Raw genomic sequence first — 98146 nt, 5'->3', positions numbered from 1 at the left:
GAGCCTCGTTGTTTAAGGGCTTTGTTGTATTCAGACCAGTTTTTAACTCGGTATTTTGCTTTGCTCATTGCGGTGTCTAGTATCAGCGTGGTTTGGCGATCTGATCAACGCTAACTGAGAAAGTTCCGCTATTTATTCAACAAGGCCGTAGTCAACGGTTAAGCGATGTAAATCATAAGCTTGTCGAGTTGTTCTTAGCCAATATCGCGATTGGCTTTGAAAACGTGAATTTATTCGAAGAGTTACGCACCGCTGCCTACAAAGATTCGCTCACAGGTCTCGCCAACCGGTCTGAATTTATTCGTCAGTTGAACGACATATTGAAGCTCGATAGCGAGTTTACAGTCGCGATTACGGATATCAGCCACTTTTCCGATGTGAATGATGCGCTGGGCCAAGATGTGGGTAATAAGCTAATTCAAGCGGTCGGGGCGCGCTTACAACATGTATTTGGTGACCAAGCAGTTGTCGCGCGGTTGAGCGCGGATGTATTTGGCTTGCTTGGCCCCAGTGAGTGTATTAACGCTACACTCATAGATGAATGCGTGTTCCAACCGTTCGACGTGGATGAGCATCGTATACCCGTGATGATGACCACTGGCTTTACACGCCGGCATATGGCCGCAAATGGTTTGGATCTTCTTAAACAAGCCTATATTGCACTCAAGAACGCCAAGAATCATCGCTTAGAAAGCCACGCGAATTACCACCCAAGTATGCAAGCAGAAACAGAGCGCCGACTTGAACTGATTCGTAATTTGCGCCAAGCTTTCGCGCAACAGCAGTTAGAGCTTTGGTATCAACCCCAGGTTGAGCTATCGAGCGGGCGCGTGGTAGGGGCTGAAGCCCTACTGCGTTGGCCACAGAGTGATGGAAGTTTCATTTCCCCTAGCATTTTTATCCCATTGGCAGAGTATTCCGGTCTCATTTTAGAGATCGGCCATTGGGTGCTGGAACAAGCTTGCATGACCATGCGTGCGATAGAAAGTGAGGTAAGCGCTGACTTTCGCATGGCGGTGAATGTATCTGTACCACAATTCCGGCAGAAGAATTTTGCCAACGAAATACTCGGTGTCATGCGTAATCACCAGGTAGACCCGCAGCGACTTGAGATTGAAATCACGGAGTCTATCGTGATGGATGACCCTAACCTGGTGGTGAAAGTATTGAATCAATTGAAATCTTATGGCGTGCGGGTGGCGATTGATGATTTTGGGGTCGGGTTCTCGTCGCTGAGCTATGTGCAGCGCTTACCCTTAGACAAACTCAAAATTGACCGTGAGTTCGTGCGATCTGCACACACCACAAGTGGTGCGGTAGTGATTGAAAGCATAGTGAATATGGGGCACCGGCTTGGTTTACAAACCTTAGCGGAAGGTATCGAAACCGAGCAGCAAGCGAAGTACTTCGATGAACTACGCGTAGGCCAAGCCCAAGGCTACTTGTACGCGAAACCGATGAGCTTAGTGGCGTTCAAAGACTTTATTGAGCAGCGCAAAGGGCTCGCTGTATAAACGAGCCCTGGTCAGCACTTAAAAATAAGAAATAACTTCTGAAGCTTCAATCACATATCCGGTAACGGCAATATCACTTTCACTGCGTGACACGCTGATATCTCCACTCACCCAAACCGCGTCATAAGTGACCGCGTAGGGTACTCCTTCTGGAAATTTAACGTGGATAATTTGATTGGGCGGGGGCGGCGGCACGTGGATACACGCGCCAAAGTAGGGCACTAAGAGAAATTCAGTGACCCGCCGATCATCACCTTCAAGTTGCACCACGTAGCCTGGAATCTTCACGTGTTGGCCATCTAACGCTTCAATCACAGGCGCATCCAGGTTAGTTTGCACTTGGGCCTCAGGGTTGGCTTCATAGTAGGCTTGACTGCGCACAGCCGGCGGGCGCCAACCTTCAGGCATTAAGTCATTCCAGCGCAATGTGCGCGGCTCTTCGGCACTCACACTTGGACTTACTGGCAGCAGTAAGCATGCTGCAAACATTGCCATAGCAACTGAATTTTGGTGTTTCAAGGTATTCTCCTTACCACTGCTGCAGGGGCTAAAACTTCATGCTTAAGCCATCAGCTAAAGAATGTCTGTATGCTCGCCAAGCGGGAATACAACTAATCAAACTACCGGCAATTAATACAATGCCCATGCGCTGCCACTCAACTGCCGAGGGCGCACCAATCGTAATCACCACGCCAAACTGCATTTCTATCCATGGTGCGAGTATCAACATTGCGCTGTATAGCAAGCCAACGCCGACGCCAATACCAATCATGGTCAGCAATAGCGCTTCGCTGACCAGCAAGCCGAAAATCGTCTTCGGACCAGCACCCAACGAACGTAAGACCGCCATTTCCCGTCGTCGTTCCTGCAAACTGGCAAGGAGTGTGGCGAGCATGCCAATTAATCCAGTCAGCAGAACAAAACCGGATACGATGGCGAGTGTGCGTTCAAACATATTCAGGGTGCGCCATAAGTCCTGCAATGTTGCGCCGGGCATAATTGCGGTGAGCGGTTCCTGACCCCAGGTGTTGATCATGCGCTGCATAAAAATGGCGCGCGGCTGGCTGTGTAAACCGACGAAGAACGCACTTAAACTGTCAATTGGGCGATCATGGTGGTCATGAGCACCATGTTCAGTAGATTCAGTGGGTTCAGTAGATTCAGTGGGCTCAGTCGGTATCTGTTGGTCACTAAAGGAAGGCCGCTGTGCAGGTTGCTCGTGCTCATGCCCGTGCGCATCGTCATGCTCATGGTCATGTTCGCCGTGCATACCAGCGAGGGCACGTAAGGGTACGAACACCGCGTTATCCAATGGGGTGCCGGTGGGCGCTAACACACCGACGATACTTAATGGGTCTTCGTCGTGGTGGTGAAAGCTCACACTACCGGTGCCGTGCGCTACTACAAGCTCGTCACCAAGGCCAAGTTGATGTTGGCGGGCGACACGAGCGCCTAGTATGGCTTGCTCAGTGGCATCAAACACAGCGCCTTGTTGAAACTGTATGGCTTGGCGACGGCCATACTGGAAATGAGCGAAAAATGTCTCGTCCGTGGCAATCACAGGGTGGCCACGAAAACTGTCACCCAAAGCAATTGGCACGGCCCACGCAACCTGCTCATGTTGTTGCCAGTGCGCAAAACTGTCCCAGCTCACGTTCGCACTTGGGTTACCAATATGGAATACCGAATACAGGAGCAAATTAGCAGGGCCGCTACGTGCACCGACAATTAAGTCGGTTCCAGAGATGGTATTGGCAAAACCACTTCGTGTCTGCTGACTGACACGTTCAACACCGAGTAGTAGCATGACGCTAATTGCAATCGCAAAAACGGTTAGCAGTGCGTTGGCACGCCGACTCTTGAGACTTGCCCAGGCAAGCTTAACCATGTTCATCGGTTCACCTCACTCAGGTCAACACTGCGGCTAAACAGTGGTGCTAGCGCCTGATCGTGGGACACAAACACCAGGGTCGTGCGTGCGCGCTCACACTCAGCAAAAAGTAAATGTAAAAAGTTTTCCCGGCTATTGGCGTCTAACGCAGACGTTGGTTCATCGGCGATCACCACGGGCGGGCTACCAATCAAAGCGCGTGCAGCGGCGACACGCTGCTGCTGTCCAACACTGAGTTGGCTGGCTTGACGTTGATGTAGGGCTTCGGGAATGCCTAGTTGCTTCAGCAGTCGAGCCGCTTCTGCCGTCGCGCTGGTGCCATGAGTCGCTAAACGTTGACGTCGTGCGGCGGAAAAGTCGCAGGCTAACGTCACGTTATGAATTAAATCCAGGAAGGGTAACAAGTTGAACTGCTGGAAAATATAGCCGATATGGTCGGCGCGAAAGGTGTCACGTTGGCTTTGTGACAAGCGCTCTAATGCTCGGCCTTGCACTTCAATGCTGCCTTGCTGCGGCGTATGTACCCCTGCGAGTAAGGACAGTAGTGTGGATTTTCCGCTACCACTGGGGCCATGCAGAAAAACGCGCTCACCCGATGAAATAGTGAGCGCATCAATAGCAAGCACAGGCTCGGCAGTTGGCTGCCAACTAAAGCGTAAACCTTGAATGGCAATACTTAACGGTGGGTGCTCAACGGCCGGCTGTGATTGCATAGTTCACCTATTTTTGCTGCTGTGCGCGCTCGAATGATGATTTAATTTCGTCTTTCGCGGCGGCGGCATCAGCCCAACCTTCGACTTTGACCCACTTACCTTTCTCTAGCTGTTTATAGCTTTCGAAGAAATGCTGGATTTGTGCTTTCAGTAACGGGTCTAAATCGTCGATGTCTTGCACGTGGTCGTATTGCTTAGTCAGCTTGCTGATTGGCACCGCGATCACTTTCGCGTCTTCACCTGACTCGTCAGTCATTTTCAACACGCCGATTGGGCGACAGGTAATCACGCTACCGTGTTGTAACGGATACGGAGTTGGGACTAAGACGTCAACTGGGTCGCCGTCTAATGATAAGGTATCATTCACATAACCATAGTTGGCTGGGTAAAACATTGGGGTGGCCATGAAGCGGTCAACCCACAAAGCGCCGGTGTCTTTATCGACTTCGTATTTAATTGGCTCAGCATTGGCTGGGATTTCAATGATGACATTCACTTCTTCTGGCATTTTGTCGCCAGCAGGAACATGTTTTAAGCTCATGGTACTTCCTTCAACATAAATTAAAAAATAAAACAGGCGTAGTATAACGCTGGCGGCCCAAGAATTTAAGTTCGACCTTGGTGTATACGCAATGACGCGTGCCTGAATGCTGCATTTACTTTAGGCGTCGAAACGCTGACACGGAATATCTTTATGGTATTGCAAACAAGTGCCGACTTCGTCCGCCGAACCCATCATCACAGCTACGCGTTGGTGAATCTCGGTAGGTTGTAATGACATGATACGCTCGTAGCCTGTGCTGGCGCGGCCGCCGGCTTGTTCAATCAAAAAGCTCATTGGGTTCGCTTCATATAACAAACGCAATTTACATGGTTTGTCGGCCTCGCGGCAATCCGCTGGGTAAGTGAAAATACCTCCGCGACACAACACGCGATGCACATCTGACACCATCGCGGCATTCCAGCGCATATTGAAGCGCTTACCGCGCGGGCCTTCTTCGCCCTGAAGCAAATCTTTTATATATTGCTTCATTGGCGCTGACCAGAATCGGTCATTGGCCATATTAATGGAGAATTCCTGGGTTTGCGCTGGAATCTTGACTTGCTCAACGGTTAGCAGGAACTCGCCCACGGTGTGATCCAGCGTATACATTCGCACGCCTTTGCCTGTAGTCATCACCAGCATGCTTGAAGGGCCATATAAAATGTAACCAGCAGCGACTTGCTCATCGCCGGTTTGCAAAAACATGTCTTTGCCGTGTTTGCAATGGTCAGGCACTTCCATAATCGAGAAAATGGTGCCGACACTGCCATTGACGTCAATGTTTGAGCTACCATCTAGGGGGTCGTAAGCAACTAGGTATTTTGCATCTGGGTTACCCTCGACAATGTCGTCTTCTTCTTCTGACGCCACAGCACGCACTAGATTGGTTTCCAGCAGCATGTTCTTGATCAGTTGGTTCGAGACCACATCGAGTTTCTTTTGGGTTTCGCCTTGAATGTTTTCATCCAAGGTGGAGCCTAAGGTTCCGGCGAGGCTGCCTTGATGAAGGCGATGAGAGATTTCTTTTGCAGCCGTCATCAAGGTATTGATAACGGAGATTAAATGCAGTGGCACGTGGTCATTGTTTAGAACCGGAATTAGACGTTGCATGAGTGTCCTCTGTAATCGGTTGTGACCGGCCGCTGCCCACTAGCGACCGTTTCGGCGCGCGATAGTCTACCGCATTTGACGCCATGATGCTCGTCTAATAGACAATCCAGATGTCCGCAATGCGCAAATTAATCACGATGGCTTTTCATGCTTGCAAGTGAAAGTGTTACAATGCCGACGATTTGTTACCACTGGACTGGCTATGCACATTCATATCTTGGGTATTTGCGGCACCTTTATGGGCGGTATCGCAGCGATTGCAAAACAACTCGGGCACCAGGTGACTGGGTCAGATGACCATGTCTATCCGCCGATGAGCACGATGTTGGGGTCATTAGGTATTCAGATTGGTAGCCTTAGCGATACCAGCCAGCTCGAGCCCGCACCGGATTTAGTGATTATTGGCAACGCGTTGAGTCGCGGTAACCCCCAAGTGGAAATGATCCTTGATCGCGGCATTGCCTACACGTCGGGGCCGCAATGGCTTGGCGATCATGTGCTGCGCCAAAAGTGGGTGATTGCGGTTGCGGGTACGCATGGTAAAACCACCACCACCAGCATGCTGACACATATTCTCGAGTGCTCGGGGTACAACCCTGGATTTTTGGTCGGTGGGGTGCTGGAGAGTTTTGGTGCTTCAGCTCGCTTAACCGACAGTATGTTCTTCGTGATTGAAGCCGATGAATATGACACCGCGTTTTTTGATAAGCGCTCCAAGTTTGTGCATTATCATCCCAATACCTTAGCCTTGAACAATTTAGAGTTCGACCACGCGGATATCTTCCCTGACTTAGCTGCGATTCAGCGCCAAGTGCACCATGCGGTGCGCGTCGTACCAGGGTCTGGAGCCGTGGTGTACCCCGCCGATTGCAATGCTTTAGTTGAGACCTTGAAGCAAGGCTGCTGGAGCGAACAGCGGCGCTTGAATCATCCTCAAGGTTGGCAGGTCAGTGATACGAGCGCGGCAGGGGATGCATTCAATGTCAGCTTCCAAGGCCAGCACCAAGGCCGCGTTGAATGGCAGCTGTTGGGCCCGCACAATGTAGCGAACGGTTTGATGGCCATTGCGTGCGCGCATCATGTTGGTATCGCGCCTGAGCAAGCCATTCGAGCGCTGGCAACATTTCAGGCTCCGAAACGGCGATTAGAGACGGTGTTGCAGCGTGATTCACTGTACTTATATGATGATTTCGCGCATCACCCTACGGCGATGCAACTTACGCTGCAAGGTTTGCGCGCATATGCGGGTGATAAGCCTGTTTGGGCGGTGATTGAACCGCGCTCCAACACCATGAAGCAGGGGGTTCATCGCGATCAGCTGGCGCAAGCACTGAATTTAGCTGACCAAGTGGTAGCGTTCGACAATCAACAACTTGCTTGGTCATTGCATGAGGTCGCTGAGCAAGCCAGTAACCCTTGGTTTATCCATAATCAAATCGACCAGTTAGTGCGTTTTATTGCGACCGAGGCACCTGCTGACACCCACATTGTGATGATGAGCAATGGCGGGTTTGCGGGCTTACGCGAGCAATTGCAACAAGCTTTAGCGACACGCTGAGCGCTTGGTTTGAACACGACCAGAATCCGACAGCTACGCGCGAACATCGCCGTACCAACATCAAAGGGGGGCCCATGCCTGCTGCCTTAACAAGTAATGATAACCGAGTGACCGTCGCGATGACGGGCGCCTCTGGCGCACCTTATGCATTGCGCTTGATTGAGAATTTACTGGCCCAGGGTCAGCAAGTGTTGCTGATGGTATCGAGTGCGGCCAAAGTGGTGTTGGCCACGGAAGAAAATATGCAGTTGCCGGGGAATCCGAAAGCAATGGCCGAATTTCTGCGGCATAAATTCGGTGTCACAGATACCGGGCAACTGCAGGTCTTCGGCAAAGAAGAATGGTTCTCGCCGGTCGCATCTGGCTCGGCGGCACCTAAGCGTATGGTGGTTTGTCCGTGTTCGACCAGTACGTTATCAGCGATAGCTGTTGGCGCGAGCAATAGCTTAATTGAGCGGGCTGCGGACGTGGTGCTTAAAGAACGCGGGCAATTAATTTTAGTACCCAGAGAAAGCCCACTCAGTACTATCCATTTACAAAATATGTTGACCTTGAGTCAGGCGGGCGCTGTGATCATGCCGGCGGCACCTGGCTTTTATCACCAGCCGCAGAGTATTGATGATTTGATTGATTTTATGGTGGCGCGGATTCTTGATCACTTGCAACTTGAGCAAACTTTGGTGCCGCGCTGGGGCTATGGCACGACATCCGTACGAGGAGAAGAATAGATGACCCAAGCATTGGCTATTCATGGCCTGAAAAAAACTTATAAGGGCGGCTTACAAGCCCTCAAGGGCCTCGATTTACAGGTTCAGCAAGGCGATTTTTATGCGCTGCTCGGGCCCAATGGCGCTGGTAAATCGACCACCATTGGGATTATTTCTTCGCTGGTCAATAAAACCGAAGGTAAAGTCGAAGTGTTCGGGTATGACCTCGACACCCAGCTCGCGGATGTAAAGCGCCATATTGGTCTGGTTCCGCAAGAATTTAACTTTAATCAGTTTGAGACCGTGCTGCAAATCGTGGTCAACCAAGCCGGTTACTACGGTGTGCCGCGCGCACTAGCGAAAGAGCGTGCCGAAAAGTATCTGACTCAGCTAGGTCTTTGGGATAAGCGCAACGACCGTGCGCGTACCCTGTCTGGCGGCATGAAGCGCCGTTTGATGATTGCTCGCGCTTTACTTCATGAACCTAAATTACTGATTTTGGATGAGCCAACGGCGGGGGTAGATATCGAACTGCGTCGTTCAATGTGGGATTACCTGACGTTAATTAACCAGCAAGGTATCACCATTATTTTGACCACCCATTATCTGGAGGAAGCCGAAACCTTGTGCCGCAATATCGGTATTATTGATAAAGGCCAAATTATTGAGAACACGAGTATGAAAGCGCTATTGAGTAAGCTCAATATTGAAACTTTTGTGCTCGATCTTGCGCCTCATGAGCATCCAATACAATTACAAGGCTTCACAATGCGAGAGCGTGGCGAATTAACCCTGGAAGTCGACGTGCCAAAAGAACGTGGACTCAATGCGGTATTCGCGCAATTGAGTGAGCAAGGAATAAAAGTATTGTCGATGCGCAACAAGTCGAATCGTTTAGAAGAACTGTTTGTCGACTTGGTCGAGCAAGGTCGCCAGCAAAAGGAGCCTGCACAATGAATTTGACTGCATTACGAACTATTTGGATTAAAGAATGCACGCGCTTTTTGCGTATTTGGGTGCAAACCTTAGTACCACCTGCAATTACCATGACCCTGTACTTTATTATCTTTGGTAACCTGATCGGCCAGCGTATTGGCGAGATGGGTGGCGTTAGCTACATGGAGTTTATTGTGCCAGGGTTGATCATGATGTCGGTGATTACGAATGCATACTCCAACGTAGCGTCTTCGTTTTTCAGCGCTAAGTTTCAGCGCAATATTGAAGAAATGCTGGTATCGCCAGTCTCCACGATGACGATAATTTTGGGTTATGTGGGTGGTGGCGTGGCGCGTGCGCTGATTGTTGCGGTCGTGGTAACCGTTGTGGCGAGCTTCTTTGTACCGCTCAATATCCAACATTACGGGCTGATTGCAATTACCGTCATTTTGACTGCAACATTATTTGCCTTAGGTGGGCTTATCAACGCGGTGTTTGCTAAAACCTTCGATGACATTTCGATTATTCCGACTTTCGTGCTGACCCCGTTAACGTATTTGGGTGGTGTGTTTTATTCCATCACGCTATTGCCGCAATTCTGGCAAACCGTATCGCAAGCGAACCCGATTATTTATATGGTTAACGCGTTCCGTTATGGCTTTATTGGTGTCTCCGACATCAACCCTTGGCTGGCGCTTGGGGTACTGATGTTATTTAACGCGGCTTTTCTGGCCGTAGCTTGGACATTGCTGAATCGCGGTGTCGGTATTCGCAGTTAAGGGGACGGCATGGAATACCAATCTCGCGGCATTGATAGCAACCAGCACGATGTACACCAAGACATCGCCAAAGTGGTGCGACGGCATTTAAACAGCGAATTTTTAAAGCCTATTGCCTCCCATAGCCATGACGTATTCGCGGCAGTGGATGCACGCGTGCAAGCGTGGCAGGGGCCCATTGTGTTGGATTCCTGCTGTGGCGTTGGCGAAAGTACCCTGCAACTTGCTCAGCGCCATCCCGATGCACTGGTAATAGGCGTCGATAAATCTGCCCATCGGTTGGCGAAAACCGCCTCCTATGGCGAGGTCAGTGCACGCTGCGTCTTAGTGCGAGCAGACTTAAATGACTTTTGGCGCCAAGCGTTGACTGCAAAATGGCAGATTAGCCATCATTATATTCTGTACCCAAACCCTTGGCCTAAAGCGAAGCACTTGCAACGGCGCTGGCATGGTGGACCATTATTTCCAGCGATTATTGCGTTGGGCGGCCAGCTTGAACTGCGCAGTAATTGGCGGATTTACTTAGCTGAATTCGCCGCGGCTTTAGAAATAGCCGGTTATGCCAGCGAATTAAATAAATTACCCGCTGAGATTGCGCCAATCACGCCATTTGAACGTAAATACCAAGCGACTGAACAAGTCCTCTGGCAGTTGCAAAGCAACTTATGCTAAAGTCTGCGCCCATTATTTATACTGCCTCAGTAACACGAGGGTATTGCAAGGAGATTGCGCTTGAGCAAACCGCAAACCGCTGATGTCAGTCTGGATGCCTTGTATCGTATTTTCACGATTCCTGAAGCACCAGATTCGACCTTAGGCAAAATTGAGCGTCACCTGTCAGAGAACCTGGCGGGCTTTTTGAACGCGCATATTGTTGCCAAAGAAAAGCCGTTGCATGAAATTGAGCAGGACTTTGCAAAAAGCGCTATCCCTGAACAGCCGACTTTTGTCTCTGATCATACCGATGAACTGCTAAGTAAGTTAGTTGCGCACTCGGTGCATACCTCGTCACCTAAGTTTATTGGGCATATGACCTCGGCATTGCCATATTTCCTACTGCCGTTAGCCAAATTGATGGTGGGCTTGAACCAGAACCTGGTCAAGATTGAAACATCAAAAGCCTTTACGCCGCTGGAGCGTCAGGTGCTGGGTATGATGCATCACTTAGTGTATGGCGAGCCTGCACCGTTTTACCAAACCTGGATGCACAGTGCGGAGCATTCGCTCGGGGCAATGTGTTCAGGTGGTACTGTGGCTAATATCACGGCACTGTGGGTGGCACGCAACAAACTATTTAAGGCCGACGGCGACTTTAATGGGATTGCTCAGGAAGGCTTAGCCGCGGGGCTGGCGCATTATGGCTACCGTAAGGCCTGTGTATTAGTGTCCGAGCGAGGACATTATTCTTTAGGCAAAGCCGCGGACATATTGGGTATTGGACGTCGCAACCTGGTCGCAATTGCCACCGACGATAACAACCGAATTCAAATCGATGCGTTGCGAGAAACGTGCGCGCGCATAGCCGCCGAGGGTGGAAAGGTGATGGCCATAGTCGGCATAGCCGGCACCACGGAAACCGGTCATATCGACCCCCTCGATGCAATCGCGGATGTCGCCCAGGAAGTGGGCGCACACTTTCATGTCGACGCAGCCTGGGGTGGGGCGACGTTGTTATCAAATACCCACCGTCACTTGTTGGCGGGCATTGAGCGTGCAGACAGCGTAACGATTGATGCACATAAGCAAATGTATGTGCCGATGGGTGCGGGTATGGTGCTATTTAAAGACCCGTCATTGGTGCATGCGATTGAACACCATGCCGAATACGTGATTCGTCGCGGCTCAAAAGATTTAGGCAGCCACACCATGGAAGGCTCACGCCCGGGGATGGCAATGCTGGTGTATTCTGCGCTGCATGTGATGGGGCGCGAAGGCTACCAGCTACTGATTGATCAAAGCATCGAAAAAGCACAAGCCTTTGCCGACTTGATTGCGTCGCAAGATGACTTCGAGTTAGTCACCGCACCCGAACTTTGCTTGCTGACATATCGTTATGTTCCAGCGCCAATTAAGGCCGCGCTGGCACATGCCAGTGATAGCCAAAAACAGCAAATCACGCCGTTGTTGAATCAAATGACCAAGCATATTCAAAAGAGTCAGCGCGAAACAGGGCAGTCCTTTGTGTCACGTACCAAGTTGACCCCGCAGCGCTATGCGTCCCAGCCAACGACGGTGTTTCGTACGGTATTGGCAAACCCGTTGACTACGGTGGATATGCTGGCTGAAATCCTGCAAGAGCAGCGCCAAATTGCGGAGCGCGCCGTGCTGACTCAAGGCGCGCTATTTGCTGAGGCCTATGATTGCGGGTTGCTGGCTAAAGAACCCCGTTAATCGGTGTCAGCTGCGACTTCTAAGTTATCAATTAAACGCGTAGTGCCGAGCTTGGCGGCTGCGAGAATAACCAGCTCTGCCGCGGCATCTTCTGCTTGGGCAGGGCTTAAGTCAGCTTGCCGACGCACCTGCCAGTACTCAGGTTGCAAGCCAGCCTCTTGAATGGCCTGCTCGGCGCTATGCGCTAACTGCGCGAAGTCGCGTTCGCCTTTTAAAATGGCATCAGCGCACTGGCGCAACTGCGCGTAAATCACGGCGGCTTGCTCGCGCTGTTGTGGCGTGAGGTAGCCGTTACGCGAGCTCTTCGCTAAACCATTTGCTTCACGCTCGGTATCGACGCCTTCAATTTGAATGTGCATGGATAAATCGGCCACCATGTTACGAATCACTTGCAACTGTTGGTAGTCTTTTTTCCCAAACACCGCCACGTCTGGCTGCACCATATTAAACAGCTTTGTCACCACCGTGGCGACGCCTTTAAAATGGCCTGGGCGGCTGGCGCCACATAAAATCGATGAGAGCGCAGGCACTTCAACACTGGTTTGCATGTCCAGACCGCGCGGGTACATCTCCGAGGTGCGCGGCGTGAACACAGCGCTGACACCGAGCTCAGACAACGCCTGCATATCAGCTTCCAGCGTACGTGGGTATGCGTCTAAATCTTCATGCGCACCGAACTGCATCGGATTGACGTAAATACTGACGATCACGATATCAGCCATTTGTTTGGCCCGGCGCACTAACTTTAAGTGCCCACTATGTAAGTTACCCATAGTGGGGACAAACGCGACTTGCTGATTTTGACTGCGCCAGCGTGCTCGTAGCGCACGTAACTGCTCAACCTTACTGATATGTAACATATTAAGACTCGAAACTATGTTCAGGGCCTGGAAAAGAACCGTTTTGCACGTCAGTCACATAGGCTTTGACGGCGCCTTCAATGCTGCCATGGTCAGCCAAAAAGTTCTTCACAAACTTGGGTAGGTAATCACTGTTAAGACCCAGCATGTCGTGCATCACCAAAATTTGACCATCGGTTGCGGGGCCCGCTCCGATGCCAATCACTGGCATGCTCACTGCCTCAGCAACACGTTTGCCAAGGGCGGTGGGAATGCACTCAACGACCAGTAACTGCGCACCGGCTTGCTGTAACTGCTGGGCCTCCTGAATTAACAGATCCGCAGCGGCAGCGTCGCGGCCTTGAACTTTATAGCCGCCCAGCACATTGACGGACTGCGGTAACAAGCCTAAATGTGCGCATACGGGGATACCGTTGGCAGTCAATGCCTGCACCGTATCGACTAAGCGCGCGCCGCCTTCGAGCTTGACCATGTTCGCGCCAGCACGCATAAGCTCAGCGGCATAGTCGCAGGCTTGCTGTGGGCTGGCATAGGTCATAAACGGCATATCGGCAATCACAAAAGCGGTAGGCGCGCCACGCCGCACACAGGCGGTATGGTAGGCAATATCTGCGTTGGTAACGGGGACTGTGCTGCCATGTCCTTGCACAACATTGCCCAGTGAATCGCCCACCAGCATCAGGTCGACGCCACATTCAACAAATAGGCGCGCGAATGTCGCATCGTAAGCAGTCAGAGCGGTAATTTTTTCTTGGTTCTGCTTTTTCTTGAACAATTGCGCGATAGAGGTTTTAGCCATAAAGCGACCTTTACTGAACGAGGTTAAGGCTGCATTGTAACGGCTGGCGCAATTATATCTAGTCCGTTGCGTTCAATCTGTGCAGCAAGGGTCCAGATCTGCTTACCATTGGGTAACTGCAGGTCAGGGGCGATTTCAGCTAAAGGAATCAGCACGAATTCGCGGGTTTCGATACCTGGGTGCGGTAGGGTCAGGCAAGGCGTATCCATGACGACATCGCCATACAGTAAAATATCAATATCTAAGGTGCGTTCACCCCAATGCCGCAAACGCACGCGTCCAGCCTCTTGCTCGAAACCTTGTAAAATATCAAGTAGTGCATCGGCGGGTAGCTGGGTATCCAAGCCCACCACCGCATTGACATAATCAGGCTGATCTTGTGGACCCATGGGTTTGCTAGCGTACAACGACGAACAAGCGCGCACGTTCAGTGCTGGATGCTTTTGTAGGTGCAGGAAGCCAGCATGAATTTGTGCTAGAGGGTTCGCTAAGTTTGCACCTAGTCCCAAATATACCCGTGCCATTGTCACTATCGCTCCTATTTCTTCGGGCTGGCGCTGTCACCAGCAGCCTTGCGTGGCTTACGCCGGCGCCGACGTTTAGGCTTGCTCGTGGTGTCTGCGTCCGGTGCTTGTGCATATGGGCCACGGCGGGGCGCTCGCCCTGAAACAGGACGGCCACTGGCAGGATGCTCTGGCGAGCCGCCGCCAACTTCCTTGCCCTGCTGAAATTGGGTCCAAAACTCTCCGAGTTGGCGTAGCGCCGGGTCGTTCTCAATGCGTGCGCGTAACAACAAAAAGTCGTAGCCAGCACGAAACTTTGGATGGCTAAGTAAACGCTCGGCTTTACGCGGCTGAGTTTGCTGCAGTCGCATTTGTAAGGTCCAAATATCGCGCGCTGGCAAGCTGAAACGTTTCGGGATAGCAATGCTGCGTGATTGCTTAGCCAGCACATCCGCTGCGGCAATTTGCATGGCGTCATATTCAGGCAAACCACCTTCGGTCATCAGCTGCTCAGCACGCGCTACCACGGGATACCATAATGTGGCTGCAAATAAGTAGGCGGGGGTGACGCGTTTGCCACTGTTGATACGCGTGTCTGTATCAACACACAGCTGATACTGCATGGCGTACTCAACGCTTTGGCTATTTTTTAGTGCGACTTTAATTTGCGGGAATAAGTGCCCAAACAGGCCGAAGTCCTGGAGTGCCAGAAAGTTTGCTTCTGCTTTACCATGCATAAAGAGTTTCAAGTACTCTTCAAATAGCCGTGCCGCTGGAATGCTTTCTAGTAAATGGGCTAAGTCGACGATTGGCTTGCGCGCACTGTCGTCAATACGTAAGCCTAATTTGGTGGCAAAACGCACAGCGCGCAACATGCGCACTGGGTCTTCGCGGTAGCGGGTCGCAGGGTCGCCGATTAAACGCAGTACGCCAGCTTCCAGATCGCGGGCGCCGTTGGCAAAGTCGTAAATCGCGAAATCGGCAATCGAGTAGTACATGGCGTTGACGGTGAAGTCGCGGCGCTCGGCGTCTTCTTCAATGCTGCCATACACGTTATCACGTAGCAGTAAGCCGTCTTTACTCTGTTTACTGGTGTGCTTCTGGCTTGCTTCGCCTTCCTCGTGGTGACCGCGGAAAGTGGCCACTTCAATCACGTCACGACCAAACACCACATGGGCTAAGCGAAAGCGGCGGCCGATTAGGCGGCAGTTAGAAAATAACGCTTTGATCTGTTCTGGGCTGGCGTTGGTGGCGACATCGAAATCTTTTGGTTCGAGGCCCAGCAGTAAGTCGCGCACGCAGCCGCCGACTAAGTAGGCGTCATAACCGCTTTTATGTAAGCGATACAGCACCTTCAATGCATTGTCAGAAATATTCGCGCGTGAAATATTGTGCTGATCACGCGTAATCACGATCGGGTTCGTGAACGTCGAAGGCGTGTTTTGGGGTGATTGAGACGGCAGTACCTGACGAGCAAACTGCACAAAACGCTTAATAATGGTCGAACTCCTGCTAAGGTCAGCCCACAGCTGGGGCGATTGACTTAAAAATTGGCGCTGATCATATACCAACTTGGGCCGAATGAGAATCAAACGGTGAAATTATCGACATGACCCGGTTCACTTGCTCGTTGCTGCTGTCGCCACGCATCTATCGCCCATGCCAATTGCTCAGTAACAGGCGTTTGGGTTAATTCAGGTGGCAGCTTCAAACCAAGTGCCTGCAATGCTATCGATATATTGTGTGCCGCATGGCTTGCGTGAATCGCGGGCGCATGATTTTGCTTACTTAGTTTGCGCCCCTCGGGCCCGACAATCAGTGGCAAGTGGCGTAGTTGAGGTAAGGCGACTGCAGCGTCAAATTGGCACTGGTTTAGTGTCTGCCATAGCGTTAACTGCCATAGACTGGCGGTCAATAGGTCGCTACCTCGTACGATGTGCGTGATACCCTCGGCGCGGTCGTCACTGACTACCGCGAGTTGATACGCCCATAGTCCGTCACGGCGTTTAAGAATAAAGTCTTCGCTGCTCCAGCCTGTGTCGGCTGTAACCTCGCCGTGGGCAAGGTCATAAAAATGCGTGACAGGTTGCTGGTTGACCAAGCGCAGCGCTTTATCCGCCCAGTCTAAACCGCGTTGGCGGCAAAAACCGGTGTAATGCGGTCCGCGTGCTTTAATCGTTTTACGTGAGCAATCGCAGGCATACACCAAGCCCTGTCGGTTTAGTTCAGTGATGTGCTGCTGATAACGTGCATAGTGTTGGCTTTGATACTGTTCAGTCTCGTCCCAGCATAAGCCATGCGCCTCGAGCTGTCGCAAAATAACGCTGCTAGCACCCGGGACTTCACGAGGGGGATCAATATCTTCGATGCGCAGCAACCAAGTACCATGGTTGGCACGAGCGTCAAGGTAGCTACCTAGGGCTGCAACTAACGAACCAAGGTGAAGAGGGCCGGAGGGCGAGGGGGCGAAGCGCCCCCGGTAAGGAGCGGGCTGATTAAGCACCGCGCATTTGTTTCTCACGAATTTCTGCCAGGCTCTTACAGTCGATACATAAGTCAGCAGTTGGACGTGCTTCTAAGCGTTGGATACCGATTTCGATACCACATGAGTCGCAGTAGCCGAAGTCGTCACGCTCAATCGCTTCTAGTGTCTTTTCAATCTTCTTAATTAACTTACGCTCACGGTCACGGGTGCGTAATTCAATCGCAAATTCTTCTTCTTGGGCAGCACGGTCAACAGGGTCTGCATGGTTGTTCGCTTCTTCTTTTAGGTGACCTACTGTGCGGTCAACTTCTTCGCGTAACTGGTTACGCCAAGTTTCTAAAATCTTACGAAAATGCTCACGCTGTGCCTCGTTCATATACTCTTCGCCAGCGGCTGGCTGGTAAGGCTCTAGACCCGCTTGCGCTAAGATACCGTGCGCTTTTCTTTCCTTTGTTGCGGCCATGTGGCTCTCCTCTTTGAGGCAATGCACTATGTGCTTAAAAAATGACGGCTATGTATAGCAGAATACGTTTGGTGGTGCAATGCGCACTCGCGCAGCCCTATATCGGGGCAAAAGTTAGCATTTCAACCCACGTCGACAGGTAATAATAGCCCAGCTGTCAAGTCGCTGGCGCTGACCTCAATACCTAAGGCATAAAACTCAACGCCTTTTTGCTTGGCTAAAATACATAATTCCGCGTATTGCGGATCAATATGGGCGGCTGGTTTTACACTCTGAATGCCGCTGTGCCCGACCACAAACAGCAGTGCGGCGCGTAAGCCAAGTTCGCGCATTGCAATAAGTTCGCGCAGATGTTTTTGCCCGCGCAAGGTAACCGCGTCGGGAAAGTAGCCTTGGCCGTCGGTTTCTAAGGTGACACTTTTCACTTCGATATAGCAGTCGGGTTGCTCGCCATGACCGCTAAGCAGCAAGTCGATGCGGCTATTTTCACTACCGTATTTGACTTCGCGTTGGCAGTTAAGGTAGCCGGCTAAGGCTTTAATCTTGCCGTCGCCGAGCGCTTCCTGAGCCAACTGATTGGCGCGTTGGGTATTAATCACAATCCAATTTTGATTGGGTGTGTAAGCAAGCTCCCAAGTATGTGGGTACTTACGTTTGGCATTTGTGGATGTGCTATACCACACTGTATAGCCAGGTTCAGCGCAACCTGTCATCGCCCCCGTATTTGGGCAATGAATGGTTAACAGTTCGCCATCAGCGGTTTGCACATCGGCAAGGAAACGTTTGTAACGGCGAATTAAAGTTGCGGATTCTAATGGGGGCTGAAATTGCATTTTTAGTCGCTTTGTAGTGTAGTGTGTCGCGATATGAACAATAGGTGATGCATGCACCACGCTTGCTTGACCGTGCTCTGGTGTTAACCCAGAGGCAAGCAACATACTTGGAGATAAATAAGATGTCTAGTGCAGTACAAGTACGCTTAACTACAGACACCGTGCCAGCGGCGTTTAAAAGTGCTGGTGGTAGTTTTTTCAATGGCGAGGGGTTTCACATCGTTGCGCGTGACGACGAGAGCTTGTTTTTACGTGCCATTCAGCAAGCAGGCCGACGCTTGGACGCCTCTGGTGCAGCGACGATTGAAGCCGTTGGGCCAGGCTGGACCCTCGAGCGCCAGTGGGCGTTAGCGCAAGGCTTCAGTGACGCCAAAAAGCGCAACAAAATACTTTGGTGCAGTGACGACTTAGGCGTTGCTGATCAATTGCAAGGGATGTACGAAACTTTCGCTTGGGCGCGTGAGTTAGTCAACTTACCACCACAAGCTATCTATCCCGAATCTTTGTGTACCCAAGTGGTTGATAAGATTAAAGCCTTAGGTGGCGACGCGGTCAGTTTCCGCATTTTGCGCGAACAAGATTTGCTTAATGAAGGCTGGATGGGCATCCATACGGTAGGCCGCGCCAGTATGCACAAACCAACCATGTTGCAGCTTGACTATAACCCAACCGGCGATGTCGACGCTGAGGTTGATTATGCCCTGATTGGTAAAGGCATCACCTATGACAGCGGTGGTTACAGCATTAAAAGCAGCGAAGGCATGATTGCGATGAAATGCGATATGGGCGGTGCTGCGACCGTTGCAGGTGCCTTAGCCCTGGCAATTCAACGCGGCTTAAACAAGCGTGTGAAACTGATTCTATGTTGCGCTGAGAACTTAATTGACGGTACTGCCTATAAGCTAGGCGACATTATCACGTACAAGAATGGCGTCACGGTGGAAATTTTTAACACCGATGCAGAAGGGCGTTTGGTCCTTGCTGATGGGTTGCTTGCTGCAGCGGAGTGCAATGCTAAGCATATTATTGATGCTGCCACCCTCACGGGTGCCGCGCAAGTCGCTGTTGGTCAGGAATATAACGCGCTGTTTAGTGTCGATGATGCCTATGCTGCCAAAGCGTTGCAGGCCGCTCAGAGCGAATCAGAGCCATTGTGGCGTCTACCTTTGGCATCTTGGCATCAGGACCAATGCCCGTCGCACTTTGCTGATACGGCGAATAGTCGCCCTGTAAAAGGTGGCGGAGCAGGCGGGGCTAGCAACGCAGCTGGTTTCTTGTTGCGTTTTGCACCGAATCAAGGCGCCAACTGGCTGCATTTCGATTTAGCCGCTGCCTATCGCAAAGACCCAGACAAATGGTTTAATGCCGGCGCGACTGGCTTGGGTATCCGAACCATTGCGCGTACAATGCTTGATAATTAACTAGCTTTGCAAAAAGTTTAACTAAGAGGCCATGGGCAGTGACTGTTCCATGGCCTTTTTTATGGCAAAATATCAACATGCAGCAAACCGCCTTACCCATTCAACCTATTCTTGCGCCTTTGCAACAGGCATTGGCGCATTCTGCCGTGGTTTTGCAAGCCCCACCTGGAGCTGGTAAATCGACCGCGTTGCCCTTGTATTTGCTGCAGCATAACCCCGATACACGCTGGATTATGGTGCAGCCACGGCGTCTTGCCGCGTTGTCCATCGCGCAATATTTGTCTGCCCAGTTAGAGCAATCGGTCGGCCAAACTGTGGGCTATCAAGTGCGTCAGCAACGTCAGCGCAGTGCTGCGACCCGCTTATTGATTGTGACTGAGGGAATGTTAACCCGCATGTTACAGTCCGACCCCACCCTAAGTGACTTTGACGGGGTTATTTTTGATGAGTTTCACGAGCGTAATTTACACAGCGATTTAGGCTTAGCGCTGGTCTTAGAAAGTCGCCAAATCCGCGACGACTTAAAGCTGTTAGTGATGTCAGCAACTTTACCTGCAGCGGATTTGGCGACATGGCTGCAAGGGCAAGGCACCCGCTGTGAGGTGTTGCACAGTGACGGGCGCGCCTACTCAGTGGACATTCAATACGAGCCGCCGACAGCAACCCAGACTTATCTGGAAAAATGCGCCCAAGTGATTCGGCGGTTACTTACGCAGCCAGACGGCCCCCAAGGCATGCTGGTGTTTGTGCCGGGGCAAAGTGAGATTGCCTGGTTGCAACGCGAGTTAACGAGCTTGGTTCAACAACACGCTGATCTCGATTGTTTCGGGCTGCATGCTGGGCTATCGCTGTCCGATCAGCAGCAAGTGTTGCAAGCGCCCGCGCGCGGAAAACGGCGAATCATTATCAGCACCAATATTGCCGAAACGAGCTTAACCATCGCCGGTATTGATTATGTCATTGATAGTGGTCGCGAGCGTCAGGCGCTGTATCGGCCGAAGTACCATACGACAGAGTTAATCACGCGGCGCGTGGCGAAGGCGGCGGCAACCCAACGTGCAGGGCGGGCTGGGCGCACAGGTCCTGGTGGGTGCACGCGTGTATATGCCCAGAGCGACTGGCATGGCATGGCCGACTATCGGCCCGCCGATATCGAACAGCAAGAGTTGACAGACTTAAGTCTGCAAGTGGCCTGTTGGGGCGCGCAAATGCAGGATATGGCGTGGTTTACGCCGCCCAATCCAAGTCATGTTGCGGCGGCGCATGAATGGCTACGTGCCATTGGTGCCTTGAATGCGCAGGCTCAAGCGACACCCTATGGGCAAAGTCTTGCAAATGCCGCCGCCGATGTAGGTGCTGCCCATGCCATCGCACAGGTTCAGCAGGACGATGCGCTATCGCAACGTCAGCGTGACGCGACCATGCTGGCTATCGCGTATTGGCTCAGCCTCGAAGAAGGGCGAGAAAGCCAGCAAGTGAATGGCTTAGACGCTATCGAGCAACTGCAGCAACAACCGGCAACGATGCCGCGCACGCGTCAGCGTCTCAAGTATTGGTTACATCAATTCGAGCTCACCGATAGCCACACACTGGATAGTGATAGCGTAATCCAAGCGGCGATACGCTTGTATCCACTCGGGCTGGCACGCTTACGTGGAGGGTCTGCAAACTTTACTCTCGCGACCGGAGCTGGCGTAAGTTGGCCGTCAGGGCATGGGCAAAGTTTAGCCTTGAGCAAGTCGCTAAGCCAAGCGGCATGGCTGATAGTCACTCAGATCAGTATGCATGAGCAGCATAGCCAAGGTGTGATCCGGCAAGCGCTTGCGTTAACCAAGGCACAGGCAGAAGCTCTGTTTGCTGGGGTGCTTGCTGCGCAGTTGCAGCAGCAAGTTGAGCATGTGTGGCGCTCTGCCAATGGCGGTCTAGAGCAGGTCGAACGCACTATGTACCGAAACTTGGTAATTCAACAGCGCGCCAGTCAGCAATTGCCCGACCGCGCAGCAATGAGCGATGCTATGGTCGCTTACGTGCAACAACATGGCATTGCGACACTCGGCTGGACGCCGCACTGTGTGCAATATTTGCGGCGTCTGCAGCGCTTTCAGCAAGCGCACCCTGAACTTGGTCTGCGGTTGTCTGACAGTGAACTTTTAAGCACGCTGGCGCAGTGGGCCGCGCCATTTTGGGCGCATTTGACGACCCTGGCGCAGCTACGCCAATGGGCGCCGCAACCAGCATTGGCGCAGTTACTTGATTATGCACAGCAACAACAGCTAGAGCAGTTGCTTCCCGCCCGCTGGGTCGCACCCAGTGGCCGTGCACACCGGATTGAATATCAGGCGGACGGTTCGGCATTCGTGGGCTTAAAGCTGCAAGAGGTATTTGGCACCGCGCAAACGCCTAAGCTGTTGAATGGTCAGCTACCATTGACCTTTGAATTATTGTCCCCCGCTGGTCGGCCATTACAGCGTACCAGCGACTTAGCCAACTTTTGGCAGGGTGCCTATGTCAATGTGAAGAAAGAAATGCGTGGGCGCTACCCTAAACACCCATGGCCCGATGACCCAACGACTGCACCCGCGACTCATTTAACTAAGAAGGCACTGCATGGCCAAAGCAAGTAAGACGAAGTCATCTAAACCCACTGGCAAGAAAGCACAGGCGCCGGTTAAAGGCCGTCGCCGCCGTTGGTTGCTGGCTTTAGCTGCCAAACTGATGTTGGTGGTCGCAGTGCTGGGCGCCTTCTATACCATTTATTTAGATGCTCAGGTGCGCGATCGCTTTGAAGCCAATCGTTATCAGGCGCCTGCCTTGCTCTACAGCCGTGCGCTTTGGTTATCGCCACACGCGAACGTGAGTTACGCACGGGTCAAAGCAGAGCTTGAAGCACTCGCTTATTCGCCCTCGGCGGTGGCACGCCAGCAGGGTGAATATAACGAACAACGACAAAGTGATGGGCGTACCATTTTACTGCACCGGCGGGCGTTCGATTTTGCGGACGGCTTTGAGCCCAGCCAGCGGCTGTTACTGCGCTTTCGTGATGACCGTTTGCATCAGGTGTTGGCGTGGCCATCGCAGCAAGTACTCACTGAAGCACGCCTTGAACCGCAATTGATTGGCCGTTTTGCCGCCGACAGCGGCGAAGACAGGTTGTTGGTCAGTTTAGAGCAAGTACCTCAGCTGATGCGCGACACCTTGTTGCTAATAGAGGATCAAGATTTTTATCAGCACCACGGCGTGAAGCCAACCGCGATTGCGCGAGCCGCTTTAGTCAACTTGCGTGCGGGTCGAACGGTACAAGGCGGTAGTACCCTGACTCAGCAGTTGGTCAAAAATATGTACCTCACCCACGATCAGAATCTATGGCGTAAGGCCAATGAAGCGATTATGGCACTGAGCTTAGATTTTCATTTTGATAAAGACGAAATCCTCGAAGCATATTTTAACGAGGTGTACTTCGGTCAAGACCGCGGTCACGCCATTCATGGGGTGGGTCTTGCGTCACAGTATTTTTTCGGACGCTCGGTTGAAGACTTAAGTGTTGCCGAAATTGCGTTGTTGGTCGGTATGGTTAAAGGACCGAGCTTGTATGATCCAAGACGGCGCCCCGAGAATGCCGAGCGACGCCGAGAGTTAGTACTCAAACTCATGTACGAGCACAACTTAATTACCCAAGTGCAGTATTTATCGGCGCTCGAAGACACCCTGGTACGTCGCCAAAGCACGCGTCTGGTGCTGGGCGAGCGGCCTGACTATGTTGACCTGGTGCAACGTGAATTACGTCAGTTGGTACCGGGGCGAGAATGGCAACAAACAGGCTTGCGGGTATTTACTTACTATGACCCGTATATCCAGCAACAAGCTGAGCTTGCGATGACCACCCGCGGCGGCCGCGTCGACAGCCCGGATATTCAGGGCGCTATGGTGGTGAGTGACTATCAGCAAGGCGTGGTTCGTGCGCTTGTGGGAAATATTGGACAGCAACGCGGCGGGTTCAACCGTGCACTTGACGCGCGGCGCCCAATAGGCTCGCTGGTGAAACCTTTTACCTTTGCGCTGGCGCTGGAAAATAGCAGCCAGTACCGCCTTGAAAGTATGCTGGATGACAGCCCGATCACATTGATTGATGAGCGTCAACGCGAGTGGAGCCCGCGCAACTTTGACGGTGAGTTCAAAGGTCCGGTAACGCTCTATCAAAGTTTTATTGAGTCGCGCAATTTACCCGCTGTGCGCCTCGGTTTGGACGTTGGGGTTGAGCGTGTGCGCGAGCGTTTATATGCGGCTGGTTTTGATGAAAGCACGCACGCGTATCCGTCGCTGACATTAGGGGCGGTAGATATGAGCCCACTGCAGGTGAGCCAAATATACAGTGCGCTCGCCAATCGTGGCATTCAGCAACGTTTAACCAGTATTGAAGCGGTATACACCCATTGGAACCAACCGCTGTATCAACAGCAGCGCCGAGCCCAAGAGGTTTTCTCAACCCAGAGCGCGTACTTGACCGACTATGCGTTGCAAGGTGTTATGCGCGAGGGCACGGGGCGCAGCATACGCCAGTATGTCAGCCCAGCGGGTCTGGCTGGCAAGACGGGTTCCACCAATGAGTTACGTGACAGTTGGTTTGTGTCCTATGATAACCAGCATGTAGTCACTGTTTGGTTAGGTGGGGACGACAATCAAAGTATTGGCTTGAGTGGCGCTACCGGGGCATTGCCGGTTGCAGGCGATTTCTGGCAGCGTTTGCAACCGCAGGCTATTACCCGCGAGCGGCCTTACGGGCTGCAAAGTGGCGCGTTTGATAGGTTGACTGGAATAGCCGTGAGCTTGGAATGTGAAACCGCGTACCATCTACCAAGTGCCGTGTACCAAGCACCGACGCGGCGCCGTTGTAGCCCGATGGATTCGCAGCAGGAACAAAGTGAAGAGCAGGAAGAATCGCGTAGTTGGTTCCAGCGCGTATTTGGGCGGCGCGGCAATTAAGCCGCCCCGCCTGTCGCTTAGCAAGAAATAAAGACGCTAGATACTGACCCGCTTGTATTGACGGTACTGCGGGCGCCAAAATAAGTGGTCGATCCGTTGTTGCAGCACCTCGTCACTCACTTCGAGAGCGTGTCCTTGTTGTTGCGCGACTTTACCCACCGCAAACGCAATGCGCTTGCTTAAGTCTGCAATTTCAGTGATTGGGGGAAGCAGGTCACTACCGCTACCGGTCACAGCAGGCGACGAGTCCGCCAATGTTTGACTGGCGGCCATTAACATTTCGTTGGTGATTCGGTTCGATTTGACTGCTAAAACTCCTAAGCCAATACCAGGGAAAATATAGCTATTGTTACACTGCGCAATCGGATAGACCGTACCGTTATACTGAACGGGCGCAAATGGGCTGCCGGTTGCGACAATCGCTTGGCCTTGCGTCCACTCAATGACTTGCTCAGGCGTGGCCTCGACATTGCGCGACGGGTTTGACAATGGGAAGATAATCGGGCGTTCGCAGCCTTGCTGCATGGCTTTAATCACTTGCTCAGTAAATAAACCACGCTGGCCAGAAACGCCTATTAGCACCGTCGGCTGAGCACAATACATTACGTCCAGCAACGATGGATAGTCGCCGCTAAATTGCCACTCACTCAAGAGTTTTGAGTCTTGCGCTAAGGCTTGTTGGAAATCACGTAAGTCCGCCATACCGTCAACTAATAAGCCATAACGGTCGACCATGAAGATTTGCTTGCGCGCCTGCGTGTCACTAAGCCCCTCGGCTACCATCTGGTCAATGATTTGCTCGGCTATGCCGCAGCCGGCAGAACCTGCACCGACAAAGGCGATGCGTTGCTCACTGAGCTTCTGCTGATTGGCCTGGCAGGCGGCCAACAAGGTGCCTACGGTGACTGCCGCGGTGCCTTGAATATCATCATTAAAACAACAAATTTCGTCGCGGTAACGGTTTAAAATAGGCATCGCATTGGGCTGCGCGAAATCTTCAAATTGAATCATCGCTTGTGGCCAGCGGCGCTGTACGGCACGAATAAAGGTTTCAATAAAGTCGTCATACTCTTGGCCACGGATACGTTTGTGGCGAGCGCCCATGTACATTGGGTCGTTGAGTAGCTTCTCGTTATCTGTACCAACGTCCAGCATCATGGGTAAGGTGTAGGCTGGGCTAATGCCACCACACGCGGTGTAGAGCGATAACTTACCAATTGGAATGCCCATGCCGCCGATGCCTTGATCGCCAAGGCCGAGAATGCGCTCGCCGTCGGTGACAACAATCACTTTGACGTTGCGTTTGGTCGCGTTGCGCAGAATATCGTCCATTTGGTCGCGCTCGGCATAGGATAAGAACAAGCCTCTTGAGCTGCGGTAAATGTCAGAGAACTGCTCGCAGGCATCACCGACAGTGGGGGTGTAGATAATGGGCATCATTTCCTCAAGGTGGTCGGAGAGGAGACGATAAAAAACGGTTTCATTGTTATCTTGAATGGCACGCAAATAGATGTGCTTGTTCATTGGCGTGTCAAAGCTGGAATACTGCATATACGCGCGGCGAACCTGCTCTTCAATGGTTTCATAGCGTGGCGGTAACAAACCAGTGAGGTTGAATGCAATCCGCTCTTCGCGAGTGAATGCACTGCCTTTGTTAAGCAAAGGGGTTTCTAGTAGCGATGGACCAGAATGCGGAATATACAGAGGTTGCTGGGGTTTTTTATCAGCCATGACATACCTTACGACAATAGGATTACAAGCAAGAAGATGCATGTGGATGATAGGCTTAGCTAGGCGCTGACGCAAGCTGACCAGTGATTTGGGTAGACCAACATTCATAATTTCGCAATCATACAGGGCTAAATTAAGAGATATAACCGCATAATTGGTGGTCGTTTTTAGGTGTGGGGGAACACAGTTTGAATTCTTGGGAATCGATGTCTATTCGTACCAAGCTATTGATTAGCTTAGTGGTATGCGCTTTTGTACCGACGTTACTGGTAGCTGGGGTGGGGTTAAATCAAGCCAGCTCAACCTATCAAAATCGAGTCGAACACAGCGATGTGCCAAACTTATTGAACAGTATTCGGCATGCACTGAATGCTGAAATTGGCGAAATGATGACCGTCGCCAATATGATTGCGCATAATCCAAGTTATTTAGCTGTGGCTGAGCAACGTGGCACGCAAGCGCCTGAGTTGGTCGCTGAACTCGGTCAAATCGCGCAGCGCTTTAATTTAAGTAACGCCTCGTTTGCCGACCGCAATACCGCGCGGTACTGGAATCAAGAAGGCTTCTTGCGCCAGTTAGACCCCGACAGCCAAGGCGATAGCTGGTTCTTTGCGTATCGGGATAGCCAAATCGAGCAGTCAGCAGAAGTATACGTCGACCCAGACACGGGCGCCGCCGACTTGTTCGTTAACTCGCAGCAACCCAATGGACGCGGCCTATCAGGTGTGTCGCGTTCGTTTCGTGCGATGCAAGATTACCTGGCCAATTTTGAATTAGAGCAGACTGGCTTTGTCTATTTAGTGGATGCCAGCGGCTTGGTGCGGGTGCACCCTGATATGGGATTGCTCAACAGCGCGACGCTGAATGATTTATACCCCAATCAACAAGGCGCATTGTTACAACAAGACGGGGCACAAATCCGTTGGCATGGCGCAGCCGATGATTATTTGATTGCAACCCAACGTATAGACCGCATGGGCTGGTATGTGGTGGCGCAAATTCCCTATGCGGAATTAATGGCGCCGCTAAGTCAAACTCGCAATCGCATGCTGTGGATCTCTCTCGTGGCGATGGCTTTAGTGGCTGCGGTCGCACTGGCATTGACCTTAAGCATTACCGCGCCGATTCAACGCCTAGCCCAGCGAGTGCAGCGTTTAGGTGCGCAAGGCGGCGATTTACGCGTACACTTGGACGAGGAAGGTAGCCAGGAGTTACGCGCGGTGACTTCCGGGGTCAACGCGTTTATCACCCAAGTTCGTACTATCGTACAAGGGGTTGAACAGAATGCAGAAGAGGTCCGCCGGCGCGCCAGTGACGAAGCTAGCGCGGCGGCTGATAGTGAACAAGCCAACCAGCAGTTGGCAGAACACACGGTTGACCTTGCCACCGCTTTGCATGAAATCAGTGAAACTGTGAAAGAGGTCGCTTTCAATGCCCAGCAAGCGTCAGAAGGTATGGAGCACACTGATGAGCGCACGCGTCAAAGCTTAAACTTACTCAACGAAACGCAGCTAGTTATCGAAGAATTAGCCCAGCAGGTGAGTAATGTGGCTGAGGTAGTGAGTGGGCTTGCAGATAAGAGCCAGGACATCGGCCGCGTGTTAGATGTGATTGGCGGCGTGTCTGAGCAAACTAATTTGCTTGCACTGAATGCCGCGATTGAGGCCGCCAGAGCGGGTGAGCAGGGCCGTGGTTTTGCGGTAGTAGCAGACGAAGTACGCCAGCTGGCTCAGCGCAGTCATGCAGCGACGGATGAAATTCAGCAGATGATCAGCGCGTTACAAAGCCAAGCTCAACAAGCTCAGTCGGTGGCTGATAAAAGCCAGGATATTGCCGCCCAAGGTCGCGATTCAACGCAGCGTGGGGTGACTTATTTACGCGAAGTGCAGAGTAACATGCAAACCCAACTAGAACGCAACCATCAGGTTGCCCATGCATCCGAGCAGCAAACGCAGGTGTTAGAGGATGTCAGCCGTAAGGTGACCGATATTCAACACATGAGTGAGCAGGGTGCGCAGCAAGCTAAGCAGAGTGCTGAGCAAAGCCGCAACATGCAGGAACTTGCCCAACAGCTTAGCCAAGGGATTCGTCAATTCAAGGTGTAAGTTGACTCGCACATTGAGCATAGGTAGTAAAAAAGGCAGCGTGGCGTTCCCCAGCTGCCTTTTTAATACCTGCAATAGTGTCTGCAATTGATCGCGGTGGATTAGATATTGGCAACCGCTGCAAATGCTTGTCTTGCTGCCTGAATGGTTTCCTCGATATCCGCTTGACTATGCACCATTGACATAAAGCCAGCTTCGAACGCGCTTGGTGCTAGGTAAATACCCCGTTGCAGCATTTCATGATAAAACCCTTTGAACTGCGCCATGTTGCACTCGGTCGCTTGGGCAAAGCTGGTGACTTCTTTGGCCTCGGTAAAGAAGAAGCCGAACATACCGCCGACGTAGTTGACGCATAATGGCACGCCTGCTTCAGCCGCAGCCTGCTGGAAGCCTTGCATCAGTTGGCTAACGCGCGCTTCCATCACGGTATATAAGCTGTGGTCTTGTAAGGTGGTGAGTGCAGCGAGTCCTGCAGCCATCGCAACAGGGTTACCCGATAATGTACCGGCTTGGTAGACAGGGCCTGTTGGCGCAATATGGTCCATAATCTCACGCTTGCCGCCAAATGCGCCGACAGGCATACCGCCGCCAATCACCTTACCTAGGCAGGTCAGGTCAGGGGTAATGCCGTAATGTTGCTGGGCCCCGCCTGGTGCAATCCGAAAGCCAGTCATAACTTCATCGAAGATCAGCACCGCACCGTGGTCGTCACATACTTGGCGTAAACCCTCTAAAAACCCTGGTTGTGGTGGAATACAGTTCATATTACCGGCAACAGGTTCGACGATAATACAGGCGATCTCATCGCCATACTGACTGAACACTTGCTCGACTTCAGCTAAATCATTGAAGCTCACAGTCAGGGTATGCTGAGCTAAATCGGCTGGGATGCCTGGTGAGTTGGGTTGGCCTAGGGTGAGGGCGCCAGAACCTGCTTTCACCAGCAATGAGTCAACATGGCCGTGGTAACAACCCTCGAACTTTAAGATCTTGTCGCGCTTGGTGTAACCGCGAGCAAGTCGGATGGCGCTCATGGTGGCTTCGGTGCCAGAGTTGACCATGCGTACTTTTTCTATCGACGGCACGATGTCGATAATTTTTTCGGCCATCTGAACTTCAATGGCCGTTGGTGTACCAAAACTCAAGCCGCGCTCGGCCGCTTCAATCGCCGCATCACGAATGGCTGGGTGGTTGTGGCCCAGAATCATTGGCCCCCACGAACCGACGTAATCAATATAGCGTTGACCATCGACATCGAACATATAAGCGCCGTTGGCACGTTCAACAAAGATAGGGTCGCCGCCGACACCTGCGAAGGCGCGGACCGGAGAGTTCACACCACCAGGAATTGAGTGCTGTGCTTGTGCAAAAAGTTCACTTGAACGTGACATAAGTACCTCTTAGATATTGGCTTTAGCGCTGTGCCAGACAACGTCAGTGGCATATTTTTCGAGCAAATGGTCGACCCCTAAAGTAAGGGCAAATAACGCCATGCGAATCAACACGCCGTTATCGGCTTGACGAAAAATCGCCAGATTCGGATTTTGGTTCAAGTCGTTATCAAGCTCGTTGGCCTCGGCACGCGAATCGCGTGGTAGAGGGTGCATAATGACGGTATTGGGCTTGTAATGCTTGGTGTAAATTTCATGGTTTAAACGAAACTTACCGCGATATTGATCAGCGTCTTGCAAGTTAGCAAAGCGCTCTTGTTGGATTCGGGTTTGGTAAACAATATCGGCGTCTAACGACCCTTCAATTGCTTCAGTCACAGTGACGCGGTGGCCTGCGGTGTCCAAAATACTCAGAATATCGTCGGGCATGCGCAGTTCACGCGGTGAAATCAGGGTAAAGCGGACGTTCTTATACAAGGCTAATAACTTAGACAGCGAGTGCACAGTACGCCCGTACTTTAAGTCGCCCATCATGCAAATGTGCATACCATCGACCTGAAGCTGATGGTGCAGCAGTTCCTTTTGAATGGTATATAAATCTAATAACGCCTGGGTTGGATGCTCGTTGGCCCCGTCACCGCCATTGATCACGGGGACACGGCTACCTTCGGCAAATTCGGCAACCGAACCCGCTTTAGGGTGACGCATCGCAATGATGTCACTATAACTGGACAGCACGCGTGCGGTGTCATACAAGGATTCCCCCTTGGCAATTGCAGAACTTTCCATGCCAGTGGTTTCACGAACCTCGCCACCGAGTAAATTAAATGCGGTACCGAAACTTACCCGGGTACGCGTGGAAGGCTCAAAAAACAGATTGCCAAGAATGGCGCCGTCGAGAACGCGCGTCCGCTTTTTACGGTGGGCGTAGGGCTGCATTTGGTCAGCAATGCTGAATACTTTTTGAATGGCGTCCAAATCAAATTGGTTAACCGAGAGAATATTTGCGCCGGTAAAGTGCATGGAATGGGCTCCCAACTAGTTAAACGCATGCTGGCGCTGCATGATAGCAGATCACCAAGGCTTGATCACGGCTAATAGCACAATCGCAAACAAGGCAAACACTGGCACTTCATTGAACACTCGATACCACTTTCCGCTGCGGCTGTTAAGCCCGTTGGCAAAGTCTTGCTGCAACTTAAAGCAATAGCCGTGGTAAGCGTAGAGCAAAGCGACCAAAGCGAATTTTACGTGTAGCCACAGGGGGATGCTGCTGACACTGGCAATGGCGTACACCATCGCAAGGCCGAACAGCAGGGTAAACAATGCAAAAGGGGTGACAAAATATAGTAGTCGACGTTGCATAATCGTCAGCTGTGCCCGCACTTCACTGCTGGTACTTTCTGCATGGTAGACAAACAGGCGTGGCAAGTAGAAAATACCCGCAAACCAAGCCACCATAAAAATTACATGCAAGGCTTTTAGCCAAGCATAATGCTGAAGAAAAAATGCGCTCATGCTACACTACACCCGTGTCGAAAACCGCTGACAGCATAGCACAGCTTGGCGTTAAAATAGGACGATAAGATTTGAGTTTTACTGCACTACGTCAACGCTTTGGGCGTTTTAAATTCACCTTGCTGGTATTGGTATCAGCGGGGCTTTGCGTTTGGGTTGGCTATGAAATTGGCAACGCCCGCTTGCAGTTTTTAGAGCAGGAACGAGAGCGCTACCACAACCGGATTGAACGTCTACAAGGGCTGAATGAGCAGTTAGAATATCAGAACAATATATTGCGTGTAGAGCGCGATGTAGATCGGGTCGCGATTCAAAACCTACAACAAGAATTGCGCCAAGCCCACGAAAGTAGTGCTGACGTACGCCGTGAACTTGCGTTTTTTCAACGTGTCATGGCACCTGAGTTAGACGCTGACGGGGTGACTATTGACTCTTTGGCGTTGTGGCCAGCAAACGAGAACAGCTTCCATTTTCGCTTAATTTTATTGCAACTGGAGCGTGCTCAGCAGGGGTTAACTACGGGAACCTATCAAATAACACTGCGTGGACGTTACGGCAGCGAAGTGGCCGAGTACAACTTACTTGAGCTTGCGGACGTTGAACATGACAATGGTGAGCGCAGTTTTGCGATGAATTATTTTAGTCGTTTGGATGGTACGTTTAAGTTACCGGCTGACTTTGCACCCGAATTGATTGAGGTGCAAGTGAGAGTGCGCGGCGGACGCCAAACGACGCAGCAATTTACTTGGGGCGAATTAACTCAAGAGACCGTACAATCCATTGAGCCGGAGTAAATCGGTTCGCAATGTCGGGAGGTAAAGACATGAGTGGTGTAAAACAAGCATTGCCGATAGAGTTTAGTGAAGCAGCGGCCAAGCGGGTAAAAACCTTAATTTCGGAAGAAGAGAATGATGCTCTCAAGTTGCGCGTATTTGTGACTGGCGGCGGGTGCTCAGGTTTTCAATATGGATTTACCTTTGAAGAGCAGACTAACCCTGATGATATGCAAATTGAACGCGAGGGTGTCACCTTGGTCGTTGACCCGATGAGTTTGCAGTATTTAGTCGGCGGCGTGGTCGATTTTGAGGAAGGCCTGCAAGGGTCACGGTTTTTCGTTAACAACCCAAACGCCACCACAACCTGTGGCTGTGGCGCGTCATTCGCGGTCTAAGTTGAATGTCAGACCAGTTAGCTGTTTAGACACCTAACAAATGCAGTACGAGCACAGACCCCAGCCTAGCTGGGGTCTTTTTTTTGCACCGATAAAAGTTAACATTCACTGCACATACAATTACTTAGCAGTTAACATTCTATGTACACGAAAGTGCTTGATCTAGGGGCGGGGACGGGCAAAAATCGGCCAATAGACGTAGTATGCCGATACAGGAGTTCGTAATGAAGAAATTGGCAATCGCAACCATGGCAACCACCCTTGCCGTTGCAAATATTTACACGCCAGTGGCAGCCAATGAAATAGCAGAGGGAATTTGCACCGCTATCAGCGCCGATGACCGTCAACGTCTGCGCACGATTCTAAGCAACCACAATATGCGGGTACGCAACGTATTTACCGGAATTCGTTGCAACGGATACAGTATGCTGCAATTTGCAATCACCGCCGAAGCAGCGCAAGTAGGCGACATGATTACCCGCCAGTTACCTGCTAGCATGATAGCCCAAGACACGGTGAATGGTGTGCCTGTGTTGGAGTGGGCGGAGTCGTCCGGTTATGCCAGTTCAGATGTCGTCGCTGCCGTGCGCACGCGACTTGGCGAGTAGCGTAAGCGTAACCAAGGCACGATCAGGGCACCATGCAGGGTGCCCTTTTTTTTGATACACTGACTGGCAATTGAACTATTAAAGAGGTATGTATGAGTCATTATGCGAACCACGTTGAAACCCTGCAAGCTCGGTTTGATGAAGCGTTGCAGGCGACAGGTTTTGAGTCCGCTTTAATTTATAGCGGCCAGGCTGCCGTCGCATTTCTTGATGACAACCCTTACCCGTTTCGTGTCAACCCGTTGTTCAAATACTGGCTGCCAATTACCGATAGCCCGAAGAGCTTCATTTACTATCGGGCTGGTCAAAAGCCTGTACTGTATTTGTATAAAGCACGTGACTTCTGGCACGCGCCTATCGATATCGATGTCACCCTATGGGGCGACTTTTTCGAGCTTAAAGTGGTTGAAAGCCTTGCACAAGTGCGCAGTGATCTTGGCGATGCGCTGGCTAGTACAGCGCTCATCGGTGAATTGTATGAACCGTTAGATGGTTGGGATACGGCCGCGAAAAATCCGCAGTCGCTGATTGACCACTTGCATTACCAGCGCGCGGTCAAAACTGATTATGAGTTGGAATGTTTGCGTAAAGCGAACACGCTTGCGGCCCGTGCGCACAACGCTGCCCGTGATGCTTTCTATGCCGGTGCAAGTGAGCTGGAAATTCAACATGCATACTTAGCGGCGATTAACTTCCGTGAACAAGAAGTGCCTTATAACTCAATTATTGCACTCAATCAGCACTCAGCTATTTTGCATTATGATGTGTACGATCGTGTTGCGTCGGCAGAATCACGGTCATTCTTAATTGACGCAGGCGCGACCTACAACGGTTATTGCGCTGATATTACGCGCACCTATGCGGCAAAGAAAACAGGCTTTTATCAAGAGCTAGTTGAGGCGGTGGATAAAGCGGAGCAAGCTATTATTAGCGAAATCAGCCCAGGCACCTCTTACTATGATTTGCATGTCAGCATGCACCATAAAATTGCGCAGATTCTGGTCGATTTTAACTTCTTTAAGATTAGCCCAGAAGAGGTCTACGAACGCGGCTACACCAACGCGTTTTTCCCTCATGGCTTAGGTCATTACATTGGCTTGCAAGTGCATGACGTTGGCGGTTTCTTGAAGGCGGCCGATGGCAGTAGCTACGAGCGCAGTGCGCGCCACCCATTCTTGCGTTTATTGCGCGATATCGAGCCTGGCCAAGTATTTACTATTGAACCTGGCTTATATGTGGTTGATCAGCTGTTAGAAGAGTTTGATGGCAATGATGACTTTAACTGGACACGCATTACTGAGCTGCGCCCGTTCGGTGGTGTGCGTATTGAAGACAGCGTTTTAGTCACGGCAAATGGCACGGAAAACTTAACCCGTGATGCGTTCGACGCGCTGAAATAACGGGAAAGTATGAGCCTAGGCGGCTGGGAACAGACCGCCTAGGACCGCATCTCGTGATGCACCAGTAACGCTGGCTAAGCTTGATGGCCGCCGTTGTACGAAACTCCACGCTAACCACGCAAAAGCCAGCGCTTCGACCCAATCTGGTGCGACCCCTAAAACCTCTGTGCTGTGGACCTGGCAACTCGCTTGCGCTATGGCCAGCTCACTTATACGCTGCATTAACGCGGTGTTGTGCACGCCGCCACCGCACACATAACAATGCTGAATACCAAGTCGCTGGATTTCCATGACCACTGTGCGCGCGCTCAATTCGAGCAAGGTGCGCTGCACGTCGGTGTGGCTAAGTGACGCAGGGTGTTGCTGTAACCATGCATCTAACCAAGCTAAATTAAAGTATTCGCGACCCGTGCTCTTCGGGCCTGTGAGGGAAAAAAATGGGTCAGCCAACAGGCTTTCGAGTAACGCGGGAACCACCTCGCCTTGTTGTGCGAATTGGCCGTCGGCATCATATTGTTGCGCCGATTCCGGGTGATGACGCACGAACCAGCTATCCAGCAGACAATTACCGGGCCCGGTATCAAAGCCTAGGGTGCTATCAGCTGCCAACAAGGTTAAGTTGGCAATTCCACCGATATTCAGCACACCTATGGTGTGTTGAGCTTGAGCAAACACAGCACGGTGAAACGCAGGCGCCAAAGGTGCGCCTTGGCCACCCAGGGCGATATCCTTTTGCCGAAAATCGGCGATTACGTCAATACCCGTCAGCGCAGCTAAGGTCGAAGGACAACCAATTTGCACCGTGTAAGGCGTGTCACCAGTGGGCCAATGCCTAATCGTTTGGCCGTGGCTACCAATCGCGGTGATGATACTGTCAGTATGGATTACCCCAGCTTGTTGCTGCGCCCAAATGAATTGATTCACAGCGCTGGCGCTAAATTCAGCAAATTGACGGTCTGCAACGGCTTGAAGATGCACGTTATCATTGGTGACACATTGAGGTTGATTTGAAGCTAGCCGTTGAATTTGGCTTAAGCGCGCAAGTTGTTGGGCTAAATCTTTCGGTAAAGGCGTAGTGGTCGCGGCCAGCAAAGAAGGGACGCCATTCGTATCGAAATCACAGAGGGCGATGTCGAGTCCATCTAAACTGGTACCCGACATCAAGCCAATGTATAGACCCACTTAGTCGTCGCTCATCGCCAGCATGACACGGCGCTGATGCTCGATTTGCGCCAAGCGTTGCTGCACGACTTGGGTAAAGGCAGCCATTTGTCCTGCAGGTAATGACTCTGCGGCAGGTAAGTCGACTGTACGCGGATTGCGATGTACGCCGTCGACTAAGAACTCATAGTGTAAGTGCGGGCCTGTGACACGGCCAGTGGCGCCTACAGTACCAATGCGTTGGCCTTGGCGCACACGCGCGCCTTGCTGCACATCACGGCGATTCAAGTGCAAATACTTGGTCATGTATCGCTCGCCATGCTGGATAAAGATGTAGTTACCATTGAGCTCATTGTAACCACTGCGCACCACACGGCCGTCGCCTGCCGCCATCACTGGGGTACCCGTCGCGGCTGCGTAATCAATCCCGTTGTGCGGGCGAACTTGACCCGTTACAGGGTGAACGCGGCGCGGATTGAAATCTGAGCTGACGCGGTTAAAGGCAACCGGGGCGCGAATAAAGGCCTGGCGCATATTGCTGCCATCTGGCTTATAGTAGCTGCCATTATCGTGGCGGACAGCCTGAAATTTGTCGCCTTGGTTAATAAATTCTGCAGCGACGATACGGCCTGAACCTGCATAATTACCATCAATATAGCGTTGCTCATACAGCACGCTAAAGTTATCGCCTGGGCGAATATCCATCACGAAGTCGATATCCCAGCCAAATAATTCAGCTAAGTTCATAATCTGGCCTTGGGTTAGGCCGGCCTGAACGCCTGCGTTCCAAAAGCTGCTATTAATCGTTGCAGTGGCAAAGCCATAACGAATTTCCACGTCTTTTAATTCGCGGCTGCTAGTAAATGCGCCACTTTCGTCGGCGGTAATCAGTAAGGTTTCCACATCGCTTAGGCTATAGGTTAACTGCGCAAGCTCGCCGGTAGCGTCGAGACCGAAGTTTATGCTGTCACCTGGGTGAATGCGCAATAAAATATTGGCGTCTTCGGCTTGGGTAACTCGGTGTAATTGTTGCGGACTCAAGCCAATACGGTTGAAAATACGCGCCAAGCTGTCACCTGAACGCACTTCATAGCTTTGCCAGCGTAAGGTGTCGGCAGGTTCAGCCTGTTCTGGTGTGGTAGGCGCCTGAGGGCGAGTTGCGGTGCTCATGACAGGTGTGACGTAATTATCTGCGCTGACATCTGCCGCGGTTGGGATGTCCAAGCTATACCTTTTGCCAGGCTTCAGGTGTTCAGCAGTCGTGGTATTGCGTGAAGCACTCGCTTGCTCTGACGGTAATAAGATCAGAAGCAGCAAAGCTCCAAGCACAATTGAAATAACCACTTTGTGCTGACGTGGCAAGCGTTGAATAAATTGTGTCATAAGCTGACCTTGAACTTCTCTGATTAAGCGCACTGCAATAATGGGATTGGACGTCTGACCGCCAAACTCCCATTTCGTTCGTAAATGTCACCTGCAAGGGCGGTGCATTTACTGGTTATGACCACTACTGCGGTAAACCGAGCAGTGGGGACAGGTCTCGCTGCTGTAGCTGCAGAATGAAGCGCATACACCCAGCAAGCCAGTCGATGAATTCTTTAAACTGATACATTATAGCGAACTGTTCGAATAATGAACAGCTTGGGTTTATCCTGTTCAGGATGCTTAAAAGCTGGACAAAAATCAAGTAGAATGCACGCTCTAACTGAATTTATTGGTGAGGATAGTAAATGAATGGTAAGCCTGGAGTAGCCGAGTTTCTGCGCGGCGTAGACGAAGTATTAGTCGCAGACGAGCTCGAGAAGAAGCTCGCGAGTGGAAAACAGCTCGTGGTAAAAGCGGGTTTCGACCCCACAGCACCAGACTTACATCTTGGTCATACCGTATTGATCAATAAATTGAAAATCCTGCAGGACATGGGCCACCAGGTGGTGTTCTTAATTGGCGATTTTACCGGCATGATAGGCGACCCAACCGGTAAGAACGTGACGCGCAAGCCGCTGTCACGCGACGATGTCTTAGCCAATGCGCAAACCTACAAAGAACAAGTATTTAAAATTCTCGACCCAGACAAAACCCAGGTTCGTTTTAATAGTGAATGGATGGGTAAGCTTGGTGCCGATGGCCTGATCAAGCTGGCTGCGAGCCAGACTGTTGCGCGCATGCTTGAGCGCGACGACTTCAAAAAGCGTTATCAAGGTGGCCAGCCAATCGCGATTCACGAATTTTTGTATCCGCTGATTCAAGGCTGGGACTCCGTTGAATTGCGTGCAGATATCGAAATGGGTGGTACTGACCAGCGTTTTAATTTGCTGATGGGCCGTGAATTGCAAAAAGAGCAAGGACAAACCCCGCAAACCGTGGTCACAGTGCCTCTGCTCGAAGGCCTTGATGGCGTTCAAAAAATGTCGAAGTCGCTGGGCAATTATATTGGTATCACGGACGCACCCAACGATATGTTTGGTAAAGTGATGTCGGTGTCAGATGATCTGATGTGGCGTTACTTTGAGTTACTCAGCTTCCGCTCAGAAGAAGAGCTACAAGCGTTGCGTGCACGTGTGGAAGGTGGCGCGAATCCGCGTGACATTAAGATCGAGTTGGCACAAGAGCTGATTACGCGTTTCCACGATAGCGCTGCTGCTGACGCGGCCTTACAAGATTTTATCCAGCGCTTCCAAAAAAATGCCATTCCTGACGACATGCCGGAGTTGACCTTGAATTTAGCGCCGGAGCAACTGGGTATTGCATCGGTACTGAAAGAAGCGGGCTTGGTCGCATCGACTTCCGAAGCCATGCGGATGATCAAGCAAGGCGCAGTGAAGATTGACGGTGATAAAGTGTCTGACGCAAAGCACTTGTGCCAAAGCGGTTCAGAGCATGTCTACCAAGTCGGTAAGCGCAAGTTTGCGCGTATTCAGATAAGCTAAAAACTGTTTGGATAAAAATAAAAAAAGCAGCTCACTTGAGCTGCTTTTTTGTACCTATGTGTGAGTTATAGGCGGAAGCTTTTCACACTATCTTGCATCTCAGCAGAAAGCTTGGCCACCTCATCGCTGGCTTGCGCGGTTTGGCGGGCACCCGCTTCGGCTTGCTCGGCAATAGCGACAATTGCTTCAAGTTTCTCGCTGATGTCTTGTGCCGTTGCGCTTTGCTGTTCAGCCGCGGTGGCAATTGCAGTGCTGCTGTCCGAGGCTTGATGCACAGACTCGGTAATGGCTTGCAGCGCGATAGCCGCTTCGTCTGTCTGTGTCACACAGGTTTCAGCTTGGGTGCGACCACGTTGCATCACACTCACCGCACGGCTTGAATCGGACTGCAGGCGCTCGATCATCGTTTGAATCTCTTCCGTTGACTGCTGCGTGCGGCTTGCCAGTGTACGGACTTCATCAGCAACAACCGCAAAGCCCCGGCCTTGCTCACCAGCACGGGCTGCTTCAATCGCAGCATTCAACGCCAGCAAGTTGGTTTGTTCAGCAATGCCGCGAATGACGTCTAAGATACCGCCAATGTTGGCGCTATTCTCTGACAACTGATTGATGACATCCGAGGCATTTTTGATTTCTTCAGCCAAAGCTTCAATGGTGCGCTTATTCTCGTCTGAAATAATGCGAACGCGTTTGGCTTCTTCATCCGAATGCTGAATTTCATCTAACGCCTTGGCTGCGCCGCTGGCCATTTCTGCCGTGGTGCTGCTCATTTCGGTCGTGGCGGCGGCGACTTGCTCAACTTGAGCACGCTGCTCTTGAATCGAATTGCGTGACTGTGCCGACACGCTGGATGATTCTTCAGCTGCCGTGGCCAACTGAGTAGAGCGATCAGCAATGCCTTCAATCAGGCGGCGTAAATTCTCAATCAGCTTATTAATATTGGTCGCCAAGGTGCCAAACTCGTCTTGTGCGGAGTCGTCCAAGCGGCCAGTCAGATCGCCATTGGCTAGCGTGTTCAGCATTGCATTGACTTCGGCAAGCGGGCGGCTAATTGAGCGCACCGCTAAATAGCCAATACCGATGGCAAAGGCGATAGACAAAATAGTCAGTACTGAGTTCATCCACGCGCTACGCGAAATAGCACCTGAAGCCGTGCCTTGTACATCGTCGGCTAAGCGTTGCACTTGAACTTGTAAGGTTGCCATTTCGGACAAAATATTGTCCATCAGGTCATTGTTTTCACCTAACAGGCGTTCGGCGGCGCTACGAGCTTCAAGTCGCGACAATACTGCGGCTACTAATGAATCACTATTCTCCAGCAAGGCACCAGCGGCGGTGTCTAAATAGTCAGCGACCTCATCCAATGTGGCGCGTGAACTCATTTGTTGCATGTCGGCCAAACGCTCACGGCTCGATTGAACCGCTACTTCAATTTCGCTGCGGATAATGTCTGCACGGCCAGCTTCTTCGACACTCACCATATCGTAGGCCAAGGTGACCAAACTATTCAGGTTATTCTCAAGTAGCCCTGCTTGGTTATATAACTCATCACTCAAGCCTTGGGTATCGGTCAAGTCGAGCAACAACATCGCAGCATCGTCAGCGGCCAGTTCGACTTCATTTAAGCGGTTATCGCGACGACTTGCGAGGCGCAGGAACTCAGCTTGGGACTCAAAAATGGTCGCCACCTGGCGGGTAAATTGAGACACATCGGTGCTGACATTATTGACGGCGCGGCTTTGCGCTTCTGAGGTCAGTAATTGGCGCAGCTGATTAAGCTGTGAATCTACGTTGCTCGAAGCTCGGCTAAAATCGGCTTGTAATTGCTCTACTGTCGCCTGGCGTGAGCTGTAAAATGCTTCGGTTTGGTTATTGGATAATTGCAGAAGTTCAGTTTGAATATTCGCTACGCCAATCAATGACGGTATCGCGACGTCATTCACTTGCTCCGACGAGCGCCCAATGGTTTGTAAACTGAAGAAGGATGAAAGACTAATAACAAGTAATAATCCGGTGATGATGGCAAACCCGCCAATCACACGTGCAGCAACGGTTAACCTCATGGGTTTCTCCTAACCTGAGCCTGATATGTTTGTATTATAATGAAAGCACTATATCCAAAAAATGAGCAATTGAAAATGAGTTTCATCAATGCGTCATAAGGTTATGTTTTACTTATGTAGGGCGGGCTGGAAAACGGTTTCACCTGATTGGCAATTATATAGACTTAAGCCATTACCCCAGACACATCCGGTGTCCAGGCCAATAATATCTGCTCGCTCAGTGGCGCCGTTTAAAGCAGCCCAATGCCCGAATACTAATTGTATCGGCTGGGGTGGTAAAAAGTTAAACCATGGTTTGATGGTTTTTGGCGCTTGGCTTGGGGGGAGTTTACATTGTAAGTCTAAACCAACGCCATCGCCGGTGTCGGCGCTGCAATAACGCATGCGCGTGAAGCTGTTCACGATAAAGCGAAAACGTGCTTCAGGCGGCAAATCTGGGTGCCAATGGCTGGGGTCGTTGTGATACATAGCACGCAAAAAATCGGTGTAGTGGGTGTGTTGCAACACCTCTGCGACTTCATCGGCATACTGCTGCGCTTCGCTAAGTTGCCAGCCGGGGAATAGGCCAGCATGGCTAATGGCTACTGCGCAGTTCGGAATTTGTATGAGTAGCGGCTGATAACGCAACCAGTCGACCCAATCGCCGGCGTTGGTCACAATATCGTCGGTTTTGTCTTTGGGATTGCCAGCCTTGACGCCGGTTAGCACACTTAGCAAATGTAAATCGTGATTACCAAGCACGGTGGCGAAACGGTCACCGAGGCTTTCAACAAAACGCAGCACTGCCAGTGATTCCGGGCCGCGGCCAACTAAATCACCGACACTCCATAATGTATCAGTACGCGGGTCGAAGTGAACGCGTTCCAACACCAATTCAAGCTCGCGAATGCACCCGTGGACATCGCCAACGACAAAATCCGTCATGTTTAATGCAGCGCGTTGGGTAACGCCAGGCGAAAGGCTGGTATCGGCACCTGTGCCTTTTGGCCGTCTTCATCAACCAAGCCGTAGTGGCCCTGCATATTACCAATCGGCGTGTTTAGCACAGTGCCACTGGTGTAGGTAAAGGTGTCACCTGGCTGAATCCAAGGTTGTTGTCCAACCACGCCATCCCCAGCGACATGGGTCGTTTTGCCATCTGCGTCATTGATTAACCATTCACGTGTCATTAAGCGCCAAGGTTTAGCACTATGGTTGGTGATTTCAATGGTGTACGCGAACACAAACTGCTTTTGCTGTGGGTTTGACTGCCCGTCCAAATAGCGAGTTACCACCGATACTTTTACCTCAGCATCATTCACGTGTTGGACTCCTATGCTTGTGAGTGCTCGTATAGCCAGTTAGCAATACGGCAAAAGTCATCAACGCTTAGCGTTTCAGGGCGTGCTGCTGGGTTAATCCCCAGTCCTGCCAAGTCCGCTTCGCTCATCAGTTCTTTAAAGTTATTACGTACTGTTTTACGGCGTTGGTTGAAGCCCGTCAAGCAAGCGTGGTTTAACGACTTGCGATCGTGCACCGCAATCGCGGGCACCGCTTTGGGGCTTAACCGCACCACTGCGGAATCCACTTTCGGGGGCGGGTTGAAAGCACCTGGCGGGACGTCCAGTACATAAGTCACGTCGCACGCTTGTTGGATCATGACCGATAAGCGGCCGAATGCTTTAGAGCCAGGCTCGGCGGCCATGCGCTGCACCACTTCTTTTTGCAGCATGAAATGCATATCACTGATGTGCTCAAGCTGGTCAAGCAAGTGAAAAATTAAGGGCGTCGAAATATTATAAGGTAAGTTACCAAACACGCGCAGCGGTGCACCAAGTTGCTGCGAGAGTGCCGCGAAGTCAAATTTTAATGCATCCGCGCGATGTACTGTCAGTTTACTACTTAAAAAGGGATGCGCTTCTAAGCGATCGGCTAAATCGCGATCCAGCTCAACCACATGCAAATGTTGGCATTGATCAGCCACAGGCTCAGTCAAAGCAGCAAGACCCGGTCCAATTTCAACTAAAGGTTGCCCTGGTTTCGGGTAAATTGCGGCGACGATATTGTCGATCACCCCACCGTCGTGCAGAAAGTTTTGGCCGAAGCGCTTACGGGCTCGGTGCCCTTGATGAACTTTACTCATAATGCCTTTTCTATCTAACTGGCGGAATGGCTGGAGGCCTTTGTCGCCATGTGAATAGCTTGCTCTAATGCAAGCTGAAAACTACCTGGATGCGCCTCGCCTTGTCCGGCAAGATCGAGGGCGGTGCCGTGATCCACAGAGGTGCGGATAAATGGCAAGCCAAGGGTAATATTGACCGCCGCGCCAAAGCCTTTGTATTTTAACACAGGCAGGCCTTGATCATGATACATCGCAAGAACTGCGTCTGCGGCTGCTAAATATTTGGGCTGGAAAATAGTGTCCGCAGGCAATGGACCCTGCAAATTATACCCATGGGACTGGCGCAGTTGCTCCAAAGTGGGATTAATCACTTTTAATTCTTCATCACCCAAGTGCCCATTCTCGCCAGCGTGAGGGTTCAACCCACAGACCAAAATGCGCGGGGCAGGCAAATCAAAACGAGTCACTAAATCACGATGTAGAATGTGGATGATCTGGCTTAAACGTTCAGGCGTGATCGCTTTAGAGACATAGGCAAGGGGAATATGGGTGGTAACTAACGCGACCCGTAGCCCTTCGGTGGCTAACATCATCACGACATCATTACAGCCCGCTTGCTGGGCAAAATACTCGGTGTGGCCACTAAATGAAATACCGGCGTCGTTAATCACCCCTTTGTGCACGGGCCCCGTGACAACGGCTGCGAACTCACCACTAAGATTACCTTCACAGGCACGCCGTAAGGTAGCCACCACATAAGCGCCATTATCGGCATTCAGCTCGCCGGCTATCACTGGGCTGGCACAAGGAATATGCAGCACTGTGATGGTTCCGGGCTGAGTTGGCTGCGCCACCGCCGCTGGATTATAAGGGATACACTCCAGCGCTATACCGAGCTGTGCGGCACGCGCTTCAAGCATTTGTTGGTCGGCACAAACAACAAGCTCAGCAGACCAAGGTTGCTGAGCTAATTGAATCAAAAGATCCGGGCCGATGCCTGCGGGTTCTCCGCAGGTCACCGCTATGCGCAAAGTCATTTAGCGCAATACCTCGACGTAAGCATTGTCGCGGATTTCTTGTAACCAGATATCCAACTCCTCGCGGAATTTACGTGAATACAGCATGTTACCCGCTTGCTCACGCTTGCGTTGGTCTGTCACATCCTGCGTGCGACGGTCCAGGACTTCCACAATGTGCCATCCGTGTGTAGTGCGAAACGGTTCTGAAATATAGCCGACGTCTTGCTCTTCTACGCGCTGTCTAAATTCAGGTACATACATGCTAGGGTCAGCAAAGCCTAACTCACCGTTGTTACGGGCAGACCCTGGGTCAGCCGAATGTTCGCGGGCCAATTCGCCAAAGGTTTTTTCACCGCTTTGGATTTGGCTGCGGAATTCCGCGAGCATGTTGCGCGCACGGTTGTCCGATAGAATCACTGAAGGCTGAATTAAGATATGGCGAGCACTGACTTCTTCTGAGGTAAATACTTCCGCACCGCGCACTTCATTGACGCGCAATACGTGAAAGCCAACGCCTGAACGCAATGGGCCGATAATATCACCCGCAGCAGCACCGCTGACATTTGCAGCAAATAAGGTCGGCATGGTGTTTTCACTCATCCAGCCCATTTCACCACCGTCCAAAGCATTGGCTGCTGACGATGATGTTACCGCCATCTGAGCAAAATCATCGCCTTCGTTCAGGCGATTAACCACGGCATCAACGCGGCGGCGCGCAGCGTCTTCGTCGCTGTCACCTTGCTCATTTTGAAAGCTGATTAAAATATGGCTTAGGTTGTATTCAACCGTCGAATCGCCTTGTTCGTCAATCATGCGCACCAGGTTATTAATTTCTTGCGGGCTGATATACACGCGGCGTTGTACCTGTGCACGCTGCACCTCGTTGGTGATCAGTTGCTCGCGTACCTCTTCACGATATTGACGCCATGACGTACCGTCAGCTTCAACTTGTGCTTGCAATGCTTCAATTGGCATATTGTTGTCAGCGGCAATGCCCGCAATGGTTTGATCCAGCTGCGCATCGCCAATTCGAATCCCCATGCGGTCCGCCATTTGCATTTGCAGCTTTTGCAAAATCAGACGCTCGCTGACCTGTGTGCGCAACACTTGGTCAGATGGCAAACGTCGCCCAGCGGCACTGGCGTCGCGCTTAATTTGACGCATCAAACCGTCAACTTCGCTTTCTAACACCACGGTGTTGTCGACAATCACTGCTACGCTGTCGAGTTTTTGCTGCGCGACCGTAACCGATGTCACGCTGGTTGCAGCCCACATGCTGAGTGCAATAAGACAGGATGTTACTACTTTCATATATGATCCATTAATGACTTAAATAAAACGGACGGCGATAGCCGAAAATACCTTGTTGCAACATACCAGCTAAGCCTGATCTGTCTGCGCTGAGGCCAGCAATCACAAATTGTAGACTGATGCCGGTGTCAAATTCGGCCGGCGACAATGGTAGCCCAGCTTGAATACCTTCAAAATTGCGGTCAATACGACGATATGCGCTAACCCGCACCGCCCAACAGCAACTCTCGTACTGCACCCCAAAGTTTGCATCTAAGGTGGCGCTATTACGTAAATCGCGGTACCAGTGCCCAGCTACGGACCATTGAGGTGATACTTGCCACGCGCCCAAAGCACCAACTTGTTCCACATCAGTCTCTGTACCAGTAAGACCACGCAATTGGCGGAAGTTCAACTGTATCAAATTGTTTTCGTCTTTACGATATTCAAGGGCTGAACGACTTTTCTGCATGGTGTTAAGCTGATTGTCATACTGCACGCTGCTGTTAAAGAACCAACGCGAGCTAATCCGAAAATCAAGCTCAGCAGCGAGCTCTGAGGTGTTGTCTTCGACTTGAGTTGAATCGTCAAACAGCTGGGTTTGGCTGTCACTAAAGTAGAAAATTTGGCCCAGACTCAGGCGTAATAATTCTTCTGCGCTTTGGTTAAACAGGCTACTGGTGGCACCAAGGGTCACTTGGTGGGCGTCGGCAATACGGTCTAAACCTGAGAAGCGGCGCTTGCGAAACAGACCGTTGTAATCATCTTGCAGCGGCACGGAATCGAACACACCAATTTCACGTTGGTCACGGTAGGGTGTGTAGAGGAATTGGGCTTGAGGCTGTAAGGTTTGAATGCCTTGCGTACCCGCAAATTCAAAAGGTCGTTCCAGGTTGAGCTGACCGTGCAAGCGAAACTCTGGCAATGTGCGGGTAATTGAGCGGCGCGTAAGTAAATCACCTTCTAACAGTTCTTGCTCATAATGGGTCATTAATAAGCGGCTTTCGGCGCTCCATTCCCAACCTGGGCGACGCATCATATAGGTAATCCCCGGCTCGCCATGAATACGTGTAGCTTGCTCAGGAGAACCATCCTGACGCTCAAAGCGTGTCAACTCGGAGTCCCAGTCAAATACCCAACCTTGGCGGCGAGGCGTTTCAGTCGCGTATTGGGTATTTAGACGCGGTATAGTGCGAAACGGGTTCTGGTAAGGCCCCAGCAATTGAAAGTCTTCCACTTGCACCTGAGCTTGCCAACGCGCATTGACGTAATTGGCTTGGCCGCGTCGATACAAGTGAGAGTCGGCACGGTTCACAAAGGCACTGCCAAAGTCATTGATGTAATTGACATCACTGACTTGGCTGGCGTCAATGTAGGTGCTCCAGTTCTGGTTGAGCTGCGCTTCATGTTCAAGGCGCCAAAAGTAACGTGCGCTGTTATCTTGTCGACTGGAGTCGTTATGCAAATACTCAAGGTTAACTTGGCCCGCTTGCTCCGTGTCCAGATAACGTACTTCACCCACGCCCATAACGCCACGCTCTGTCATCAGGCGTGGGGCTATTGTCGCGTCATAGTTGGGCGCTAGGTTAAAGTAGTAAGGCACTTCAATTTCAATACCGTTGCGCCCTGAAGAGCGCACAGTGGGGTATAGCAAACCTGACTTGCGCTCGTCAGTGACAGGAAATGAAAAGCGCGGGATATACACGACTGGCACATCAAATAAGCGAATCTGCGCACCGCGCGCGCTGCCCCAGCCCTCGTCCTCATTCATTTGAATTTGGCGTGCACGAATTTCCCAAACCGGGGTGTTGCCAGGGCATGTGGTAAAGCTCGCTTGTTGGAAGCTCAATTGGCGCGCACTGTCTTCATTAGCTGCAATGAAAAGACGGTCGGCAGAGCCGCGCGCAGCAGTGCCACGCAGGTAGTAATCAAGTTGGTTGAGTTCTGCTGTGTCTGCAAGGGTATCGGTGATCACAGACTCGCCGCGTGCGGCTACTTGTGGGTCTTGGTAGACAATCCCACCACTTGCTTCAAAGCGTCCAGTTTGCTGATCGTAGATGGCGCGCTCGGTGCGTAAACTTTGCTGCTGATAATTGAGCGTGACGTTACCTGAATAGGACGTTTGTTGCTGCCACAACACTTCCGCATGGTCTGCTTGAATCGAAAGTGCGGGCACCGCCAAACTTAAAGCAGGCGCGATGTCAGCTGCGCTATAATCGCTCGAATACCAGTCAGGAGGGGCAATGCACTGCGCCGCAAGGCCGATTGGTGGCTCTTGGGCTGCCGCAATGGGTGACAGTGTCAGCAGCGAAACGCTGAAAATTGTGGGAATACGCCCATTCAAATGCACTGGACCAAGCTCCGTGGGTTAAAAGTCGAAATACGTGCCATGATAAAGCAATTTCCTTCGCGCGGCTATTTGATAAGATACCCATTTTATAGCAAACCCTAGGGGAAAATGTGGTGACAGATTCGCGTCAGCAGCAACTAACAGATTGGTTACGCACCACGCACGTGCCGCCAAATGGCAGCGTTGAGATGGTTTCCGGCGACGCGAGCTTTCGGCGTTATTTTCGATTTCTGCATGCAAGTCAGTGGTTTATAGCCGTTGACGCACCGCCGCCACAGGAATCCCTACAGCCATTTATGGCCATCGCACAGGCCTACCGCGAGCAGGGCTTGCATGCGCCAAAAGTGCATGCATACGAGCAGCAATTGGGCTTCATGGTGTTGGATGATTTCGGTGATACCTTATTATTTCAGCGTTTAGTCGACGACGCTGCGGCAGAGCAGGCGTACCAGCAGGCGTTAGGATTGCTTCCTGGACTGATGCGGGTGACTAAGACGACTGAGGGCCCGCTGCCAGCCTATGACATTGCGCTGTTACAGCGTGAACTGAGTTTATTCTCAGATTGGTTGGTGCAGCACCATTTAGGCCTTGAGCTCAACAGTGAACAACATAGTATCTGGCATGCTACCTGCGACAGTTTGATTGATAATGCCTTGCAGCAGCCTCAGGTTGGGGTGCATCGTGACTTTCACTCACGCAACTTGATGTGGCTTGAGTCAGAAGAGCAAATAGCGGTGATTGATTTTCAAGATGCGGTGCAAGGGCCCATTACCTATGACGCGGTGTCGCTGCTGCGTGATTGTTACGTACGCTGGCCAGATGCGCTGGTGGCGCGCCAAGTTGAGCGATTTTTTCAGCGCCTGCAAGCCGAGCAATTATTACCGAGCGACACGACGTTAACTCAGTTCATCCGCTGGTTTGATTTCATGGGTATTCAACGCCATCTAAAAGCTGCAGGTATTTTTGCGCGCTTGTTGCACCGCGACGGTAAAGCAGGCTACATGGCAGACGTCCCCAGAACCTTAGGTTACATTATCGACATCAGTGCTAAGTACCCGGAACTTGCTAGTTTTAGCCAGTGGGTTTCGCAAGTACGCGAGCAGTTTATCGCGCAGCCACCGACCGCCGACATTATCGACCCTGTGAGTGTGACTTAAGCTATGGCGCGATTTACCCATGCAATGATCTTGGCTGCAGGACGCGGCAAGCGTATGCGGCCACTTACCGATACCCTGCCAAAACCTATGTTATCGGTGGGTGGTCAGCCATTAATTGAATATCACTTGCACAAACTTAAAGCGGCGGGCGTCGAAATTGTGGTGATTAACCATGCATGGCTTGGCGCAGCTATGCAGCAGGCCTTGGGTGACGGCTCGCGCTTCGGGGTTAAGATTATATGGTCGGCTGAACCCGAAGGTGGATTAGAAACCGCAGGCGGTATCGTGCGTGCGCTGCCGCATTTGGGGGGCGCTGATTTTATCGTCGTGAACGGCGATGTATGGAGTGATTACGACTACCGCCTGTTGCCGCCCTTGGACGCCAGTCGCGATGGCCACTTGGTGTTAGTCGATAACCCTGAGCATCATCATCAGGGCGACTTTGCGATTGAACAAGAGCGCTTGGTATTTGCGCAAGGTGAACGGGAAAGCCTTACGTTTGCTGGTATCAGTGTCCTGCATACACGCTTATTTCACGGCCTGGATGACAGCTTTCATAAGTTGCGGCCAGTGTTTGAACACGCGATTGCAGCGCAGCGGCTTTACGCTGAGCATTACCAGGGGTATTGGTGTGACGTGGGCACCCCTGAGCGACTTAAGGCGTTGGATGCATGGATAACCGCACGTGAGGCAAACGCCAAGGGGTCACTATGTGGGGACGCATAATAGGCACCTTGCTCGGCCTTGCGGTGGCCAGACTGCCGGGCGCAGTGCTTGGTTTTGCACTCGGGTATTGGTTTGACCGCAGTTACGCACAGCAAATCCGCCAAGGCGGCTTTACCTCATTATTTAAAGACAGCGATTTGAAGCACAGCCAAGCTAGCTTTTTCTTCGCCATGTTTGCGACCTTGGGGCATTTGGCGAAGTCAAAAGGGCGGGTCACCGAGAGCGATATTACACAAGCTCAAACGCTGATGGAAAGCTTGGAGTTGCCAGCTCGCACGATGCAAGAAGCGCAACAGGCATTTAGAGAGGGCAAGGACCCTGCGTTTCCTTTGGAAGCGACACTGAAGCGTTTTCGTCAAGATAGCCGCGGGCGCTACGATTTATTACAGCTGTTCATGGAGCAGTTGATTAGCGCGGCGCTGAATGATGCCAAGCTTGAACGCAACGAATATGACGTGTTGCTGCGCGCAAGTCGCGCTCTAGGGTTCAACAAATTTCAGCTTGATCGTTGGCTGTTGATGGCCGGCGCCCAAGCACGCTTTGGACAGCGCCAAAGCCAGCGCCAAAGTGGTGGTGGCCCGCGAACGAAAAGCAGCCAGTCCCAGCAACGTTCGCAGCAGCATCATTCTCAGAGCCAGAACCAATACCGTGCCCAGCAGCAACGTAGCGAACTGCAGGACGCTTATCAATCGCTGGGCTTAGATGAGCAAGTGAGTGATGATGATTTGAAAAAGGCTTACCGTAAGTTAATGCGTGAGCACCACCCCGACAAACTCAGTGCCCAAGGCTTGCCTGCTGAAATGCTAAAAACAGCGACTAAGCGTAGCCAGGACATCCAAGCGGCTTACGACAAAATTAAGCGCGCGCGAGGGCTGCGTTAGACGAGTTAACTGCGTTTAAAAGTCTTCGCTGCGTAGCCAACCGTATAGCTGGTGGATTAAATAGCGCGGCTGCTCACGCAAGCGTTGATGTTGTAAGGCGCGTTGGCGATACGCGATATGTTGATGGCGTTGGGCTTGTTGCTGGCGCCGTGCAGCGGCATCCGTCACCCAAGTGTTTTGTACACTGGGAATTAAATCAAGAGTCGGAATGTTCAGCCGCGCCGTGGTGGTCGCCAAATCTTGATTAAGCTGCCAATGGGGGAAGTGAGCCCCTAACACCACCAAGGCATCCACGCCCGCCAATTCCCCTTGTTGAATGAGTTCACTGACTAACGCGGCACTGACACCTTCTGCCACAATCACCAACGGGCCAGGGGTTTGCATCACTTCTTCAACGGCTAACGTAATGCGTTCAGCCAGCGCGTCACGTAACGCGTCAATATTTGGCGCAGCGCTATAGCGCTGGGTATCATTGCCGACCCAATCTACATCGAAAAGGCCTTGCGGTGGTGACTGCAGCGCATACGTGTACCAACCATAGGCTGGCATGCCCTGATACCAGTGCCGCATGGGTGCGGATTGCAGCGGGTGCGTACCGATTTCAGAAATAAGTAGTAAGTTGCCACGATCGAAGGCTTGCTGATTTTCGCGGTACAGCATCAGTGCCCGCAATGGCGTGTCGTCGTCTGCCTCGCGAGCTGCTGCGATCTCGTCGTCATTTGCGCCAAGCCAGCGGACTTCGCCTGGGGGAAGGTAATAGGCTAAATCATCGCTGTGGGCGTTGCTCACCATGCTGATACTGCAACCGATAGTCGCCACCAACAGATACGCGCCGACGCCCCGCCAGTTTTTCAGGCGTGGGAATCGTGCGGACACATAGTGGGCGGATAACCTAAGCAGCATGGGGCTCCAATTAAGTCGTATCAATCACTGCAGCAATGCAGAATACGGGCTCTTAATGGAGTATCGGCAGCAGGCGCCAGTTTCTAAAGTAAAATCCCTAAAATGGCGCAGCGCACTCGAACTGGATGCGTGCTTGCGAGTTGGGGTGATACAGGCTAATGCGCAATGCATGGAGTTGCAGGCGAGCTGCTGCTTGTTGGCTGGCTTCGTGGCCATACAGGCGATCACCTAATATGGGGCAGCCGAGGGCTAGCATGTGAACCCGCAACTGGTGCGAGCGCCCCGTGACCGGATGTAATAACACCCGCGAACTATGAGTCTGCGCACAATAGTCAGCAACTTCATAGTGCGTTAGCGATGCCTTGCCTTGCTGGTGACACACCATTTGCTTCGGGCGTCGCGGCCAATCACAGCGCAATGGCAAGTCGACCTCGCCTTGCGGCTCTGGCAGTTGGCCATACACCTCTGCAATATAGGTCTTATTGACGCTACGGGCTTGAAACTGTTTGCTTAAATGGCTCTGCGCGGCTTTATGGCGAGCAAATACAATGACCCCAGAGGTTGCCATATCCAGCCGATGCACGACACGAATGTCGGGCCACACGCGCGCTAAGCGCGTGTACAAACTATCTTGGTGGGCCAGAGCTTTGCCGGGCACGCTGAGTAAGCCACTTGGCTTATTCGCGACCACGATATCTTGGTCGTAGTGCAACAACGTCAGATATGGTGACTGTGGTGGCGCGTAGACAAAATCGTCGGTAGCCCGGGAAGGCGTCGGCGTGATGTCAGGCGTTCTGTCCGGCAATCGTGGCGTCAAGTGAAGGGCTCCTAACTATCTGCGCCCGCATTGATAATCAAGCGCAATGAATCCAGCGACACCTGCGGCGCAGCATAGGCATCATGCCATTGCTGGCGCAACGCCTGCAAGCTATCAATTTCGTCCTGGCGAATGCTTGGATTGCGCATCTTCAGGCTTTGCAAGCGCTGAATATCTTGGTCAATTTGAGTCAGGCGTTTCGTGGCTGCTTGCTGGCAACTTGCCAACAGTAAGGTTTGGGCCTCGTCCATTTGCGATTTAACCACCTGTTGCAAAGGCTGACGCAACGCTTTCACCATTTGCGCACCGGTTTTTTTATTGACGAAGTGCAATTGCTTATTCAGCGTGTCGGCACTGATCTTGGCACTAAGGTTGCGCCCTTGGGCGTCACTCAAAATTCGTAAGGTCGGTGTCGGGTACAGCTTTTCTAAGCCAAGGGTCGGTGCGCTCGGCAGGCTGGCACGCACATTCATTTCAACAAACCAATGTCCGGCAGGCAGAGCCTTATTTTTCAAAATCGCGACTGTGGTGCTACCGTGCTGCTCGGTCATGACCAGCTCAAGGGCGGTCAGCACTTGCGGGTGCTCCCAGGTCAGGAACTGCACATCGTCGTAATGCAGCGCGGTGCGGCGATCGAACGTCACTAAGGACCCTTCTTCGTCCATACCAGGTAAGCCATTGGCAGCAAAGTTTTGGCCGGGCTTAATAATTAAACGCTGATCGTCTTTGTCTTCAACATCGACGCCGAACTGATCCCAAAAGCTAAACATAAATGTCGCCAGCTCTGTGCTTTGATCACTGGCTAACACGGCATCACATAAAGGCTTGGCCACACTTAAACGGCAGCTATTCAGTTCCAGCAAGCGATCGCGGCCCGCGCCCATATGTTCACGAATAGTGGCCACTTGCGCAGCAGTTTGCTCAACCAAGGCTGCGAACTCATCCTCACTGCCTTGCAATCCTTTTTTCAGCTTACGGCCTAAGCTCAGCAACAGCGCATGGCCCGTCGCATTGGCTTGGGTGAATGCCTGCATGCCTTGGTGGTACCAAGTGGCTAAGCGTGCATCTAAGCTGCCTGCCACCATAGGTACGTGAATATCAAAAGTGTCGAGCTGACCGATACGGTCAAGACGACCGATGCGTTGTTCGAGTTTGTCAGGGTGTTCAGGTAAATCCAGCATGATGACATGGCGTGCAAACTGAAAATTACGCCCTTCGCCGCCAATCTCTGAACTTAATAACAATTGGGCGCCGTCCTCTTGGTCGGCAAAAAATGCCGCTGCGCGGTCACGCTCAATCAGTGTCATACCTTCGTGGAACAAGGCGCAATGGCGGCCGAACTTAACCCGCAGGCTGGCAGCGACTTCTTCAACTTGGGTTTGGGTTTGCATCATCACCAGCATTTTATCGCCGCCATGTTGGCGTGCAAAAGCATGTAGCCAAGCGACCTTGACATCGAGCTCTGACTCGCCACTGAGAGCATCATGCTCCAGTTCATGGGGGTGGTATTGGCGCGTCGGGAAACCAGACACATTGGCGCGGGTATTGCGCAGAAGTACGCGGCCGGTGCCGTGCTCGTCTAACAAGGTATTGAGCGCATCACTATCGGCCGCCAAACCTGCAGCTTCAGTCGCCACTTGTTGATACTGCTGTTGCTCGGCACGAAACGCTGCCAAGTCATGAAAGCGTTCAGGGTCGAGCAAATTAAGTTGGGCAAAGTGGGTGTCGGCGCCCCCTTGGTCCGGGGTCGCAGTCAGCAGTAACAGCCCGCATCCTTCAGCCAGGTCACCGATTAAGTCACGCTGCTCAGCACTTAATTGGTGCGCCTCATCAACCACCACCATGTCCCAGTCACAGGCCAGTGCTTGCATTTGTACGTCTTCATCGTCAAGTAATGAGGCAGGGCATAACGCCAACTGGACTTGCTCGAATGGGTTTTGTCCGCTTTCAGCAGCGGCTTCACAAAAGCTCTCATCAATAATGCTAAATGCCAGATTAAAGCGGCGGCGTAATTCAATCATCCATTGGTGCAATAAAGGGTCTGGCACCCGAATAAGCACTCGTTGGGCAAGGGCATTCAATAGTTGGGTCTGTAAAATTAACCCCGCTTCAATGGTTTTACCTAAGCCAACCTCATCGGCCAATAGCACGCGTGGCTTGACGCGCTGACCGACGCTATGCGCTACATACATTTGGTGCGGCAGCACATCGATACGCGCCCCAAGTAACCCGCGTGCAGGGTGATCCAGCCAATGGCGCATTGCATTGCCAGCTTGCTGGCGCAGGTTGTAGTGGTTGACGCGGTCAAGTTGGCCCGCCAGCAAGCGGTTCAAGGGACTACTTAGCTGAACCTGATAGTGCAGTTGGGTCTCAGGAACTTGCACGGCCTCGCCATCACGAGTGCCCGCATAGACAATCAGGCCATCCACATCGTCATGGTCTTGCACACTAAATGTCCAGCCGTCACTGTGGGTGCCAGTGTCCTCTTGGTCGAGACGAAAACGCGTCAGAGGCGCGTTATGGCTGGCATAGGCGCGAATTTCACCATTTGCTGGGAACATGATGGACACTTGGCGACCGTTAATACCGGTTACAACGCCTAAACCCAATTCAATTTCTGTTTCACTAAGCCAACGTTGGCCGATTGCAAATTCGCTCAAAGATATGCCTTCCTACAACTTTTACATACTGCTGAAAATTGACCTTAGTGCGCGCTAACTCAAGCCACACCTTGGGGCGCGCTATGGTATCAAAGGCGCTGTCATGAAAGGGTAAAAAGTTTGTTATTAAATAGCTGTCGGAACAGCTTTGGCTATGCTAAAAGAATAGTGATGGCTAGTAGATAAGAACATAATCGTGCCAACCAAGAGGTGTATTCTATGCCAAAAACGCGCTCGGAGCGAAGCGGTGACACCGCTCTAACAACTGACCAAACCCTTAACCGCAACGTTAAACATTATATCCTCGACACGAATATCCTGCTGCACGAACCGCTTGCATTCCTTAATTTCGACGAACACAACGTCATCATTCCTATGGTGGTGCTGGAGGAGCTGGATAACATTAAAGACCGCCAGAAAGACGTTAGCCGCGACGCACGGGTGGCGATACGAGCCTTAGAAGAAGCACTACACGAGGCATCCCCAGAGCAAATCACCGCGGGCGTGCCGTTAACCCGGGTCAGCGGTGAGCATCAAGCTGAAGGCCATTTATCCATCTTCCCTGACTTTCAGTTGCGTCAGCAAGATGCATCCATGTCATTGACGGAAAATGACCACCGCATTATTCAGACCGCATTAGAGCTTCAAAAGCAAAATAAAGGGCCGGTGATACTGGTCACCAAAGACATCAATATGCGGCTTAAGGCCAAGGGTGCTGGGGTCAAGCGGGTTGAAGATTATCGCACCGATCAGTTGATTGACGATATTAAGTTGTTGTCGAAGGGGTTTTATCAGTTCCCCGGCGACTTTTGGAGCCAAGTAACCGACGTACGCAGTGAACAAGACGGTCGTGACACCTATCATTACATTCCACTGTCAGTGTTTCCTAACCCGTTCCCCAACGAATATATCACGGATGAAACGGAGCATTTCGCAGCGCGGGTTGAAAGCTACGATAGTCACTATGTGAAAATTCAGGACATTGGCCGTGAGCGTTTGATGGGACAACGGGCGTGGGGTATCTCGCCAAAGAATATTTACCAAGCTATGGGCATGAACGCATTGCTCGACCCGACGATTGATTTAGTCATTCTGACTGGCCCTGCCGGGTGTGGTAAAACCTTACTGGCTTTAGCCACCGCGTTAGAGCAGGTGGTGGAAAAGGGCATTTACGAGAAAATCATTGTTACCCGTAGTACCCCAGAAATTGCTGAATCCATCGGCTTTTTACCCGGCACCGAAGAAGAGAAAATGGCGCCGTGGTTGGCAGCTATTACTGACAGTTTAGAAGTGTTGCATAAGTCCGATGAGCATATGGAGTCAAGCTTGGACTACACCATGAAAAAGGCCAACATTCAGTTCAAGTCAATTAACTTTATGCGCGGGCGTAGTATCCAAAATGCGATTGTATTGCTTGATGAAGCGCAAAACCTGACGGCATCGCAATTGAAGACCATTATTACCCGTTGCGGTGCTGGCACCAAAATCATTTGTTCGGGGAACCTGGCTCAAATCGACAGCTATTACTTAACCCCGTTGACCTCTGGCTTAACCTATTTAGTGGAACGATTTAAGAATTACCATGGTAGTGCCACCATGAACTTAAATGGTGTCGTACGTAGCTCGTTGGCGCAATACGCAGAAGAGAACTTATAACGCTCTAACCCTGTGTAATAAACCCGGCGGCGCGGTTATATCGGTTTTAAAGTAACCGCGCCGCTGCGTAAATGACTTTGGTAAGCGCGCGCGGCTTCGCCGACGTTTAGTTGGGCAGGCCCGGTGGGGTCAGCGATGACAAAGGTTGCACGCTCGTCATTGTCAGCGTCTGCCACCCGGTCACGCAGAAATATATCGTCGGGCTCAGGGTCAAGGGCGAGCGCAAACATGGCGTGGCCGGGTAAGTACACGATGCGTCGCTCGACGTCCGCAAATAAGCCAGCCATTAGCGCCGCTAGCAATGTCACTTTCGAATCGCAATCCCCGCGATTATCATGCAAAAGCCTGCCAGGGGTCACAAAACCAGCACCATTGCTTTGCAAACGGTCGCTCAATTCAGCGTAGGGAATTTGCTGAATAAAATGACTGACGTAGGCAAGCGCCTGGCGCGGGGTGTAATCGTCGTAGGTTGCGCTTAGGGTGTGGTCAAGTTGCGCAATTAAAGGGCTTAGCAAGGTGACCGATTCTGCCGCCACGCGCGGATGATCAGGGGTATAGCCGGTGTTACCCGTGTGTAGGCGTAAGCTTTGATAGTAATGCTGGCGCAATATTCCAGCACGCGCGTCGGCTTCTCGTGCCCGCCATGTTGACAACGCATTTTCAGGTGCGCCGATGCGATTGTGCAGTTGGTAGATCAAACGGCCATTATCGAGCTCTACTTGCGCGCCGCGCCAACCTTGTTGACGTGCAAACTCACGTTGCTGCTGTAATAGCGCTCGTTGCAGCCGGGCAGGGCTTAAGGGTCGAAACATCACAGGCTGGCGCAACATATCTTGCTGCGAAAATGTCAGCTGCCATTGCTGGCGTTGACCTTCGATATCCTCAAAACCATAGTGCAAATGCACGCTGCCATCGGCATGGTCACGATTAAATTGAAATGCAGTGCTGGCTTGAGCGCTAGCCATGCTGGCGCTTAGGAGCAAGGCCAGCAGTAGGGCAAAGGCGCCGCTTACACGGCGGCGCGGGGAATGGCGTAACTTAAAACTTAACTTCGCTGATAGGGCTGTCGACATACTTAAGGTCTACTTGGTATTCAACGCCGCCAGCACGAATAAAGAAAAATGTCTTATCACGTTTAAACAGTTCGCTTAACACCACATTTTTAACGTTAGGACGACGTACCGGCTCAAGATCGGTCAGTTCAACACCGTATCGGCTTACCAAAATATTGTCATAGCGACTAGGTGTCACCAACAACAATGACTTGTTGTCATCGGTCAGTGAAATGGTATTGCCAGTCACTGTGTATGGTTCTTCTCTTCCGAACAAGGCGGTGCCCTCTCTTTCAAGCGTCAATAAAGTGCGTTATTGCATGCACCAGCTGTATATTCACTACTGCATGTAAACTAAGGCGTCAATATAACGAAAAGCCCCCGCTGAGCCAAGCAAAGTTTATGCTTTTGCTTGGGGCTCAGACGGTTGGCGAAAATAATCTTCTAAAATTAAACAGGCGGACGCGCTATCAACGGCACCTTTGCCTAAGCTTTTAAAACCACCGCGCTCAAATAAATACTCTTTGGCACTTGCAGTGGTTAACCTCTCGTCCTGTAAATGGATAGCGACACCAAAACGGCCATGCAAGCGATTAGCGAACTTACGCGCGCGCGCAGTCATCGGTTGTTCTGTACCGTCCATGTTAAGGGGCAAGCCAACGACGCATAAACTTGGTTGCCATTGACTGAGTAATTGCGCAATCAGCTCCCAACTTGGGGTGCCGTCTTGCGCCTTAATCGCAGCTAATGGATTAGCTGTACCCGTTATCGCTTGTCCAATCGCGACCCCAATACTGCGTGTACCGAAGTCAAATGCCATCACACTCGACATCAGGCGTGTCCTGCGCCAGGCGCTAACTGCCACAGGTCGATACCCAGCTTTTCAGTGGCCTTTTGCCAGCGCTCATTACTTGGCGTATTAAACAAAATATCAGCATCTGCCGGAATCGTTAACCAGCTATTGCTGGCAAGCTCTTCTTCGAGTTGGCCGGCGTCCCAACCTGCATAACCTAAGGTCAAAAGAAACTTGTCTGGCGCATGAATCGAGCCAAAGCTCTCCAGGATATCCTTTGAGGTCGTAATCATAATATCGTCACTTAACTGCAAGCTACTGCGCCAGCCGTCCTGGGGTTGATGCAACACGAAGCCGCGATCTGTGCCCACGGGGCCACCGGCATAGACATGGGTGCGTTCAAGTGCACTGTCACCCGGAACTTGAATTTCAATTTGTTGCAGCAACTTTTGCAGTGTCATTTCAACAGGCTGATTCACAATTAAGCCCATCGCACCTTCGTCATTGTGCTCACAAATATAGGTCACGGTGCGCTCAAAAAACGAATCTTGCATGTCAGGCATGGCAATTAAAAAATGATTCTGTAAGCTTTTCATAGGCTACTCCACAACGGCACCAGTACTAAATATGGTGGTAAAACGACGATTTATAAAGCGCGTTAGCAACCCTTAGGCTGTTTTTTTCGCCGTTACGTCGTTTTCCAGTTGTTCGAACAAGCTCGCCGCAATATTGATCTCGTAGTGATTTTCAATTTCACGCATGCAGGTTGGGCTGGTCACGTTAATTTCGGTAATACGGTCACCAATCACGTCTAAACCCACCAAATATAAGCCTTTTTCTTTTAAGCTTGGGCCGACGCGACGGGCTAATGCCCAGTCACTGTCGCTCAGCGGTTGTGGCCGTCCACTGCCGCCAGCGGCCAGATTGCCGCGTGTTTCACCTGCAGATGGCACGCGTGCCAAGCAATAAGGCACCGGCTCGCCATTAATAATCAGGATGCGCTTGTCGCCGTCTTTAATCGCCGGTAAATATTCCTGCACCATCGCAAAACGCTGGCCATGGGCGGTCAGTGTTTCAATCACCACGCCTAAATTGTTGCCGTCGTCTTTGACCCGGAAAATCGATGCACCACCCATCCCGTCTAAGGGTTTCAAAATGATGTCTTTATGCTTTTGGTGAAATTCGCGAATACGCTGCGCGTCGCGGGTCACGATAGTCGCACTGATGGTGTCTGGGAACCATGCAGTGAATAGCTTTTCGCTACAATCGCGCAAGCTTTGTGGGCGGTTAGCGACCAAGGCCCCCGCTTGCTGAGCGAGTTCTAAAATGTGGGTGGCATACACAAATTCGGTATCGAAGGGCGGGTCTTTGCGCATTAGGATAATATCGAGTTCGCCCAAGTGAATATCGCAGCCGTCGCCCAAGGTATAAAAGTCTTCTTTTTGGTCGACAACCGACAGTGGGCGCACGAATGCCATGGGATTACCGCCGTCGATAAACAAATCATTCATTTCCATATACAGCAGCTCATGGCCGCGGGCTTGCGCCTCTAATGCTAAACGGAAACTTGTGTCTTTGTAGGTTTTGACCGTCTCAATCGGGTCCATGATAATGCCAACTTTCATGCCAACCTCAGGAATTCAGAAGAATAGAATAAAAAAGTGTACACGAGGCGCTAAACTAAATCACCGTGATTTGCCTGCAACGCCGCCAGTGCAGTTAATGCAGCAGTTTCGGTACGTAAGACGCGAGGCCCTAATCGCACCGCAATACACCCAGCCTGACGGGTGCGTTCAATTTCGGCAGCGGAAAAGCCACCTTCAGGGCCAATTAATAGCGCGAGTTCTTGAGCCACAGGCGCGCTTTTAAGTGAATATTCCGCACTGGGCTCTAGGGTTAAGGTTTGCGGCCGATCTGCGTGGTCTAAATACGTATCTAAAGTCACAGCGGTGTGTACGGTAGGCACCAGGTTACGGCCACTTTGCTCACATGCCGCAATGACTATCTTTTGCCATTGAAGCTGCTTTTTCTCAAGCCGTTCACCTTGCAGTTTGACCCCACAGCGTTCAGTGAACACGGGCGTAATACTGCTGACGCCAAGCTCGACTGCTTTTTGTAAGGTAAAGTCCATCCGATCACCGCGCGAAATGCCTTGCACTAAATGCACCTGTAACGGTGATTCGACGCTGGCAGCTACTTTGGACTCAACCCGAACTTCTACGTGCTTTTTCGATGCGGCGCTAATGCAGGCGCTATAGCTGTGGTTATCGCCACAGAAAAGCTCAATGTTATGCCCTTCTTGTAAGCGCAAAACGCGGCCAACATGGTTGGCCGCGTCTGCTTCAAGCGCTATCACCGTGCCAACCACTAGCGGTTGGCTATGGTAAATGCGAGGTATGCGCATATTAACGTACCGCGTCTTTCAGTGCGGCTGCCTTGTCAGTGCGCTCCCACGGGAATTCTTCGCGTCCAAAGTGGCCGTAAGCCGCGGTAGGCAGATAAATCGGGCGCTCTAAATCAAGCATTTGAATCAGCCCATATGGGCGTAAATCAAAGTGCTCGCGCACAACACGAATTAAGGTCTCTTCGTCGTACTGGCTGGTGCCAAAGGTCTCAAGGCTAATCGAGGTCGGTTCAGCCACACCAATTGCATAGGATACTTGTACTTCACAGCGCTCAGCTAACCCCGCCGCGACAATATTTTTCGCCACATAGCGCGCCGCATAGGCAGCACTGCGGTCAACTTTAGAAGGGTCTTTGCCCGAGAACGCACCACCGCCGTGACGCGCCATGCCGCCGTAGGTATCGACAATAATTTTACGCCCGGTTAAACCGCAGTCGCCCATCGGGCCACCAATCACGAACTTACCAGTCGGGTTGATGTGGAACTTAGTCGTTTTGGTCACCCATTCTGCCGGTAACACTGGCTTGACGATATGTTCCATCACCGCTTCTTGCACATCTTTCAGGCTATAGTTGTCGGCGTGTTGGGTAGATAATACCACCGCATCAATACCCACTGGCTTGCCGTCGTCGTAAACAAAGGTCAGCTGGCTCTTGGCGTCCGGACGTAACCAGGGTAACTCGTTGCGACGCACTTCAGCTTGGCGCTGAACTAATTTGTGTGCATAAGTAATCGGTGCAGGCATGAGCACATCAGTTTCATTTGACGCGTAGCCAAACATTAAGCCTTGGTCGCCGGCGCCTTGCTCTTCTGGCGCACCACGGTCAACCCCTTGGTTGATGTCTGGAGACTGCTTACCGATGGCATTCAATACCGCACAGCTATCCGCATCAAAGCCCATGTCAGAGTGGGTATAACCAATGCGGCGCACGGTATTACGTACTAAGTCTTCCACATCGACCCATGCGTGGGTGTTAATCTCACCACCGACCAAAACCATGCCGGTTTTGACGTAGGTTTCACAGGCAACGCGCGCTTTTGGGTCTTCGCGTAGGATAGCGTCCAGCACCGCATCCGAAATTTGGTCAGCAATTTTATCCGGATGACCTTCAGAGACAGACTCAGAGGTAAATAGGTGTCGTGGCATAGCAATAATTCTCTCATATTTTAAAATCGCCGCTACTCTAGACGTTTTTGGCTGAAAAATCCAGTTTTAGACGTCTATAAGTCTGAACGCAGCGTTAAATTTGCGTGTACGGCGCGAATTGTGGACAATACGCGCGCAGGTCTACAATCGATAGCGTGTAGCATCCGTGTCGTTGATTACGTGGTGGCCGTGGAAAAGTTCAGCGGCGCACCATGACAATGCCTAGCTGCGCCAACCCAGAGCCCATTTTCAGGAGTGATTCATGTCCCAACGTCGTCATCTTGCCAACGCCATTCGCGCCCTTAGTATGGACGCAGTTCAGCAGGCTAATTCTGGTCACCCAGGCGCCCCGATGGGGATGGCCGATATTGCTGAGGTGTTGTGGCGTGATTACTTGCAGCACAACCCAAGCAACCCGGAATGGGCAAATCGCGACCGTTTTGTATTGTCCAACGGCCATGGCTCGATGCTGATTTATTCGTTGTTGCACCTGACAGGCTACGATTTAGATATCAACGAACTCAAGAACTTCCGCCAACTGCATTCAAAAACCCCAGGTCACCCGGAGTATGGCTATGCGCCGGGTATTGAAACGACCACCGGCCCATTAGGCCAAGGCATTAGTAATGCAGTAGGTATGGCAATTGCGGAAAAAGTATTGGCTGCGCAATTTAACCAGCCAGGCCACGATATTATCGATCACTACACCTATACCTTCTTGGGTGACGGCTGCTTAATGGAAGGTATTTCCCACGAAGTATGCTCATTAGCAGGCACATTGGGCTTAGGCAAACTGATTGCGTTTTATGACGACAACGGCATTTCCATTGACGGCGAAGTGGAAGGCTGGTTTACCGACGACACCGTCAAACGTTTTGAAAGCTATGGCTGGCATGTGATTGGTGGCGTTGATGGGCATGACAGCGACGCGATTGTGAACGCGATTGAAGCGGCTCGTGCCACCACCGACAAACCAACCCTAATTTGCTGTAAAACGGTGATTGGTTTTGGTTCGCCGAACAAGCAGGGTAAAGAATCTTGCCATGGCGCGCCATTGGGCAACGACGAAATCGCGTTGGCCCGTAAACAACTGGGCTGGGAATTTGGTCCGTTTGAAGTGCCTCAAGATGTGTATCAAGCATGGGACGCCAACTCGAAAGGCCAGCAGGCTGAGCAGCAATGGCAACAGCAAATGGCGGACTACGCCGCTGCGCACCCAGAATTGGCGGCTGAACTGAAGCGCCGCTTAGCAGGCGAACTGCCAGCTGACTTTAGCCAACAAGCACAAGCCTACATTGAAAAACTACAAGCGAACCCAGAAAAGGTGGCGACGCGTAAAGCATCACAGCAAGCTTTGAATGCCTATGGCCCATTGTTGCCTGAGTTGCTTGGTGGTTCAGCGGATTTAGCTGGCTCTAACCTTACGTTGTGGGACCAGTCGAAGCCACTTACTCATAACGATGCGAGCGGTAACTATATTTACTATGGCGTGCGTGAATTCGGTATGTCGGCGATTATGAATGGTATCGCATTGCATGGCGGTTTCGTGCCTTACGGTGCGACCTTCCTGATGTTTATGGAATATGCCCGTAACGCCGTGCGCATGGCCGCACTGATGAAGCAACCCGCTATTTTCGTATACACTCACGATTCAATTGGCTTGGGTGAAGACGGCCCTACTCACCAACCGGTTGAGCAATTGGCCAGCATGCGTGTAACCCCGAATTTGAACACCTGGCGCCCTTGCGACCAGGTTGAATCAGCAGTGAGCTGGAAAGCTGCGATTGAGCGCAGAGACGGCCCCACAGCTTTGGTGTTTACTCGCCAAGGGGTAGCACCACAGCCACGCACCGCACAGCAATTGGCTGACATTAACCGCGGTGGTTATGTGTTGAAAGACTTCGCCGACGCGCCTGAGTTGATCCTGATTGCTACGGGCTCTGAAGTTGAGCTCGCGATGCAAGCGGCACAGCAACTGAGCGATAGTGGTGAGAAAGTACGTGTGGTGTCGATGCCAAGTACCGATGTTTTCGATGCTCAGAGCAGCGACTACAAAGACAGCGTATTACCGAATTCAGTACGTCGTCGTGTCGCGATTGAAGCAGGTATTGCTGATTACTGGCTTAAATATGTCGGTTTAGATGGCGCGGTCGTGGGCATGACCACCTTTGGTGAGTCGGCGCCTGCCGAGCAACTGTTTGAACACTTTGGCTTCACGGTAGCCAACATCGTTAACACGGCGAAGGCGGTATAAGCTTGAGCGACCAGGTGGTTCGGGTAGCAATTAATGGGTTAGGTCGGATTGGGCGCAGCGTACTGCGCGCCCTGTACGAGTCGGGCTTTCGCGACCAAATTGAAGTGGTTGCAGTGAACGACCCTGCACCGGCTGATTCAATTGCGCATTTACTAAAGTATGATAGTACCCACGGGCGCTTTGCGGTGCCTGTGGATGTGCAAAACCATCACTTGCAAGTCGGTGAAGACCTGATTGCATTGAGCCACCACAGTCGTTTAGCCGATTTGGATTGGGCCACACATCAGGTTGATATCGTGCTTGAGTGCAGCGGTGTGTTTGGTTCGCGAGAAGACGCCGAGGCGCACCTTCACGCTGGTGCGCGCGCCGTGTTGTTTTCCCATCCAGCGGCACCCGATGTCGATATGACGGTGATTCAAGGTATCAATCAGCAAGACTTGGATGCTGCGCACACCATCGTATCGAATGGTTCGTGCACCACCAATTGTATTGTGCCGGTGATCAAAGTGCTGGACGACGCCTTTGGCGTCGATTCTGGCACCATTACGACCATTCACTCGGCGATGAATGATCAGCAAGTGATTGATGCGCACCACGTTAACCCACGATTAGCCCGCGCAGCGTCGCAATCCATTATCCCGGTAGATACGCGTTTAGCCCGCGGTATTGAGCGCATATTACCGCAATTTGCCGGGCGCTTTGAAGCCATCGCAGTGCGGGTGCCAGTGACCAATGTGTCGGTGATGGATTTGAGTGTGACCGTGCGTAAGGCAGTGGATATTGAGGCTGTGAATAGTGCGCTGCAACAGGCTGCCCAGCATGAATTACGTGGCATTTTAGGCTTTACTATGGAGCCATTGGTGTCAATTGACTTTAACCATGACCCGCGCTCAAGTATCGTGGATGGTACGCAAACACGTGTCAGTCATGGTCATCTGGTAAAAGTATTGGCTTGGTGTGATAACGAATGGGGCTTTGCCAACCGCATGTTGGATACCGCCCTGAGCATGCATCAGGTGCATGCACATTAAGGCACATTCGCGCCCGGGCAAACCGAATTAGACTGCAAAAAAGGAAATCGCTATGAGCGTTTTGGCAATGACAGATTTTGATTTACGCGGCAAGCGCGTGTTAGTTCGTGAAGATTTAAACGTGCCGATCAAAGACGGCAAGGTTACTTCTGACGCGCGTTTACGTGCTGCCTTACCCAGCTTGCAGCAAGCGCTGGAGCAGGGTGCTAAAGTGATGGTGATGTCGCATCTTGGCCGCCCTGAAGAGGGCGAGTTCGATGCCGCCTATTCAATGGCCCCCGTCGCTACGTACTTAGCTGAGGCGTTGAATTTCCCTGTGCGTCTGGAAACTAACTACTTAGACGGCGTGGAAGTCGCGGGTGGCGAGTTAGTGGTATTTGAAAACGTGCGTTTTAACGTGGGCGAAAAGAAAAACGACCCTGGGCTAGCGAAAAAGCTGGCTGCGTTATGCGATATTTTCGTGATGGATGCTTTTGGTACGGCACACCGTGCTCAGGCATCGACCTATGGTGTGGCGCAGTACGCACCTATTGCATGTGCTGGGCCGTTGTTGGTGGCTGAACTTGATGCACTGGGTAAAGCGTTGAAAGAGCCGAAGCGTCCGTTGGTAGCGATTGTTGGCGGCTCGAAAGTATCGACCAAGCTAACGGTACTCAACTCGCTCGTGCGCAAAGTTGATCAACTGATTGTCGGTGGTGGCATTGCCAATACATTTATTAAAGCGGCAGGCCATCAAGTCGGTCAGTCATTATGTGAAGACGATTTAGTGGCAGAAGCGTCACGGCTGGCAGCTTCCGCTAAGACCCGCGGTGCAGATATTCCATTACCAAGTGACGTCGTAACCGGCAAGAAGTTTGCTGAAGACGCTGCGGCGGAAGTCAAAGCTGTGAGCGACGTCGCGATTGATGATATGATTTTTGACATTGGGCCTGACACATCGGCTGCTTTAGCGCAGTTACTTGAAAATGCCGGCACCATCGTTTGGAATGGCCCTGTCGGGGTCTTCGAGTTTGAGCAATTTGGCGCAGGCACCCGCGCGATTGCCGATGCGATTGCTAAAAGCTCGGCGTTTTCCATCGCTGGCGGTGGCGATACCTTAGCGGCCATTGATAAATACGGTATGGCTGATCAGGTGTCCTATATTTCTACCGGCGGTGGCGCATTTTTAGAATTTTTAGAGGGCAAAACTTTGCCCGCAGTCGCAATTTTGGAAGCACGTGCCAAAGAAAGCCAGGCATAACAAATACGTTTAAGGAGTTTATTACATGGCACTTATTTCATTACGCCAACTACTCGACCATGCAGCCGAGTACAGTTACGGTGTTCCAGCGTTCAACGTCAATAACGTTGAGCAAATGCGCGCTATCATGATGGCCGCCAATGACACCAACAGCCCTGTGATTGTGCAAGCCTCAGCGGGCGCACGCAAATATGCAGGTGCCCCATTTTTGCGCCACTTAATTTTGGCTGCAGTAGAAGAATGGCCACATATTCCGGTGGTGATGCACCAGGACCACGGCACCTCACCAGCGGTATGCCAACGTTCGATTCAGTTGGGCTTTAGCTCAGTGATGATGGACGGCTCGTTGCGTGACGATGGTAAGACGCCTGCCGATTACGACTACAACGTTGAAGTGACTCGCCGTACGGTTGAAATGGCGCATGCGTGCGGGGTGTCAGTTGAAGGTGAGTTAGGTGTATTAGGTTCACTTGAAACGGGCGAAGCTGGCGAAGAAGACGGCGTCGGTGCAGAAGGTAAGCTGACTCACGATCAGTTACTGACTGACCCGGAAGAAGCAGCAGATTTCGTTAAAGCAACCCAGGTTGATGCCCTTGCGATTGCCTGTGGCACGTCACACGGTGCGTACAAGTTCTCTCGTCCACCGACAGGTGACATTCTGTCAATTGAGCGCATTAAAGAGATTCACGCGCGCATTCCTGACACTCACTTAGTGATGCACGGCTCTTCGTCAGTGCCACAAGATTGGTTGGCAATCATTAATGAGTTTGGTGGTGAAATTCCAGAAACTTACGGTGTGCCAGTGGAGCAAATTCAAGAAGGTATCCGTCACGGTGTGCGTAAAGTCAATATCGACACTGACTTGCGCTTAGCGTCAACGGGTGCGATTCGCCGTCACTTGGCACAGAACCCAAGCAACTTCGACCAGCGCAAATATTTACAAGCGGCCACGGATGCCATGTACGACATCTGTAAAGCGCGCTATGAAGCCTTTGGTACTGCAGGCCACGCCGATAAAATTAAGCCCGTGTCGCTAGAAGACATGTTTAAGCGCTACGAAAGCGGTGCGCTAAAAGCGACTGTAAAATAAAAAGCGACTGTAAAATAAGATAGGAATTCACATGTCAGTATTTACATATTCAGCAACTGCGGCGTCAGTTGCATTGCTACTCGCATCCAGCCATCAAGCTCAAGCGGTCACGCCTGATGACGAGGGCTGGCAGGCTGAGGTGGAAGTTGGTTTATTGATTCGTTCGGGTAACACCGAATCACAATCATGGAAAGGTAAGTTGAATTTGCAGCGTGAGGTCGCATTGTGGCGCCACCAGGGTGAATTCGATTACTATCGCCAAGAGACTGATAACGCGGAAGGTGAAAGCATTGTCGATGCCGACCGTTTTTTCGCATCAGCACAAACCAACCGTAAGTTTGAAGAAGACAGCAACTCATCACTGTTTCTTTATGCCTCGTATGAGGATGACCGCTTTAAAAGTTATGAATACCAATCAACCATAGCGGCGGGTTACGGTAACCGTTATACGTGGCGTGAAGGGCTATTTGCTGACTTCGAAGTGGGTCCTGGTTATTCGTACGACAAGCGTCGTGACACTGGCGAGACCGAAGGTGACTGGATAGTTAGACTGGCTGGCCGTTTGAACTGGGATATTTCGCCTACTTCTCGTTTTACTCAAAGTATTGCAACTGAAGTGGGTGATGACAATGTGCGTACGCGTTCGGTGTCTGCTGTAACGGCGAATCTGAATTCGGCACTTGCCTTGCGTGTGTCGCTCACGATGACCCATAATAGTACTGTTTTTCCACAGCCTTCAGGGCGTATTCCTGAAAAGCTGGACACTGAAACCGCAGTGACCGTTGTGTACTCATTTTAGAGTGTCATATACGCAACCTAGTATGCGGCAATTGAAAGCGTGACTTCGGGTCGCGCTTTTTACTATCTAGTCAAACATCTATGAGTAAGCGTTAGTACAGGACCATTGGTATGCGAGCGATTCAATCCGCCTCAAAACTAAAGTTGCTTGAAATCATGAACCGACTGGATTTCTTTGCTGCATTTAGTAACGACGAACGCCGGTTTCTTCTGGACGATAAACTGCGTCTGTATAGTTGTAAAACTGGGCGCCCAGTATTTCAGGAAGGTGACATGGACACCTCACTTTACCTGCTGCTGTCAGGCACCGTGCGAGTTGAGAAAGGTGGTCAAGAACTAGGTACGGTGCGCAGCGGTGAGATTATCGGTGAGAGCTCGTTCGTAACGCGCAAGGCACGCAGTGCCAGCGTGATCGCTGCTACCGACTGCATTTTGTTTCGCATTGATAACCAAGGTTTACGCTCAATTGGCTCGGCATTACGCGATAAAGTCAAAGACGCGATTATTCGCGGTATGGCCAAGCGTATTGTGCATTTGAATGAACGTTTAGAGTTGCACCGCGTATAACCCAAGTATACCGGGTATGTTGCTCGCTCTGTTGTAAAGGAAATAAGAACTCGATGAAAGTCGCAGACTTTAGCTTTGATCTCCCTGATGAATTAATTGCGCGTTATCCGCAACCCGAGCGCAGTGCCAGTCGTATGTTGCAAGTTGATGCCAGCACTGGCGAACTGACCCACAGCCAGTTTGGCGATATTGTTGCGGCCATCAACCCAGGCGATCTACTTATCTTCAACGACACGCGAGTTATCCCTGCGCGTTTACTGGGCCAGAAGGTGTCAGGCGGTAAAGTTGAAGTGCTTGTGGAACGCGTACTGGATGAACACCATGTATTAGCGCATGTACGTGCCAATCGCGCACCAAAAGCAGGTGTTCGTGTACGTTTAGAAGATGCGTTTGAAGCTGAGGTGATTGGCCGTGAAGGCGCATTATTTAAGCTGCACTTTGACGCGCCGCAAACAGTGCTGGAACTGCTCGAAGCCCATGGGCATATGCCGTTGCCACCTTATATTGATAGACCAGACGAAGACAGTGATCGTGAACGCTATCAAACGGTGTACAACCGCAAGCCAGGTGCGGTAGCTGCACCAACCGCGGGTTTGCACTTCGACCAGAAGATTTTGCAACAATTGCAAGATAAGGGCGTTGAATTTGCGTATGTGACCTTGCACGTAGGGGCGGGTACGTTTCAACCAGTACGGGTAGAGAGCATTGAAGCGCACGTGATGCATAGCGAATATGCGGAAGTAGGGCAAGACACCATAGATGCGATTCAGGCAGCCCGAGCACGTGGCAATCGAGTGATTGCGGTGGGGACGACGTCGGTGCGTTCTTTAGAATCGATGGCGCGCGCGAGTCAGGGTGAAGGCTTACAGCCATTTTTCGCGGAAACGGATATTTTTATTTACCCAGGCTACCAATTCGCGGTAGTGGACGCCATGGTGACCAATTTTCATTTGCCGGAATCGACACTATTGATGCTGGTATCAGCGTTTGCCAGCCGCGATATTATGCTGAATGCCTACGCCAGTGCGGTGCAGCATGAATATCGTTTCTTTAGCTACGGCGATGCCATGTTCTTACATAATCGCGCCGGCTAAGATAGATAGCGAGGCATAAAAAAAGGTCTGCAGTTGGATGCAGACCTTTTTTGTTATGCTGTGCTATGCGCTAAGCACTTGCTGCTGGCGCATCACCCAGTGGTGGCACTGGCAAGCCGCGTTGGGCATAAAACTCGCTAACGAAGTCATCAAAAGTACCGTTGTCGAGGGCGTCACGCATGCCCTGCATCACAATTTGATAAAAGCGCAGGTTGTGAATGGTATTCAAGCGCGCGCCTAAAATTTCATTACAGCGATCCAAGTGGTGTAAGTAAGCGCGCGAATAGTTTTTACAGGTGTAACAGTCGCAGTTCGCGTCTAACGGGCTTGGGTCAGTGCGGTGCTTTGCGTTACGAATCTTCAGCACGCCGTCACTGACGAACAAATGGCCATTTCGCGCATTACGGGTTGGCATCACGCAGTCAAACATATCGACCCCACGACGCACTGCCTCCACCAGATCTTCAGGTTTACCGACACCCATTAAGTAGCGTGGCTTATCAACTGGCATTTGTGGTGCAGTATGATCAAGTACGCGCATCATGTCTTCTTTCGGTTCGCCAACCGACAAACCGCCAATGGCATAGCCATCGAAGCCAATATCAGTTAAGCCATGCAGCGAAACGTCACGTAAATCTTCGTACATACCACCTTGGATAATACCAAATAACGCAGCTGGGTTGCCTTCATGGGCGTCTTTCGAACGTTGTGCCCAACGCAGTGACAGCTCCATCGACACCTGAGCTTGCTCGTAGGTGGCTGGATACGGCGTACACTCATCGAAAATCATCACAATGTCAGAGCCCAATTCACGTTGCACTTGCATGGATTTCTCAGGTGTTAGCAGGATTTTTTCGCCATTAATCGGTGAGCGGAAGGTTGCGCCTTCTTCTGATATTTTGCGCAGTTCACCTAAGCTAAACACCTGGAACCCGCCTGAATCGGTCAAAATAGGGCCGTCCCAGTGCATGAAATCATGCAAGTCACCGTGCTGCTGAATAATTTGAGTACCTGGGCGCAACATCAAGTGAAAGGTATTACCCAAACAAATTTGCGCACCCGTCTCTTTGACTTCTTCAGGGGTCATCCCCTTGACAGTGCCCAAGGTGCCGACCGGCATGAATGCGGGGGTTTCCACCGTACCGCGGGCAAACACCATTCGCCCACGTCGGGCACGGCCACTTGTTGTATCCAGTTCAAACTTCATAGTCACCACGTTGATATTGCATAAACTGGCGCGATTATACACAAATCTTTCGGTGAATGGGCAGCCGCGCGCGCTTTTGTCAGCCTGTGCTATGCTTTTTAGGTTGCCGTCACAGTGAACGGCAAGTTTTATACGCTGCATGAGGAGATGTTATGAGTGAGGCGAATTCCGTATTAATCCGAGCAACCATTGGTGATAACTTGACCTGCTCATTTCCAGAGGGAAACGTGGTGGCCTCGAGCAAAGGGCGTGTGCGTTTTGAAAATTTTACTAAGCTGGAAGCCGAAGTCCGTTTCAAAGGGGTTGCACCGATTCGTGTGACCCATGAAGAAGCGGTATTGTTCGAGCTTAAGCAATTAAGCGGCAGCGGTGAACACCCGTTTACCATTCATGAAGTCAAAGACGGGCAAGCCAGTGACACAATTTATGGCGAGGGCACTGTCATTATCGACGCCTAAGCTGCTGGCGCAGCACACGATACTTGCGTGTGCTGCTCAACTAATGCCCATATTCTTTGTGCTTCTACCAAGAACATATCCCTAATAAAACCTTCTTCCTCAAGTGCAATTCCTTGTGCACAAGTCTGCGAAAGCTGCGCTAACGCTGCCTGTAATTCGCTTTGATGCGCCCCTGTCTGTATGGTCAAGCCCATCACTTTAGCCAGTTTTGCAGCGGTGATATTGGCGGTGTCCGTGACGTTGAACCGACTCAAACTGCTATCGGTTTGCTTTGAAAAGTAGGCATCTGCAGATGATAACCAAGCCTGTTGCTGAGCTGGGTCGTTGGTATGAAGGCTCAGATATAACAGGTTGCGCGCGTAATCGGCGTAAGCGTGTATACCTTCGCCACGGGCTTCGATATCTGGGATTAACACATCAAGTAGCACTCGCTTTAACTCGTTTAAATACTCGGCCTGCTGGGTCGCAAAGTGACGCTGTTGAAGTAGCTCCATGTAACGCACATATGACATGCTGGATTCCTGAGGACTAAAGTTGTCTAAATCGAGAATTTCGATAATTTTCGCAAAGCGCGCCGCTTCGCTTAAAGGCTCAGGCAGTAAATGGTTAAAGAACAAATAAATATCAGCCCAGCGTTGGCGACCTATGTCCAAAAGCGGGGCTAAACTGACCATATGCGCCATGGCTCGATCGGCCTTGTCCATTAAATCAGCGGCCAGCTCTTGGTCACCTAAATTACCCACTAACCCGGCTTGGTCTAAATAGATTGTGCCGTAGTTAAAATTCACCGCCACATTATTCGGTGCTTGTTCAAGCACCGGGCTAATCAGGTCGATGGCCCTCGAGCGCGTGTCGCGAGCCATTGGCTTGGGTAAATATTGCGCCCACGTGTTGAGAATGCGCGCATAGTTCGCCTGAATGCCTAACAGTTCCGGTGATCGGCGTTGGGCTTCGGCATAGGCTTCGTCGGCGGCCTCAAACAAGCTATTACGCGCCTGGTAAGTGTCCGCTTGACGCGCTTGGGAGGCATAGGCGTTGGCTAAGCTCATATAGAAATTGCTACCGCGGTACAACGTAGGCACTTGGTGTAATACGACTTGATAGCGGGCCAGCACTTGAGATGCGTCGCGACCATTGTTGGTCAGATAATTCAAATAGCTTTCATAATGGCGCAGGATACCTTGATATATATTGATACGTTGATCGTCGCTCCAGCCGCGCCGATAGCTTTCGCGCAGGCTTTGTTCGTACAAACGTGCGCCTAACTGCAAATAGTGTGATGGGGTGAGTTCAGCCAAATGAAGACGTACGTGCAAGAGCATGTAATAACGCGCGTGCATCGATAAATATTCAGGGTGATTCGGATCAAGCCGTTGCATCTGTGTATAGAGGCCAGGTAAGTCATCCATCCAGCTTGTCGCATTCGCGCGGTACTGCGGGTGCTCATTCTCGCGCGTCACTTGCAATGCCAGTAATAATGCACTGCGCAGCAGGTAGGCGGGCATATAAGACGGTACACGTTCCGTCAGGCGTTCGAAGGCGCGCTCATTGATACGTACGAGGTCAAGATAATCGCCGTCGGTGTAGCCATCGAGCACATCTTGCGCCAATTCTTCGCTGATTTGCAATTGCAGCTCGTAACCTTGATAAAACCAATGAGGAAACTGAGCATTGCGTAGCACGCGCAAGGCTTGTTCGGGGGCATCATTCAAATATAACTGTAAAGCGCGCAGGTAATCCCGTGGCAAGCTGGTGTTGCGACTTTGCTGCAAAATATCCAGTGCAAGGGCATTATATGTCTGCTGCGCATCGGCGATAGCTTGTTCGCGTTGTGCAGGCGTTGGTAGCGCACGCGCTTGGCGCTTGGCGTCAAATGCGAAGCGGTTTATGGTCAATGCGTAGGTAGTAGCGGTGCGCTCAGAGCGGTCACCGAGCTGCCATGCACGGGACAGGCTCGCAAGGGCGCGTTCGTTATCAAATAGTTGATAATAGATGCGCCCGGCAGCGGCGAAATGGGTCGCTGCTAACCAGTCAGGTTGCTCCGCTGCGTTGGTGTACCAGCGGTCAGCGTCCGCCCGTAACGCCTGCAAACTGGCCCTGACGTTGTGTCGAGGCGCGCGATAAATAGACTCAATTTGGTATTCTCGCTGTACCACTTGAGCGCTCAAATCTAACTGCTCCAACTGGCGTTGGTGTTGCGTTTGCTGGTAGCTGGTAAAGAAGCTAAAGCTCGCCAGAGACACTATCATGACACCAATTGTGGTCGCCCGGAACCAGCGGCTGCGCGACCAAAGGCGCTGGGTGACATACAGTGGTGAGCGGCGCAGAGAAATGGGGCGTTGCTCCAACCAAGCACACAGGTCGGCATGCAACTGCGCTGCGCTGGGGTAACGCTGACTGGGGTCAACGGCTAAGCAGTGTTGAATAATTAAGCGTAAATCCTTGGGCAGCGCTTGCATATCACTACTATGACTGCCCGTGAGAATAAAGCGCAAGGTTGCGCCAAGCGCGTAGATATCAATCGCAGGGCCGGGGGCTACGCTGTCAAGTTCAGAATTTAAGCGCTCAGGCGCCATGTAGCTCTCGGTACCAGCGCCACTGACACCCGTAACGCTATGGTAGCTCGCATGGGCAATCCCAAAATCGACCAAAATGGCATCGACTTGATGCGTGCCTTGGCGTAGCACTATATTGGCAGGCTTAACGTCACAATGCACAATACCTTGTTGATGCGCACTATCAAGGGCATCGGCAATGTCAGCAATAATACGCACCCGTTGCTGCAACGAGAACTGCTCGCGCCATTGGTTCAGGTGAGCACCATCAATGTACGACATCACCAAGTACACGGCTGCGCCCTCTTCGGCGACCTCATACACTTTACAAATGTGAGGGTGTTCAAGCTTCGCAAGTACGCGCGCTTCGGCCAGTAAACGTTGACGCTCAGCAAGCTGGTCCTGATGAATAAACTTAAGTGCGACTTCACGCTGTAACTGGCTGTCAAAGGCTTTATAAACCGCCCCGGACGAGCCTTGGCCTAACAGCCCCAAGCATCGATAACGGCGATTTATCGGGTACGGGAACGTGTGGCGGGCGTACTGTGGTTGCGCATCATGTGAAGCCAGCGTGGGCTCATCGTCGTAGTCAGACGAGCCAAGATGCGATGCGTTAGGTTTATTTGAGTCTGTCATCGAGCATTGCTACTTTATTATTATCATGGGTCTGCGTATCTATCCGTGCAGTGGTCGGCGCTGTCTCCCTGACATCTTCTTTTTTAATTTATTGAGTTACTATACGACTGATGCACTTAATAAACCACAAATAAATAACAAGCATAGTATGTTATTCATAGCGAATTGACGCTTCGGTGCGTCGATTGAGGCGCGCTGCAACGCTCGATACCGAAACGCTGCGCCACTGCGGATGTGCGACTTGCAAGGTACCAGTCACTGACTGGTAGTAAACTGCCCAGATCGCGCTGGCTAAGCTCTGCGCAGACAAGCTCCAAGTCTTCAGTATCTTGTTGTAATAAAGCACTTACAAGCGCCTCCAGTAGCCGCGGTGTAAGGCTGATATCTCGTAACGCGGGCGCATCTGGGATCTGCTGTACCCAAGTTTCAAGGTATTCATCGAACTCAGCGCCCAGCACATCATGGTTTAACAGTACTAAAGCTGTGGATACAGGATAGGCACGCCGATACTGCGCTGTGAAGGTGGTATGAATTAACTCGCGTAAGCGGGTGAGATCCTCGGGTGTTTGACGTAAGCGCCAAAGTTGTTCGTGTGCCACAAGGTTGCGGATGTGGCTCAAACCAGGATTGAGTTGACTACTCTTAGCTATCAGTTTAAGCGCAAATTCAGCTCGTTCAGTATCAGATAGCTGCGCGAGTTCGGGCGGTGGATTATAAAGCACCATATCAGCGGCGAGTTGATTGAAAAAGTCGATGTTCGGGAACTCCGCCATACCCTTTTTGAACAATGCATACACCTCTGAACGCACGCGTTCATAATCAGGGTCGGTATGCGCCATACGCTTTGCCACTCGAAAACTTGTGTACGCATAATTGTAAAAAATAGCGGGATTTTGACCAACTTGCTGCAAGCTGGCTTCAAAATGCTCGATGGCCTCGCGTAATATGGGCAATGCTTGAGTATTTGGTAAAAACACCGCACGGTGACTCAGCTCTAAACCTAAGTTAGCCTGAATAGTTGGTGTATTCGGCGCAATGGCATGGGCGGTGCGTGCTGACTCCACTGCCAACTGCCAATGGTGGTCTCGCTCTGCAGCAATACCTTGCTGCGCTAAATGGCGGTAGCGCCGTGCTTCCCCTAAATGAAATTGCGCACCTTGATGCTCACTGGGTATGCGTTGGCTGATTTCCTGGTAACGTTGCTGTAATGAAGCAGTGCTAAAGCCTAAATTAGCCAGCTCAGTGCTAGCGCTACGGATTGCGTTTAAATATGCTGAATAAATAGCCGTGCGTGTGCGTTCAGGTAAATCACGCTGGCGGGCATACCGAATAGCCAATTCATAATGCCGGGTTGCCCGAGTGATGGTTGTACGCACCTGCTCGCTGGGCTGAGTGCTAAGCTGGCGAATCAGCAGGCCACCCATATTAAGATGATAGTGCGGGTGCTCTGGGTCAAGGGTGGACACCACGGCGAGCAGTGTATCAACGCGCGCTAGATAATCAGAATCCGCGTAAGGAAGTGCACTGGGTTTGGTAATCTTCAACTGGTTGTATACGGAGGCCAGGGTGATGTAATTGGCTGAGGAAGAGGGCGTGAAACTGAGTAGTCGAGCCGATAATTGCTGTAGCTCATCATATAAAGCAACGATGTCACCGTCGGCGCGTCCAAGCAAAACTGCAATCATCTGGCGCTGAAGCAAGCTTAGATGGAAGTCATAGTGTAAATAAAACCAAGCAGGAAAGCTGCCAGAAACCAGAATCCGTCGAGCTTGGGCTTCATCGCCTTCTAGGTAAGCACGCATAGCGCGTAAGTAATCCGCAGGTAACTCAGTGTGATTGACCTGATTCAGGTAGTCGAGCGCTGGTTGGCGAAACTCTTGATGGGCTTGCTCTAACGCCGCTTCGCGTTGGCTGGCAGATGGTAAGTTGAGTGCCTGGGATTGCGCGATAGTAAATAAACTTTGGTGCACTGAAGCGAGTGCCATGGCAGTGGTGTCAGATCGCTCGCCCAGCGCCCAGGCTTCGAGTAACGCCGCATGCGCCTGATTGTGATAGCCCATTCTCGCCAGGATGACGCCTGCGGCCGCATAATGGCGCGCCGCCATCCACTGTGGCACATCTGCACTTTGGTCTATCCAGCGTTTTGCCGCCGCGCGCATGGCCGACAGCTCTGCGGCAGCTGCGTGGGGTGGTGAGCGATAAATGGAATCAATGCGGCCTTCTAAGCGGGTCGCTTCCGTATGCAGTTGAGCCTGCTCATATTGTCGCTGTTGCATCTCTGCGCGGTAAAAGCCAAGCCCGATGACTATCGCTACAGCGGTACTGGCTGCAAAGACGCTGGTAATGCGTAGCCAGCGATGGCGTTGCCACAGGCGTTTGGTTCGATACCCCAAGCCGTGACGCAGCGATATTGGGCGGCACTCAAGGTATGCTCGCAAGTCTGCGGCTAATTCAGCCGCGTCGGTGTAACGTTGTTCGGGGTTGGGGTGTAAGCATTGCTTAATAATGAGGCGTAAATCAGTGGGTAGTTGGGCTAATCTTTGATTATCGTGCTCACCAGTGAGTAATACGCGCATGGTTGCACCCAGTGCGTACATATCAATCGCTCGAGTGGGCTTGCAGTCCGATTCAAAGCGCTCTGGTGCCATGTAGTGCTCGGTGCCAATGCCTGAAGCTGAAGCATAGTGCTGGCTATCGGCAATCCCAAAATCAACCAATACCGCACTTAACGGTGTCACGTCAGGTTGGATAACAATATTGCTCGGCTTAATATCACAATGCAGAATATCTTTGCGATGCGCCTCAGCAATGGCATCGCAAATTTGTACCAAACAGGCAAGCAATTGACGCTGGCTAAAGTGCTCGCGCCAATGGTCCAGGGTTTGCCCTTTGATTAGCGACATCACCATATAGACCGCGTAACCCTCTTCGGCCACTTCGTAAACACGGCAAATATTTGGGTGGCTAAACTGGGCGAGTACACGCCCTTCTGCGAGCAAGCGTTGGCGCTCCAGACGCTGTGAGCGATGGATAAATTTAATCGCGACTTCACGCTTAAGCTGTTGGTCGTAAGCACGGTACACCGCCCCCGACGAACCATGTCCAATAAGTTCAATCGCTTGGTAACGTGGATTAATCGGAAAGGGAAATTGCGAGCTGATGACTGGCGTTGATGGTTCTGTGTCGCTACCTGGTATCATTGTCGCTTGATCGTCGAAAGATGTTGCCATGCTCGCCCTTGCAAATTTAAACCTCTCTACCGCGCGCAATATATTAACAAAATTACGCATTATTTACATATCCAAACGTTAATTGACGTCATTTGGCGCGTTTCTAAGCTTGTTGTAAGTGCTTACTACGGCTTTTGGCCATTTATTTGGCTATGCGTTCTGTGGCGCAACATTTGCAGTCCACCTTGTGTGAGAGGGGCGGCACTATGCATGTTCGGACCTACCAGCCTTTGACGTGCTGCCGCCTCTCTCCACTTCAATCAAGGTGCAGATACAACTGAAAACTAACCAGCTTGCGTTGCAGGCTTTAGCGATTCCCCCTAAAATACATAAACTTTCCTGTTAACTTTGCTAGCACAAGACGGATGCTAGGCAGCTAAAGGCATTGAATGGCAAATTACAGTATCGCGGGTGCCATGCGCTCTATTCCGGTCGACATTGAAATACGCATGGGTACCCATAACCATCGTATTCGGGGCCTTTGGGTTGGCCAGCGCGAAGGCGAATACCTCATCATTGACTTGCCCAAGCGATATAATTGGTTAGACATTCAAAATTGGTTTACCAATTGCACCGCCGTGGTATTGCGGGGCGTGTTGCGTGAAGGCCAAGTGTTTGCCGCGTCCACCCAGTTTATCGGCCTAGTGCCACGCCCTTTTCGCCAATTGATTTTGACAGCCCCAGACTCCATGCAAGAGCGCTCGTTACGCAAAGTACCGCGAGTGGCCGTTGATATTGACGCCAAACTTACCTTTACCCAGGAATTACCACGCCCAAAAGAGGTGCCGGAGCATTTTGATAGCTTAGCCGGACGCGTGACCGATTTGTCGTTAGACGGTATCGCATTTGAGAGCGTCGCCGATTTCGATTTTCCGCGTGAAGCATTTTTGGGGCAACTCGCCGACATGGTGTTTGTTGACCAGCAAGGAAAAACCATTGCGCGAGTTATCGGTGAAATTAAAAGCTGTCGTCAGGCAGGCGATAAATTATTCCAGTTTGGGCTTGCTATCGACACCAAAAACCGCGATTATCGCGCCTCTTTAGGGGCGCTGATCCTGAGCTCGAAGCATATTCAAGCGATGCTTCAGGACAATGACTGATCGAAATCAGATCTTGGGGTTTACACCGCCCATTTATTTGTTTAAAATTCAGCACCAATTTTATTCGAAGTGGTTATTTATTGCGCAATCGCGATGTAACCAGCAGCAAAGCATCTTGAGGTGAGATTTTAATGCCAGTAATTAAAGTGAAAGAAAACGAGCCGTTTGACGTAGCATTGCGTCGCTTTAAGCGTTCGTGTGAGAAAGCAGGTGTCTTGTCAGAAGTTCGCAGCCGCGAGTTCTACGAGAAGCCAACTTCTGAGCGCAAGCGTAAGAAAGCAGCAGCTGTAAAGCGTCACGCTAAAAAGCTAGCGCGCGAAAACGCTCGTCGCGTTCGCTTGTACTAAGGTTTTCTTTCCGGCGTCCTGTTCTGGCGCCGAAAAGGCCAGCCAGGCAGACGTACAATGGCAAAGAAACCGTGCTCAGCAGCACGGTTTTTTTTTGCCTTATAGGTTGGCAAAGTTGGAATAAGTGGCTGGACACATATGGCTGGACTAATACCCAAAGATTTCATCCAAGACTTAATTGCCCGCGCCGACGTGGTCGAGGTGGTTGATTCTCGCGTGCGGTTAAAAAAGGCGGGGCGTAATTACCAAGCCTGTTGTCCATTCCATAATGAAAAATCGCCTTCTTTTACCGTGGCACCGGACAAGCAGTTTTACCACTGTTTTGGTTGTGGTGCGCATGGCAATGCCCTTGATTTCCTCATGGAATATGATGGCTTAGACTTTCCTGATGCAGTGGAAGAACTCGCCGCTATGCTAGGCGTCGACGTGCCACGCGAACAAAGCAGCGGGCGCGGCGGTAAGCCAGTCGATAAGCAACAGCAAGCCGATGACTATGCGCTGATGGACGCTTGCGCGAAGTTTTTTGCCAGCCAGTTACGCCAACACCCAGATAAACAGCGCGTCATCGATTATTTGAAAGGGCGCGGTTTAAGCGGCCAGATCGTCAAAGATTTTGAAATCGGCTATGCCCCAGATGCCTGGGACACGGTGATGAAACAGTTTGGGCGCCACAAGGACGCTCAGAGTCAGTTGCTGGCGCTGAAAATGATCACCGAGAACGATAACGGCCGCCGCTATGACTTCTTTCGCGATCGTATTATGTTTCCCATTCGCGATCGTCGTGGGCGTGTGGTTGGTTTCGGTGGGCGAGTCTTAGACAAAGGCGAGCCAAAGTACCTGAATTCACCAGAAACGCGCATTTTCCATAAAGGCCGGGAACTCTATGGTTTCTGGCAAATGAAGCAAGCCGAGCAGAAAATTGACAGCGCGGTACTTGTTGAAGGCTACATGGATGTCGTGGCGCTGGCACAGCATGGTGTCACCAACGCCGTAGCGTCCCTTGGCACGGCGGCCACCACCGAGCACTTGCAGTTACTATTTCGCCATACACCGTTAGTCATTTGCTGCTTTGACGGCGACCGTGCGGGTCGCGATGCGGCGTGGCGCGCATTAGAGAACGCATTACCGTTATTGAAAGACGGCATCGATATGCGTTTCTTATTCCTGCCTGACGGCGAGGACCCAGATTCCTTGGTGCAGCGAGAAGGCAAGCAAGGCTTTGAAGAGCAGCTTAAGCAAGCGCGGCCATTGACCGATTACTTCTTTGAACATTTGCTCGATACACTGGATATTACCACGGACGCAGGCAAGTCACGTTTAGTGGGCACCGCCAAACCATTGATAGGCCAAGTGGCCAGTGATTTTTATCGTGACTTATTAATGAACCGTTTGGCCCAATTGTTGGGGCGCGACCCGGCACAGCTCGACCAACTGGTCCCAGCACCCGAGAAAGCCAAGGTACAGCGCCCAGCCAGCGGGCCAAAAATGACTCCAATATTGCGCGCGATGGGATTAATGGTGCAATACCCATATTTGGCCAAGACGGTCGCGGTGCACCCCGAGCTTGAGCAGCTAAAGCTTGAGGGCAGTAAAGTATTTGTGGCCTTGCATCGCCAGTGTGCCGAGCGCGATTTAAGCACCGCGCAGCTATTAGAAAGCTGGCGCGACACTCGCTACGCCGATAGTTTGCGCCGTTTGGCCAGTTGGCAGCATGGCGTTATCGAAGAAAACATTGAAAAGGAATTCGCGGAAACCTTTTTGTTTTTAATCGATGCCTATTTAGAGCAGCGTTTACAAACATTGCAAAGTCTCACTGCTAGCCAGTTGGGGCGTGAGCAAATACAAGAAATAGATCGAATTCTTAAGCTGCTGAAACGCCGTTAGATACGCGTCCCTCATGGCTTAGCAAGGATAAAAGATAAACTAAAACTGGCCGCAAAGCGTATCTTTTGGTACACTACTTGGTCATTCCATGAAATTCTCAAGTCATTTTTTGAGGTGAACGTCTGTATGCAGACTCGGCAGTCGCAATTAAAACTCCTTATTGCTAAAGGTAAAGAGCAAGGTTATTTAACCTTTGCAGAAGTTAATGACCACTTACCGCAAGATATCGTTGATTCGGATCAGATCGAAGACATCATCCGCATGATCAATGACATGGGTATTAAGGTGTTCGAAAGTGCGCCCGATGCTGATGACTTGATGATGAGTGAAGACAGTGCAGATGAAGATGCTGCAGAAGCAGCCGCCGCTGCACTGGCAACTGTTGAAAGCGAAATTGGCCGCACCACCGACCCAGTGCGCATGTACATGCGTGAAATGGGTACGGTTGAGCTGTTAACCCGTGAAGGTGAAATTGAAATAGCTAAGCGCATTGAAGAAGGTATCAACCAAGTTCAGTGCTCGGTGGCAGAATACCCAGAAGCGATCAACTTCCTACTCGAGCAGTGGGACGCCTATGAAGCGGAAGAAATTCGCCTGACTGAAATCATCTCTGGCTTTATCGACCCGAACGAAGTTGATGAAGCGCCAGTAAGCGCGACGCACATCGGCTCTGATTTGTCGAACGATCAGCTAGAAGATGAAGACGACGATTCAGATGATGACGATTCAGACGACGATGCGGCAGATACGGGTATTGACCCAGAATTTGCGCGTCAAAAGTTCGCGATGTTGCGCGACCAGTACGAAGTCACTCGCGAAATCATTGGTATGTATGGCCGTGACGACAAGCGTGCTCGGGTTGAAATCGACAAGCTAAGCGAATTATTTAAGCAATTCCGTCTGGTGCCTAAGCAGTTCGATCGCTTAGTGGCAGACATGCGCGAAATGATGAACCGTGTGCGTATTCAAGAGCGCATCATCATGAAACACGCGATTGAACATGCGCAAGTACCAAAGCGTACCTTCGTCCAAGCCTTTGCAGGCAACGAAAATTCAATGGCATGGTTTGACAAGCTCGCAGATTCTGGCAAACCATGGGCTGAAGGCTTAAAGCAGCAGCGTGACGAAGTTGAGCGCTGTGTCGGTAAGTTGGTTGCGATTGAAGAAGAAACCGGTCTTACCATCACTAAGGTCAAAGACATCAACCGTCGCATGTCGATTGGCGAAGCCAAGGCTCGCCGCGCCAAGAAAGAAATGGTTGAGGCGAACTTACGTTTGGTTATTTCAATTGCGAAAAAGTACACCAACCGTGGTTTGCAATTCCTGGATTTAATTCAGGAAGGTAACATTGGTCTGATGAAAGCGGTGGATAAGTTTGAATACCGCCGTGGCTATAAGTTCTCAACCTATGCGACGTGGTGGATCCGTCAGGCAATCACGCGTTCAATTGCTGACCAAGCGCGGACCATTCGTATTCCAGTGCATATGATTGAAACCATCAACAAGCTAAACCGTATTTCTCGCCAAATGCTGCAAGAAATGGGGCGTGAGCCGCTGCCAGAAGAATTGGCTGAGCGCATGATGATGCCGGAAGATAAGATCCGTAAGGTATTAAAAATTGCCAAAGAGCCGATTTCAATGGAAACCCCAATTGGTGACGATGAAGATTCGCATTTAGGCGACTTTATTGAAGACACCACGTTGGATTTACCAGTGGACGCAGCGACATCAGAAAGCTTGATGAATGCAGTGCGCGAAGTATTAGGTGGTTTGACTGCACGCGAAGCCAAGGTGCTGCGCATGCGTTTCGGTATCGATATGAATACTGACCACACGTTGGAAGAAGTCGGCAAACAGTTTGACGTTACGCGTGAGCGTATTCGTCAAATCGAAGCCAAAGCGCTACGCAAGCTGCGCCACCCAAGCCGCAGCGAGCAGCTAAAAAGCTTCCTCGACGAATAACACTAAGAACCCGCCATCCGGCGGGTTTTTTTATATTCTAATCACCAAGCATAAATAAATCATCCACACCGCAACCGAAATGCCGCGCTAGCTTCAACGCTATTTGCACCGATGGCGTGAACTTGCGTCGCTCTATGGTGCTAATGGTTTTACGTGACACCCCAATGGCATCAGCGAGATCTTGTTGCGATAGCCCTGCGTCGCTGCGCCATTGGGCTAGTGTATTGACGACTTCATCACTCATGCATCACCTTAAAACCATTTTAGCTCTGTCCAGACTATGTAGCTAATGCTTATCGCAAACGCACACTTCGCAATCAGGTGGGCGGCTGGCGCATAAGGGTGGCTACCGAACATACTAGCAGTGGCTCTTAACGCCAGTGCACAAGCAGACAATTGAGTTAACACTAGATTGGGTTGCATTATTCGTCCTCCTCTTTCAATTGGCGCATAATGCTGATGCCAAACACTATACCTGAACTTAAAATAAGCAGAGCAATGGAGGCTTGAGTATTTACCAAGCCTAGTAAACGTGGGTATTCGGGCTGCAGTATACTTAAGTAAAACAGCACCAAGCATAGATGAATCACAACTAAAAACGCTTGCGCGCCAGCCTTGCGATACACGCTTAATGCATACTCATCGCGAATAATGACTAGCATCGCCTGCCATCCGCCAGCATTGTGCTTTTTAAGCTGGCGCAAATAGCTCCACATAATCCAGAGACTCAAAACTATCGGCAATAATGGTACGTGTTGAAACCACCCTGGGTCTAACAGAGGTGAGGTGGGTGCATATATATGAAGTGCATTGAGCGCAATGATGTAAGCAAAGTAGAGCGAAAGTGTCAGAGCAAAAAGGCCACTGAAGCGTAAACCCGCCATCTGCGCATTTGGATTCCATACTTTATTCATGTGATTCCCCTTAAATGTAACCCTAAGGTTTCAAATGTATACGATTTATCCACATCGTGGAACCCTAGGGTTACATTTTTATGGGTGAAACACGTCAAGTATTTGATTTATACGGGGTTTTAATTTTAACCCAATTTTAACACTCGTCCGGGTGGAAAATGTAACCAAAACGCCATAACAATGGGTTAACATTCGCACGTTTTAACACGCGCTAGGTTTGTTTCCGGGTTTCGAGGTACGGCAGCCAGCTTGACGCACCTACTATTCAAACACCGGAGATCACTGATGAGAGTTCTACTCACAGTTGCCACTTTGGCGCTCAGCGCACCAGCGCTGGCATCGCAACCTATTGCTTACTGGGCACATAACGACAACGTATTAGCCGACGGTACAAACGGATATACCCCGGATTCATTCCCATTACCGGCTGACGTAGGAAACGGCAGCCTGTATTTAACGGATTTTAACGACAGCGTGCAAAACGGCGCGTATCAGTTTATTCAGAACTTTGCGGGAGCCACCCAAAATGCCTTGCCAGGCTTCCCAAGTGGCGGCGCCTTATCACCTCAGGGCGGCGCGGGTAGTAGCAACAATGGCATGTCGATTGTTATGCAGGTTTCCACCGAAGACCTGCAAGACATTAACGTCAGCTGGACCCAGCGTGGTACCGCAACCGGCTTTAATCGCCGTGAATTTGCATGGTCCGTTGACGGCAGCAACTACACTGTTGTAGACACCGACACCGGCGCGCTTGGCGCTTCATGGTCATTACGCAGTTATGACTTATCGTCAGTGACGGAAATTAACGACCAAGCCAACGTATTCTTCCGTATCACGTTAGACGGTGCCAGTAACCAAAGCGGTAATAATCGTTTTGACAACTTACTGATCAGCGCGACCAACAGCGCGGATGCCGACCGTATTACCGTGTATAACAGTGACTTTAGTAGCGACCCGTTCAACCAAGGTTGGTATGAAGTGAACGTGTCTGGCAATGAGCGTTGGGAATGGGACAGTGGCTTTAGCAACATCACATTCGCACCTTTCGTTGGCGGCCAATGCGAAGTCAACGACAACTGGTTAATTTCACCACGCTTTGATTTCTCACAGCAGCAAGACGAGCGCTTGGCACTTGATATCGCCCGCGGCTTCCCAGGCGACAACCCACTCGAAATCTACTACAGCCAAGATTACGCAGGCGAGGGCAACATTGACCCAAGCCAGTGGCAACCGTTAGGCGTTATTCTTGCGAGCGACTTTGACCGCAATAACGTGCCGCAGCGCTTTGAAGGCTTCGACCAACTTCAAAGCCTTGAAGGCTACGGCTATATTGCCGTACGCAGCAGCTATAGCCAAGGCGAGTGCGGCACATGGCGTGTCAGTGCAATTGAGCTGACGGCAAATGTCGATTTAGACTTTGGCGGTGAGTTCGTGTGTGGTGCGCCAGCGCTGCCGATTCATCGCATCCAAGGCGAAGGCTTCCAAAGCCCAATTCAAAGCGCATTGGTGCAAGTTGAAGGTATCGTGACTGGCTCATTCCAAAGCACCCAAGACGGTGGCCTCGGCGGCTTCTTTATGCAAATGCCAGACGCTATGCACGACAATAACCCGCTAACGTCTGAAGGTATTTTTGTGTACGACAATAACTTTGGCCGCAGTGTCTACCCAGGCGACGTGGTGCGCGTGGAAGGTGTGGTCGCTGAGCAATTTAGCGAAACCCAACTGACCAATGTAAGCCAGGTTGAGTTGTGCGCAAGCAATCACTTGGATCGTGTCAGCCCTGCCTATGTGCAGTTACCGATTAACGATTACGTTGAGCTGGAAGCACTTGAAGGAATGTGGGTTGAAACCGCGCAAGAGTTGGTGGTTACCGATGTATTCAACGCCGTGCGTTTTGGTGAAATCTTTGTGTCTTCGCAGCGCTTGTTCCAACCTTCACAAGTGGTCTTGCCGGGTGAGCCAGCGCGCGCGTTGCAAGCTGCCAACGACAAAGACCGCTTAATTATCGACAACGCACGTAGCGGTTCAAACCGTTTGCCGTTGTTAACCGGTGCTGATGGCGTCCGCGAATTATCGGCGAGCAACCCAATTCGGGCCGGCTTTACTGTGCCAGCAGGCTTTCGCGGCTTTATGGGCTATAGCTTCAGCGAATATCGCCTGCGTGCAGAGCAAGACCCACAATTTAATACCCAAAGCAACCCACGCCCAGCGGTGCCAAATCGTCGTGGCCAACTGCGCGTTGCGAGCTTCAACGTCGAGAACTTGTTCACCACCTTGCAAGGCAGTGGCGCGACTTGTGGCCCGAACAACTTAGGTTGTCGCGGTGCACGCACAGACAGCGAGCTGGAACGTCAACTGGCTAAACTGACCGCCGCCATTGGTAAGATGGATGCCGACGTCGTGGCATTGGTTGAAGTCGAGAACGACGCCAACGACTACACGCTAAGCGTGCTGGTTGACGCACTCAACCGTGCTTACCCGCGTGACAACTGGCAGTACATTGCCAGCGGTTGGTTGGGCACAGATGCGATTAAGAACGCGTTTATCTATCGTCCACGCCGTGCCACACCAGTAGGCGACTTAGCTGTGCTAGACGACAGTGTTGACCCTGATTTTGACACCTCGCGCCAACGTCCTGCGATAGCGCAAACCTTCGAAGTGCTGGGCGGCGGGCGTTTCACTGCAGTGAATGTCCACTTGCGCTCGAAAGCTTCGTGTCCAAGCAGCGGCCCAGACGCTGACCAAAATGACGGGCAAGCCTGTTGGAACCAATGGCGTACACGCTCAAGTGCCGCATTGGCGCGCTGGTTAGCCAGCGACCCAACCCAAGGCGGCACAGTCAACCAGCTGATTTTAGGCGACTTTAACGCCTATGGCATGGAAGACCCAATGACCACGCTGTATGACGCGGGCTACACCAACTTAGCATTCGCTGAAAACAATGGTGAGCCGGATGTGTATAGCTATACGTTCATGGGCCAAGCCGGCAGCTTAGACCACGGTTTAGCCAGCCCAAGCTTAGCCAATCAAGTACTGCGTGCGGTGTACTGGAACGTCAATAGTGATGAAATTCCGGCGTTTAACTACAGTGAAGGTAGCTTGCCTGGCGGGTTCTTAGACAAGCCAGCCAACTTCTACCAAGCCGATGAGTTCCGTTCGTCTGACCACGACCCGCTGTTGATTGACATGACAGTGCGTCGCTGCCCTCCAGGCCAAGTGAACCGTCCAGGACGCCCTGTACCACAGTGCTAATAACGCATTAAGAACGCTAAAGGGCCGCTGTTGCGGCCCTTTTTATTTGGTGCGCCAGGCATGGCGCGTAGCGCCTTGACGGCGCTGTTCCTATGCAGGTGGTGCTGACAGGATGACTGGGAGGTGAGAGTCCTCTGTGAGCCCGGTAAGGGGAATCACTAGCTGAACCGCAAGGGTGTTCACCGCGAGGTGAAATCTGAAGGAAGCGGCAAGCAAACCACTGGCCTGACGAACAGAAACCGCATACGAGGCGTCTATAGTGGGTGAGGTAGCCAATATTGCTAAAGCCCAGTACTTACACGGAAACTATGAACGTAGATGCGGCAGGCATAAGTGGGACAAATTCGTCTGGAACGAATTTGAGCGTAAGCCTGAAAGGAGAGGCACATGGATGTGCCGAACAACGTCACGCGCATTACCCTGGGAGGTCTGTTGCTTTGCTTAAAGCTACTGATGCTGTGAGGTATCAGGATGGAGCAGCAGAAGTCAGCCGAGGCCGTAGTAGGCTGGTTACCGCCAGCTGAAGGGCTGAACATAGGTTACGAATCGGAGCCTGTTGATTCGATGATGTTACATACCACAGCAAGAGGAAAACCTCACCCGACCCAAACCGCAAGGCCAGAAGCCTGCGCGGGATGCTTGGGTTGTGCAGTGCATCACGGCATCAACCAGAACAACTCCGAGCGGGGCTGACATGGATTTAATGTCAGCGATAACCGAACGGTCGAATATGCTGCAAGCCTACCAGCGAGTGTGCCGGAACAAGGGTGCTCCGGGGGTAGACGGTGTGACCACGGACGAGCTGAAAGGCTATCTGCAACAACACTGGCAGCACATCAAACAACAACTGCTGGAGGGTCGCTATCAACCGCAACCGGTGCGCAAGGTAGAGATACCCAAGCCCGGTGGCGGCATGCGGATGCTGGGCATCCCATGCGTGATAGACCGGCTTATCCAGCAGGCAATGCATCAGGTATTGAGTGAACAGTTTGAGCCGATGTTCTCGCCGCACAGCTATGGCTTCAGGCCGGGTAAGAGCGCCGCGCAAGCGGTGCATCAAGCCCGGGATTATATGGAGTCTGGAAAACGCTGGGTGGTCGACATTGATATGGCGAAGTTCTTTGACCGGGTGAACCACGACATTCTCATGTCGCGAATCGCCCGGGTTATCAAAGACAAAACCGTACTCAAACTGATACGCCGATACTTACAGGCAGGCATCATGGAAAATGGCGTTACGACAGCACGAACAGAGGGCACGCCGCAAGGCGGACCGCTTTCGCCGCTGCTGTCGAATATCCTGCTGCATGAACTGGACATGGAGCTGACGAAACGAGGCCATAGCTTCTGTCGCTACGCGGATGACTGCAATATCTATGTGAGCAGTGAGCGCGCCGCGCACAGAGTGCTCGCTTCAACAACGAAGTTCCTTGAACAGCGCCTGAAGCTTCAGGTCAATCGTGGAAAGAGTGCTGCCGACAGGCCTTGGAAGCGCAGCTTCCTTGGCTACACGGAGTGTAGCCGGAACTATAACATCCGGCTCAAAGTTGCCGACAAAAGCGTAAAGCGCTTTAAAAGCAATCTCAAAGCACTGCTTCGCATGGCCAAGGGCTGGAACATCCGCAAAACGGTGAACGAACTCGCGCCTAAACTGCGTGGCTGGATAAACTACTTCCATCACGCGGATGCCAAAGGTATCTTCAATGAATTGGATGGCTGGCTTCGCCGCCATTTAAGGAAGATCCTGTGGCGACAATGGAAACGGGGTTTAACCCGAGCACGGATGTTGATGCGGCTCGGTATTGCCGAGAAACGTGCAGTACTAAGCACCACCAATGGGCGTGGTCCATGGTGGAATGCAGGTGCGTCGCACATGAATCATGCGGTACCGAAGAAGTTGTTTGATAGACTCGGTTTAATATCGCTGATGGACAGTTATCATCAGCTCAAATGTAACGTATGAACCGCCGTGGTACGGAACCGTATGCCCGGTGGTGTGAGAGGACGGAGGCCGTGAGGCCTCCTCCTACTCGATGGTGTTGCGCTGTGTGAGTTGGTTTAAGGGGCAGGGCGATACGCGTTGCTCGATTAATCACCAATTGAACCATGGTGAGCGCCGAAAAGTTGCCAATTTGTGGGCAGTTACTTTATACTCCCACGGCTTGAACAAAGCACCCACCTAAGAAGCTTCAACACAGCTTCGCAGCAATGGCCCCTTAGCTCAGTGGTTAGAGCACCCGACTCATAATCGGTTGGTCCCCAGTTCAAATCTGGGAGGGGCCACCAATCTTTTCAATGACTTGCGTCATTTTCTTGGTTCCTTAAAAACCGCGATTAAACCTTGAGGTCAAGTATGGGGTCTAGTTAGGTTTTTGCGCTTCGAGTAACTTACCTCATGGGGTGAGTTTAGCGTAGATGACCTTGTGGCTCTATAGTCGTTTTCTACATCGGTCAGCGTCCTCATCATTGCTTAGTCGCTGAAATGCTTCAAGCCACTGCTCGTTGATGGTCCCATCGCTGCATATTTATACTTGCCCAGTTAAATTAACTTCTGTAAGGTCAATAGCATAAACAGCGACGCCACGGATATCAGGCAAAGCGTACAAGCTAAACGAGCATGCTCAGTTTGTTTTCCTAGGGAAAGAGCCTCCTCTTTGAAATACCTTTGCCAGATCAAATACATGACTTATTTTTGCTCATTAGCCATGAGCGATAATCCGAGCGTGCGCACTATTCAAATGTTATGTTTCGGCAATCCTTTTCTTGCGAAATCCTAGACTGTAACGTACATTTATAAGTACATTGAGTTGTACATAGGTGATGCCAATGACAAGAGTACGTGTAGACGAAGATATTCGACCTCTATCTGAATTTCGGGCCGGAGTTGCAAAATTTGTGAAGCAAATCCATGAGACGCGGCGTCCGATGGTACTAACACAGCGTGGCCGCGGGGTTGCAGTACTGGTTGATGTTCAAGAATACGAAAAGATGCAAGAGCGCTTGGAAGTGCTCGAAGAGGTTTACCGCGCTGAAGAGCAAATCGCTAATGGTGCCGGAATTTCGCATGAAGATGCGAAATCACGCATTTTGAGTAAGCTAGCTCAATGAAGGTAGTTTGGTCTCCGCTTGCGCTAGAGCGCGTAGAAAGTATCGCTCAATACATTGCCGAAGATAAGCCGAGTGCGGCGTTACACTGGGTTGATGGTTTATTTTCTTGCGTCGATCGCTTAGCTGAATTTCCGGAGAGTGGACGAGTCGTCCCTGAGGTGCGTTTGCAGCGTATTCGAGAAGTGGTGTTTGGCTCTTACCGAGTTATCTATAGCATAACAAATCAGGTGGATATTCTAACGGTTCGTCGCAGCAGTCAGTTATTGAAAGCCTCTGAGTTCGGTGTGGATGAAACATAACAAGTCAATGAACTACGCGCCGTTGGCGCCGGACGTGCTAAAGCACGCCGGTTATTTCGGGCGTTATGTGAACTATTTATCGTATACAGGTTAAGTAATGGCAGAAGAGTTTGAACTAGAAATGAGTCCCTTGTCGCAGCCAATCACAGTGGATGGTAAGGCTATCCAGGTTGATATCTACCGTGGCGATAAGGGTGGCTGGATACTGGAAGTTATCGATGAATCGAATAGCTCGCTGGTCTGGGATGACGAATTTGAGACTGATGTGGCTGCGCTAGATGAAGTGAAACGAACCATTGAAGCTGATGGCATCGACAGCTTAATAGGTTGAGGCGGGTTTATTTGAATCGTTCACATAACCAGTCGCATCAGCACGCGCCTGCGGCGCTGGACACTCACTGCGTTCGTGCCGCTGTGCTCGGGCGTTAAGCGTCTAAGGATAACTATGCTTCTAGCAATTCACAATGGGGAACGCAAAAGAGCAGAACAGGCTACTAGCGGAGCAATTGGGGCTTGCCCTTGGACGCAGCAACCAGTCAAAGCTCATGTTGGACTTCTTAGGCAATATTGGGCTTATATCGGAGGTGCTCCTACCTTTCCTAACGGATATGAGCCTGAGTCTGAGTGGCACTTAACCTGGAAAACACCAGTCCAAGATCAATATTGTGAAGTTATATTTGGTAATAATAATGAGCATAGGGCTGACATATTAGGTTCAAACGAAACTGTAATTGAAATACAAAGAAGCATTATTGATATTAGGGATTCACGTGAACGAGTAGAATTTTATCAGCGTGAAACAGGAAAACGAGTGATTTGGGTTGTAGATATTCAAGAATTTTGGAGGAAAAGGTTTATCTTAGATGGTAAACCAGACCGTGAGGGGAGATACAAGGTCAGTTGGAAACCTAAAAGAACTTGGCTTTGGGACTTGGCAGGTAATACTAGAACTAATTTATTTTTAGAGTTTAACCAATCTAACGACAAATTGTTGCATGTTTGGATTTATGATAAAAAGATGGTGGCTCAATTCATTACAAAAGCTGAGTTTTTTGAGCGATATATGCAGGGAGTAGCCAAGCCTGAATTTTTTGATAGTGAATATGCAGTCACTGTTTTACAAGGCAAGGCTTAACATAGCATTGCACCGGACAAGCCGGTGAATGCGGCGTTAGAACTTCAAGGAGGTAAATGTGCTTTACCCACTTTTTGATAAAGACTGTGACTTAGTTGCTTGGATTGCTCCAAATGATCATATCTTCGATACAGATATGAACTGGGTTGCGTATATCCGTAATGGTCATGCATGGTCTAGTGGTAGCGGCAATTGGCTCGGTCCAGTTAATGGATTGTTGTGCCTAAATCAGGCTGGGCAGCCGGTAGCATGGAATCCGAAGGAATCGGTAGCCGGGACTTCGCGCCCTTCAAGACCTTCACGTGCATCAAGAGCGTCTCGTCCTTCACGTCCTTCAAGACCATCTAGGCCGTCGAGACCTTCTCGCCCATCAACTCCTTCCGGAGGTTGGGCAAATGAGTCCTTCTTCGCTTGGCTTGGGCAGTAATGGTTCTAACAAGGTGCATCAGTTCGCAGCCTACGGGTACCGGACTCGCTTACGCTCGCCGCTGGGCACGGCGTTATAACACTTAGCATCAGGGATCTTAATATGAATACAAGTGAATTGTTGGCTCATATAAAATCAGAGGTAGCTCATGCAGCTCTCTCGAAAAATAAAGATGCAGTTAACATGTATCTTGTAATCAAGTACGCCGATCAGCTTAAACACATTGATCCCGTTGAATTTGCTAGCGCCATTGGGCGTAATGATAGTTACGCAACTGAGTTCAGGAAGGGCCTGAAAGTGGCCCAAATTATCGCAGAGAGGGGTTCTTAGATCGCTGTATGGAATGTGTGATAACAAGTTGCTTAAACATCGTTGCGGCCACAAAAAGCGTGGCCTCCACTGGACTCGCTAACGCTCGCCGTTTAGCAAAGCGTTAGCTTAATTCCAGCGAATGAGTAATCTGCAAATGGATGAAGATAGATTTCATATCGAAGTTTCTAAAGCGCTTTCTAGCTGTCAGTTGGTCGAGGAAGTTTTGAAGCTATATATATCAGAGTCTTATGAACTCGCACGGAAATGCATTGACGGCAAGCTTGTCTTCAAACTTAGCGGTGAGGATGTAGAAGACGCTTCTCTTGAAAGACTGATAACGACATTTAGAAAGCTTACAGATAACGAGAAATTAGTTGCGAAACTGAATAAATTCAAAAGCGAGAGGAATTACTTAAGCCATAAGGCAATCGCGCACTGTTTAGACCCTATGGGCAACCTTGATTGGGGGTATGCAGGCGAGTTAAAAAAGCGTCTAGATAGAATCCAACAGGATTCGCATGACCTGAGACTGGAAATTCACGAAGAAGCAAAAACATTTAGAGCTCATCTCTATTTCTGAAACATGCCAAAATAAAGTGAAAATCAGTTTAGCCGCCCAGGTCCGTTTCAGGATGAGTGGTTTAGCCATTTGCCTATACTAGGGTGTTAGCTTTCATTAAGGAGCAGGTATGGTCGAAATATTCTTCTCTTACGCACACGAAGATGAGCAGCTCATGGATGAAGTTAGACGGCAGATGATCGTCTATGAGCGGGAAGGGCATTTGCTAAAGTGGCACGATCGTATGATTCCACCAGGGGAACAGTGGAAAGAGACAATCGATGACCGTTTGAGAAATGCGAAAATCATTCTACTTTTTCTGAGCCCGCACTTTATTGCGTCAAAATATTGCTATGAAATTGAGGGCCAGGAAGCTTTGAAAAGGAATACGAGTGGCGAAGCATTTGTAATACCAGTTATTCTTCGTCCTTGTGCTTGGCAAGCTTCACCTTATGGCGAATTACAGGCGTTGCCCACAGATGGTAAGCCCATTTCAACATGGGATAATATTGATATTGCTAGCCTCGAAGTGGCTGAGTCCGTCTTTGAAAAAGTTAATCAAATTGGAAGCTAACAAGGTGGTCGACGGCACGCCAACTACGCTGCGCTTCGTTGCCGATCGTCACCACGGCGTTACATTTCACGGCAGGTTTAGGCAGAGTTGTCAAAGGAAGTAGGTAAAAGATGTTAGTCGTTCATATAAAGGAAAAGCCAAGTGATTGAATTCATATCTCAGCAAAATAAAAAGAACTTAATCCTATTTGTTCATGGATTTTGCGGAGGAGAGGCGACCTGGAGGAATGGCGACGCACGCTCTTTCCCTGAATTATTCTCCGATGATTTGAAAATATCAGAAAATTATGACATAGCCCACTTTTCATACTTCACTAAGTTACTAAACCTTTTTGCTAAAGCGAGTAAATTTTCTAAGCTTGTTAAGCGTATGTTCGTAACTTCACATGGAAAACTGGCTAACAATATAAGCATTGAGGAAATCGGAAACTTACTTAGAACTGAAATCCGATTCAAACTACAAGCATATGATAATATTATCGTTGTTGCTCATAGCATGGGCGGATTGGTAACCAAAAGTGCTATTACAAAAGATATTGAAGAAAAGACACCATCAAAGATCAAGCTCTTTATCTCATTGGCTGTACCCCACCAAGGAGCAGAGGCAGCAACTTTTGGAAAATTGATAAGTGAAAACCTTCAGATAGAAGGACTTTCACCACTCAATGATTTTATTCACAAGATAAATGATGAATGGCTAAAGACTAGCTTGAGGCCAGCCACAAAATATTTCTACGGTGTGCATGACTCTGTTGTCAAAAAAACAAGCGCCGTTCCGATAGATAAAGAAAGGTCGGATGGGATATCAGTGGATGAAGATCACACCAGCATTACGAAACCCGAGAACCCCGAAAGCACGATCGTCATGGCCGTCAAACAAATAATATTAGATTTTGAAAAGAACGATCCTGGGATATCGACACTCGAACTAAAAAAGCTTGAAGATGAAACAGAATTTGAAGATGAACTTTTTGTCTTAAAATTAATCTCTGCTGATATACACAACACCACAATAAGAGAGGCCAAGGAAGCCTTTCTAAATGCAGAGTATATAAGGAAAATATTTAGTAGCGCTTCGGATCAAAAGCGACTAGCTGAATTATATGCAAAAATACGCAAGGTTTATCAGAATAGCTACACAAAATATATTCATGACGGCATCCCAAATTCTGGACTATTGTTAGCGGATGTACATGAAACAATCATTAAAGAAGATAACAATTTTTTAGAAACGTTTATTCTTTTTATAAACGCCATCCACAAACAAGGAATGCTCCACCAACTCGCGAATTCAAAAGATGAAAATATTTGGTGGATAAAAGACGGCGCAGCAGACTCACTTACAGATCTCTTGGCGGAGGAGGGTAAAGGTGAATAAACTTCCATTTATCCAGCCAGAACGGGAGCTGCACTATAACTTAGGTATACTTCTCTTGATACTCGGGAGCCTTGCCCAAACCTCCAGAAACAAGAAAGTACTAACAATTGACAAAATTCAATCGTTCTACTTCCTAGTCACTAAGCCATCCTTCTTGAACAAAGTGCTAATGTTGGCTAACAAGCGCCAAATCGCCATCGATGATGTCGACTATTACACCGTGGACACACTTTCTGTAAATCTCGACGAACTCTTTGATCGAGAACGCCTATTGATCATGATAAAAATACTTTCATCTAAAAAATATTTGTCATCTGAATACTCTAGTTCAGAAGGGTTTTTATTTGAGCTGACGGATGCCGGAAAGTATATCGTAAGCAAACTAGAGAGTGGGTACTTCCGAAAGATAAAACTGTTTATTAAACAACTTTCATCGCTTCAATCGCAGAGCCCTAGTAAGCTCAATGGGTATATAAACACAGTATTAAAACAGGGGATGTAATGGATCTCTCTCAAGGTTTACTTTTAAAAAATTTAATACTAATCGGGCATCGAAAAGATTATCGAGTTAAATTTAACCCAGGAATTAATATAATTTACGGTGATGCGGACACAGGAAAGTCAAGCATACTCAGGCTTGTTTACTATCTTCTTGGTGGAAAGCAAATCAAGATAGACGAAGAGATTTCTTCATCAGTAAAGTATGCAGTACTTGAGATAACCGCAAATGGAAAACCCTACTGCATCAGTAGGGATATTTTCAATCCCGACAGAGATATTGACGTATATTCTTGTAAGTACTCTGAAATATCAAACTCATTTCCCGAAAAGTACAAATCTAGTATTGCCAAAGGAGACGATAACAATAAAAGTCTTTCCGAATTTATTCTTGAGGCTCTAGAACTTCCTGTTGTTCGATTAAAGCAGGCCCCAACAAAAGATTCATCACAAACAGCCAGGCTTAGTTTCCTAGACTTGTTTAAGTTTATTTACTTGGATCAAGACGATGTTGGCAGCGCTCACATGCTAAACATTGGGAATCATGTACTTGAAACAAAAAATAGGGAAGTCTTTAAGTACATATTTAATGTTCTTGATTCCGGAATATCCGAGATAGAAGTAGATATAGCAAGAAAAACACAAGAGAAGGCACAGATTGCAAACCAGTACTCCGCTGTAAGTCACTTTTTGTCTCAAACTGGATTTAAATGCGCTGAAGATTTAGATGAAGAAATAAGCAACATAGACAATATAAAAATTGAAGTGAAAGATCAACTTTCAGATTTAAACAAACGAATGACGAGCGACAATGAACTATATGAAGGTCTCAAAGATGCACTAAACACAATCAATTTGAATATTGAGCAGCAAGAAGAAGCAAAGAGTAACGCTATACGAAACATTGAACGATTTAGCCGGCTCCTAAACGATTACCAAAATGACATTGATAGAATTGAATCCAGCCTATCAGCAAAAGAGTTTATAGGTGGAGATTTTCAGGAAAAAACAAATTGCCCTGTTTGCGAAACTATTATCGATGTTGGTGAAATTTCCGAAAAATTTGATATCCCGAGCGACACTCGTTTAAAAAATGAGCTGACATCGATCAAGAGGAGGTCAAAAGATCTTAAACAGTTGATATCTGATAACAGATCAGATTTGGAATCCACCAGCTCCCTCCTTACAGACTTATATCTGGAGAAAAGGAAAGCCAGAGAAATAATGGATGAAGATCTTTCAAACTCTATTTCCCCGTATTTAGCCGAGCGAGACGCAATAGTCAAAGAATTAGCACAGCTTGACGAACGTCGAGAAAAAGCAGTTCACTCTCTGCGAGTAAGGAACAAGCAAACCGCACTCGCTGACCAAATAGGTCGCCTAGAAGGGACGATCGAGAAACTAAAGATTAAATTGGATGAGCTTAAGGAGGACGCCCCGTCACTTGATAATATTTTGAAGTGTCTAGGAACAGATATCAATAAATTTATTCAGCAGGTAAAGATTAAAAACCACCACGGAGTAGGAATAGACGAAAAGACGTTTTTTCCAAAAGTCAGAAATATTGAATACAGGAGAATTAATTCAGGTGGACTTAGAACAATTGTCTCTATCGGATACTTGGCGTCAATTTTGCTACAGAAGTTACGTAAAGAGACAAATATTCCAGGATTATTGATGATCGACACAGTAGGAAAGTTTCTGGGGAAAACTCCTGAAGATTCTGAAGACAGTCAAATTGACAGCGAAAATGATGTCGACGGTGTGGCAGATCCAGAGAAATATAGAAATTTATTCAATGCATTGGTAGCAGTTGCTGAAGAGTTCGATAGCAAAGGCAAGCTCTGTCAGATTATATTGGTTGATAATGACATGCCTCGTGATGTTGTGTACGAAAACAAAGGTTTTGAAATAGCCCACTATAGATCTAACGGTATCAATGGGCTTCCGATAGGTCTCATCGATGACTGGGATTCGGTCCCTAAGAAATGAGAAATGTAATACCTATGAGCCTTCATCCTGTTGATAGACATTAATTTTCTATTGGCCGCCGAGGGGCGGCTAATACCTAATCTTTGAGCCAGTGAGCCTGCTTCGTCTGTCATCGTTGGCTGTTGGTGGCTTGCAGCACACATCTATTGAGGCTCTCTTAGTGTGGTTTAACCACTGCCAAACCGGGTTGCTCCGTGCAGGTTGATCTGGGGCACTAGACAGTCATCGGTTAACCGGTATCTGTCCTTATCAAAATGCGGGTTACAGCCAGTCCCAGTTAGTTTCAGGTTCAGCATCGGTGTATGCGCACTCGTTCAGAGTATTGATGCATGCCAGCAGGATGGATAATCAAAGCGACGGGCTTCGTAGTGGGTGTAGAAATTCGGTTTGAGGGTTGCATACCCAGTCAGCAGACACCGGTTTTCAGCATACTCCGTCATGATCCAGTTAGACGTTGATCATCATCCTGCTGCGTGACTAACTCGTTAAGAAGCGTTTTTCATCAAATATTTTCTCGTTCTTTAACATGAAATAGACGGCACGGCCTAGTTTGTGAGCTAGGGCAGACAAAGCTTTAGCTTTGCTCATGCGCTTTTGAAAGGTAAGCGTTCATTTGAAGGCGTTATTGACGGCGCGCAGGCTTGCCGTATTAGATTTCGCGGATGGAGCGCACTAAACCGGGAGGCAGCTTCCACTGTCGACCGTCTTCTGTGGCGATGACCACCGTT

Annotated in this window: 85 protein-coding genes, 1 tRNA gene and 1 pseudogene; 46 read left to right on the top strand and 41 right to left on the bottom strand. The window is 50.6% G+C overall.

Annotation, left to right across the window (positions count from 1 at the left end):
* Positions 1-188: 188 nt before the first annotated feature.
* The gene (locus CWE07_RS11380) at positions 189-1514 is read left to right on the top strand and encodes a putative bifunctional diguanylate cyclase/phosphodiesterase (RefSeq protein WP_111570103.1); all 1326 of its coding nucleotides are present in this window, start codon (positions 189-191) and stop codon (positions 1512-1514) included.
* 18 nt (positions 1515-1532) lie between these two features.
* Here CWE07_RS11380 and CWE07_RS11375 read toward each other — a convergent pair whose 3' ends face one another.
* The 5 genes from CWE07_RS11375 to CWE07_RS11355 form a co-directional block, all read right to left on the bottom strand.
* Positions 1533-2033, bottom strand: coding sequence for a DUF3299 domain-containing protein (locus CWE07_RS11375; RefSeq protein WP_338067877.1), 501 nt, complete (start codon positions 2031-2033; stop codon positions 1533-1535).
* Positions 2034-2061: 28 nt separating this feature from the next.
* The gene (locus CWE07_RS11370) at positions 2062-3408 is read right to left on the bottom strand and encodes an ABC transporter permease (protein WP_241974131.1); all 1347 of its coding nucleotides are present in this window, start codon (positions 3406-3408) and stop codon (positions 2062-2064) included.
* Positions 3405-4118, bottom strand: coding sequence for an ABC transporter ATP-binding protein (locus tag CWE07_RS11365; RefSeq protein WP_111570101.1), 714 nt, complete (start codon positions 4116-4118; stop codon positions 3405-3407). The genes CWE07_RS11370 and CWE07_RS11365 overlap by 4 nt, the downstream gene beginning before the upstream one ends.
* A gap of 7 nt (positions 4119-4125) precedes the next feature.
* Positions 4126-4659 carry an inorganic diphosphatase gene (gene ppa / locus CWE07_RS11360; RefSeq protein WP_111570100.1) on the bottom strand — a complete coding sequence of 178 codons (534 nt, stop codon included), beginning with the start codon at positions 4657-4659 and terminating at the stop codon, positions 4126-4128.
* Between the two features lie 120 nt (positions 4660-4779).
* On the bottom strand, positions 4780-5772 hold the full coding sequence (locus CWE07_RS11355; RefSeq protein ID WP_111570099.1) for a class 1 fructose-bisphosphatase: 993 nt from the start codon (positions 5770-5772) through the stop codon (positions 4780-4782).
* A gap of 202 nt (positions 5773-5974) precedes the next feature.
* Here CWE07_RS11355 and mpl point away from each other — a divergent pair, with 202 nt between their 5' ends.
* From mpl to panP, 6 genes are all read left to right on the top strand, one after another.
* Positions 5975-7330 carry a UDP-N-acetylmuramate:L-alanyl-gamma-D-glutamyl-meso-diaminopimelate ligase gene (gene mpl / locus CWE07_RS11350; RefSeq protein WP_111570098.1) on the top strand — a complete coding sequence of 452 codons (1356 nt, stop codon included), beginning with the start codon at positions 5975-5977 and terminating at the stop codon, positions 7328-7330.
* 74 nt (positions 7331-7404) lie between these two features.
* Positions 7405-8058, top strand: coding sequence for a flavin prenyltransferase UbiX (locus CWE07_RS11345; protein WP_111570097.1), 654 nt, complete (start codon positions 7405-7407; stop codon positions 8056-8058).
* Positions 8059-8994: an ABC transporter ATP-binding protein gene (locus tag CWE07_RS11340; protein WP_111570096.1), complete on the top strand. Its 936-nt coding sequence runs from the start codon at positions 8059-8061 to the stop codon at positions 8992-8994.
* Complete coding sequence (locus tag CWE07_RS11335) at positions 8991-9752, top strand: ABC transporter permease (protein ID WP_111570095.1); 762 nt, start codon at positions 8991-8993, stop codon at positions 9750-9752. Before CWE07_RS11340 ends, CWE07_RS11335 begins: the two co-directional genes overlap by 4 nt.
* 9 nt (positions 9753-9761) lie before the next feature.
* A complete protein-coding gene (gene trmB / locus CWE07_RS11330) occupies positions 9762-10424 on the top strand; it encodes a tRNA (guanine(46)-N(7))-methyltransferase TrmB (protein WP_111570094.1) in 663 nt (220 codons plus the stop codon).
* A 60-nt stretch (positions 10425-10484) separates the two neighbouring features.
* The gene (panP, locus tag CWE07_RS11325) at positions 10485-12143 is read left to right on the top strand and encodes a pyridoxal-dependent aspartate 1-decarboxylase PanP (protein WP_111570093.1); all 1659 of its coding nucleotides are present in this window, start codon (positions 10485-10487) and stop codon (positions 12141-12143) included.
* Here the strand turns inward: panP and panC are convergent.
* From panC to sfsA, 7 genes are all read right to left on the bottom strand, one after another.
* Complete coding sequence (panC, locus tag CWE07_RS11320) at positions 12140-13003, bottom strand: pantoate--beta-alanine ligase (protein WP_111570092.1); 864 nt, start codon at positions 13001-13003, stop codon at positions 12140-12142. The two genes, panP and panC, sit on opposite strands and share 4 nt — an antisense overlap.
* A gap of 1 nt (position 13004) precedes the next feature.
* Positions 13005-13802 (bottom strand): 3-methyl-2-oxobutanoate hydroxymethyltransferase, encoded by a 798-nt coding sequence (panB, locus tag CWE07_RS11315; protein ID WP_111570091.1) that lies wholly within the window; start codon positions 13800-13802, stop codon positions 13005-13007.
* A 23-nt stretch (positions 13803-13825) separates the two neighbouring features.
* Positions 13826-14326, bottom strand: a complete 501-nt coding sequence (folK, locus tag CWE07_RS11310) for a 2-amino-4-hydroxy-6-hydroxymethyldihydropteridine diphosphokinase (RefSeq protein WP_111570090.1) — start codon at positions 14324-14326, stop codon at positions 13826-13828.
* Positions 14327-14340: 14 nt separating this feature from the next.
* Positions 14341-15714, bottom strand: coding sequence for a polynucleotide adenylyltransferase PcnB (gene pcnB, locus CWE07_RS11305; RefSeq protein WP_111570109.1), 1374 nt, complete (start codon positions 15712-15714; stop codon positions 14341-14343).
* A 179-nt stretch (positions 15715-15893) separates the two neighbouring features.
* Positions 15894-16826 (bottom strand): tRNA glutamyl-Q(34) synthetase GluQRS, encoded by a 933-nt coding sequence (gene gluQRS, locus CWE07_RS11300; RefSeq protein ID WP_241974129.1) that lies wholly within the window; start codon positions 16824-16826, stop codon positions 15894-15896.
* Positions 16801-17253 carry an RNA polymerase-binding protein DksA gene (gene dksA / locus CWE07_RS11295; protein WP_111570088.1) on the bottom strand — a complete coding sequence of 151 codons (453 nt, stop codon included), beginning with the start codon at positions 17251-17253 and terminating at the stop codon, positions 16801-16803. The genes gluQRS and dksA overlap by 26 nt, the downstream gene beginning before the upstream one ends.
* Before the next feature lie 122 nt (positions 17254-17375).
* A complete protein-coding gene (sfsA, locus tag CWE07_RS11290; RefSeq protein ID WP_111570087.1) occupies positions 17376-18086 on the bottom strand; it encodes a DNA/RNA nuclease SfsA in 711 nt (236 codons plus the stop codon).
* A gap of 122 nt (positions 18087-18208) precedes the next feature.
* On the opposite strand from sfsA, the gene pepB reads away from it, so the two are divergent.
* The 3 genes from pepB to mrcB are packed head-to-tail and all read left to right on the top strand — an operon-like array spanning position 18209 to position 24487.
* On the top strand, positions 18209-19507 hold the full coding sequence (pepB, locus tag CWE07_RS11285; RefSeq protein ID WP_111570108.1) for an aminopeptidase PepB: 1299 nt from the start codon (positions 18209-18211) through the stop codon (positions 19505-19507).
* A 38-nt stretch (positions 19508-19545) separates the two neighbouring features.
* Positions 19546-22131, top strand: a complete 2586-nt coding sequence (hrpB, locus tag CWE07_RS11280; RefSeq protein WP_111570086.1) for an ATP-dependent helicase HrpB — start codon at positions 19546-19548, stop codon at positions 22129-22131.
* Entirely contained in the window at positions 22115-24487 is a 2373-nt protein-coding gene (mrcB, locus tag CWE07_RS11275) for a penicillin-binding protein 1B (RefSeq protein ID WP_111570085.1), read from the top strand. Before hrpB ends, mrcB begins: the two co-directional genes overlap by 17 nt.
* 36 nt (positions 24488-24523) lie before the next feature.
* On the opposite strand, the gene CWE07_RS11270 is transcribed toward mrcB, so the two are convergent.
* On the bottom strand, positions 24524-26218 hold the full coding sequence (locus CWE07_RS11270) for an NAD-dependent malic enzyme (protein WP_111570084.1): 1695 nt from the start codon (positions 26216-26218) through the stop codon (positions 24524-24526).
* 206 nt (positions 26219-26424) lie between these two features.
* Here CWE07_RS11270 and CWE07_RS11265 point away from each other — a divergent pair, with 206 nt between their 5' ends.
* A complete protein-coding gene (locus tag CWE07_RS11265; RefSeq protein WP_111570083.1) occupies positions 26425-28323 on the top strand; it encodes a methyl-accepting chemotaxis protein in 1899 nt (632 codons plus the stop codon).
* A gap of 101 nt (positions 28324-28424) precedes the next feature.
* Here CWE07_RS11265 and hemL read toward each other — a convergent pair whose 3' ends face one another.
* The 3 genes from hemL to hemJ are packed head-to-tail and all read right to left on the bottom strand — an operon-like array spanning position 28425 to position 31232.
* Entirely contained in the window at positions 28425-29714 is a 1290-nt protein-coding gene (hemL, locus tag CWE07_RS11260) for a glutamate-1-semialdehyde 2,1-aminomutase (protein WP_111570082.1), read from the bottom strand.
* A gap of 9 nt (positions 29715-29723) precedes the next feature.
* Positions 29724-30737 (bottom strand): aspartate carbamoyltransferase, encoded by a 1014-nt coding sequence (locus tag CWE07_RS11255; protein ID WP_111570081.1) that lies wholly within the window; start codon positions 30735-30737, stop codon positions 29724-29726.
* Between the two features lie 51 nt (positions 30738-30788).
* Positions 30789-31232: a protoporphyrinogen oxidase HemJ gene (gene hemJ, locus CWE07_RS11250; RefSeq protein WP_111570080.1), complete on the bottom strand. Its 444-nt coding sequence runs from the start codon at positions 31230-31232 to the stop codon at positions 30789-30791.
* A 71-nt stretch (positions 31233-31303) separates the two neighbouring features.
* Between hemJ and CWE07_RS11245 the strand changes: the two genes are divergently transcribed.
* From CWE07_RS11245 to pepQ, 4 genes are all read left to right on the top strand, one after another.
* Positions 31304-32026 (top strand): DUF6776 family protein, encoded by a 723-nt coding sequence (locus tag CWE07_RS11245; protein WP_111570079.1) that lies wholly within the window; start codon positions 31304-31306, stop codon positions 32024-32026.
* Positions 32027-32055: 29 nt separating this feature from the next.
* The gene (gene erpA / locus CWE07_RS11240; RefSeq protein ID WP_133307007.1) at positions 32056-32403 is read left to right on the top strand and encodes an iron-sulfur cluster insertion protein ErpA; all 348 of its coding nucleotides are present in this window, start codon (positions 32056-32058) and stop codon (positions 32401-32403) included.
* 224 nt (positions 32404-32627) lie between these two features.
* Complete coding sequence (locus CWE07_RS11235; protein WP_157983268.1) at positions 32628-33011, top strand: DUF3718 domain-containing protein; 384 nt, start codon at positions 32628-32630, stop codon at positions 33009-33011.
* A 92-nt stretch (positions 33012-33103) separates the two neighbouring features.
* Positions 33104-34411, top strand: coding sequence for a Xaa-Pro dipeptidase (gene pepQ, locus CWE07_RS11230; RefSeq protein WP_111570076.1), 1308 nt, complete (start codon positions 33104-33106; stop codon positions 34409-34411).
* A 15-nt stretch (positions 34412-34426) separates the two neighbouring features.
* Here the strand turns inward: pepQ and CWE07_RS11225 are convergent, their stop codons facing one another.
* Both CWE07_RS11225 and CWE07_RS11220 read right to left on the bottom strand, forming a co-directional pair.
* Positions 34427-35593: an anhydro-N-acetylmuramic acid kinase gene (locus CWE07_RS11225; protein ID WP_181452289.1), complete on the bottom strand. Its 1167-nt coding sequence runs from the start codon at positions 35591-35593 to the stop codon at positions 34427-34429.
* The gene (locus CWE07_RS11220) at positions 35594-36955 is read right to left on the bottom strand and encodes a peptidoglycan DD-metalloendopeptidase family protein (RefSeq protein WP_111570075.1); all 1362 of its coding nucleotides are present in this window, start codon (positions 36953-36955) and stop codon (positions 35594-35596) included.
* A gap of 347 nt (positions 36956-37302) precedes the next feature.
* Here CWE07_RS11220 and tyrS point away from each other — a divergent pair, with 347 nt between their 5' ends.
* Positions 37303-38499: a tyrosine--tRNA ligase gene (tyrS, locus tag CWE07_RS11215; RefSeq protein WP_111570074.1), complete on the top strand. Its 1197-nt coding sequence runs from the start codon at positions 37303-37305 to the stop codon at positions 38497-38499.
* A 65-nt stretch (positions 38500-38564) separates the two neighbouring features.
* On the opposite strand, the gene CWE07_RS11210 is transcribed toward tyrS, so the two are convergent.
* From CWE07_RS11210 to CWE07_RS11180, 7 genes are all read right to left on the bottom strand, one after another.
* On the bottom strand, positions 38565-40562 hold the full coding sequence (locus CWE07_RS11210; protein WP_111570073.1) for a HAMP domain-containing methyl-accepting chemotaxis protein: 1998 nt from the start codon (positions 40560-40562) through the stop codon (positions 38565-38567).
* Positions 40563-40670: 108 nt separating this feature from the next.
* Complete coding sequence (locus tag CWE07_RS11205; RefSeq protein WP_111570072.1) at positions 40671-41486, bottom strand: symmetrical bis(5'-nucleosyl)-tetraphosphatase; 816 nt, start codon at positions 41484-41486, stop codon at positions 40671-40673.
* A 2-nt stretch (positions 41487-41488) separates the two neighbouring features.
* A complete protein-coding gene (gene apaG / locus CWE07_RS11200) occupies positions 41489-41863 on the bottom strand; it encodes a Co2+/Mg2+ efflux protein ApaG (protein ID WP_111570071.1) in 375 nt (124 codons plus the stop codon).
* Between the two features lie 11 nt (positions 41864-41874).
* Positions 41875-42684 carry a 16S rRNA (adenine(1518)-N(6)/adenine(1519)-N(6))-dimethyltransferase RsmA gene (gene rsmA, locus CWE07_RS11195; RefSeq protein WP_111570070.1) on the bottom strand — a complete coding sequence of 270 codons (810 nt, stop codon included), beginning with the start codon at positions 42682-42684 and terminating at the stop codon, positions 41875-41877.
* 14 nt (positions 42685-42698) lie between these two features.
* Positions 42699-43700, bottom strand: a complete 1002-nt coding sequence (pdxA, locus tag CWE07_RS11190; protein ID WP_111570069.1) for a 4-hydroxythreonine-4-phosphate dehydrogenase PdxA — start codon at positions 43698-43700, stop codon at positions 42699-42701.
* The gene (gene surA, locus CWE07_RS11185; RefSeq protein ID WP_111570068.1) at positions 43701-44993 is read right to left on the bottom strand and encodes a peptidylprolyl isomerase SurA; all 1293 of its coding nucleotides are present in this window, start codon (positions 44991-44993) and stop codon (positions 43701-43703) included.
* A 10-nt stretch (positions 44994-45003) separates the two neighbouring features.
* Positions 45004-47322 (bottom strand): LPS-assembly protein LptD, encoded by a 2319-nt coding sequence (locus CWE07_RS11180; RefSeq protein WP_111570067.1) that lies wholly within the window; start codon positions 47320-47322, stop codon positions 45004-45006.
* A 113-nt stretch (positions 47323-47435) separates the two neighbouring features.
* Between CWE07_RS11180 and CWE07_RS11175 the strand changes: the two genes are divergently transcribed.
* From CWE07_RS11175 to djlA, 3 genes are read left to right on the top strand one after another with little or no spacing between them, the layout of a single operon-like run.
* The gene (locus CWE07_RS11175; RefSeq protein ID WP_146608519.1) at positions 47436-48479 is read left to right on the top strand and encodes an aminoglycoside phosphotransferase family protein; all 1044 of its coding nucleotides are present in this window, start codon (positions 47436-47438) and stop codon (positions 48477-48479) included.
* Between the two features lie 3 nt (positions 48480-48482).
* The gene (murU, locus tag CWE07_RS11170; protein ID WP_111570065.1) at positions 48483-49205 is read left to right on the top strand and encodes an N-acetylmuramate alpha-1-phosphate uridylyltransferase MurU; all 723 of its coding nucleotides are present in this window, start codon (positions 48483-48485) and stop codon (positions 49203-49205) included.
* The gene (gene djlA / locus CWE07_RS11165; RefSeq protein ID WP_111570064.1) at positions 49190-50086 is read left to right on the top strand and encodes a co-chaperone DjlA; all 897 of its coding nucleotides are present in this window, start codon (positions 49190-49192) and stop codon (positions 50084-50086) included. Before murU ends, djlA begins: the two co-directional genes overlap by 16 nt.
* Positions 50087-50101: 15 nt before the next feature.
* Here the strand turns inward: djlA and CWE07_RS11160 are convergent, their stop codons facing one another.
* The 3 genes from CWE07_RS11160 to CWE07_RS11150 all read right to left on the bottom strand — a co-directional run bounded on the left by CWE07_RS11160 (position 50102) and on the right by CWE07_RS11150 (position 54466).
* Positions 50102-50989, bottom strand: coding sequence for a DUF3530 family protein (locus CWE07_RS11160; RefSeq protein ID WP_111570063.1), 888 nt, complete (start codon positions 50987-50989; stop codon positions 50102-50104).
* 97 nt (positions 50990-51086) lie between these two features.
* Positions 51087-51806 (bottom strand): pseudouridine synthase, encoded by a 720-nt coding sequence (locus CWE07_RS11155; protein WP_338067875.1) that lies wholly within the window; start codon positions 51804-51806, stop codon positions 51087-51089.
* A gap of 11 nt (positions 51807-51817) precedes the next feature.
* Positions 51818-54466, bottom strand: coding sequence for a helicase-related protein (locus tag CWE07_RS11150; RefSeq protein WP_111570062.1), 2649 nt, complete (start codon positions 54464-54466; stop codon positions 51818-51820).
* Between the two features lie 219 nt (positions 54467-54685).
* Between CWE07_RS11150 and CWE07_RS11145 the strand changes: the two genes are divergently transcribed.
* Positions 54686-56122, top strand: a complete 1437-nt coding sequence (locus tag CWE07_RS11145) for a PhoH family protein (RefSeq protein ID WP_111570061.1) — start codon at positions 54686-54688, stop codon at positions 56120-56122.
* Positions 56123-56157: 35 nt separating this feature from the next.
* Here CWE07_RS11145 and CWE07_RS11140 read toward each other — a convergent pair whose 3' ends face one another.
* From CWE07_RS11140 to metK, 7 genes are all read right to left on the bottom strand, one after another.
* Positions 56158-57195: a hypothetical protein gene (locus CWE07_RS11140; protein WP_126819005.1), complete on the bottom strand. Its 1038-nt coding sequence runs from the start codon at positions 57193-57195 to the stop codon at positions 56158-56160.
* On the bottom strand, positions 57161-57451 hold the full coding sequence (locus CWE07_RS11135) for a hypothetical protein (protein ID WP_111570059.1): 291 nt from the start codon (positions 57449-57451) through the stop codon (positions 57161-57163). The genes CWE07_RS11140 and CWE07_RS11135 overlap by 35 nt, the downstream gene beginning before the upstream one ends.
* Positions 57452-57574: 123 nt before the next feature.
* Complete coding sequence (gene ruvX, locus CWE07_RS11130) at positions 57575-58006, bottom strand: Holliday junction resolvase RuvX (protein WP_420836549.1); 432 nt, start codon at positions 58004-58006, stop codon at positions 57575-57577.
* Positions 58006-58563: a YqgE/AlgH family protein gene (locus CWE07_RS11125; protein ID WP_111570058.1), complete on the bottom strand. Its 558-nt coding sequence runs from the start codon at positions 58561-58563 to the stop codon at positions 58006-58008. Before CWE07_RS11125 ends, ruvX begins: the two co-directional genes overlap by 1 nt.
* Before the next feature lie 72 nt (positions 58564-58635).
* A complete protein-coding gene (gene gshB, locus CWE07_RS11120; RefSeq protein ID WP_111570057.1) occupies positions 58636-59592 on the bottom strand; it encodes a glutathione synthase in 957 nt (318 codons plus the stop codon).
* A gap of 50 nt (positions 59593-59642) precedes the next feature.
* A complete protein-coding gene (locus CWE07_RS11115) occupies positions 59643-60371 on the bottom strand; it encodes a 16S rRNA (uracil(1498)-N(3))-methyltransferase (RefSeq protein ID WP_111570056.1) in 729 nt (242 codons plus the stop codon).
* 1 nt (position 60372) lies between these two features.
* Positions 60373-61518: a methionine adenosyltransferase gene (metK, locus tag CWE07_RS11110; protein WP_111570055.1), complete on the bottom strand. Its 1146-nt coding sequence runs from the start codon at positions 61516-61518 to the stop codon at positions 60373-60375.
* Between the two features lie 262 nt (positions 61519-61780).
* Here metK and tkt point away from each other — a divergent pair, with 262 nt between their 5' ends.
* From tkt to queA, 7 genes are all read left to right on the top strand, one after another.
* Positions 61781-63772 (top strand): transketolase, encoded by a 1992-nt coding sequence (tkt, locus tag CWE07_RS11105; protein ID WP_111570054.1) that lies wholly within the window; start codon positions 61781-61783, stop codon positions 63770-63772.
* Between the two features lie 2 nt (positions 63773-63774).
* Positions 63775-64803: an erythrose-4-phosphate dehydrogenase gene (gene epd / locus CWE07_RS11100; RefSeq protein ID WP_111570053.1), complete on the top strand. Its 1029-nt coding sequence runs from the start codon at positions 63775-63777 to the stop codon at positions 64801-64803.
* A 52-nt stretch (positions 64804-64855) separates the two neighbouring features.
* The gene (locus CWE07_RS11095; protein ID WP_111570052.1) at positions 64856-66043 is read left to right on the top strand and encodes a phosphoglycerate kinase; all 1188 of its coding nucleotides are present in this window, start codon (positions 64856-64858) and stop codon (positions 66041-66043) included.
* Between the two features lie 25 nt (positions 66044-66068).
* A complete protein-coding gene (gene fba / locus CWE07_RS11090; RefSeq protein WP_111570051.1) occupies positions 66069-67133 on the top strand; it encodes a class II fructose-bisphosphate aldolase in 1065 nt (354 codons plus the stop codon).
* A 31-nt stretch (positions 67134-67164) separates the two neighbouring features.
* Entirely contained in the window at positions 67165-67932 is a 768-nt protein-coding gene (locus CWE07_RS11085; protein ID WP_111570050.1) for a DUF481 domain-containing protein, read from the top strand.
* 110 nt (positions 67933-68042) lie between these two features.
* Positions 68043-68498 carry a cyclic nucleotide-binding domain-containing protein gene (locus tag CWE07_RS11080; protein ID WP_111570049.1) on the top strand — a complete coding sequence of 152 codons (456 nt, stop codon included), beginning with the start codon at positions 68043-68045 and terminating at the stop codon, positions 68496-68498.
* 53 nt (positions 68499-68551) lie between these two features.
* On the top strand, positions 68552-69592 hold the full coding sequence (gene queA, locus CWE07_RS11075) for a tRNA preQ1(34) S-adenosylmethionine ribosyltransferase-isomerase QueA (RefSeq protein WP_111570048.1): 1041 nt from the start codon (positions 68552-68554) through the stop codon (positions 69590-69592).
* A 70-nt stretch (positions 69593-69662) separates the two neighbouring features.
* Here the strand turns inward: queA and tgt are convergent, their stop codons facing one another.
* Positions 69663-70799, bottom strand: a complete 1137-nt coding sequence (tgt, locus tag CWE07_RS11070) for a tRNA guanosine(34) transglycosylase Tgt (RefSeq protein WP_111570104.1) — start codon at positions 70797-70799, stop codon at positions 69663-69665.
* Positions 70800-70951: 152 nt separating this feature from the next.
* Between tgt and CWE07_RS11065 the strand changes: the two genes are divergently transcribed.
* On the top strand, positions 70952-71257 hold the full coding sequence (locus tag CWE07_RS11065) for a hypothetical protein (RefSeq protein ID WP_111570047.1): 306 nt from the start codon (positions 70952-70954) through the stop codon (positions 71255-71257).
* Here the strand turns inward: CWE07_RS11065 and CWE07_RS11060 are convergent.
* Positions 71254-74448, bottom strand: coding sequence for a serine/threonine-protein kinase (locus tag CWE07_RS11060; RefSeq protein WP_111570046.1), 3195 nt, complete (start codon positions 74446-74448; stop codon positions 71254-71256). The genes CWE07_RS11065 and CWE07_RS11060 overlap by 4 nt on opposite strands.
* 155 nt (positions 74449-74603) lie before the next feature.
* The gene (locus CWE07_RS11055; protein ID WP_157983267.1) at positions 74604-77678 is read right to left on the bottom strand and encodes a serine/threonine-protein kinase; all 3075 of its coding nucleotides are present in this window, start codon (positions 77676-77678) and stop codon (positions 74604-74606) included.
* Between the two features lie 389 nt (positions 77679-78067).
* On the opposite strand from CWE07_RS11055, the gene CWE07_RS11050 reads away from it, so the two are divergent.
* From CWE07_RS11050 to rpoD, 4 genes are all read left to right on the top strand, one after another.
* Entirely contained in the window at positions 78068-78778 is a 711-nt protein-coding gene (locus CWE07_RS11050; RefSeq protein WP_111570044.1) for a PilZ domain-containing protein, read from the top strand.
* Between the two features lie 131 nt (positions 78779-78909).
* Positions 78910-79125, top strand: a complete 216-nt coding sequence (rpsU, locus tag CWE07_RS11045; protein WP_111570043.1) for a 30S ribosomal protein S21 — start codon at positions 78910-78912, stop codon at positions 79123-79125.
* A gap of 138 nt (positions 79126-79263) precedes the next feature.
* Positions 79264-81009, top strand: coding sequence for a DNA primase (gene dnaG / locus CWE07_RS11040; protein WP_111570042.1), 1746 nt, complete (start codon positions 79264-79266; stop codon positions 81007-81009).
* Positions 81010-81135: 126 nt separating this feature from the next.
* Positions 81136-82971, top strand: coding sequence for an RNA polymerase sigma factor RpoD (gene rpoD, locus CWE07_RS11035; RefSeq protein ID WP_111570041.1), 1836 nt, complete (start codon positions 81136-81138; stop codon positions 82969-82971).
* Between the two features lie 37 nt (positions 82972-83008).
* Here the strand turns inward: rpoD and CWE07_RS11030 are convergent, their stop codons facing one another.
* Together CWE07_RS11030 and CWE07_RS11025 are read right to left on the bottom strand one after the other, a co-directional pair.
* Entirely contained in the window at positions 83009-83215 is a 207-nt protein-coding gene (locus CWE07_RS11030; protein WP_111570040.1) for a helix-turn-helix transcriptional regulator, read from the bottom strand.
* A 178-nt stretch (positions 83216-83393) separates the two neighbouring features.
* Positions 83394-83885, bottom strand: a complete 492-nt coding sequence (locus CWE07_RS11025; protein ID WP_111570039.1) for a hypothetical protein — start codon at positions 83883-83885, stop codon at positions 83394-83396.
* A 285-nt stretch (positions 83886-84170) separates the two neighbouring features.
* Here CWE07_RS11025 and CWE07_RS11020 point away from each other — a divergent pair, with 285 nt between their 5' ends.
* The 14 genes from CWE07_RS11020 to CWE07_RS10960 all read left to right on the top strand — a co-directional run bounded on the left by CWE07_RS11020 (position 84171) and on the right by CWE07_RS10960 (position 97418).
* The gene (locus CWE07_RS11020) at positions 84171-87137 is read left to right on the top strand and encodes an ExeM/NucH family extracellular endonuclease (protein WP_111570038.1); all 2967 of its coding nucleotides are present in this window, start codon (positions 84171-84173) and stop codon (positions 87135-87137) included.
* A 694-nt stretch (positions 87138-87831) separates the two neighbouring features.
* On the top strand, positions 87832-89100 hold the full coding sequence (ltrA, locus tag CWE07_RS11015; RefSeq protein ID WP_111570578.1) for a group II intron reverse transcriptase/maturase: 1269 nt from the start codon (positions 87832-87834) through the stop codon (positions 89098-89100).
* 247 nt (positions 89101-89347) lie between these two features.
* A tRNA-Ile gene (locus CWE07_RS11010) sits at positions 89348-89423 on the top strand.
* Positions 89424-89963: 540 nt separating this feature from the next.
* The gene (locus tag CWE07_RS11005) at positions 89964-90245 is read left to right on the top strand and encodes a type II toxin-antitoxin system Phd/YefM family antitoxin (protein ID WP_092592439.1); all 282 of its coding nucleotides are present in this window, start codon (positions 89964-89966) and stop codon (positions 90243-90245) included.
* Positions 90242-90544, top strand: coding sequence for a type II toxin-antitoxin system RelE/ParE family toxin (locus tag CWE07_RS11000; protein ID WP_111570569.1), 303 nt, complete (start codon positions 90242-90244; stop codon positions 90542-90544). Before CWE07_RS11005 ends, CWE07_RS11000 begins: the two co-directional genes overlap by 4 nt.
* A 97-nt stretch (positions 90545-90641) precedes the next feature.
* Entirely contained in the window at positions 90642-90875 is a 234-nt protein-coding gene (locus tag CWE07_RS10995; protein WP_111570570.1) for a hypothetical protein, read from the top strand.
* A gap of 114 nt (positions 90876-90989) precedes the next feature.
* Positions 90990-91679 (top strand): competence protein CoiA family protein, encoded by a 690-nt coding sequence (locus CWE07_RS10990; RefSeq protein WP_111570571.1) that lies wholly within the window; start codon positions 90990-90992, stop codon positions 91677-91679.
* A 58-nt stretch (positions 91680-91737) separates the two neighbouring features.
* Entirely contained in the window at positions 91738-92106 is a 369-nt protein-coding gene (locus CWE07_RS14720) for a 4-fold beta flower protein (RefSeq protein ID WP_420836548.1), read from the top strand.
* 102 nt (positions 92107-92208) lie between these two features.
* Positions 92209-92436, top strand: coding sequence for an HTH-like domain-containing protein (locus CWE07_RS10985; protein ID WP_111570572.1), 228 nt, complete (start codon positions 92209-92211; stop codon positions 92434-92436).
* A 136-nt stretch (positions 92437-92572) separates the two neighbouring features.
* Complete coding sequence (locus tag CWE07_RS10980) at positions 92573-92998, top strand: hypothetical protein (protein WP_126819003.1); 426 nt, start codon at positions 92573-92575, stop codon at positions 92996-92998.
* Between the two features lie 109 nt (positions 92999-93107).
* The gene (locus CWE07_RS10975) at positions 93108-93551 is read left to right on the top strand and encodes a toll/interleukin-1 receptor domain-containing protein (RefSeq protein WP_111570574.1); all 444 of its coding nucleotides are present in this window, start codon (positions 93108-93110) and stop codon (positions 93549-93551) included.
* A gap of 141 nt (positions 93552-93692) precedes the next feature.
* Positions 93693-94928 (top strand): ABC-three component system protein, encoded by a 1236-nt coding sequence (locus CWE07_RS10970; RefSeq protein WP_111570575.1) that lies wholly within the window; start codon positions 93693-93695, stop codon positions 94926-94928.
* Entirely contained in the window at positions 94921-95430 is a 510-nt protein-coding gene (locus CWE07_RS10965; protein WP_111570576.1) for an ABC-three component system middle component 4, read from the top strand. The genes CWE07_RS10970 and CWE07_RS10965 overlap by 8 nt, the downstream gene beginning before the upstream one ends.
* Positions 95430-97418: an ATP-binding protein gene (locus CWE07_RS10960; RefSeq protein ID WP_111570577.1), complete on the top strand. Its 1989-nt coding sequence runs from the start codon at positions 95430-95432 to the stop codon at positions 97416-97418. The genes CWE07_RS10965 and CWE07_RS10960 overlap by 1 nt, the downstream gene beginning before the upstream one ends.
* Positions 97419-97895: 477 nt before the next feature.
* Here the strand turns inward: CWE07_RS10960 and CWE07_RS10955 are convergent.
* Positions 97896-98015 (bottom strand): annotated as a pseudogene (locus tag CWE07_RS10955) (IS110 family transposase); the annotation flags it as partial.
* Between the last annotated feature and the right edge of the window lie 131 nt (positions 98016-98146).

The organism is Aliidiomarina maris (assembly GCF_003987335.1).
GTDB classification, from domain to species: domain Bacteria; phylum Pseudomonadota; class Gammaproteobacteria; order Enterobacterales; family Alteromonadaceae; genus Aliidiomarina; species Aliidiomarina maris.
This window is presented reverse-complemented; position numbering and strand designations above follow the sequence as displayed.

Coding starts and splice junctions, on each gene's coding strand:
- tkt (WP_111570054.1), top strand. CDS start 61,781: ATGTCCCAACGTCGTCATCTTGCCAACGCCATTCGCGCCCTTAGTATG.
- pepB (WP_111570108.1), top strand. CDS start 18,209: ATGTCTAGTGCAGTACAAGTACGCTTAACTACAGACACCGTGCCAGCG.
- pdxA (WP_111570069.1), bottom strand. CDS start 43,700: ATGACTTTGCGCATAGCGGTGACCTGCGGAGAACCCGCAGGCATCGGC.
- CWE07_RS11345 (WP_111570097.1), top strand. CDS start 7,405: ATGCCTGCTGCCTTAACAAGTAATGATAACCGAGTGACCGTCGCGATG.
- ruvX (WP_420836549.1), bottom strand. CDS start 58,006: ATGTCGAGTGTGATGGCATTTGACTTCGGTACACGCAGTATTGGGGTC.
- CWE07_RS10975 (WP_111570574.1), top strand. CDS start 93,108: ATGGTCGAAATATTCTTCTCTTACGCACACGAAGATGAGCAGCTCATG.
- gshB (WP_111570057.1), bottom strand. CDS start 59,592: ATGAAAGTTGGCATTATCATGGACCCGATTGAGACGGTCAAAACCTAC.
- mpl (WP_111570098.1), top strand. CDS start 5,975: ATGCACATTCATATCTTGGGTATTTGCGGCACCTTTATGGGCGGTATC.
- ppa (WP_111570100.1), bottom strand. CDS start 4,659: ATGAGCTTAAAACATGTTCCTGCTGGCGACAAAATGCCAGAAGAAGTG.
- surA (WP_111570068.1), bottom strand. CDS start 44,993: ATGAAAGTAGTAACATCCTGTCTTATTGCACTCAGCATGTGGGCTGCA.
- CWE07_RS11065 (WP_111570047.1), top strand. CDS start 70,952: ATGAGTGAGGCGAATTCCGTATTAATCCGAGCAACCATTGGTGATAAC.
- CWE07_RS11370 (WP_241974131.1), bottom strand. CDS start 3,408: ATGAACATGGTTAAGCTTGCCTGGGCAAGTCTCAAGAGTCGGCGTGCC.
- CWE07_RS11335 (WP_111570095.1), top strand. CDS start 8,991: ATGAATTTGACTGCATTACGAACTATTTGGATTAAAGAATGCACGCGC.
- CWE07_RS11355 (WP_111570099.1), bottom strand. CDS start 5,772: ATGCAACGTCTAATTCCGGTTCTAAACAATGACCACGTGCCACTGCAT.
- CWE07_RS10995 (WP_111570570.1), top strand. CDS start 90,642: ATGGCAGAAGAGTTTGAACTAGAAATGAGTCCCTTGTCGCAGCCAATC.
- CWE07_RS11050 (WP_111570044.1), top strand. CDS start 78,068: ATGGCAAATTACAGTATCGCGGGTGCCATGCGCTCTATTCCGGTCGAC.
- dksA (WP_111570088.1), bottom strand. CDS start 17,253: ATGGCCGCAACAAAGGAAAGAAAAGCGCACGGTATCTTAGCGCAAGCG.
- CWE07_RS10990 (WP_111570571.1), top strand. CDS start 90,990: ATGCTTCTAGCAATTCACAATGGGGAACGCAAAAGAGCAGAACAGGCT.
- CWE07_RS11025 (WP_111570039.1), bottom strand. CDS start 83,885: ATGAATAAAGTATGGAATCCAAATGCGCAGATGGCGGGTTTACGCTTC.
- dnaG (WP_111570042.1), top strand. CDS start 79,264: ATGGCTGGACTAATACCCAAAGATTTCATCCAAGACTTAATTGCCCGC.
- fba (WP_111570051.1), top strand. CDS start 66,069: ATGGCACTTATTTCATTACGCCAACTACTCGACCATGCAGCCGAGTAC.
- CWE07_RS11005 (WP_092592439.1), top strand. CDS start 89,964: ATGACAAGAGTACGTGTAGACGAAGATATTCGACCTCTATCTGAATTT.
- CWE07_RS11220 (WP_111570075.1), bottom strand. CDS start 36,955: ATGACACAATTTATTCAACGCTTGCCACGTCAGCACAAAGTGGTTATT.
- CWE07_RS11115 (WP_111570056.1), bottom strand. CDS start 60,371: ATGCGCATACCTCGCATTTACCATAGCCAACCGCTAGTGGTTGGCACG.
- trmB (WP_111570094.1), top strand. CDS start 9,762: ATGGAATACCAATCTCGCGGCATTGATAGCAACCAGCACGATGTACAC.
- CWE07_RS11205 (WP_111570072.1), bottom strand. CDS start 41,486: ATGACGGATTTTGTCGTTGGCGATGTCCACGGGTGCATTCGCGAGCTT.
- CWE07_RS11270 (WP_111570084.1), bottom strand. CDS start 26,218: ATGGCTGATAAAAAACCCCAGCAACCTCTGTATATTCCGCATTCTGGT.
- CWE07_RS11055 (WP_157983267.1), bottom strand. CDS start 77,678: ATGGCAACATCTTTCGACGATCAAGCGACAATGATACCAGGTAGCGAC.
- rpoD (WP_111570041.1), top strand. CDS start 81,136: ATGCAGACTCGGCAGTCGCAATTAAAACTCCTTATTGCTAAAGGTAAA.
- CWE07_RS10985 (WP_111570572.1), top strand. CDS start 92,209: ATGAATACAAGTGAATTGTTGGCTCATATAAAATCAGAGGTAGCTCAT.
- CWE07_RS11340 (WP_111570096.1), top strand. CDS start 8,059: ATGACCCAAGCATTGGCTATTCATGGCCTGAAAAAAACTTATAAGGGC.
- CWE07_RS11085 (WP_111570050.1), top strand. CDS start 67,165: ATGTCAGTATTTACATATTCAGCAACTGCGGCGTCAGTTGCATTGCTA.
- CWE07_RS11255 (WP_111570081.1), bottom strand. CDS start 30,737: ATGCACTTTACCGGCGCAAATATTCTCTCGGTTAACCAATTTGATTTG.
- CWE07_RS11080 (WP_111570049.1), top strand. CDS start 68,043: ATGCGAGCGATTCAATCCGCCTCAAAACTAAAGTTGCTTGAAATCATG.
- CWE07_RS11000 (WP_111570569.1), top strand. CDS start 90,242: ATGAAGGTAGTTTGGTCTCCGCTTGCGCTAGAGCGCGTAGAAAGTATC.
- queA (WP_111570048.1), top strand. CDS start 68,552: ATGAAAGTCGCAGACTTTAGCTTTGATCTCCCTGATGAATTAATTGCG.
- CWE07_RS11125 (WP_111570058.1), bottom strand. CDS start 58,563: ATGAAAAGCTTACAGAATCATTTTTTAATTGCCATGCCTGACATGCAA.
- tgt (WP_111570104.1), bottom strand. CDS start 70,799: ATGAAGTTTGAACTGGATACAACAAGTGGCCGTGCCCGACGTGGGCGA.
- CWE07_RS10960 (WP_111570577.1), top strand. CDS start 95,430: ATGGATCTCTCTCAAGGTTTACTTTTAAAAAATTTAATACTAATCGGG.
- CWE07_RS11235 (WP_157983268.1), top strand. CDS start 32,628: ATGAAGAAATTGGCAATCGCAACCATGGCAACCACCCTTGCCGTTGCA.
- murU (WP_111570065.1), top strand. CDS start 48,483: ATGGCGCGATTTACCCATGCAATGATCTTGGCTGCAGGACGCGGCAAG.
- tyrS (WP_111570074.1), top strand. CDS start 37,303: ATGAATGGTAAGCCTGGAGTAGCCGAGTTTCTGCGCGGCGTAGACGAA.
- CWE07_RS11210 (WP_111570073.1), bottom strand. CDS start 40,562: ATGAGGTTAACCGTTGCTGCACGTGTGATTGGCGGGTTTGCCATCATC.
- djlA (WP_111570064.1), top strand. CDS start 49,190: ATGTGGGGACGCATAATAGGCACCTTGCTCGGCCTTGCGGTGGCCAGA.
- mrcB (WP_111570085.1), top strand. CDS start 22,115: ATGGCCAAAGCAAGTAAGACGAAGTCATCTAAACCCACTGGCAAGAAA.
- CWE07_RS10980 (WP_126819003.1), top strand. CDS start 92,573: ATGGATGAAGATAGATTTCATATCGAAGTTTCTAAAGCGCTTTCTAGC.
- erpA (WP_133307007.1), top strand. CDS start 32,056: ATGAGTGGTGTAAAACAAGCATTGCCGATAGAGTTTAGTGAAGCAGCG.
- panC (WP_111570092.1), bottom strand. CDS start 13,003: ATGTTACATATCAGTAAGGTTGAGCAGTTACGTGCGCTACGAGCACGC.
- hemL (WP_111570082.1), bottom strand. CDS start 29,714: ATGTCACGTTCAAGTGAACTTTTTGCACAAGCACAGCACTCAATTCCT.
- CWE07_RS11365 (WP_111570101.1), bottom strand. CDS start 4,118: ATGCAATCACAGCCGGCCGTTGAGCACCCACCGTTAAGTATTGCCATT.
- rsmA (WP_111570070.1), bottom strand. CDS start 42,684: ATGAGTAAAGTTCATCAAGGGCACCGAGCCCGTAAGCGCTTCGGCCAA.
- pepQ (WP_111570076.1), top strand. CDS start 33,104: ATGAGTCATTATGCGAACCACGTTGAAACCCTGCAAGCTCGGTTTGAT.
- CWE07_RS11160 (WP_111570063.1), bottom strand. CDS start 50,989: ATGCTGCTTAGGTTATCCGCCCACTATGTGTCCGCACGATTCCCACGC.
- rpsU (WP_111570043.1), top strand. CDS start 78,910: ATGCCAGTAATTAAAGTGAAAGAAAACGAGCCGTTTGACGTAGCATTG.
- CWE07_RS11060 (WP_111570046.1), bottom strand. CDS start 74,448: ATGACAGACTCAAATAAACCTAACGCATCGCATCTTGGCTCGTCTGAC.
- CWE07_RS11020 (WP_111570038.1), top strand. CDS start 84,171: ATGAGAGTTCTACTCACAGTTGCCACTTTGGCGCTCAGCGCACCAGCG.
- CWE07_RS11145 (WP_111570061.1), top strand. CDS start 54,686: ATGCCAAAAACGCGCTCGGAGCGAAGCGGTGACACCGCTCTAACAACT.
- hemJ (WP_111570080.1), bottom strand. CDS start 31,232: ATGAGCGCATTTTTTCTTCAGCATTATGCTTGGCTAAAAGCCTTGCAT.
- panB (WP_111570091.1), bottom strand. CDS start 13,802: ATGGCTAAAACCTCTATCGCGCAATTGTTCAAGAAAAAGCAGAACCAA.
- CWE07_RS11030 (WP_111570040.1), bottom strand. CDS start 83,215: ATGAGTGATGAAGTCGTCAATACACTAGCCCAATGGCGCAGCGACGCA.
- ltrA (WP_111570578.1), top strand. CDS start 87,832: ATGGATTTAATGTCAGCGATAACCGAACGGTCGAATATGCTGCAAGCC.
- folK (WP_111570090.1), bottom strand. CDS start 14,326: ATGGCACGGGTATATTTGGGACTAGGTGCAAACTTAGCGAACCCTCTA.
- CWE07_RS11140 (WP_126819005.1), bottom strand. CDS start 57,195: ATGTCGACAGCCCTATCAGCGAAGTTAAGTTTTAAGTTACGCCATTCC.
- CWE07_RS11265 (WP_111570083.1), top strand. CDS start 26,425: ATGTCTATTCGTACCAAGCTATTGATTAGCTTAGTGGTATGCGCTTTT.
- CWE07_RS11095 (WP_111570052.1), top strand. CDS start 64,856: ATGAGCGTTTTGGCAATGACAGATTTTGATTTACGCGGCAAGCGCGTG.
- sfsA (WP_111570087.1), bottom strand. CDS start 18,086: ATGCAATTTCAGCCCCCATTAGAATCCGCAACTTTAATTCGCCGTTAC.
- metK (WP_111570055.1), bottom strand. CDS start 61,518: ATGCCACGACACCTATTTACCTCTGAGTCTGTCTCTGAAGGTCATCCG.